The organism is Bradyrhizobium australiense, assembly GCF_013114825.1.
In the GTDB taxonomy this organism is placed as follows: Bacteria; Pseudomonadota; Alphaproteobacteria; order Rhizobiales; family Xanthobacteraceae; genus Bradyrhizobium; species Bradyrhizobium australiense.
This window is the reverse complement of record NZ_JAAVLX010000002.1, coordinates 1-109871: the sequence shown is the minus strand read 5'-3', so window position 1 is coordinate 109871 and position 109871 is coordinate 1. Positions and strand designations below refer to the sequence as shown.

Genomic DNA, 109871 nt, shown 5'->3' with positions numbered 1-109871 from the left:
CTGATTGTTCGATCGGTCAGCAACAGAGTCCCCCAGCGGAAAACCGCTGGGGGATTTATTTTTGGTGTGCGCCTGTAGAAATCCGTCGCCGCCTGGAAGCGATCGCGGCGAAGACAATGAGGGCCCGCGGTTCCTTCTGACAGATATTGTATCAAGGGAAATGAGTTATCTCGCGGGCGCGGCGCGATGACGGTGTTTGCTTCGATCGCAATCATGCCAACGACCGCTCAAGCGCGGGACGATCCGTTTTGCATCAAGGGCGAATTCTGGCCGAGCACTGGCGGCGACTGCAGCTTCGGAACATACCAGCATTGCTTGGCGGAGGCATCGGGCCGCGGAGGTGCCTATTGCGATGCGAATTCTCGAACAAACGGACCAGGCGGTCCGGCTGAGCGTCGGTATGACTTCGCGGGAGTTTTGCCGCGCGAAATCGTGTTCATGGTGCCCATGCAAAAGCCCGGAAAACCCGGAACCGTCATAAATGTTATTTACTCAGGTAATTTTATAATGTACTGTGATGCTAGGTAGCCGGCAAATTCCTTGGCGGCCTCTTAGTCTCAAAGGAGACGCAAACTACTTTATGATAAACCTCCGAAACCTCCGGCAATGCCCTGCCGGAGGTTTTTCATTTTGGGCACCGCTATCCAGCGGACGGCAGGAAGGGAATCGCTCCCATCCCAATCGAACAGTGACCTGGCAGATTTTTGAATTCGATGGTGCCGGTTGAGAGGATTGAACTCCCGACCTTCGGTTTACAAAACCGCTGCTCTACCGCTGAGCTAAACCGGCGAATTGAAGCTATCGGGGAGCGTGAAATATCCCGCCCGCACGGGGCCGATCTTCGGCGGCTCGAATAGCAGACTTGGTCGCAAAGGGCCAGAACCTCAAGAACACGCCAGCGCACCTGAGGCACGAAAAAAGGCGGCCTTCCGGCCGCCTTTCCCGGACTCGATTTGCAATGTCCTATTGGCAGGGATGCCGCCGGCCGTCATCGCCGCGGAACCAGGTGCCGGGGGTGCAGACGAAGCCGTTGCGCCGGGCGTATTCGTCGCCGCCGATCGGGGCCCTGGCGGCGGCCACTGGGGCGGTGGCGATGGCTGCGGCGGTGCCGACCGCCCCGCCGACCACGCCGGCCGCGACATCGCCGGGCCAGAAGCCGCTGTCGTAGCGGTTATAGCTGTCCCGCCAGGTGCGATCCCGATACGCCTGATCCCGATAGGCCTGATCGCGATAGACCTGCCGCTGGTAACTGCCGGTATAGGGATTTCCCGGTCCCTTGTTCTGGCAGTTGGCGTTTGGATAAAATTGCGCGCAATAGCCGGGATCTCGGATGACCTCCTGCGCGGTGGCGGGGCTGGCGAGTGCGGACGCAAGCACCGCGGCAGCGGCGAGAATTCCGGATTTTGTCATGGGGGTATCTCCGTTGCAGGTATGCGAGCTAAGCGCCCCCGCTTCCGATCGTTCCGGTGTTCGCACTCCGGTTGAGTAAAACCGGCGTGATGCCGATCAACGGGAAGGCACCGGCCTTCGCGATTTTGGTTTTGCGATCCCCAAACCGGTGTGAAGTTCCGGGTCCTTCGCATTTGAAGATCAGGAAATTTGATTCAGCCGCGCGATGTCGACTGCCGCTGCCACGAGCTCAATCTGCGCGGCTATCTCGCAATTGACGAGAACGCTGTTGGAAAGCGACCGGGCGTGCTCCGCCGCCGACGGCTCGATCATGCGCACGGCGCTCTACAACGAGCAGCCCGACCGCCGCTCCTTGGCTTCGATGATCAGCCTGTTCAGTGAAGTCTTGACCTGACAAAGGCTTCGGCTTGGTGTTTGATCGAATCGTAGAAAGAGCAGGGACGTATGTTCGGAATTCTAGGGCTGGGATTTTTGCTGGGCATGCAGCATGCGCTCGAGGCCGATCATATCGCCGCCGTCTCCAGCATCGCCGCGCGCCGCAGCCATGTCGCCGATATCGTCAAGCACGGGCTGACCTGGGGGCTCGGCCATACGCTCACTCTGTTCGTCTTTGCCGGCGCCGCCATCCTGCTAGGTCGCGCGATCCCGGACGGTGTTGCAAGGCCGATCGAGACCGCCGTCGGCCTGATGCTGGTCGGCCTCGGGGCGCATGTGCTATGGCGGCTGTGGCGCGACCGCGTGCATTTTCATCAACACGGTCATGGCGACGGCACGGTGCATTTCCATGCCCATAGCCATGCCGGCGAAACCACGCCGCATGCCCGCGCCGCCCACATCCACGAACATGGTTTCCGCTGGCGGACCCTGCTGGTCGGCCTGATGCACGGCATGGCGGGCTCGGCCGCACTTCTGGTGCTCGCGGTCACGCAGGCTTCCAGCCCCGCCGTCGGGCTCGGCTACATCGCGCTTTTCGGGATCGGCTCGATGATCGGCATGGGTGCGCTGTCGATGGCGATCGCGGTGCCGCTTGCGGTCTCCGCCCGCTGGCTCACCTGGGCCAATCGTGGTTTGCAGGGCGCGGTCGGGCTGGCGACCGTCGCGATCGGAATTATGACGGTGGTCGAGACGGTGCTGGCCTGACGCGGGATCGCCTCTGCGTTAGGGGCCGGTGAATAATTAAAATGTGTTGGAGGAAATGGAATGAACCGCCGAGATTTTCTGGCTGGAAGCGCCGCATGTTCGCTGGCGGCGATGACGGGCAAGGCGTTCGCGCAGGCCGGGCCGCTGACCAAAATCATCTTTCCCTTTGCGGCCGGCGGTGGCGGTGACGCGCTTTGCCGGCTGCTGGCGCAGCACGTCGCTCCCTTGCTCGATCGCAACATCATCGTCGAGAACCGCACCGGCGGTGACGGGCTGATCGGCATCAAGGCGGTGAAGGGGGCCAATCCCGACGGCACGACCGTCCTCGTCACCACGGGACCGACGATGTATCTGCTGCCGATGGTCGAGACCACGCCGAGCTTCGATTCGGCAAAGGATTTCGTCCCGGTCAGCCAGCTCGTGCGGTTCGAATTCTGTGTCTTCGTCGGCACGGCCGTCCCGACCGAGGTCAAGGACTTCGAGCAATTCGTCGCCTGGCTGAAAGCCAACCCAGACAAGGCGACGTTCGGCGTGCCCAGCAACGGCACCATTCCGCACTTTACCGGATCGCGGCTCGAGCAGGCGCTGGGCATCAAGCTAACCCGCGTGGCCTATCGCGGCAGCGCGCCGATCATCAACGACCTCGTCGGCGGCCATATGCCGTTCGCGATTTCCACGCTGACCGACGCCATCCCGCAGCATCGCGCCGGCAATATCCGCATTCTCGCGGTCGGCAGCGCGGCCCGCTCGCCGTTCCTGCCGGAGGCTCCGACGCTGAGGGAGAGCGGCGTCGATCTGGTGGCGGATGCCTGGTACGGCATGTGGCTGCCGGCAGGCGCGTCGCCTGATTTTGCGAAAAAGCTGAGCGAGGCCGTCGCCGCGGCGCTTGCCAAGCCCGAGATCAAGGAAAAGCTTTCAGCGATCGGCCTGATCCCGGTCGGCTCGACGCCCGAAGGCCTGACGAAGGAGCTCGCTGCCAACACGGCATTCTGGCAGCCGATCGTGAAGGCGACGGGCTACAAGATCACGAACTAGGGCAGCACTCGGCTTTCAGCGACAAAAAAATGGCCCCTTGAAGGGGCCATTTTCACTCCTCAGCGTCTTCAGTAGTCGTCCCAGTAATGACGACGGATCACGACGCCTCGGTCGCCATAATAGTTTCGGTGGTACCATCCGCGATGCAAGCCGCGATCGTGTTCATAGAACCCGAAGCGGGGACCACCGTAGTAACGGTCACCGTAATAGTCGCGATCACCGCCCACATAGACACCGAATCCGCCTGCGCTTGCTGCCGTGGGCGCACCGATGGCGACAGTCACCAACGCGGCCAGCACGTAAAAGAACTTCCTCATTGTTCCTCTCCATTCGCTGTTTACCCGAGGAAAACGAATGCCGCCTTGGCCTGTTGCAGGGAACACCAAGAAACTTTCTTGAATGCGCGTTCACCATCATTGCATGAATGTTCATTTGCAGCGCCTGGTTCGAACTTGTGTGCGGAGACCAAAAGTCTGCTTAGATCTGGAAGTTCATGGAGCATTGACAAAATAAGGAGGGTTCCGTGAGCAATGAAGGTAGAGTGACGCACAAGCCGCGCGAACAACCTGCCGCAGAATAGTTTGTCATGCGACCAATCTACCATCCGAGCCTGGTCAACGGTCGCTACGGCGACCCGACGGTCTATGTGGAGACACTGTTCAAAACGCACAGTGTGCTGTTCGATCTCGGGGAAATCGCTTCACTGTCACCGCGGAAGATAAGGCGCGTTGATCAGATCTTCGTCTCGCATGCGCATATCGATCACTTCGTTGGCTTCGATCATTTGCTCCGTTTGCTGGTGGGACAGGAGAAAACTGTACATCTTTACGGCCCGGCCGGCTTTGCCGAGCGCGTTTTTCACAAGCTTCAGGCCTATCGATGGAATCTGGTCGAGAGCTACTGCGCCGATCTCGTCTTCGTTGTCAGCGAACTTGAGACGCCGAACTCCATCTCGACCAGGCAGTTCCGGTTGAAGAGGGCTTTTGCCGCGGAACCGCCGGTGTCGAAGACAATTCTCGACGGCGTTCTATGTGACGAGCGGACCCGCCGCGTCTCAGCCGCCATCCTCGAGCATGGCACGCCCTGCCTGGGTTTTGCCCTGCAGGAGGCGGCCCATGTCAACATCTGGAAAAATCGACTATCCGCGCGCCGGCTTCCGGTCGGTCCGTGGTTGCAGTGGCTCAAGCAGGCGGTTGTGGAAGGCCGGCCGGACGATCATTTGATACGGATCGATGGGGCGACGGCTTCGGACGGTCGCCTCGAGCCGCTCGGCAGCCTGCGTGAGCTCCTGACGGTCACTGCCGGCCAGAAAATTGCGTATGTAACCGACGTGGCCGACACGCCAGCCAATCGTGCCGCCATCGTGGCGCTCGTTCAGAATGCGGATATCCTCTTCATTGAGGCGGCATTCGCCGGGACGGATGCCGCATTGGCGTGGGACCGGGCCCATCTTACAACGACGGCTGCCGGAGAAATTGCGCGGGAAGCCAATGTGCGCCGTATCGAGCCGTTTCACTTCTCTCCGCGCTATGCGGGGGAGGAGGAGCGGATGCTGGCCGAGGTGATGACGGCATTCAGGGATCCCGCATCTGACGCAAAAACCTGAGCGGTATTTCATGCTCGAGGAAAAACATTTGCCGGCTGGACATCGGAAATTGGTGCGGCTCTTTCTATGCGGAGATGTAATGTGCGGCCGCGGCATCGATCAGGTGTTGGCGCACCCCTGCAGCCCCGAGATTTACGAACACTACATGCGATCAGCGGAGGAGTATGTTGTGCTCGCCGAGCAGGCCAACGGACCCATTCCGCGGCGCAACGGGCCCTCCTACGTTTGGGGCGATGCACTGGGCCAGTTGGAGCGCATGAAGCCGGACGCGCGGATCGTCAACCTCGAAACGGCAGTGACCCGCAGCAACGACCGCATGAACAAGGGCATCAACTACCGTATGAGCCCCGAGAATGCAGAATGTCTCGTCGCGGCCGAGATCGACTGCTGTGTATTGGCCAACAACCATGTGCTCGATTGGGGCGGCGCCGGCTTGCTGGAGACGCTGACGACTCTGCAGAAACTCAACGTCAAGGCGACCGGCGCGGGACGCAACGATCATGAAGCGCGCGCACCCGCGGTGCTGAACCTTGGCAAAGCCAGGCTCTTGATCTTTTCGTTTGGATCGACATCGAGCGGAATCCCGCTCGAATGGGCTGCGACTTCAGACGCTCCAGGCGTCAACCTACTGCCTGACTTGTCCGAGGCGAGTGCGTCAGAGATCGCCGACCAGGTCATGGCGCGGAGGAGGCCGGGCGATCTCGTCATCGTTTCAATCCATTGGGGCTCCAACTGGGGATATCACATTCCCCCCGAGCAGAAAATTTTGGCCCGGGTCCTCATCGACAAGGCAGGCGTGTCGATCGTTCACGGGCATTCTTCGCATCATCCGCGAGCGATCGAAATTTATCGAGACCGCCTCATTCTCTATGGCTGCGGTGATTTCCTGAACGACTATGAAGGCATCCGTGGTTACGAGCGCTACCGTGACGACCTTGCCTTGATGTATTTCGCCGACCTGGATCCGACCAGTGGCAGCCTCCATGCGCTCAAACTGGTTCCCCTGCAGATCAAGAACTTTCGACTCTCCAGGCCGGCGTGGCAGGACATCGAATGGATCCAGCAGACGCTGGATGGGAGATGTCAGCAGTTCGGAACAAGGGTCATTCTTGATTCCGAACGGCAGCTTGTCGTTATCGGGCCTCGGGCAGGGACCTAACTCTGGACACAATATCTCCCGTGGACCGCTTTTGGCGCGACGCAGACAATCTGCGAACGCCGATAGCGTTGAAAAAGTCCTCTTTGGCTGATGAGTGAAAGTTCTCAGGGCCACTCGCGCGTCTCTTGCGCGGCGACGTGAGGGGACCACATCGACTAACACAAAAGCGATCGCTGACGGTTCTACCAGTTCTACAGAGCCTCTTAGCGGCTTAGATCGCCCACATTCGATATTCGAAGATTTTCGGCGCCTCTCAATTTTCGGGTTTTTCAACACTATCGCCCAATAGCAGACTTTGTGCGGATTGGTTGGCCGACTCCTGCATTCGGCGTAGTGGCTCGAGAGACGCAAAGCGACGCGTCGCAGCCATCAATCCAAGGAACCGTACTGTGCGCGCGGAATTATTTGTAGGTCATCCAAAGGAGAAGCCTATGAAGAAGTTTATCATCGTCACTGCTCTTACTCTCCTGTGCGGCCCGGCATTTGCCCAGAACACTGGCCCCGCTCCGCAGACCGGCATGGAGAAGCCCGGAATGACGAACGGCGCCAAACAAGATGGTGCGATGGACACCACCGGCATGAGTACAACCAAGGGCAACATTAAAAGGGACAAGGACAGTGCACCGGGCAAGAAGGACGAGAAGAAGTGAGTAGTACGCTATGGTGCGTCCATCTTTTCAAGCACCAGACCTGTGCAGTCGCGGCCAGCGCTATATGTCAACGCTAACTGATCCGCACGGCTTGAAGGTTTGGAGCGAGCGCCCGCGCAAGCATCCCTCATGTTTCTGGGCGTAGGCAAGCACGCCCATGACAATCAAAGCCACCACGACCAATCCGATTACTAGGTTCTGCACCATGGCTGCCACTCCAGGTGAACTCATGAACAAGGCGACCGGCGCGAATCGTAGGGATCAACGCCGGGGCAGCGCGCCCTCTCAAGCCGACCATGGGGCTGGGTCCGAAATGGCACGCGCAGCCAAAGAGAGCACAACCATCGACCTGATGGCAGTGCAAACTCGCGCCGCGCGGCGCAAATTCGATGCGCGATCAGAAACCGCGTCCTCGAAAATTCGCCTGTTTGGCCGCCATTGCCGCGATGCTTGGCCTTTCGGGGCGAGCGGCCGAAAGGGACCTTGATAATCAGCTCTTCGTGCCCTGCCGGCGCTACCCGAAGGACGCCCGTGCCCCGCTCCAGGTGATGGGCCGCAATTACCGGAGGCTAAGCGGCGCTTGTCCGTAGTGGAACACCAAGGTCGCCCGGCAATGACCTGAAATTCGATTCCCGCGACAACCAACACCGGCGATTTCTGCTTCGGGTCTGTTTCCGGAAGTCGTCGTGGATCCGCACTACGTCCGTCGATCCCCGAGGAGCGGACGTCGATTACCGCTGCTGGCACGTCCGGTTCGTGCCTTCCTGATCAAATACATTCATGTGCCGGGCCGGGGTCTTACGGCTCCATCCCCGATCTTCTCTCTGATCGCGGAGTTTGGACCCTCGGCCTCATTCTCGTCAGGATTGCGGTGGTGGCCTCGCTGGTAGAGCGTTTATTCGCGAAACGATCATGACTGCCTGGCTGAACGGCAACACCTGCGGCAAAATTGTCGCAAGGCGTGGCGGTTCCCGAGACCCAGGTACGATGTTAATCGTCTGAATTGCTAGATGATTTTTCAACGTTGGCAGCGCCTTCGCGCGCTCGAGGGACTGTCAAACATGCCGCGTCCGCGCTTTGACTTGATGATGATTCCCAAGTTTAAATACCATTCTGTCTCTGATCGAAGTTGGGGTATCGAAGCAAGTGCGGCCGGGTTTTTGGTTGACCCGTCTAGCCGCGTCTGCCGATAGCAGGGGATAAGCACCGCATGAGTTCATATTTTCGGCGGCAGCTTGCGGATTACGTTGAATATCATCGTGATCCCTGGAATTGCGCGATGCATGTCTTCGGCATCGTGTTCTTGTTTCTGGCCGCTATCCTTCCGCTCAGCCTGTGGCCCATCACGGTATTCGGGTTCCAAACCAACGCGGCGACCATCGCGGTCGTACCGGTGCTCGTCTATTGGTTCTTGCTCGACTTCGCGCTTGGCGCCGGGATCCTTGGAGCCGCGGTTGTGTTGCTCTCAGCCGCTGCCCTGATCGTTGGTCAGACGACGACTGCCGGCATGTGGTCACTTACGGCCATCCTGATTGTCGTCGGCGTCGCATCGCAGATTGTTGGGCACCGCGTGTTCGAGCGGCGGCAGCCGGCGCTGGTCGACAATCCGACTCACCTGTTGCTGGGTCCAATGTTTGTCATGGCGAAGTTGTTTATCGCGCTGGGCTTTCGGCGCGATCTCGCCATTATCATCCGAGTGCATCCGCAAGGTGCTGCATCTTGATCTCAAATAGTTCAGCTTAAAGCGCAGCATGACGCGTATCCTGGTGACGGGCGGCAGCGGCTTCATAGGAAAGCACCTCGTCTCGGCGCTGATCGCGCGGGGTCGGGAGGTGAGGGTGCTTGATCTTCAGCCACCCCCTCGCGCGTTGCCGCAGGTTCAGTATGTCAGGGGATCGGTGCTTGATCGGGACCTGGTGGACCGCGCGATGGACGGGGTCGACGAGGTCTATCACCTGGCCGGCCTGCCGGGGATGTGGATGCCGCGAAAGGCCGATTTTCACACCGTCAACTTCGGTGGTACTGAGATCGTCATTGAGACGGCGCGCAAGCGCGGCATAAAGCGCTTCCTGCACTGCTCGACGGAATCCATTCTGTTCCGTGCCTCGCCATCGACGGTTCCTGTCGCTGACGATGCGTTGCTGCCGGACGACATGCCGGGTCCATATACGCGCTCGAAAATGCTCGCCGACCGGTTCGCTATGCAGGCGGCCGCATCCGGATACCCGGTGGTTATCGGCTGTCCCACCATGCCCGTCGGGCCTTATGACCACAACGTTACCCCGCCGACGGCGATGCTCCGGTACTTTCTCAACCGACGTCTTCAATTGCATCTGGATTTTGTCGTGAACCTCGTCGACGTGCGCGACGCCGCCGAAGGGCTGATCCTTGCCATGGAGCGCGGACACGCTGGACATCGCTACGTTCTCGGCGGCGAAAGCATGCCGCTAAGACGGGTTCTCGAACTCATGTCTGATATCAGCGGCCGTCGCGTCCGGCGCATTCAAGTGAACGGCAAGGTCGCCGAAATGGTCACTGCAACGCTGGAGTTCATCGCCGATCACGTGACGCGCCGGCCTCCGTCCGGCACGGCCGAAGGCGTTCGTATCGCATTGCGGGCGGGGGCGTTGTCGATCGAAAAAGCGCAACGAGAGCTGGGCTATGCGCCGGGCCCCGTCGAACCGGTATTGCGTGAAACCATTGCGCATCTGCTTGATGCCGGCCACAACCAACCTGAATGGGATTCAACGCCGAGTACTCGACCGTTCACGTCGGGCACCTGTTCGGCGGTTGATCCAATCGCTTGAGGTGGTCCGCGACATGCTGAACGATCCTGGTCAATGGTTGGCTTTCGCCTTGAGTGGGTGGACCACTACCTGGCCCACACAGTTGCTCGCCATCATCTGGATCTTGTGGGTCATCAGCTGGGTTGTGGCGTCGTTCTGGTCTGGTCAAACGAAGAAGCACGTGATGACCTGGGAGTCGCTCAAATACCGCTTCCCCATTTTCGCAGGGGCCATTCTTTTCTTGCCATTGACTGGCAAGGTGCTGGGGGAAAAGCCGCTCTGGCAGTTTGGCAGCCTCGGCATCTACGTGCTGGCGTGCCTTGTACTTGCGGGGATCTCATTCACATGGTGGGGGAGAATTCATCTCGGACGATTCTGGTCTAACGCGATCACGCACAAAGAAGGCCATCGGGTCATTGACACCGGCCCGTACGGGTTTGTGCGCCACCCGATCTATACGGGGCTTATCGCCGGGATGCTGGTGACGGGTGTAGCGGTCGGAACAGTGACCGCGATGCTGGGTGCGGTGCTGATCTCGCTCGGGATGGGGTTGAAGGCCCGCATGGAGGAGGGCTTCCTAACGGCGGAGCTCGGCGCGGATGCCTATGGATCGTATTGCCGTCGCGTTCCGATGCTGATTCCGTTCCTGCCGCGCACCTGACGTCGCTCTGCACCTACCGTTTCTATCGCGAGGCTGCTGGTGTCGCGACAGGTGGAGCAAGACGGCGCGGAACAAGGACGCGCTGGCCAACTGACAGCGGTGCACTGTCAGAATAGTCATTGGCCTGGGTAAGTGACCACAGCGGTACACGGTTAACTGCCGCAAGCCTCTGCAAGGTATCGCCCGAACGGGCGAGTTGCTGCGTGCCGCTGTCCCACAGCTCCAGCGGGGCATCGGAAGGAACGACGTAGCGCAGCGGCACCGCCTCTCCCTTATCCGGCAAAGGTGTCATCGCAAGTTGCGAAATTGCTGTCACCAACTGCTCGTGGATGGAATCCATCTTGTCGATGTTGATGTGGGTGACTTCCTCATGTTCCTTCAGATCGAAACTCGCATAGTGCCCCTGGTAACCTTGCTCCGCCACCACATCGCCGCCGCCCAATACGCTGTCGGACAGGAAAATATTAATGTAGCGCTCGACGTTCAGCGGCACCTTCGGGCTTGCGTGGGCCGGATCAATCGTGACCACCAAACTTACCGGAATGTTTTCGGACTTCAGTATCCCGGCGAACGTCAAGGCGCACAGCCCGCCCATCGAATGACCGATCAGGACGATCGGAACAGCATTGTCACGGAAATCGCGGATCGCCTGATCGGCGATCAGCCGGCAAATGGTGAATTCGTAGACGTCGGCCCGGATGCCGGCCTCTTCGAGGCGCTTGGTCAGGCGGTCCATCCCGCGCGAAAAGATCGGGCCGAGCGCGCCGCGGAACAGGTACACGCGCGCCTGCGGCTGGGTCGCGGCTGGGGGCATTTCGGGAGCAACCGTCGCGACAGAATTGGTCGCGCGTGCGACCGGACCGGCGACCGCCAGATTGCAAAGGGCTGACAAGATGCAGACGGAAAGGGCTGCACGGATCACCACGGCCGCAACCTGCGTCGGACTTCTCATGTACATTCCGCGCGATTTAGGCGTAAGGGCACGCCAGACCTTGAATGCCGGCAGGCGACGCCATCCGGTACTCTGCGGGTGATCTATCGTCGAGGAATCGGCAGAATTTGCGGCACTCGCCGCTTCGGCGACGGCGTGCGAACTACTATTGTACCGCCGCCGTGCTTGCCGTGCCGGGCGTCGCCGCGTTTGCCGCGCCAGGCTGCCGCGGCCTCTGCGCGCCCGAAGCAGGTACAGGTCGGCCGAAAACGACAGCGTCGATCTCGCTTATCACCTTCCGCTGCATGATCTGGTTCTTTTCGATGGACATGTGCCCGACGCCGGGCACGTCCTGTACATTGATGTTTTCGAGCTTGCCCTGGAATTGTCCGGTTTTCTGAACCGGCGTGCCGGCACCATTGGCGATGTAGAAGTTGATATAGCGTCCGACGCGTCCCGAGAGGCTGGTGCGAAAGACCGAATCGAGGCCGATTGCCAGCTTCACGGGAACACCAAGCTGATCCAGCTTGGCGACCATATCGGGCAGGGCGGTCGCACCCGACGAATGCCCGACCAGAATGACCGTCTTGATCCTGCCGCTCCTGTATCCGGCAGCGGCTTCGTCGGCGAGCGACGACCATGAGGCGAAGTTCGCAACAGTGACCGGGATACCCTGCGCCCTCAGCTGTGCCGCAATGTCATCGAGCCCCAGAGAAAAAATGTTGAGCACACCGCGGAGCAGATAGACATGAGCGGTCGAGGCTGCCGACGCGGAACTCTTCATTGCACGCGCGGAACTTGCGCCGATCGGCAGGAGCAGCAAGACCGCGATCGCTATCGCCTGCAGTCGACGCCACGATGCTTTGCCGAGAATGGAGGACCTGCGGTCAAATCCGGTGTCGCCGCGATATGGCTTCATTGCTCTCCTCGAAGGGCTGCGAAGTGTTTCGCCGGGTGACCGTAGCGCCCGCGTGCTCGGAACTGCAACAAGGGTGGGGTGAGCAGCCGCAATTTGTCGACACGACGTGTCTCCGCCGCAACACCAAATTCCAAACTTCACTGATTGTCTTACGTGCCGAGAGCAGAACGCTGTTCCATGTGCGAGGTCGGCTCTTATGGCTTCATGCCGATCTTTTCTCTGATCGCACCGAGTTCCGCCTCGTCCCAGATGCCGATCAGCACGCCGTTCTTGACCTGCAATTGCTGGGCCGCATAGGCCGCGATCTTCGCATTCGGCGTCGTGATATGCATCTTCGGATGCAGCGCCCAATCGAATAGCTCGGCTTGCAGCCGCGCCACGACCTCGGCGCAGGCAGGATCGGCGCCACGGTCGTAAAATTCCTGCGGGTCGGTTTCGAGATCGTAGAGCATCGGGCGGAAACCCGACGCGTGGATGAGTTTCCAGCGGCCGTCGAACACCATGAAGAGCCGGCAGCGCTCGATCGGCTGGTTCAGCATCACGCGGACATCCTGCATGGCGTAGTCATATTCGGAGAACACGGCCTTGCGCCAATCGGCCGGCGGCGCGCCATGCAGCAGCGGCAATAGCGAGCGGCCTTCCAGGATGTGATCGGGCGGCGTGGCGCCGAAATAGTCGATGAAGGTCGGCGCCAGGTCGATCGCCTCGACCAGGGCATCGCTGACCGTGCCGCGTGTGCTGTCGGCAGCAGGCGACGGATCGATCACGATCAGCGGGATCTTGGCCGATTGCTCGTGAAACAGATCCTTCTCGCCCATCCAGTGATCGCCGAGATAGTCGCCATGATCCGACGTGAACACGATCATGGTGGTGTCGAGCAGGCCGCGGCTCTCAAGAAACCGCATCAAGACGCCCATCTGGTCGTCGATCTGCTTGATCAGGCCCATATAGGTCGGGATGACCTTTTCGCGCGCCTCGTTGCGCGACATGTTCCGCGAGTAGCGCATCTCCATGTAGGCGGCGAACACCGGATGCGCGTTGGCGCGTTCTTGCTGCGAGCGGATCACCGGCTGCACGTCCCCAGGCCCGTACATGCTGGCGTAGGGCTCCGGCGCGATGTAGGGCCAGTGCGGCTTGATATAGGACAAATGCAGACACCAGGGCCTTCCATCGTCCTCGGCTTCCCCGATGAACTCCATCGCACGCCGCGTCATGTAGGGCGTCTCGGAATGCTCGTCGGGCACACGCGCCGCCTTGTCGGCGTGCACCAGCAGCCAGCCATTTTGTAAGCTGCCGTCATCAGCAGCGCCGGAATTGGCCCAATGCTCCCACGGATTGGGCGCATCATAGCCATGCTGGCGCAAATAATTATCGTAAGCCGGGCGCGGCCGTCCCGTCGGATGCAGGCCGTCGTCGCGCTCATAGGGCTCGAACCCGCATTCGGACACATGCACCCCGATGATCGAGTCGGCGGGGATGCTGAGATTCTTCAGTCCCTCCAGGTCGGGCGCCATATGCGTCTTGCCGACCAGCACGTTGCGCACGCCGATCTTCTTCAGGTGATCGCCGAGCGTCGGTTCGCCGACGCGAAGCGGCCAGCCGTTCCAGTGCGAGCCGTGCGAGCGCATGTAGCGGCCGGTATAGAATGACATCCGCGACGGGCCGCAGATCGGCGACTGGACGTAGGCGTTGGAGAATGACACGCCGCGTTTGGCCATCGCATCGATGTTCGGCGTCTTCAGGGTCGGGTGTCCGGTACAGCCGAGATAATCATAACGAAGCTGGTCGCACATAATCCAAAGCACGTTATTCGCAGGCGTTTTGGCTGTCATCTCAGGCATTTCGGCTGGCGTTGGGAGGAGGCTGGATGGTGCGATATCGCCGCGCAAATGACAATCGATCCGGCAGGCAGTCCCCGGGGTGGCCTTCCGATTCCCGGGTCGGTCTTCCAATCCCCGACGCGTTAACGTTTGGATAGCGCCATTTCTCGCAATTGAATGGCGATCCACGGTTGCGCGTTAGCCTTACCGGCAATTTGGCCCGCGGCCTTAACCCTTGAAGCGGCGGGTTGGATTAAATTGGGACGTGAGGAAAACCGGATCCCAAGCGATGCGCATTGGCTTCACACTGGCACTTTTCATCGCGGCGACGTCGACCGCCTTTGCTGGCGGCGGCTTCGAGATCGTGATTCCGGGCCGTCCCGGCGTACCCGTCATCATTAACGGCGTCGACGCCTCCTATGCGGTGGTCGAGGGTGATTGGGGCCTAGGCAAAGGCACCCATGTCGAGCCGACCATCTACGGCGGCCGCTACATCGATCCGGTACCGCGCGTTGGTCATTATTATCCGAGCGCCGGCCGCATCCCCGGCTACGGGCGCCTGGAAATCGAGCCGCCGGCGAACCGCCGGTTGCCGCAACCGGCCGAGAGCTACCATCAGTCCTGGTCGGCACAGTCGGCGCCGCTGCCGGCGCAATCGAACGTACCCGTCGATCCGCCCGAGATCATCTACGCGCCGCGCGATGACAGGCGATGGCCGCACCACCTTCCGCGCTGAGAAGAATCCCGACAACGAAGAATAGTAACAGGAGAGAGTAATGCGTCAGATACTTAAAGGATTGGTGGCGGCAGTGGCCGTCATGGCCGCAGCGCCCGCGATAGCCTGCGGTTACGCCCCTTGCGCAGCGCCGGTCTATGTCGCGCCGTCCGTGACCTACGGCTATGCGGGCTGCAGTACTTGCGGCGGCTGGGTCCGCGAGCGACTGCCCGATCCGGAGCAGCAGTATTATTACGTCAACCAGGGTCCGACCTACACTGGTCCGGGCAACTTGGCGCCGCGTCCGGTCTATCGCGAAGGCGCGATCTCCGGCTACGGCTATGGCTATAACCGTCCGTATCGCGCGTACCGCCACTATCATCGCCACAGCTATCACCACGGCTACGCGCCGCGTTATTACCACGGTCAGCGCGTGCTGCGCCGGTACTACTGATCTAACGATAGCTTGAGAGCTTCGGCGCCCGTTCGCTTCCGCGAGCGGGCGTTCCTACTTCATAAGTCCCAATCGGCTTGCGCCGATATAGAGCGCGAGCACTGCGGCATTCGAGACGTTGAGGCTCTTGATCTCGCCGGGCATGTCGAGCCGCGCCACCGCCCGGCAGGTCTCGCGGGTGAGTTGCCGCAAACCTTTGCCTTCGGCGCCGAGCACCAGCGCCAGCGGTTGCTGCAATGGCACGGCGGCGAGATCCTCAGTGCCCTCGCTGTCGAGCCCGACCGTCAAGAAGCCGCGGTCGTTCAGTTCGGTCAGCGCACGGGCGAGATTCTGCACGGTCACCAGTGGCACCAGTTCCAGTGCGCCGGAGGCGGATTTCGCCAGCACGCCGGTCGCCTCCGGGCTGTGGCGGGCGGTGGTGACGATCGCTTTCACCGCAAACGCCGCCGCCGAGCGCATGATCGCGCCGACATTGTGCGGATCGGTGATCTGGTCGAGCACCAGCACGATGCCGTCCTGCGGCAGCGTATCGATATCGGGCGAGGGTAGGGGATCGGCCTCTGCCAACAGTCCCTGATGCACGGCGTCGGGGCCGAGCCGCTGGTCGATCACGTTTGGCCGGACGATTTCCGGGGGAACGCGGGTATCGATATTCTCGTCCGCGAGCCTCCGGGCGGCGTTTTCGGTCAGGAACAGCTTTCGGATCCGCCGCCCCGGGTTGGCCAGCGCCATCGTAACCGTGTGCCAGCCATAGAGAATCACCGGCCCGTCGGGGCTCGAGTCCCGGTCGCGCCGGCCCGGCAGACGGGCGAATTTTCGCCCTTTTTCGAAGGGTTTGCCGCCGCCACGGCGGAACGGCGGCTTTCGGTCGCGGTCGCTCATGGGGAGCTTGTGTCACGGGGGCCGGAATATGGCAATTTGGCTTTATCGAACCTATTTTTGGTGATCCGCGTTGGTTGACTTTGCCATCCCGCTTCGCCCATAAACGCGCCGGCCGCAGCCGTTTCGAAACGGGCTTTCGGCCTCAGCGTCATCCTTGGGTCCGGTCCTCCGCCACTCGGGCGGCCGGTTCGGTGACGCTGTTGGACGGGGAAGTGTCCCGAGTGGCAAAGGGAGCTGACTGTAAATCAGCCGCCGTATGGCTTCGAAGGTTCGAGTCCTTCCTTCCCCACCATCCTGCTTCGCGCCAAGGCGCTTCGCAGGATTGCAGCCTGCCTGACCGCGAAGCAGGATGTCCTCCGTAGCCTTGGCGAAGGAGGGCCGCTCCAGATGCATTATGTTTACCTGTTACAAAGCGAATGCTATTCCGACCAGCGCTACGTCGGAATGGCGTCTGACGTTCAGAGGCGACTGTCGGACCATAATGCAGCAAATTTCCCCATACGTCGAAATTTCTGCCGTGGAAGACCGGTTACATACGTCGCGTTCTCGAACGAACAAAAGGCTCGCACATCCGAGCGCTATCTGAAGTCCGGCTCTGGGCACGCGTTTGCCAGAAAACGGCTCTGGTAGACTGCCGAGCCAGCCGGCAGCAGGCCAAGCCCTCAAACTCAAGGAGAGGTGCTCTGGCGGGACGGAAGCGCTGCTCGTTCGGTGTCATCGAACTCGATAGCATACAGTTCCCGAACAGTTCGGTGGCACTCGCACGCGCGGCGCTGCAGGAGATCCTCGTCCAGGACGCTTAGCTTGCCCCTGCTGTACGAGATCAGCCCCTCTTTTTGCAGTTGGCTGGCAACGCTGGTGACGCTGGTTCGCCTCACACCCATCATCTGCGCCAAAAACTCCTGCGTCACCGGCAGTTCGGTGCCCACGAGATCGCACATCCTGACCAGCCACTTGCACGTCCGCTGTTCAACGCTGTGAATCGCGTTGCAGGCGGTCGTTTGCTGCACTTGGCCGAGGAAGAATTGTTCGTACTTGATGAGCAGCGCGAGCAGGTCGGGAGAAGACAGGGCAACCGCTTTGAGGTGCTCCGCATCCACGACGCTTGCAAGGCCGGATACCTGGACCACCACCTTATGCAGCGACGCCTTGCTGTCGATCGCTTGTGCAGCCCCGAAAGCACCATCGTTTCCGATCATGCCACTTTCGATGGCCCAGCCATCTTCCAGTTCAACAACGGACGAAAGTATACCGCTGTGCGGGAAGTACACCTGATTGACGCGCGCGCGGCTCTCCACAATGACCTTGCCGTGTTGCACTTCGACAATGCGAAGATGCGGCCGGAGGTCTTCGAGATCGACCGGGCTTGCTCGGGACAGAATACGATTTTTTGAATGAGGCATCGTGCTTTCCAATTCCTTTGCAGGCGGGAGCACAACACTCTCAGCCACCGACGCCCAGGGGCATTGTGTCGGTGATGCATTCAATGTGGGGATGGTAGGCCCCGATAGCGAGTCATTTATTGTTCCTGTTTGGGGCCCGTTGCAGTGCAGTATGCCGTGCCATTGATGCGTATTTACAATAGGCCGGAGCCGGCCGCGCAAGTTTCTTGGTCATCGATGCGCGAGTTCGCCGAAGCCCAACGCGTGCCGGCGGGTGGTGGCCCGCGAGCTTCGGCTGGTATCGTGGGCACGGCGAACTCGCCGCATTTCTGATTACCAAGCTCGTCGCCGGCATGAAGCGTCAGCCCTGACCGGGTTCGCTCGTGGTTTCCGGCAACGCTTCACCGGGAAGATAGAGCCTGATCGGGCGGATTTCGTAGACGGCGGATGGATTGACGCGCCGCAGGTCGCGGGCAATCGCGATCGCTTCCTCCTCGTCGGCGCAATTCAGCACGTACAGACCCAGTAACTGCTCCTTGGTCTCGGCAAATGGCCCGTCGATGACCATTCCCGCGCCCGGTCCGCGCAGAGTGCGGGCTTCGGCCGTGCCGCCCAGCCGCGCCGCCGGCCCGAGCACCTTCTTGGCGTTCAGCCGCTCATGCACCGCCAGCAGTTCGCTCATCAAGGCTGCGTCCTCCTCCGGGCTCCAGGACGTGACCTCGGTTTCGACGTGATAGGCTAGCATGGCGTAGAGCATCGCTTTCTCCTTTATGGCGGGCGGATTGGCTGCCCTTTAAAGGACGATTCGACCCGGATCATCCCGACAAATGGTCTGCGACGAAACATTCCGGAAACACGATATATTAATCGCCCTTGAACGTGCCGTTGCAAGCTCACGGCTGATGAGGAGAACGCGAGCGAACGCGCACCCTTCGCGGAGACGGTCATGCGAAGCAAGCCAGCCATGATCATTTGCGATGCCGCCAGGTCCTGCGGGTCATCGTCGCAGGCCGGCGATTGGCACGACGTCAGCGGCCACCCGCTACTACCGCAGCTCGGCCATTAATGGCGGCGAGCGCATCGTCGAAAACCGCCGCGGCCGGCGCTTCGTCAATCTCTGCGGCTTTTGATCGGCAATTAAAAGGCGCGGCGGGATGGCTCCCGTCGCGCCCCGATTGTTGTGCTCGCTGGTCCAGGGCTGAGAGCGCCCCGATGCCAGGCCAAAAAAACAAGCCTAGCGGGCGATCCCAGCGAGGTGACAGCGCTTGGTATAAGACACTGGATCACCTCCTTTCATTGTTGATGGAAACATCAATATAAGCAGCGAATCAGGCCCTGTTAAGGGCCCGGACCGACCGATGGGTCCAACAGTACTGTTCAGACGAGGGCCGGTGGGGGCGGGTTGAGGCCGCCGGCACGGCGTGTTAGGTCAACGCCAGCGCGGGTGTAGCTCAATGGTAGAGCAGCAGCCTTCCAAGCTGAATACGAGGGTTCGATTCCCTTCACCCGCTCCAATCTTTTCTTGCATCGCTGGGCGCGTCGCTACTCAGGCCGCAGGCAACCCGCTGCTCATATAGCCGGGACGGCGGTTTTGAACCTCGGCAGCGGCCGCTGCCCGTGGTCAGCCGAGTTTAGGTAGCTTGCCTCGTGCGTTCCAGGAAATCTTCGAGACCAACCGGTACCTCATCGAGATCGATGCAGCGCTCGCGGAGTTCGTCGGCGATATCAGCCGTCACGTCGCGCGACCATCCCTCGCCAATGTTGAAGGCGACGATGCGCACCGGGTTGACGTACTGGCCTTCAAACAACTCGCGGATCAGCATGGCCCGCCCGGTACTCTCCTCGCTGGTCTCGCGCCATGCTCGTCCAATCCGACCCAGATCGTCGAGCACGAGGTAGACGTCGTGGTCCCCACCTTCCGGCACGATGGACGGCGTACGCATTTGCGAAACTCGAACCAGACACACTCTCGATTCAAAGCGCGACTTCGTGAGTCGTTCCTCGATCGATGCGCCTCCGCAACTGGCGGAGAGCATGGGAAGACTTTCTTCGCAGGCTGGGGCGAGCACCGCAGTGCGGTGCTCGCCCTCTTTGGCTTCCCTCTTTTGCTTTAGCCAATTGGATGGCGCGGGAAATTGGCGACAGCCTCAAGCGCCCACAATTGGGAAGCGTTCCCGCCGAGGCGAGCGCGCAGTGCGCCCCTGATCTTTTGTAGCGCGCGAACCTCGATCTGGCGGATCCGCTCGCGGGACACACCGAAGGTGGCGCCAAGCTCCTCCAATGTCTTCGGCTGTTCGGCCAGAAAGCGTGCTCCGATGATATGCTGTTCGCGGGGAGTCAGGCCGGCAAGCGCGTCTTTCAACGCGCGCCTTACCTGGTCGCGATCTTGTGCTTCCGACAACTGACTTTCGGGATCCGGCGCCCGATCGACCAGCCAGTCCTGCATTTCCTCGGAATCGTCCTCCCGAGCCATGGGTAGGTTGAGTGAAATATCACCCCGCATCCTCCCATTCATCTCGACGACCTCGCGGGAATCGACCGCCAGTTCGTCGGCAATGTATTTGACCTGCTCGGGCGACAGATCGCCGTCCTCGCCTGCAGAAATCCGGCTTTTCAGTTTTCGCAGGTTGAAAAATAGCTTCTTCTGGGCAGCAGTAGTGCCTATTTTCACCAGCGACCACGACTTCAGGATGTACTCATGGACGGTCGCCTTGATCCACCACATCGCATAAGTGGCGAGCCGGACACCTTTTTCGGGTTTGAACCGCTTCACCGCATGCATCAGGCCCAGATTCGCTTCTGAGATCAGGTCAGCGATGGGGAGGCCATAGCCGCGATAGCGTAGCGCCAGCTTCGCAGCGAGCCGGAGGTGACTTGTCACCAGGCGATAGGCTGCTTCGCGATCGCCTTGTTCGTGCCAGCGGCGCGCGTAGACAGCCTCGTCGGCCGCACTCAGCAGCGGAAATTTTCTGATGACGGCGAGGTAGCGGGAGAGCCCGCCTTCAGAGTGAAGCGCAGGTAGGTTCGATAGAACTGACAGGGTGCTCATATCCAATTCCTCCTCAGAGCAAAGTGGGTGCGAGCTACCGAGCATGTGCCGGGCCCGGAAACGGCGCCCAGGCGCATCAACCCGGCGGCGTTTCACAGAATGTCGCTGCTTGCAGATTGTTCCTTCGGGGATTGCTTGAAAGCCGATCGCCGTCAGCGGCGTGCCGGTGGAGGGGAGCAGCCCCGGCTGCCTCCACCGCCAAGCCGGCTCCGCCTGATTTCGTTGATGCTGGCTGCGGGCCCGCGAAGACCGCATCCGTCCGGTCGCGGCATGGATAACCGTAACGCTCACGCCGCGACGGCTTGAGCCGCTTGTGCCGGCGCCCGCGCGGCGCTTTCCGCCGGTGCGCTGCCGCGCTCGAGCGCCAGCGGGGCAAGCTCCACCTCGTGGAGGCGCGAGGGGCGGCCGTTCTCCGGCATGCCTTCGCAAGAAACCCAGGCAAGGCGTTCGAGGTCTCATCGGAGAAGGCGTGCTTCATCTTGCGGGACTGTCGCTGGTTTGCGTTCTGCTCCTCGGTCGCCTCAACGACATACGGAAGTCTCTGCCCCTCGGCGTAGCGGATCGCCGACCTGAGCGTCGGGAAGCTGAGCTCGACCGTCGCGAGCGGGTCGTCGTCCCCGGTCCATCCTATCAGGGGCTCGACATAGGGGGCGCTGCGACGCTCGAAGGTAAGCCGCCAGCCCTTGGTGCGGGCCTTTCCTGAGCTCATTGCCGATCGTGCGGGCCGGAAGATGCGAGCTACCGCATCCCTCGGGAATGGGGACGGGGTCAGGCGCCGGTCCGGCATATGATTGTCGTTCACGGCCGCTTCTGGCGTCGTCGTTTTCAATCCGTCAATTCCAACCCTCTCCATTTTGTCCCTCCCACTTCTGGCGAAGGAAAACCAGTTGCGGCCTGGCCTCCGTCAAGCCGCCCACGCGCCATTCTCTGTGCAACTATGACCAGGTCCACAGCCGGTCAGGAGGAGCACCCCTTGCAGATATCCGGGACGATGTCCTCGGCTCGGAAAGTCGGGATCACGGTGGTCGAACGGCTGGACGTCGTGTTCCGACCGGACACCGGCCGCTCCGGCGCTTCCGTCTGAACGACTACGTTCGAACTGCCAGGTTGCTTCGGCTTTTTCCGCTGCGCACCGGTCGCTTCGGTTGCGCTGAACAGCAGGGCGAATACGACGAAAGCTGCGAGTAGACCGCGCATCGTTCTTCCTCCAGCACTAGCCGTTGCGAGGAGAGAGCCTGATGCGCCAGTTCCTGGATGACGCCGCTCTCCGACCGGCAAGCCGCTTCAGCAGACGGACAACTGCCGTGCACCAACGCAGCACCGACTCGGCGTGATATGTCGACTTCATAACCACATCCTCCTGAAAGCAACGTGGGATACCCAACCGCCTTCTCCATGCGGATCCGGCGCGCCAATCCTGCACGGGCCTTGGCGGCGGTCGATCTAGGGAAGCTCCGCGCGGCGTCAAGAGGTGTGACGCTCGGACGCGGCGGCGCGCGCAGGCACTCGTTCCGCAGTGGCCGGACGGCGCCGTTCTGCGAACCATCACCACGGCGGCGGCGATGTGGCGCGTCGTGCTTCAACACCGGTCGAGGCGGTAAAAAAATCTAAACACGCGCGCCGATTGTAGCCTTGAAATCAAATCGGACGGTTCTAGTTCTTGTGGTGCCACAGGTATGGCGCCGGATGCCGTCAGGATCCGGCCAAGACCGCCGGGGACATCCCGGCGTTGCTCCTATCCATGTTGCTCAAGAGGAGGATGTGGTTATGAGAACCTACGATCTGTCTCCGTTCTGGCGTTCGACCGTCGGGTTTGATCGCCTGTTCGACCTCGTCAACGACACGATGAACGACAGCGATACGTATCCGCTGTACGACATCGAGCGCACCGGCGAGGACCAGTACCAGATTTCGCTGGCGCTGGCCGGTTTCACCCCGGAGGAGATCACCATCACCGCGGAGCAATCGACGCTCACGGTTGAGGGCCAAAAGGCCAAGAAGGGTGATCACAACTACCTGTACCAGGGAATCTCCATGCGGCCGTTCCGCCGCGTCTTTAAGCTGGCGGACTATGTCCAGGTCAAGGAGGCGACCTTTGAGAACGGTATGCTCAAGATCGCTCTGGTTCGGGAGTTGCCGGAAGCCATGAAGCCGCGTCGCATCGCGATCGAAACCGCCGGCAACGACAACAAGCAAATCGAGCAGAAGCAGGCGGCCTGACGGAATTCCGTCTGAGGCTGTCGAACCGCCTGTGCGCGGCTTGGCCGCGCGCGGGTGAGTTCTGTCCAGCGAGCATGAAGAACAGAAAGGAGGAGAACTATGGCACTACGTGATCTCATTCCGTGGAACAATGGCTCTCGTGATCTGAGCCTGCACCGCAACGAGCCCAATGCGTTCCTCGCGCTTCACCGCGAGATGAATCGGCTGTTTGACGATGCGTTCCGGTCATTCGACATCGCTCCGTTCAGCTCCCAGGCGATGGGCTGGCCGAACCTCGAGGTCAACGAGACCGAAAAGGAAGTCAAGGTCATCGCTGAACTCCCCGGTCTCGAAGAGAAGGACCTCAATGTCGAACTGAAGAACGGGATGTTGACCATCAGCGGTGAGAAGAAGAGCGAGACCGAAGACAAGGAGCGTCGCTTCAGCGAACGCTACTACGGGCGCTTCGCGCGTTCCATCCCGGTCGATGATATCGACCAGGATAAGGTCGGGGCGTCGTTCAAGAATGGCGTCCTCACCGTGACGCTGCCGAAGTCACCGACCGCGCAGCAGAAGGTGAAACGGATCGCCATCAACGGCAAGTAACCGCGGGGCTGGCGGGAGCATCGCGCCCCCGCCCGCGCCAAGGGTGCTGCCAATCAACAATGACAGGTCAATCGAACTGCAACAGTGAATTGAAAGGAGCCAGTGTAAGGAGTTGCAACCGTGAACAACGTCTGGAAAAAGGACATGATCGCCGATGTCGTCAATCTTGTAATCGGCCTGGGCTTGTTCGTGTCGCCGTGGGCCTTGGGTTTTGCTGCTGAAAGCCCCACGAACTGGAATGCCTGGTTGAGTGGCATCCTGATCGCTGCGCTTGCAGTAACAGCGCTGGCGATTTTCGCCGAATGGCAGGAGTGGCTAGCTCTTGCCGCCGGTGTTTGGGTGGCGCTGTCGCCGTGGGTGGTGCACTTCTCGGCCAACCAGACCACTACGACACTCCACGTCGTTGCCGGGGTCGTGGTGGCGGCCGTTGCGGCTCTGCGACTCTGGTATCTGCACCAGAGCCATCCCCGCGTGACGGCATGATGCTTGTAGAGGGAGGCCGTTGCCGGCCTCCCTCCGCTTTATCTCCATCGGGCGTCAGTTTGCTAGCGGATAGAAGGTGAACTCGCCCGCGGTCCGTATCTTCCTGCCTCGCGCCGAAAGACCAATCGCTCCCAGTGAGGGCAACCGCAAACCGCCGCCGGCTATCATGAGCGATTGCTCATGATAGCCAGCCTGCCGGAGCCGTACTCAATTGTCCTTGCGCGCGGACGCCGAGGAGGCGTCGGGGGTGTGCCCGTTGGCCGTGGACGAACGTGCGGCCATTGCCGAGAGTTCGAGTTGCGGTGCGGTCTGCCTGCGTAGCATCTTCTGATAGATCTTGACGTAATCCGCTGCCATTCGCGCCGCGGAGAAGCGCTCCTCGAAGCGGGCGCGGATCGCCTTGCGGTCCAGCGCCAGCAATTCCGGAACCGCGCGCACCGCCTCGTCGACGTCGGAGACGATCCGGCCGGTCAGCCCATCCTCGACGATTTCCGGCACCGATCCGGAGCGGAATGCCAGCACCGGTGTGCCGCAGGCCATTGCCTCGATCATCACCAGACCGAAGGGCTCGGGCCAGTCGATCGGGAACAGCAGCCCGGCGGCCCCACCGAGAAATTCACCTTTGCCATTGTCATTGATCTCGCCGATGAACTCGACCCCGCCGCCGTCGAGCATCGGTGCGATGACGTTGCGGTAGTATGCTTCGTCCGCCTTGTCGACCTTGGCTGCGATCTTGAGCGGAAGATCTGCCGCGCGGGCAATTGCGATAGCGCGGTCAGGCCGTTTCTCCGGCGAGATGCGGCCGAGGAAGGCCAAATAGCCGCCGTGCCGGTCGTGGCTGGGCGTGTGCAGGCCGGGCGGCAGCCCGTGATAGACGGTGCCGACGAAGTTCGCGCCCGGAAGCGGCGCGCGCTGGGCGTTGGATATCGAGACCAGCGGCATATCGGAAAATCGCCGGTAGAACGGCATGTGGTCGGGAAGGTCCTGCCTGCCGTGAAGGGTCGTCAGTGTCCGTCCGCGCTCGGACCGGAACAGCGGGAAATGCAGATAGTCGACGTGGAAATGCAGAATGTCGAACTCGTCGGCGCGCTCGCGCACCTTGTCGAGCATGACCATGTGGTGGGGTACGGGGTCGCGGACGTCGGGATCGAGGCGCAGGGCGCGGGGAGTGCAGGGAACGAGCTCGGCGGAAGTGATGGAGTCCTCGCTCGCAAACAGCGTCACCTGATGCCCCTGCCGGACCAGCTCCTCGGTCAGGTAGGCAACGACCCGCTCGGTCCCGCCATAGAGCCGCGGCGGCACGCTCTCGAACAGCGGGGCAATTTGCGCAATCCTCATTTGATCTCTCCGTTCATATAATCCGTCCGGTCTTGCCGCCGGACGCGCCCGGTGGCTGACCGCCTTGTTCTTGATTACGGTGTGCCGCGCCGCCGCATCATGCCGGCAGCGCGAGCCTATGAACTTGGAAGGGCCAGACTGGTTCCTGGGATGCTGTTGGGGAGAATGGGCGGTCGACGCTCCCTGTGTTCACGTGACGCCGGGTCATGTGGCTCGCCGCAACTAGGCGATAGCCGGTTAGCCCGCGGCCGGGATTTGACGATCGGATGATCCGCGCGCCAAGCGGGGGGTCGATTCGCTTCACCCGCTCCATCGTTTAAAATTTAGTCAAGATGTCGCTGCTATCGTGCCGCAGATGGATGCGCTGTGGGCCTCCGCGGGCGCGAAGCGAACACGCGCTGATTGTCCGCGTGACGCATTAATGGCAATCTGGTGCATTTCTAAGGGCGAAATACGCGCTTGCTAACCATGCCTTACGGAACGCCTGGACTCGCCACAAAATCAATCGGATTGAGACACAATGTCGGCGAGTAGGGTTGAAACGGTGCCCGCTCGCATCACGCACTTATTATTTTGCAGAGTATGGGCTCACAGGGGGACTGTAATGGGAGCTACGATCGGCATCACTCGCAGGCGTATGGAGCAATTGTTCTGGGCTTCGGCCCGCGACGCCCTGCGCCGGCTCAACATCGCCCCTCGGCGCAACGCGGCAGCGGCGCTGGTGTTGGCCGCGATGGCCGGCTCGATGATGAACGATCAGGTGCACGCGGCGCCTCCGGGCAGCAACGAAATCCGGATTGGCAACACCGCCCCCTATACCGGTCCGGCTTCCGCCTACGGCGTCATCGCCAAGGTCATCTCGGCCTATCTGGACAAGGTGAACGCCGAGGGTGGCATCAATGGCCGCAAGGTCAATATGATCACCTATGACGACGCCTACGACCCCAACAAAACCATGGAGATGACCCGCAAGCTCGTCGAGGACGACCAGGCCCTCTTCATCCTGGGAACCATCGGTACGAACACCAACGCGGCGATCCAGCCCTATTTGAACTCAAAGAAAGTCCCGCAGCTTTTTGCCTTGTCGGGCGCAGCAGCTTGGGACCAGCCGGGCGAATTTCCCTGGACCATGGGTTTCCTGCCGACCTACACGGCTGAAGCGCAAATCTTTGCGCAGTATATCCTGGAGAACCATCCCCGCAGCCGGATCGCCGTCCTCTATCAGGAGGATGGCATGGGCAAGGAATACCTGAAGGGCCTGAGGGACGGCTTGGGCGGCAAGGTCGCGATCGTGGCCGAGGCTCCCTACAAGGTCACCGATACCAATATCGATGCGCAGATGGCCAAGCTGAAGGCTTCCAACGCCGACGTCTTCATCGAGTTCACCACGCCGAAATTCGCCATCATGGCGATCCGGCGAAGCGCCGAACTCGGCTGGAGGCCGAACCATTTCGTGGCGTCGATCGCCAATTCGTACTCGGCGGTGATTCAGCCGGCTGGCCCGCAAAATGCGGAAGGGCTGTTGTCGGCGGCATACAGGCTGGAGGGCGAAGACGCGGCGGCGGCCGGCGACGCGGTGTTCCGCGAGTGGAGCGCCTTCATGCAGCGCTATGTCCCGAGCGTGAGCAAGACCAACGGCCAGGCCGTGCTCGGCTATCTGGTCAGCAAGACCCTGGTCGAGGTGCTCAAGAACTGCGGCGACGATCTCTCGCGCGAAAACATCATGAGGCAGGCCCGCGCGATCAAGGGTGTCCAGCTTCCCATGATGGTGCAGGGCATCCTGATCAATACCAGCCCGTCCGATCATGCGCCGATCGAGCAGATGCGGATGATGCGCTTTACCAACGGCAATTGGCAGCACTTCGGCCCGGTGCGAAGCGGCATCGATCCGGGCGCGGTCAGCGACTCCTTCAAGACGATCTTCAAGTACGGCACCGCCACCAAGCGCGATCTGGCCAACCAGCTCAACGCCAATACCGTGAGCCTGATGACGGGCTCGTTCGGCTCCACCTACGCCCAGGTGGGCGCCGATCTCGCCTCCGTGCTCGACAACGGCACGGCGCTGCGGATCCTGCCGGTCATGGGCCGCGGATCGGTGCAGGCGGTGGCGGACATTCTGCTGCTGCGGGGCGTCGACGCCGGCATCGTGCGCAAGGACACACTCGCCTATCTCGATCGCAAGGATTTCGCCAAGGACATCCGCAACCAGTTCGTCTATGTGGCCAAGATGTTCAATGAGGAGATGCACGTCCTCGCGCCCAAGACGATCACCAGCATGCGGGATCTCGACGGCAAGACCGTGGTGGTCGATTTGCCTGACAGCTCGACCTTCGTGACCGCGATCAACGTCTTCGAGCGGCTCGGGATCAGGCCGCATCTGATCTACCAGGAGCCGCGACTGGCGGTGGACATGCTGCGCAAGGGTGAGGTCGACGCGATCGTTGCGATCGAAGGCAAGCCGTTGCAATGGCTGAACCAGGTCAACGATCGCAACCTGCATCTGGTCCCGGTCGACTACGCCAAGCCGCTGCAGGAGGAGTACCTGCCTTCCAAGCTGTCGGCGGCGGACTATCCGGGCCTGGTGGCGGACGGCGGTTCGGTGGAGACGATTGCGGCCGAAGCGGTGCTGGCGTCGTATAACTGGGCGCCGAACAGCGACCGCTATCGCCGCCTGTCGCTTCTGGTGGATACGATGTTCGACAAGGTCGCGCAGTTGCAGCGTCCGCCGTTCCATCCGAAGTGGCGGGAAATGGCGCCGCGGGCGACGGTGTCCGGCTGGACCCGCTTCAAGGCGGCGCAGGAATGGCTCGATCGCAACATGCCTCCGGGCGCGGCCGTATCGGCCGCATCGGGTGCGGTGCGGCCTGCCGCGCCGGTTGCCGCGCCGGCCGCAGCACTCGCCCCGCAGGAACGCGATCCCCTGTATCGCGAATTCCTGGAGTGGCGGGCGAGCCGCGCCAAGGCCAGCAGCAGCCGATAGGCCCGATCATCACGGTTTGATAATGGAACGGCCCGCCTTGGCGGGCCGTTCTATTTTCAGCGACGTGCTGGCCGCTCCCGGGAATGCCGTATCCGTTCCTGCGCTCCTAATGACTTTCGGCGTGTCCGGGTGCCTTGCGCGTCAGCGGGCGGTGAACGGATGGGGTCATGCCGGTAATGCAGGGCTCAGCCGCACAAAATAGTGTATCGGCAAGCATCACAGCGCCGGACGTGTTCCCGCGCCACCACGCCAAAAATTTCGGAGGAAGTTCATGTCGGCTCTGCCACTTTCGGGCATCAAAATTCTCGACCTGACGCGGGTGCTCGCGGGGCCCCTGTCGGCGCAGATGCTGGCCGATCTCGGCGCCGAGGTGATCAAGATCGAACGTCCCGGCGGCGGCGACGATGCGCGCGCCTTCGGCCCGCCTTACCTGAAAGACCCCGAGGGCAAGCAGAACAACAACAACTCGTTCTATCTTTGCGCCAACCGCAACAAGAAATCCGTCACTGTCAATATCGCGAGCCCGGAAGGGCAGGAGATTGTCCGCGAACTCGCCAAGAGCTGCGACGTGATGATGGAGAACTACAAGGTCGGCGATCTCAAGCGTTACCGGCTCGATTACGAATCGATCAAGGCGATCAACCCCGGCATCATCTATTGCTCGGTGACCGGTTTCGGCCAGACCGGGCCTTACGCGCCGCGCGCCGGTTATGATGCGATCCTGCAGGCGATGGGCGGTTTGATGAGCGTCACCGGTCATATCGACGGCGAGCCCGGCGCCGGCCCGATGAAGGTGGGTCCTTCCATCGTCGATTACATGACCGGCATGAACGCCTCGATCGGCATTCTGGCCGCGCTCTATCACCGCAAGGCCAATGGCGGGGAGGGGCAGCATGTCGACGTCTGCCTGTTCGACACCGTGATCGCCGCGCTGTCGCATTACGCGCAGATCTTCCTCGTCAACGGCCAGACCCCGCCGCGGCGCGGCACCTGGGGCAATGGCGGCATGCCGGCCGGCGTGTTCCGCTGCACCGACGGCGAATTGATGCTGGTGGTCGGCAATGACGGCCAGTTCCAGCGCACCTGCGCCGTGCTCGGCGCGCCCGAACTCGCCACCGATCCGCGCTTCATCAAGAACAACGACCGCGTCGTCCACGGCAAGGAGATCATGGCAATCTTCGCCGGGCTGTTTTTGAAGAAGCCCGTCGCCTATTGGCTGGACGAACTGGAGAAGGCCGGCGTCCCGTCAGGGCCCATCAACGATTTCTCGCAGGTGTTCTCCGATCCACATGTCCGCTCGCGCGGCATGCAGGTCAAAGTCAACCATCCGTTGCAGCCCGATCTGTCGCTGATCCGCAACGCCATCACCTTCTCCGGCACCCCCGTGAAGGACTATCGCGCCCCGCCGCTGCTCGGCGCCGACACCAAGGACGTGCTGGCGACGATCGGATATGACGGGTCGAAAGTGGAAGCGCTGAAGGAGAAGAAGATCGTCTGATCTCGACAAATGCTCCTCCGTCATTCCGGGGCGCGCCACTTGGCGCGAACCCGGAATCCATAGGGCCGCACAGTCGGAAGGGAAAGATTCTCTGATGTGCACTGCACATCAGAGCTCTCGCTTAGCGAGCCCGGGAATAGCGACGGGAGGTTGCTTGCATCGATGGCTCGGGGCGTTCAGCCGAAATTTGCTCAATTTCCACACTCACAGTTCGATACTATCGAAGCATGATATCCCCGAAGTGAGCTAGTCTGGCACCTCGATCAATTTATTCACAGGGGCCAGCATGAAACGGGAGGTCATTCGCGTCGAACCGATCTCGTCATGGCTCGCGAAACGGAACGCGCCGGTTTCGCCGGTCACACGCGGCGGCGGCATGGTATTCGTCTCGGGCCTGCCGCCATTCGACCCGGCGACCGGCGAGATTTTCGTAGGTCCCATCGAGTGCCAGACCGAACTCGTGCTCGAGCAATTGCAACTGTGTCTACAGACTGCGGGCTCCTCGCTGCAGAACGTTATGAAGTGCAACGTCTACTGCACCTCGGCTGCGCATTTCGCCGCGGTCAATGCGGTTTATGCCCGCTACTTTCCGGAAGATCCCCCGGCGCGCATCTTCGTTTGCATTCCCGAATGGTTCGCGCCTTTCGATATCGAGATTGATTGTGTCGCGATGACATAGCGCGTTCAATTCAGCGCAGGCCCTGGCGGTCGACCAGAATCCGGTGGATCTGAATGAACTCCGGCAGCTCGATCAGGAATTCCGGATCCCGCGCGAGATGGTGAACCTTGGTCGGCTCGCCCTTGGTGAAAGCCGTCATCGCGTCGAGGTCTGGCCAGTAGGAAATCGTCGTGAACCAGCTCTCCTGTTCACGATCTTCCCGAAATAGCTGCACGCCCAGCGCCGTCTTCTCCAGGGGCGGGATCCCTTCCGCCTTCAGATAGGCTTCATATTTGTCTGCAATGTCAGGCCGTGTCCGGCCGCGCCAGATGCGCGCGATCGTCGATCGTGTCGGCATTAGAGCTCCATCATGCGATCCTTATCCCGGCGAGACGTCGATTGGCGTCAAAACGCCCGCAAGGCCTGATCCTACAACGAGATTGCCGACCTGTGCGTTCCCGACGGCTCGATCAACGTTTCGGCGCTGCCGGCATTTGGTTTATCCGCGCACAAGCAGACGGGGGATGCTCGGAGGCCGCCTGAGGTGGCGGCCTTTCGATTGTCGTTCCGCCGGTCAACGTTTTTGCTGGGCATCGGCCACGGCGCCCAGCATCTGCGTCGCAACCGTCAGGTCACCAATCTTCTTTCCCATTTCCTTGCCGGCTTCGGCGGAGAAGCGATAGTGAAAACCCGCATAGATGCGCGAGCTGGAAACTTCGTCACTATAGTCCTGCAGCCGCGTCCACTTGCGTGTAACGCCGGCAGCCGTCGGGCTCGTCAGCGTGATCTCGCCGACTTCGTTGCCCACCACATGCTGCAGCACCGTCGAAATGGCGCTGGCGACGATGCAATGCGCGCACGGATGTTCCGGGTGCATCGGCGTCACGCCCAAAGGCTGCCAGGATGCCTCGCGCGGGGTGGCGCGCAAGACGGTGGCGCCTGACGCGTACGGCGAAGTCGTGTGGTCCTGGCGTCGCGGTGCTGGCGCTAAGTTTCGCGGGTTAGCTCGCGGAGCGACGGTGGCAAAAGAGCCGTTCACCGGGGAGAGCTCGAAGTAAGCCGTAAAGCCACTGCGCAGGGAAGGCCGGGATGCTCCCGCTGTACCTGTATGCTCGTGTGCGTGTTCTTTTGCGCACTTTGCGGGTGCAGCCAGCACCCGGTCTTCCCTGCGCCCTCTGAATCGGAGGGCGGGAGTTGATAGCAAACCTCGGGCGCAATGCGTCGCGAGATCAAAGGCATATTCAGTCGTCATCACCCGCGAAGGCGGACGATCCAGTATTCCAGAGAAGAGAGTGATTGAACCCGATAAGCCGCGGTGTACTGGATCCCCGCTTTCGCGGGGGACGACAGCTTATGGCGCTTCGGCACTTGTCGTCATTGCGAGCGCAGCGAAGCAATCCATCTATCCCCACGCGGGACTATGGATTTGCTTCGCTTCGCTCGCAATGACGTGGAGAGAGAGTCGAGCCCGACCATGTATCTGCCTTCTCATCGCGCTTCCCGCGCCACCAACTTGCCCGGAGTCTTTTTCGCCGGCGTCTCGTCGCCGGTCAGCGCCATCACCGAGACCGAAACGACGCGGTCGACGATGGCACCGACGTCGTTGAGGTCGCATTGCCCTTCCGACAATCTGGTCAGCCGCTCTTTTTCCCGGATGGTGTGATGCGACATCGCCAGCGCGAAATGCAGTCCCCAATAGAGCTCGGCGTCGTCGCGGCCGGGCAGCGAGCGGCGCATCGCGGCGATGAATTTGCGCAAATGATCGACCTCGCGGTTCTTGATGCGGCGGATCGGCGGCACCGATTCAATGGATGCGCGGATCATGAAGCGTGCCGCGGTCGAGCCTTCGCGGTCGGGGCCGAGGCAGCCGCGCAGGGTAGGGCCCACCAGCGCGTGCAAGATGGCGTCGATCGGCGCGCGGCCGCCGCCTTTTTCCTCCGCAAATTTCAACTCGTTGAGCCGCTCGCGGTTGGTGGCGAGGCTGCGGGTCACGAATAGCTCCGCGATCAATTCGTCCTTGGAACCGAAATGATAATTCACCGCGGCGAGGTTGACGTTCGCTTCCGCCACAATGTCGCGCAGCGTCACGTCGCCGAACCCGCGATCGGCGTAAAGCTTTTCCGCGGCGGCAAGGATGGCAGACCGGGTCCGATCGCTCGACATGCCCTTATCCTCTTCCCGTCATTCCGGGGCGCGGCGAAGTCGCGAACCCGTAACTCGTGCACACTTCTGGATTCCGGGTTCGACGCCCCCGCGTCGCCCCGGAATGACGACCACGCAGGGAGTTGCAATTCAAACAGTTGTATGAAACTATCGTTTGAAGGGCTGAAAATGTCAATAACGTTTGCGAACGTGTCGCATATCAGCCACCCGGACTGTCAGGTTCACAATATGCCTTGCGGGCCATCAGCGGCGGGCAGACAGTGCGGCCAAACGATTTCAGAAGCTGAGAGCCGAGGAGCGTCCCATGAATTTCGACATGTCAGAGAAGCAAATGGAATGGCTGAACCGCGTCCGCGCGTTCATGAACACGCATGTGCGTCCCGCGGTGCCGATCTACAAGCAGCAGGACGCGGCGGGCGAGCGCTGGAAGGTGATTCCGATCCTGGAGGATCTGAAGAAGAAGGCGCGCGCTGAAGGCCTCTGGAACATGTTCATGCCGCCGTCGTCGCACGAGGACGATGAATTCCGTGGCGCGGGATTGACCAATCTGGAATACGCGCCGCTCTCCGAGGAGATGGGCCGCATCAGTTGGGCTTCGGAAGTGTTCAACTGCTCCGCACCCGATACCGGCAACATGGAAGTGTTTATGCGCTATGCCACCAAGGAGCAGAAGCGCAAATGGCTGCGCCCGCTGATGGACGGTGAAATCCGCTCCGCCTTCCTGATGACCGAGCCTGCGGTTGCATCCTCGGACGCCACCAACATCGAAACCCGTATCGAGAAGGATGGCAATCATTACGTCATCAACGGCCGTAAATGGTGGTCATCCGGCGTCGGCGATCCCCGCTGCAAGGTGGCGATCCTGATGGGCAAGACCGACCCGAACGCGGCGCGTCACCAGCAGCAGTCGCAGATCATCGTTCCGCTCGACACCCCCGGCATCAAGGTGGAAAAAATGCTGCCGGTGTTCGGCTTCGACGATGCGCCGCATGGCCACGCCCAGGTGCTGCTCGAGAACGTGCGCGTTCCCAAGGAGAATATCCTGCTCGGCGAGGGCAGGGGCTTTGAGATCGCGCAGGGGCGTCTGGGTCCCGGCCGCATCCATCACTGCATGCGCACCATCGGCAAGGCCGAGGAGGCGCTGGAGAAGATGGTGCGGCGGCTGTCGTCGCGCACGGCGTTCGGCAAGAAGATCATCGAGCATTCGGTCTGGGAGCAGCGCATCGCCGAAGCCCGCATCGATATCGAGATGAACCGCTTGCTCTGCCTCAAGGCTGCCGACATGATGGACAAGGTCGGCAACAAGACCGCGCAGCTCGAGATCGCCATGATCAAGGTGGCAGCGCCGAACATGGCGCTGAAGATTATCGACAATGCGATCCAGGCGTTCGGCGGCGGCGGCGTCTCCGATGACGCCGGGCTGGCAGTGGACTACGCGCACGTGCGCACGCTGCGGCTGGCGGACGGTCCGGACGAGGTGCATAACCGCGCCATTGCCAGACTTGAACTTCGGAAGTATGCAAACGCTACGCACTAACTAGTAAGGGGGAGCGAACGCAGCGCTCTCTCAAGCGTCATTCCGGGGCGCGCGAAGCGCGAACCCGGAATCTCGACGTTCCGGGTCTGGTCCTTCCGCCTTCGCGCTCAGGCGCTTCGGCGGACTTAAGCCGTGCGAAGCTTGCGCAGCAAGCGGAGAAGGGTCGGACCATCCCGGAACGACGGACAAGAAACTTAGGGGAGCGTCATCGTGGCGGACGGCGTCAGGAAAGACGAAGAGTTCTCGGGCACCAAGGAAGTCGAGGAGCGCCATCGTATCGACGAGGCGAACCTCGACGCGTGGATGCGCGAGCATGTCGAAGGCTATCAGGGACCGTTGAAAGTCCTGCAGTTCAAGGGCGGCCAATCGAATCCGACCTACAAGCTCGAAACGCCGGCCCGATCCTACGTGATGCGCCGAAAACCGTTCGGCAAACTGCTGCCGTCAGCGCATGCGGTCGATCGCGAGTTCCGCGTCATCGCGGCCCTCGGCAAGCAGGGCTTTCCGGTGGCAAAAGCCTACGCGCTGTGCACCGATGATGCCGTGATCGGCGCCGCCTTCTACATCATGTCGATGGAAGACGGCCGGGTGTTCTGGGACCCGACGCTGCCGAGCCAGACGCCTGACAACAGGCGCAAGATCTTCACCAGCAAGATCGAGACGCTGGCGAAGCTCCATGTCTTCAACCCGGAGCAGATTGGCCTCGGCGATTTCGGCAAGCCCGGCAATTATTTCGCGCGCCAGATCGATCGCTGGACCAAACAATACCGGGCCTCCGAGACACAACATATTCCGGAATTCGAGAAGGTGGCCGAATGGCTGCCGCGCACCGTGCCTGAGCAGAAGCGCGTCTCGATCGTCCACGGCGATTACCGCCTCGACAACATGATTTTCCACGCGACGGAACCGCGGGTGCAGGCGGTGCTGGATTGGGAGTTGTCCACGCTCGGCGATCCCATGGCCGACTTCACCTATCTGTTGATGCAGTGGACCATGCCGGGTCTGGCCAACGCCGATCTCAAGGCGCTGAACATTCCGAGCGTGGAAGAGGCGGCGCAGATTTACTGCAACGTCACCGGCATGGAAGTGCCCGATCTCAACTGGTACTTCGCCTACAATATGTTCCGCCTCGCCGGCATCACGCAGGGTATCGCCGGACGGATCCGCGACGGCACCGCTGCGAACGCCAAGGCGCTGGAGTCGGCGGCGCGCACGGTGCCGCTGTCGAAGTCTTCCTGGGAATACGCTCAGAAGGCCGGCGCGACCTAATCTGCGCGACTAACCGACTTGGCACTCTCACCGAATATCCGCGGCAGCCTGCTCATGGCGGTATCCATGGCGGCGTTCACCATGAACGACTCCGTCACCAAGGCGGTATCGTCAGAAATGAACTTCGGCCAGGTGATGCTGGTGCGCGGGCTGTTTGCGATCGTGCTGGTCGCGGCGTTCGCGTACCATCAGGACGCGCTACGCCCGTTACGCACGTTAATGATCAAACCGGTGGCGCTCAGGGTGCTCGGGGAGATCGGCGGCACGATCTCGTTCATGGCGGCGCTCGTGCATCTGCCGCTCGCCAACACCTCGGCGATCTTCCAGGCGCTGCCACTGGCCATCACGCTCGGCGCCGCCGTAATATTTGGCGAGCCGGTCGGATGGCGGCGGTGGTCGGCGATCGTCGCAGGCTTTATCGGCGTGCTCATCATCGTGCGGCCGGGCCTGGCGGGCTTCAACCAGTTCGCGCTGTTCGCGCTGGTGTCGGTCGCCTTCTGTGCGCTACGCGACCTCGCCACCCGGCGCATACCCGCAAAAATCCCGTCGCTGTTCATCACCTTGCTGACGACTGTCACGGTGACGGCGGCCGGTGGCGTCATCCTCGTTCCGCTCGGCGGCTGGACGCCGCCGTCCACTAATGCGCTTGGCCTGCAGGCGCTGGCCGCGGTACTGCTGCTGATCGGCTATCAATGCATCATCTCCGCGCTGCGCTCGGGTGACATCTCGGCGGTGGCGCCGTTCCGCTATTCCGCACTGCTATGGGCGATGCTGCTCGGTTATCTCGTGTTCGGCGACGTACCCGATGCAATGATGGTGCTGGGCGCTTCGATCATCGTGCTGTCCGGCCTCTATGCCTTCTACCGCGAACGCATCCGCCACCGCACGCTGGCGGCAGAATCATCCGGCCTGCCGCCGGATGGGTTGTGAGCGTTAACCGGCAAAAGGACCTGCTTGCGACCGCAGCGTAGAACATCAGTCTCGCGTCCCGGACGCGGTGCGGCAGGCAGTGACGCGCCGCAGCGCCGGGACCCATACCTGTCAGACGCCGCGGAAGTAATGGGCCCCGGCTCTGCGGCGCACCGCCATAGCGCGTCGAAGACGCGCGTGAACGCGCTTGTGGCGCGTCCGGGACACGAGGTCATCGCTAGATCGGCTTGCCGGTATACGGCATCGACGCCGTGAGGCCGCCATCGACCGGGATGGCCTGGCCATTGACGTAGGAGGCGTCATCGCTCGCAAGGAACAATCCCATCGCCGCGAGTTCGTGCGGCTGGCCGGCGCGCTTCAAGGGATTGAGCTGGCCGATCTTGTCCTGGGTGCCGCGCTCCTTGGCGCGGTCGAATACCGGCTTGGTCATGCCGGTCTCGATCAGGCCCGGGCAGATCGCGTTGATGCGCACGCCGGTACCGGAAAGCGAGTAGGCGGTGGTCTGCACCAGGCTGATGACGCCGGCCTTGCTCGCGCCATAGGGATGACCGCTGGCGCCGGCCTTCAGACCCGCGACAGACGCGGTGCAGACGATCGAGCCGGACTGCTGCCGGATCATGTGCGGCATCGAATGCTTGATCGCGAGGAACGGCCCGATCAGATTGATGCGCAAAACTTCCTGCCAGTGTTCGACGGTCTGCTCGGCCAGCGGCACCAGCCCGCCGCTAACGCCGGCATTGGCCCAGATCGCATCGAGCCTGCCGTATTTCGCAACCGCCTTGTCGATGAACGCCTTCACGTCGGCTTCCGAACCGGCATCCGCCATGACAGCCTCGACCGCGCCGCCGCCATCGCTGACGAGCTTGGCGGTTTCCTTCACGCCCTCAGCGCGGTCGACGATGACGAGCTTCGCGCCTTCCCTGGAGAACAGCACCGATGCTGCACGCCCGATGCCGCTTCCGGCACCTGTGATGACGACGGATTTGCCTTCGAGGCGGCCCATGAGATTCTCCCTTACCGTGTTATGCGCGCTGGCGTCTGCCGCCTTGCGGAATTCAAACAAGATTTCAAACGTCAGAGTCACTTGAGACAATGCGTGCTCTGACGTACAGCGACAACGAACAGTATTGAAGGGTTTTGGCGATGTCCAATGCAGACAAATCGCGACTGGTTACGACGCGATGGTGGTGGGTACGCCACGCGCCGGTTCGCGAGGACGGCGGTTGCATTTACGGCCAGAAGGATCTGGGCTGCGACTGCAGCGATCGCGTTGTATTCGAGGCGGTCGGAAAAATCCTGCCGCGCAACGCGGTCTGGTATGCAAGCAATCTGAAGCGCACGCATCAGACCGCGCATGCGATCTGGGAAGCCGGTTTTCCCAAGCCGATGGAGATGCCGCACGTGAACGCGTTCGCCGAGCAGCATCTTGGCGAGTGGCAGGGCATGAATCGTGCCGCATTCCTCGCGAGCCGGCCGATCGGCAGCCATTGGTTCGGCGCCATCGATGAGGCCGCGCCCGGCGGCGAGAGTTTTCTGGACCTCTACAATCGCGTCTGCTCCGCCATCGAGCGCATCAATCTCGAACAGGCGGGCAGGGACGTGATCGTCGTGGCGCATGGCGGCACGATCAGGGCCGCGGTCGGCCTTGCGCTCGGCGGCCAGCCCGAAAAGGGCCTGGTCTTCGATATCGACAATTGTTCGGTGACGCGGCTCGATCATCTCGCTAGCGAGGGCCACACCGGCTGGCGGCTGCCGATGGTCAACCAGCAGCCTTGGATGGCGGATGCTTCGCACAATGCGATGCATCAGCCGGCTGGACCGGAGATCGAGCCGCCGTCGACCAAGCTCGCATGATGCTCGGTTGTCGAAAGCTGCAAACGCTGCTTAGTTCGAATTGAAGACGAAACCGGCATCGCGCTGGATCAACATCGGGAGAGAGACATGAGCTTGTTCGATATGACCGGGAAAGTCGCCGTCATCACCGGCTCCACGCGTGGCATCGGCCGCGCCATCGCCGAGCGCATGGCCGAGCATGGCGCCAAGGTCGTGATCTCCTCGCGCAAGCAGGATGTTTGCGATCAGGTCGCCAAGGAGATTAACGACAAGTTCGGCAAGGGGACGGCGGTTGCGATCGCCGCGAACATCTCGAACAAGGAAAACCTGCAAAATCTCGTCGATGAATCCAACCGTGCCTTCGGCAAGATCGACGTGCTGGTTTGCAACGCCGCGTCCAATCCCTATTACGGTCCGCTCGCCGGCATTTCCGATGACCAGTTCCGCAAGATCCTGGACAACAACATCGTCGCCAACAACTGGCTGATCAACATGGTGGTGCCGCAGATGATCGAGCGCAAGGACGGCTCGATCATCATCGTCTCCTCGATCGGCGGCCTGAAGGGTTCGACCGTGCTCGGCGCCTACGCGATCTCGAAGGCGGCCGACATGCAACTCGCGCGCAATCTGGCCTGCGAATACGGCAAGCACAATATTCGCGTGAACTGCATCGCGCCCGGTCTGATCAAGACCGATTTCGCGAAAGCGCTGTGGGATAATCCAGAGACGCTGAAGGCTTCCACCGCGCGCTCGCCGCTCTTGCGCATCGGCGTGCCCGACGAGATCGCGGGCGCCGCGGTGCTGATGGGATCGAAGGCCGGTGACTTCATGACTGGCCAGACCATCGTGATCGATGGTGGTGCTACGATCAGTTGAGGATGTGTCCCGGACGCGGTGCAGCGCGCAGCGCTGCTCCGCGGAGGGGGGACCATGCATCCCAGCACACCGATGAGGCCCGGCTCAGCGACGCATCACTTCGCGCTGCGTCGCGTCCGGGGCACGAGACCTTACTCGACAGCCGCGTACACCAAATCCCGCAGCATGTTGCGGATATATTCGCGCTGGCCGGGGCCCTGCATCATGAAGACCGTGAACAGCTCTTCCGCCGGATCGATGAAGAAGAACGTGCCAGCCATCCCGCTCCAGAAGAACTGGCCGAGCGAACCCGGGAACGGCGCCATCCCCTGATGTGTACGGACCGCGAAGCCGAGGCCGAAACCATGACCGGGCGGCATCAGCGGCGAGTCGACCTTCACGGTCGGGGAGAGATGATTGGATGCCATCAGCTCCAGCATCTTGGGGCCGATGATCCTGCTGCCGTCGAGCGAGCCGCCGTTGAGCAACATCTGGCAGAACCGCGCATAGTCCATCATGGTCGAGACCAGCCCGCCGCCGCCGGATTCCATCGCGGGCTTCTCGAGCATGTTGAAGAGCTGCACCTTGTCGCCGTTCCACGGATCGGTCGGGAACGGTTCCGCCAGGCGGCCGGCATTCGCTTCTGGTGTATGGAACGCGGTCTCGGCCATCTGGAGCGGCGCCAGGATGCGTTCCGTCAGGAACGCGCCAAGCGATTTTCCGGAGACGACCTCGATTATTCGGCCGAGGACGTCGGTCGAGCGGCTGTAGTGCCACTCCGCGCCGGGCTGGCAGATCAGCGGCATGCCGGCGATCATGGTCGCGTGTTCGGCGTTGGTGATCTTCCGGCTGCGCAGCCGAGACTGCTGATAGAGCTGCTGGACCAGGCCGTTACCCGTGTGGTCGTAGGTCAGGCCGGAGGTGTGCCGCAGCAGGTCCTGAACGGTCATCTGCCGCTTCACCGGGATGAGGTCGAGCTTGCCGTTGTTCTCGACACCGACCTTCTGGTCGGCAAACTCCGGAATGAACTTTGCGACGGGATCGCCCAGAATGAAGTGGCCGTCCTCGACCAGCATCATGATGCCGACGGAAACGATCGGCTTGGTCATCGAGAAGATGCGGAAGATGCTGTCATGCGCCATCGGTGTGGCTGCCGCCGGGCTCTGACGGCCGATCGTATCGAACCAGCCGATCTGTCCGCGCCGAGCCACCATGACCGTGGCGCCGGGGAGGGTTCCCTTGTCGACCTCGCGCTTGAAGGCATCCGAAATCCGCTCCAAGCGGACACTCGAGAGGCCGATGGTTTGCGGCTTCGCCTGCGGGAGAGAAGGGGTCTGGGGTGTGGCTGTCTGGCAGGCGGCGGTCTGCGCGTTCATGTTATCTCCCGTTGCGCTTATTGTTGTGGCGATCAAGTCTGGCGCAGAAGGCGTGCTTTGGATAGGGCGGTAGCCGCTTCGCCCTTGCAATCGGGGCATGCCCTATGCTTGAAACGGCGCGAACCGGCCGCGCATGCCGGTTCCCTGCAGGAGTGTAGCTCAATTGGTAGAGCACCGGTCTCCAAAACCGGGGGTCGCAGGTTCGAGCCCTGCCACTCCTGCCAACTAAATCAAATACTTACGCTGAGTTTCGAGAATGGCCGGCGATCCTTTCCCGGATTGATTCGCGCCGTCCCCCGCCTTTGCGGAGCGTCAGATCAACAACGCCAACGCTGATCATTCAGCCGGCCGGGCCAACTCGCCGGCGATCGCGTGGGATTTGTCCGTGATCGGCAGACCAGCATGGGCGTGGGCCCATTTTTTTCAACGCGCTTGACCGGTCGTAGGCGACAGCCGTCATGATGGAGCCGGCTGTTCCAACCAGCAGTTGCGCGATCATCCCCGTCCGAAGTGGTCGTCAGGACAAAATGCCCGATTAACGAAAGCTAGATGCCGACCGCAAACACTTCGAGGGTTGCTGGCCGCACTTGACCAGAGGCGTCCAGATGGTGGCGTGCAGTCTCGCCGCATCATTGGTACGAAGCGCGCGCCAGGATGATCAGGATGGCGAGGTGACGGAAGAGATAGGGCGCCAGATTGGGCTGATCGTTCAGGTTGAAGGCTTCGAACAGAACGCGCGGAAACACCTTCTGAAGTTCCGGTCTCAGCTCGGCTAGTGTCATGACCGCCGCAAAGGGCAAACAGGCCATCCCGAACATGAGGACTGCCCTGGACCGCACCAGGAAGTGCAGGCGGACTTTGTGAATTCCGGCAAACCGAACTTATGGGCGCTCGCAACACACCTCGATCGCCGGTTCCGAGCCTGCGCTCCTTGGGGGCTGGCTTTGATTCCTGACGTCGCATCGCTGAAGTGCGATTTGTTGCTGCCACCGGTGATATTCACGTTGTCATTCGTAGTGGTCTACGGGCGCCCCGATACGACGATCTACCGGCGCCATCTTCTCCTGGGCGCATTTGTCACAGTCCCACTGTTCGTCGTGAGCAAATAGCTCATCGGATTTTCGTCAGCCGCGCGGCCCCGAGTTCGGCCTTAGGTGCGAGGGCTGATCCATCGTCATTAATTTGCTGTGCGCAGACTTCTTCTCTTCGGTGCCGAACAGACGAAGGCGATCGATGATGAGCACAGTCCCGCCACGCGCCGTGACCGCGAGGAACATTTCAATAGGGCGTGAGTTCGTCTCCAAAACCAACGAACCCACAGGGCGGTGACGACATGACACGATCCGTAGAGGAGCTACGACGGGACTCCGAGCAAAGCCGCGCGCAGCTTGCGGCGACCGTCGATCGGCTGAGGGAACACATCGCCGATACTGCAGAAGATATCCGCTACAAGGTTTCGCCGGATGGCATCAAGGCGGAGGTGTCCGGGTTCATCAGTCACAAGACCCAGAACTGGCTTGGCACGCTCAGGCAGCAAGCCATGGAAAACCCGATGCAGGCGATTGCCGCCGGCACCGCGATTGCGGTCCCGGCGCTGCGGTTGGCCCGCGGTTTTCCGGTCCCGCTCCTGATGATCGGCGCAGGGCTCGCCCTGAGTTCAAAGAGCGTCCGCGCCGCCGCTGCGGATGCAGCCGCGCCTGGCATCGAAAAGGCCAAGGAAGTGATGGACGAGACTGCGGCACGCGCGCAGTCCCTCGGGGATGGCATGCGAAAAGCGATGTCCCACGCAGGGAGCCAGGCGACCGGTGTGGCTAGCGAAGCACAGAATGCCGCGGGCGGAACGGCTGGCGATCTAAGGGATCGTGCAGGTGAGACCGCCGATGCCCTTGCCGGCAAAGCCCGGGCCGGCATGGATGCCGCATCGGAAATGGCAAAAGATACGATGGAAAGGGCAAGAGATACGATGGACCGTGCTCGCTCCACCGCAAAAGACGCGGTAACTGCCACTCCAGCGGCAGCAAGCAAGGTGATCCGAGACAACGCTGCCTTGATCGGCGGTCTTGGAGTGGCGATTGGTGCGATCCTTGCTGCTTCGCTCCCCAGTACCAGGGTGGAGGCGGGCGTGATGGGCAAAGCGAGCGACCGGGTGAAGCAAGCCGCCGGCACCGCAGCCCAATCCGGATTTGACGCGGCCAAAGATGCCGCCATGTCCGCCGCAGACGCCGCGGCAAAAAGCGTTTCCGACGCTGACCTCGGCAAGCACGCAAGTCGGATCACCGAGGGCGTGACCGAGAGGCTCCAAGAAGTGGCTGACGACGTCGTGACGACGGCATTTGATCCTTCCCGTAACCCGAATAGCTGAAAAAGAGGCCGCCATGAGCGATTTGGACCTCAACACCCGCAACGCGAATTCCTCTCAGGACCAGAATACAACGACCTCGCCCCAAGATTTGAAGGACCAGGCCGCGGATGCCGGCGCAGAGATGAAGCAGCGCGCCGGCGATGCGCTGAGGGCGTCGACGGATATGGCGCGCGACAAATTCAAGGAAGCCGCGGATGCCGCCAAGGACGTGGCATCAGGAACTGCGGATCGCCTCCAGGATAAGGCCGGCGAACAACAGCGTACGGGCGCGGATTTCGTCAGCCGGCTTGCCGGCGATATCCGGAACGCGGCGCGCGCCTTCGAGAATGACGCACCGTTCGCCGCCCGCAGTATCAATTCCGCGGCTGAATATGTCGACGAGGCCGCCGATAAGATCCGCAGCGGGACTCTCCGCGATCTCGTCGATGGCGCCACGGACTTTGCGAGGCGGCAGCCTGCGGCTTTTCTCGGGCTCTCGGTGCTTGCCGGTTTCGCCGCGGTCCGCTTTCTGAAGGCGTCCGGAAACCAGACTTCTTCCTCACCATCATCATATAGGGAAGAGGCGTCATGAGCACCAAAACGGATATTCGGACGATCTCGAGCCTCCTGGGCGATGCGCTTTCGCAATTCGCCAAGTTGTTTCAAAACGAAGTCGATCTCGCCAAGGCTGAGCTTGGCGAGAAGGTTCAGCAAATCGGTGTCGCCGTTGGTCTAGTCGCGGCCGGCGCCGTCCTCGTCATTCCTGCGATCGTCATGGCGCTGTTTGCGCTTTCAGCCGCCCTGATAGCCGGTGGATGGTCGCAGCCGGTCTCCTATCTGATCTCCGCGGTCGTGGCCGCGGTGGTTGCGGCGATTTTGTTTGCGATCGGCATGAACCGGCTGGACACGCGCAACCTGGCGCCGCGCGAAACGCTGCGGCAGCTCGAAAAGGACAAGGATACCATGAAGGGAATGGTGCGATGAGTGGAACACAGGAGAGTTTCCTGGAAGGGCTGACGGCTGCTGCCCGCGACAACCCGCTTGCCGCGGTCTTGATCGGAGGCGGCGCACTTTGGTTACTCATCGGCGATGAGAAGTTGAAGAACGCGGCGAATTCGGTCAGAGCCGCTGCCGCGCCACTTGCCGATACGGCTGCGCGCGGTCAACGGGCCGCTGCCTCGAAATTCGAGAACAGCTACGAATCCATCCGGGATCGAACCTCCCGAATGCAGGACGAAGCCTCACGAGGCATCAATGAGACGGTTCGCAATGCGAGAAGCGGGGCTTCCGACGCCATCTCGGACGCGGCGGACACGATCAGCGATCGGTTCGACGAAAGCGTTACGGGTGCACGGCAGATGTGGGACCGGCTGGGCCGGGCACTGCCGCGGAAGGAAACCCTTGCGCAGGCGCAATCGTCGCTTTCGGATCTCCTTGAACGACAGCCGTTAGTCCTCGGTGCCGTCGGCCTGGCGATCGGCGCCACGGTGGCCGGCGCGCTGGCCAAGTCCCGTGTTGAGGACGAGTGGGTAGGCGAGCTTAGCGACAGGGTGAAGGCGGACGTGAATGCCCGTGCCGGCGCCGTGTCGCAAAGCGTCAGAGAGGCCTCCGACACTCTCAAAGCGGAACTCGGGGATGCCGGCGCCGAATTATCCGATCGGGTGCAACAGGCAGGCCGGGATGCAATGGATGCGGCCCGGGAGAAAGTAGGGTCCTAGGGCAGCGAGCGCCAGCATGGAAAAATGGTGTTAGGCCAACGATTTGGCCCAATTCTTTGGCGCTCTTGTAGAACTAGCCGAAGAACGCGGAAAGGACCGCCATGTCCGACGTGGCGGGTGTGTCGCCGCGCAGGTCGGCATCGATCACCCTCCGACAGGCGTCGACGGTAACGGTGTCGCCGAGGTCGTTTGCCGCGTCCAGAATGGTCCACGCGGTCTCGCCCGAAGGTCTTTCGCAGTCTTGGCCCAACAGTGCCATGGTCGTCTCACTCCCCAGCGGCGCAAACAGGATACCCAAGAGCATTTAAAATCGGGATCGCGGCCTTGTTGGCATTTGAGCCGATCTGGTACCGGCGGTTAACCAATGGCTCTGCCCCCGTTTCAGCCAACCGAGAGGGGGCCGCGGCACGCCGTACCTTGACCTTTTGACCGGCCGGCAGTAGATACCCGCCACCTGCTGCCGGCCCGCTTGATGCGGATATCCGGCGCGGCTTTGAATTCCCCCGAACAATCGAGCCCGCTTGGCGGCTCATCCTTCGAGAGAGGGCTGGGCGTAAGAGGGCTGTTCGGATTCGCTTTAAATCACAATCGTCTCACGAAGGACGCGGTAACCACGATGGCTTTCAGCCCGTTCAAATTCCTGCAGGAAGTGCGCTCGGAGACCGCCAAGGTCACTTGGCCGACCCGCCGCGAGACGACGATCACCACGATCATGGTGTTCGTGATGGTTGCATTGGCTTCGATCTTTTTCTTCATGTCGGATTTGATCATCCGCAACGTCGTCACCTTCCTGCTGGGCGTCCACTGATGAGCACCGGAACCGTTACGATGGACAAGCGCTGGTATATCGTTCACGCCTATTCCAACTTCGAGAAGAAGGTCGCGGAATCGATCCGCGAGCAGGCGAAGCAGCGCGGCCTCGAGGAACTGTTCGACCAGGTGCTGGTGCCGACCGAAAAGGTCACCGAGGTGCGCCGCGGCCGCAAAATCGACGCCGAGCGCAAGTTCTTCCCAGGCTACGTACTGGTGAAGATGAAGCTGACCGACGAGGCGTTCCACCTCATCAAGAACACGCCCAAGGTCACGGGCTTTCTCGGCGCCGAAAACAAGCCGATGCCGATCTCCGAGTCCGAGGCGATGCGGATCCTGCACCAGGTGCAGGAGGGCGTCGAACGGCCCAAGGCATCGGTGTCGTTCGAAATCGGCGAGAACGTCCGCGTGGCCGATGGACCGTTCGCGTCGTTCTCCGGCGTGGTTGAGGAAATTGACGAGGCGCGTTCGCGCGTGAAGGTCGCGGTGTCGATCTTCGGCCGCGCCACGCCCGTCGAACTGGAATTCGGTCAGGTCGAGAAGGTCTGATCGGTGCCGTCTTTGCCGGGCTAAAAGCGCGAAGCACGTCTTCGCTCCGGATGCCCCGGCAATTCATCGCCCTTCGCAAGAAGGCTCTTTTCGAAGGGAGATGATGCCCGGGTAAAGCCCGGGCATGACGAGGAGAGCAAGCGGCGAAGCCGCTTGAGAAGAGCCGTGGAAGGGGACTGACGGTCGCCAGCCGTCATGCGAACCGCACCACGGTCCTGTGAAGCTTCCGGATTGTCCGGAGCAACATGAGGAGCAGTAAATGGCAAAGAAAGTGACCGGATACCTGAAGCTTCAGGTGCCGGCGGGTGCGGCCAATCCGTCGCCCCCGATCGGTCCCGCGCTTGGTCAGCGCGGTCTCAACATCATGGAATTCTGCAAGGCGTTCAACGCGCAGACGCAGAAGGAAGAAAAGAACACCCCGATCCCGGTGATCATCACCATCTATGCGGACCGTTCCTTCACCTTCGAGATGAAGACGCCGCCGATGTCCCATTTCCTCAAACAGGCGGCCAAGATCCAGTCCGGCTCGAAAGCTCCGGGCCGCGACAAGGCCGGCCAGGTGACGAAAGCGCAGGTGCGCGAGATCGCCGAGAAGAAGATGAAGGATCTCAATTGCGATACCATCGAATCGGCCATGAAGATGGTCGAGGGCTCCGCCCGTTCGATGGGTCTGGAAGTTGCGGGGTAACGGACCATGGCAATCGGAAAACGTTTGAAGAAGGTCCGTGAGGGCATCGACCGCGAGAAGCTCTATCCGCTCGCGGACGCCATCAAGATGGTCAAGGAACGCGCCAAGGCGAAGTTCGACGAGACGATCGAGATCGCGATCAATCTCGGCGTCGACCCGCGCCATGCCGACCAGATGGTCCGCGGCGTCGTCAATCTGCCGAACGGCACCGGCCGCACGCTGCGCGTTGGCGTGTTCGCCCGCGGCGCAAAGGCGGAAGAAGCCAAGGCGGCGGGAGCTGACGTCGTCGGCGCCGAAGATCTGGTCGAGAAGGTGCAGGGCGGCAACATCGATTTCGATCGTTGTATCGCTACCCCCGACATGATGCCGCTGGTCGGACGTCTCGGTAAGGTGCTCGGCCCGCGCGGCATGATGCCGAACCCGAAGATCGGTACCGTGACCATGGACGTCACGTCAGCCGTGAAGGGCGCAAAGGGCGGCTCGGTCGAATTCCGCGTCGAGAAGGCCGGCATCGTGCAGGCCGGCGTCGGCAAGGCGTCGTTCTCCGAGGAAAAGCTCGTGCAGAACGTGAAAGCGCTTGCGGACGCGGTGGCGAAAGCAAAGCCGGCCGGCGCCAAGGGCACCTATATCCAGCGCGTGGCGGTCTCCTCCACCATGGGCCCGGGCGTCAAGGTCGAGCCGGGCACGCTGCTCGGCTAGCCCACGCGTCACACATCAATAGCAAAGGCGGAATCGGGAAACCGGTTCCGCCTTTTGCGTTTGGCGATCCTGGGAATGGATCGACTTCTATCCGTTTCGCTGCTTCGCGGGATCGATACCCGGCACAATGGCGCGTGGCTGGACGGGTGGGGCCGGGGAGTTGCCCATGACAGTGGCCGCGGTGCGGTTCACGCCAACGATCAGCGTCGCCAGATAATGGTCCGCCTCTTCCTTGATGTCGCAGAAGCCACCCCGCGTCGCGTCTGACAGCGCCAGTCCGTCGTTGCTGTTGAAGGTGTTGCGTGAGGCCTTCCGCCGGTACGCGCCGACATTGCCGAAGATGTATTGGCTGAGCGCGTCGGGGAAGTACATCTGGCCGGTGAGAAGGCTCTTGTCGTCGAGAAAAATCTTGAAGTGCACGTGTACGGTGCGGCCGGGGTACCATCCTGGATAGATGCTGCGGAATGTCACCTCGCCGCGCGTGTCCGCGATCTGGGTGCCGCGCATGAAGGTGCCGCCGCTGGTATCGATGTTCCGCGTGTCGCCCTGGCCGGGGTAGCCGGAGTAAGACCCGTCAGCACGGGTATGCCACACGTCCACGCGCGCGCCTTGCACCGGCGCGCAGTTCGCCGCTTCCATCACGACGAAGCGCAGCCGCAACGGCACGCCGGGCTGACCTTCGGTGATGTCGGAGCGCAGCAATTTGGGATCGAAATAGAACGGGCCCGGCACGGACGCCGGAGTCAACGTGCAGGAGGGACGGAGTGCAACGGCCGGTACGGAGTCTGCATTGGCCGGCCTGGATAGGGCCGCAAGCGCCGGTGTTGCAACCAGAGCGGAGAGCATGGTGCGCCGGCTCATTCCGGAACTTCCGAACATCTGCCATTCCTTCACTGCGGATGTGTGCGGCCCCGAACCATAGTATCTGGCGCACCTCCGCTTGCGTAAGTCACAAAGCGTTGTGCTGCAGGCCAAATCGATTGATCAACCCGCAAGGTTGAACCGGCAGGAATGAAATGCCCGAGAAAGTCCTGATCTATTCGCGTTTTCCGAAGGCCCAGATGGAACGTTTTGGCGAACGCTTCGAGTTGTTGAACGCCGCGGGCAAGGCGCCCAACGAGGTGTTCTCGGCCGATCAACTCGCGAGCATTCGTGCGCTGATCACGGCGGGCGGCACGCCGCTGCGCGCCGAGGCGATGGACATGATGCCGAAGCTGGGCGCGATCATCTGCTACGGCACCGGCTATGACGGCGTCGATCTGGCCGCGGCGGCGAAACGTAACATCGCCGTCGGTCACAGCCCCGGCGCGAATGCGGCGTCAGTCGCCGATATCGCGGTTACCCTGATGCTGGCGGCCACGCGACGGCTGCTCGTGGCCGACGACTATGTGCGGGCTGGGAGTTGGGCGGCCGCAAAGCCGTCGCCGATGATGCGCCCGCAGGCGGGCATGCTTGGCCGCAATATCGGCATCTACGGCATGGGCGAGATCGGCCGCAAGATCGCGGCGCGCGTTGCCGCCTTCGAGACCGAGGTCGGCTATTTCAGCCGCAGCAAGCACGATGTGCCGTATCGGTATTTTCCGAGCCTGGATGCGCTTGCGGAGTGGTGCAGCGTCCTGATGGTCGCGGTGCGGGCCGGCGCGGACACCCATCACGCGGTAGATGCCAATATTCTGCGCAAGCTCGGCAAGGACGGTTACGTCGTCAATATTTCGCGCGGCTCGGTCATCGACCAGCCGGCGCTGATTGCGGCGCTGACCGATCAGACCATCGCCGGCGCAGGCCTCGACGTCTACGCGAAAGAGCCGCATGCGCCGGACGCCCTGACGGCGCTGCCCAATGTCGTGCTCTCTCCGCACATCGGCGGCCATACGCTGGAGTCGCATGTGGCGATGCAGAACTGCGTACTCGCCAATCTCGACGCATTCTTCGCCGGCAAGCCGCTGCCGTACAAGGTGGTGCTCGGCTGACCTCAATGCATTCCCGCAACCGGAAGATGGCGCAGCTTGTCGGGATTGCGGACGACATAGATCGCGGCGATTTTTTCGCCGTCGATCGCCATGCTCAGGGTGAGGTCGAGTTCGCCATCCAGATAGAGTAGGGCGCCGATGGCGCCGTTGATGACAGCCGGCTCGATACGGACCTGCTGGCCGGCGGTTTTGCCGGCAATGCCGACGAAGAAGCGGGCAACCCTGTCTTTTCCAACAATCGGATTGCGCGCCGCGAATTTGCGGCCGCCGCCATCGGTGATCGCAACCGCATCCTCGCGCAGCAATGCAGCCAGCCGGCTGACATCGCCGCTCGAAACCGCCTCGCTGAAAGCATGCAGGAGGCGCGCGTGATTGTCCGGCGCGGCCGCAGGTGCCGGGCGGTTGTCGCGCACCGCTCGGCGGGCGCGCGAGGCGAGTTGACGGCAGGCGGCCTCGCTACGGTCGAGCATCGCGGCGATTTCGGAAAACGGCGTGTCGAACACATCGTGAAGCAGGAAGGCCGCGCGCTCCATCGGAGAAAGCCGGTCCAGCGCCAGCAACAGGGCGAACGATAGATCATCAGCCAGTTCGGTGGCGGCTTCGGCTGACAGACTTTCCGCGTCGAACACGGGCTCCGGCAGCCAGGGCCCGATATAGATCTCCCGCTGCGCCTTCGCGCTCTTCAGGCGATCGAGGCAGAGCCGGGTCACGACGGTGACGAGAAACGCTTCCGCATTGCGGACGTCCTGCGCGCCGGCAAAGCGCAGATAGGCGTCCTGCACGACGTCTTCAGCATCGCTGCGGCTGCCGAGCATGCGATAGGCGAGCCCGAGCAAGCGCCCGCGATGGGGCGCCAGCGGGTCGTTGTCATGCGGCCTGTTTGACGACATCGACATTGTGCCCATTCACCGAGACACGGCGGCACTCCTTGGCATAGCCGAGCCCGGCTTTCACCATCGGAAACATGCGGCCGAGCTGCAGCGCCAGTGTCAGATCTATCACGGCTTTCTGGCCCCATTGGGCGCGCACGGCATCGCGAAACTCATCGTCACTGGCGGAGCGGCGTACCACGGCATCGGCAAACCGGAACCCGAGCGTGGTTGCCTCGTTCATGGCGCGCGGATCGCGGCGAAGAACCGCTTCGATCTGATCCTTGGGCATACCCGCTTCGAGCGCCATATCCACGACCAGTTGCGTGCACGGGCCGCAATCCTCCGCCAGCGCGCCGACGATTTTGGCGGCGAAGCTGGCATCGGTCGGGACCGCCTCGCGGTGCGCGGCCGCCTTCATGACGGGCGCGAACTTGAAGAAGGCAGAGGACGATTCGTTCAGCATCATTTCGAGATAGCTGACGTCGTAACCATAGCGTTTGGCGAATGCACGCAAACTGCGGCGGGCGATCCAACTACGCATATTTTTCTCCTTGGTTGGGAAAGGCGGAATAGAGGGCAAGTGCGGAAGGCAGGACCACGGCGACAAGGTCGAACGCGACGTGATGGACGTGCCCGCTAACGATCAGCGCCAGGTGGATCAGACCGTGCGCGGCGAGGAAGCCGGCGCCTGCGACCGCTGCCGGCCAATAGCGCGGGCGCCATGCCCGCGCGGCCAGCGCAAGGCCGGCCACCAGAAATGCTGCGCCGACGTCCTGCACGAAATGCGGGTTGAAGGGGCCGGTCTCGGTGACGCCGGGAACGTTTTGGTACCAGAGGGGGCCGGCAAAAAGCATCGCCAGCCCGTTAAGAACGGTCAGTATCGCAAGAACTGCCGCTATCTGACGCCGCATGGGAACCTCCTGCGGCCAAGACGAGCCTGGGGAGGGCAGTGTGACGGGGCGAATCAAAAATTTTGGCGGGTTTCAGACTAAAATTTTGCCCGGGAATTTTGCTTTGGCTGGGCCGGCAAACTGGTGTGAATTTTGCTCTTGGCAAGCCCGGCAAGACTCGTTAAACAACGGCTTCCGGGCGTGCTGGCCGTAGCTGGCACGTCTGTGCGCGCATTCCGAAAATCCGATACGGTAGGAGATCATTCCTTTCAGGACATCCGCTTGGATTGCTCGAAAGGAAGGAAAACTCATCGCTTCGGTGGATTGCGGCAGGGGTCTTTCGGCTTGCCGGATGGCCTCGATCCTGTCCGAGACTGCAGGCGCCCGCGAAGGAATTCAAGTTTCTCCAACGGCTTAATCTTACAGCCTGCATAGACGGGTGAAGACCGGATTTCGCTTTAACGCCGCTTTGCCGCGGCGCAATGGCTGATTTGGTTCGAACCTCGACACCCCGCGCCATCTGGTTCGGGAGGGCAGGCTTTTCAAATGTCGTCTTGCCCGGCGTGTCCTAGAGACTGGTGTCTAGAGGTCAGGTTTTGGGTGAGGCGATGGGTGCAACCCGGCGGTCTCGCTCCTAGCGAAGGCCGCCAACCGGAGAGAGCTTGCTGTGGAAAGAGCGGCAAAAAAGGACGCGGTTGAGGCGCTGAACGAGGTCTTCAAGACCACGAGCGTCGCAGTCGTCGCCCACTATTCCGGCCTCACCGTGGCCCAGATGCAGAAGCTGCGCACGCAGATGAAGCAGGCGGGCGCGTCAGTGAAGGTCTCGAAGAACCGTCTCGCCAAAATTGCTCTTGAAGGCACGGATGTCGTTGCCATCGGTTCCCTGCTGAAGGGGCCGACCGTGATCGCGACTTCAAACGATCCGGTAGCGGCGCCGAAGGTTGCCATGGAGTTCGCCAAGACGAACGAGCAGTTCGTCATTCTCGGCGGCTCGATGGGTAAAACCGTCCTGGATGTGAACGGCGTGAAGGCGCTTGCCTCGCTGCCGTCGCTGGATGAACTGCGCGGTAAGCTTGTCGGCCTCCTGGTGGCGCCGGCAACCAAGATTGCTCAGCTCTCCACTGCGCCCGCGGCCAAGCTCGCGCGCGTCGTTCAGGCCTATGCCTCAAAGAGCGAAGCGGCCTGACCCTTCGCAAATCAAATCTGGTTCGAACCAAACCTTTAAGGAACTGATCAATGGCTGACCTACAGAAAATCGTCGACGACCTCTCGAGCCTCACGGTGCTCGAAGCTGCCGAGCTCGCGAAGCTCCTCGAAGAAAAGTGGGGCGTTTCCGCCGCTGCCGCCGTGGCGGTGGCCGGTCCCGCGGGTGGCGGCGCCGCCGCTGCTCCGGCTGAAGAAAAGACCGACTTCACCGTCGTTCTCGCTTCCGCCGGCGAAAAGAAGATCGAAGTCATCAAGGAAGTCCGCGCCATCACCGGCCTGGGCCTCAAGGAAGCCAAGGACCTCGTCGAGGGCGCGCCCAAGCCGGTCAAGGAAGGCGTGAACAAGGAAGAGGCCGACAAGCTCAAGGCCCAGCTCGAAAAGGCTGGCGCGAAGGTTGAGCTGAAGTAACGCAAGTTGCTTCGGCGAAATCCGCGGACAAGCGAGGCGTCAGCCGAGCGCGATCCGGGGATCTGCCAAGGACGTGGATGGCCGGGGAAAATCCCGGCTGTGACGGAGGCGGTAGAATTCAGTGCAAAAACTGGCGCGATGGGGTAACCCGGAGCACGGCGTACACAGAAAAGTGTGGGGATTCGCGGGGTTAGCCCCTCGAATCCCCACGTTTCCGCCCCATATCAGGGCGGCAGCAGGAAAAGGCGGTAGGCGGCGGGACGGCAGGGTTCCCGGCGTAAGCCGTTGGGAGACAGTCAGATTTCGGGCTTTTTCAGTCCGTGAAGCCACCAGTTGTGACGGGCGGGTGCAGTCATGCGCCCCGCGCGTCGTTTTGCGTTTTGAAGGTCTAAAGTGCGGGTTCAGGATTTAATTCCTGAAAGTGGGCTTTGTACCTTTTGAGCGATTCGATAATTCAACCCGGGGGCGATGGCAGTCGCGCTTCGGAAGGTTCGCCCACTAAGGCGACGAAAATGAGAGGCCACGATGGCGCAGCAGACATTCACCGGTCGCAAACGGGTCCGCAAGTTCTTCGGACACATCAAGGAAGTCGCCGAGATGCCGAACCTCATCGAGGTTCAGAAGGCGTCCTACGACCAGTTCCTGATGGTCGACGAACCCCCCGGCGGACGACTGGACGAGGGCCTGCAGGCGGTGTTCCGCTCGGTGTTCCCGATCTCGGACTTCTCCGGCACCTCGATGCTGGAATTCGTTCGCTACGAATTCGAGCCGCCGAAATACGACGTCGACGAGTGCCGCCAGCGCGGCATGACCTATGCTGCGCCGCTGAAGGTGACGCTGCGCCTGATCGTGTTCGATATTGACGAGGAAACCGGCGCCAAGTCGGTCAAGGATATCAAGGAGCAGGACGTCTACATGGGCGACATCCCGCTCATGACCATGAACGGCACCTTCGTCGTCAACGGCACCGAGCGCGTCATCGTCTCCCAGATGCACCGGTCGCCCGGCGTGTTCTTCGATCACGACAAGGGCAAGACCCATTCGTCCGGCAAGCTTTTGTTTGCCGCGCGCGTGATTCCGTATCGCGGTTCCTGGCTCGACATCGAGTTCGACGCCAAGGACATCGTATTCGCGCGCATCGACCGCCGCCGCAAGATTCCCGTGACCTCGCTGATGTACGCGCTCGGTCTCGACGGCGAGACGATCCTGTCCACCTTCTACAAGAAGATCAATTTCAAGCGCGCCAAGGACGGCTGGCGCGTGCCGTTCGACGCCGCCCGTTTCCGCGGCTACTCGACCATCAACGACCTGATCGACGCCGACACCGGCAAGGTGGTGCTCGAGGCCGGCAAGAAGCTGACCGTGCGCGCCGCGCGCCAGTTGCAGGAAAAGGGCCTGAAAGCCCTGCGCCTGTCCGACGAAGAGCTGATCGGCAACTATCTCGCCGAGGATCTCGTCAATCCGAAGACCGGCGAGATCTACGCCGAAGCCGGCGAGGAGCTCACCGAGAAGTCGCTGAAGGCGCTCAACGAGCAGGGCTACAAGGAGTTGCCGCTGCTCGACATCGACCACGTCAATGTCGGCGCCTACATCCGCAACACGCTGCATGCCGACAAGAACATGACGCGTGAAGACGCGCTGTTCGACATCTACCGCGTGATGCGTCCGGGCGAGCCGCCGACGATCGATTCGGCGCAAACCATGTTCCAATCGCTGTTCTTCGACGCCGAGCGTTACGACCTGTCCGCGGTCGGCCGCGTCAAGATGAACATGCGCCTCGAACTCGACGCGCCCGATACCCATCGCACGCTGCGCAAGGAAGACATTCTGGCCGTCATCAAGACGCTGGTCGACCTGCGCGACGGCAAGGGCGAGATCGACGACATCGACCATCTCGGCAACCGCCGCGTGCGTTCGGTCGGCGAACTCATGGAGAATCAATACCGCATCGGCCTCCTTCGTATGGAGCGTGCGATCAAGGAGCGCATGTCCAGTGTCGATATCGACACCGTGATGCCGCAGGATTTGATCAACGCCAAGCCGGCCGCTGCCGCGGTGCGTGAGTTCTTCGGCTCCTCCCAGCTCTCGCAGTTCATGGACCAGACCAACCCGCTGTCGGAGATCACCCACAAGCGCCGTCTATCGGCGCTTGGACCGGGCGGTCTGACCCGCGAGCGCGCCGGCTTTGAGGTGCGCGACGTGCATCCGACCCATTACGGCCGCATCTGCCCGATCGAGACGCCGGAAGGTCCGAACATCGGCCTGATCAACTCGCTGGCGACGTTCGCGCGCGTCAACAAGTACGGCTTCGTTGAAACGCCCTATCGCAAGGTGAAGGACGGCCGCGTCACCGACGAGGTCGTGTATCTCTCGGCGATGGAGGAGGGCCGTTACCGGGTGGCGCAGGCCAACGTGCCGCTCGACGCCAAGGGTCGCTTCACCGAAGACCTGATCGTGTGCCGTCACGCCGGTGAAGTGCTGCCGATCACGCCGGACAAGGTCGACTACATGGACGTGTCGCCGAAGCAGCTCGTTTCGGTCGCCGCGGCGCTGATCCCGTTCCTCGAGAATGACGACGCCAACCGCGCGCTGATGGGCTCGAACATGCAGCGCCAGGCGGTGCCGCTGGTTCGCGCCGAGGCGCCGTTCGTCGGCACCGGCATGGAAGGCGTGGTGGCCCGAGACTCCGGTGCTGCGATCGCCGCCCGCCGTTCCGGCGTGATCGACCAGATCGACGCCACCCGCGTCGTGATCCGCGCCACCGAAGATCTCGATCCGACCAAGTCGGGCGTCGATATCTACCGGCTGATGAAATACCAGCGCTCCAACCAGTCGACCTGTATCAACCAGCGTCCGCTGGTGAAGGTCGGCGATATCGTCAAGAAGGGCGACATCATTGCCGACGGTCCGTCGACCGATCTCGGCGAGCTCGCGCTCGGCCGCAACGTGCTGGTCGCGTTCATGCCGTGGAACGGCTACAACTTCGAAGATTCGATCCTGCTCTCCGAGCGGATCGTGAAGGACGACGTCTTCACCTCGATCCACATCGAGGAATTCGAGGTGATGGCCCGCGACACCAAGCTGGGACCTGAGGAAATCACCCGCGACATTCCGAACGTTTCGGAAGAAGCGCTGAAGAACCTCGACGAAGCCGGCATCGTTTATATCGGCGCCGAAGTCCGTGCCGGCGACATCCTGGTCGGCAAGATCACGCCGAAGGGCGAAAGCCCGATGACGCCGGAAGAGAAGCTCTTGCGCGCCATCTTCGGCGAGAAGGCTTCCGACGTCCGCGATACCTCGCTGCGCGTGCCGCCCGGCGTGCAGGGCACGATCGTGGAAGTGCGCGTGTTCAATCGCCACGGCGTCGACAAGGACGAGCGTGCGCTGGCGATCGAGCGGGAAGAGATCGAGCGTCTGGCGAAGGACCGCGACGACGAACAGGCGATTCTCGACCGTAACGTCTACGGCCGCCTCGCCGAGCTCCTGGAAAACCGCCAGGGCATCGCGGGTCCGAAGGGCTTCAAGAAGGACACCAAGATCACGCGCGCCGTGCTCGAGGAGTACCCGAAGTCGCAGTGGTGGATGTTTGCATCACCCAACGACAAGCTGATGGCCGAAATCGAGGCGATGCGGAAGCAATACGACGAATCGAAGAAGGGCCTTGAACAGCGCTTTCTCGACAAGGTCGAGAAGCTGCAGCGTGGCGACGAACTGCCGCCCGGCGTGATGAAGATGGTCAAGGTCTTCGTCGCGGTGAAGCGCAAGATCCAGCCCGGCGACAAGATGGCCGGCCGCCACGGCAACAAGGGCGTGGTGTCCAAGATCGTGCCGATCGAGGACATGCCGTTCCTCGAGGACGGCACGCATGCGGATATCGTGCTCAATCCGCTCGGCGTGCCCTCGCGCATGAACGTCGGCCAGATTCTGGAGACGCATCTCGGCTGGGCCTGCGCCGGCCTCGGCAAGCGCATCGGCCAGACCATCGACAGCTATTATCAGAAGCAGGACCTCAAGCCGCTGCGCGAGACCCTGAAGAAGATCTATGGCGACGATGAAACTATCAAGACGCTGAACGACAACGAGCTGATGGAGTTGGGCCGAAATCTGAGCCACGGCGTGCCGATCGCAACGCCGGTGTTCGACGGTGCCAAGGAAGCCGACATCGAGGAGATGCTGAAGCTCGCGGGCTTCGACGCCTCCGGCCAGTCGACCGTGTATGACGGCCGCACCGGCGATGCTTTCGATCGAAAGGTCACGGTGGGCTACATCTACATGCTCAAGCTGCACCATCTGGTCGACGACAAGATCCACGCGCGTTCGATCGGTCCGTACTCGCTCGTCACCCAGCAGCCGCTGGGCGGCAAGGCGCAGTTCGGCGGCCAACGTTTCGGTGAAATGGAGGTGTGGGCGCTGGAAGCCTATGGTGCGGCCTACACGCTGCAGGAAATGCTGACCGTGAAGTCGGACGACGTCGCCGGCCGTACCAAGGTGTACGAGGCGATCGTGCGCGGTGACGACACGTTCGAGGCGGGTATTCCGGAATCGTTCAACGTGCTGGTCAAGGAAATGCGCTCGCTCGGCCTCAACGTCGACCTGCACAATTCCAAGATGGGACCGGCACCGACATCCGAGGCGGCCGAGTAACGCTGAAGATTCCATGTCCGGCCCATGCGCGAAGATGACTTCGCAGATGGGCCGGACATTCGCGCTCCACTCGGACGTTGAGCGGGGTGCGGGCCAAGAAGAATTTCGAATTTGCTGCCGGTGACGACCGGCACGCGAGGAGAAGACGATGAACCAAGAAATTATGAATCTCTTCAATCCGACGACCCCGGCCCAGGTCTTCGACCAGATCCGGATCTCGATTGCGTCCCCGGAGAAGATTCTGTCCTGGTCCTACGGCGAGATCAAAAAGCCGGAGACCATCAACTACCGGACCTTCAAGCCGGAGCGCGACGGCCTGTTCTGCGCCCGCATCTTCGGGCCGATCAAGGACTACGAGTGCTTGTGCGGCAAGTACAAGCGGATGAAGTACAAGGGCATCATCTGCGAAAAGTGCTCGGTCGAAGTGACGCTGTCGCGCGTCCGGCGCGAGCGCATGGGCCACATCGAGCTGGCTGCGCCCGTCGCCCACATCTGGTTTTTGAAGTCGCTGCCATCCCGCATCGGCCTTCTGCTCGACATGACGCTGAAGGATCTCGAGCGGATCCTGTACTTCGAATACTACGTCGTGCTGGAGCCGGGTCTCACCGCGCTCAAGGACCGTCAGCTCTTGTCGGAAGACGAGTATCTGAAGGCGCAGGACGAATACGGCCAGGATTCGTTCACCGCCATGATTGGTGCGGAAGCAATCCGCGAGCTGTTGAAGGGTCTTGAGCTCGAAAAACTAGAGCAGTCCTTGCGCGCGGAGATGCAGGAGACCGAATCCGACATCAAGCACAAGAAGCTCGCCAAGCGGCTGAAAATCGTCGAGGCCTTCCGCTATTCCGGCAACAAGCCGGAATGGATGATCCTCACCGTGGTGCCGGTGATCCCGCCGGACCTGCGTCCGCTGGTGCCGCTCGACGGCGGCCGCTTTGCGACCTCGGACCTCAACGACCTCTACCGCCGCGTCATCAACCGCAACAACCGCTTGAAGCGGCTGATGGAGCTGCGCGCGCCCGACATCATCATCCGCAACGAAAAGCGCATGCTGCAGGAGGCCGTCGACGCATTGTTCGACAACGGCCGCCGCGGTCGCGTTATCACCGGTGCGAACAAGCGCCCGCTGAAGTCGCTGGCCGACATGCTCAAGGGCAAGCAGGGCCGCTTCCGGCAGAATCTGCTCGGCAAGCGCGTCGACTATTCGGGCCGGTCCGTGATCGTGGTCGGTCCCGAGCTGCGCCTGCACCAGTGCGGTCTGCCGAAGAAGATGGCGCTCGAACTGTTCAAGCCGTTCATCTATTCGCGGCTCGACGCCAAGGGCCTGTCCACCACCGTTAAGCAGGCGAAGAAGCTCGTTGAGAAGGAGCGTCCCGAGGTCTGGGATATCCTGGACGAAGTGATCCGCGAGCATCCGGTGCTCTTGAACCGCGCCCCGACGCTGCATCGCCTCGGTATTCAGGCGTTCGAGCCGGTGCTGATCGAAGGCAAGGCGATCCAGCTCCATCCGCTGGTTTGCGCCGCGTTCAACGCCGACTTCGACGGCGACCAGATGGCCGTGCACGTTCCACTGTCGCTGGAAGCGCAGCTCGAAGCGCGCGTCCTGATGATGTCGACCAACAACATCCTGCATCCGGCGAACGGTCAGCCGATCATTGTGCCGTCGCAGGACATCGTGCTCGGCCTCTATTATCTCTCGATCATGCGTGAAGGCCTGCCCGGCGAGGGCAAGATCTTCGGCGACATGGCCGAGCTCGAGCACGCCCTGCATTCGAAAGTCATCCACCTCCACACCAAGATCAAGTACCGGTGGGAGGGCATCGACGAGAACGGCAAGCCGGCCAAGCGCTGGATCGAAACCACCGCGGGCCGCGTCATGCTCGGTAATGTGCTGCCGAAGAACCCGAAGATTTCGTACGACATCATCAACAAGCTGATGACGAAGCGCGAAATCTCCGGCGTGATCGATCAGGTCTACCGTCACTGCGGCCAGAAGGAGACGGTGATCTTCTGCGACCGTATCATGGCGCTCGGCTTCTACAACGCGTTCAAGGCCGGCATCTCGTTCGGCAAGGACGACATGGTCGTGCCGCACTCAAAGTGGAAGATCGTCGATACCACCCGTACGCTGGCGAAGGATTTCGAGCAGCAGTACAATGACGGCCTGATCACGCATGGCGAGAAGTACAACAAGGTGGTCGACGCCTGGTCGAAGGCGACCGAAGAAATCGCCAAGGAGATGATGAAGGAAATCTCCTCGACCAAGAAGACGCCGAAGGGCGCCGACGCCGACATCAATTCGATCTACATGATGGCGCATTCGGGCGCGCGCGGTTCGCCGGCCCAGATGCGCCAGCTCGCCGGTATGCGCGGCCTGATGGCGAAGCCTTCGGGTGAGATCATCGAGACGCCGATCATTTCCAACTTCAAGGAAGGCCTGTCGGTGCTCGAATACTTCAACTCGACCCACGGCGCCCGCAAGGGTCTCGCGGACACCGCGTTGAAGACTGCGAACTCCGGTTACCTGACCCGCCGTCTGGTCGACGTGGCGCAGGACTGCATCATCACGCAGGACGATTGCGGTACCAAGCTCGGCATCAAGATGCGCGCCATCGTCGATGCCGGTACGGTGGTCGCTTCGCTGGCCTCGCGTATTCTCGGCCGCACCGCGGGCGAGGATCTGCGCGATCCCGCGACCAACAAGGTCGTGGTCAAGCGCGGCACCCTGATGGAGGAGACGCATGTCGACGCCATCCAGCAGGCCGGCATCCAGGAGGTGAAGATCCGTTCGGCGCTGACCTGCGAACTGGTCAACGGCATCTGCGGCAAGTGCTACGGCCGCGATCTGGCCCGCGGCACGCCGGTCAATCATGGTGAAGCGGTCGGCGTCATCGCCGCCCAATCGATCGGTGAGCCGGGAACGCAGCTGACGATGCGCACGTTCCACATCGGCGGCGCGGCGCAGATCAACGAGCAGTCGTTCGTCGAGTCGAACTTCGAGGGCAAGGTCACCATCAAGAACAAGTCCATCGCCCGCAACAGCGAAGGTCACTTGGTCGCGATGGTCCGCAACATGGTCGTTGCCATCGTCGATGCCGACGGTACCGAGCGTGCGACCCACCGCATTCAGTACGGCGCGCGCATGCACGTCGACGAGGGCGACACGGTCAAGCGCGGCCAGCGTATCGCGGAATGGGATCCGTACAGCCGGCCGGTGCTCACCGAAGTCGAAGGCACCATCGGGTTCGAGGACCTGGTGGAAGGGCAGTCGATCTCGGAAACGCTCGACGAATCCACCGGTATCGCCAAGCGCGTCGTCATCGACTGGCGTGCGTCGCGGGGTGGGGCCGATCTGCGTCCGGCCATCGTCGTGAAGGGCAAGGACGGCAAGGTGCTCAAGCTCGCGCGTGGCGGCGATGCCCGTTACATGCTGTCGGTCGACGGCATTCTGTCGGTCGACGTCGGTGCGAAGGTCAAGGCCGGTGACATCCTGGCGCGTATCTCGACGGAAAGCGCCAAGACCCGCGACATCACCGGCGGTCTGCCGCGGGTGGCCGAACTGTTCGAGGCCCGCAAGCCAAAGGACGCGGCGATCATCGCGGAAATCGCGGGCACCATCCGCTTCGGCCGCGACTACAAGAACAAGCGCCGCATCTCGATCGAGCCGATGGACAAGACCGAGGAGACCAGGGAGTACCTGATCCCGAAGGGCAAGCACATCCATCTGCAGGACGGCGACATCGTCGAAAAGGGCGATTTCATCGTCGAAGGCAATCCGGCGCCGCACGACATCCTGGCGATCAAGGGCATCGAGGAACTCGCTGCCTATCTGGTCAACGAAATCCAGGAGGTCTACCGGCTGCAGGGCGTGCTCATCAACGACAAGCACATCGAGGTGATTGTCCGTCAGATGCTGCAGAAGGTCGAGATCACCGACCAGGGTGATACCGACATGATCTCGGGCGAGCAGGTCGACAAGATTGAGTTCGATGCGCTCAACCTGAAGGCAAAGGAAGAGGGCAAGAAGCCCGCCACGGGAACGCCGGTTCTGCTCGGCATCACCAAGGCGAGCCTGCAGACCCGCTCGTTCTTCTCGGCGGCCTCGTTCCAGGAGACCACCCGCGTGCTCACCGAAGCCGCCGTCAACGGCAAGGTGGACCCGCTGGAAGGCCTCAAGGAGAACGTCATTGTCGGCCGGCTGATCCCGGCGGGCACCGGCGCCTCGATGGCCAAGATCCGCGAAGTCGCGGTCAAGCGCGACAAGCTGATCCTGGACGAACGCGAGAAGCAGGCGGCCATCGTGCCGACCGCTCCGGAAGCGGAACCGCTGGCGCTGCCGCCGGCGGAATAAGGGTTCCACTCCGATCAACAGGAAAGCCGGCTGCGAAGCCGGCTTTTCTTTTTGCGAACGAGGATATGTGCTTCACCCGGACGGGTGACCGCTGCTATCAAGTCAGGAAATGGCCCCCCGCCATCACGGTAATGTTTGCAAATCCCCATGAGCGAGTCGGCTCATTTTGATTCCCTGATCGACCGCATCTACGAGGCGGGGCTCATTCCTTCCCTGTGGCCGGCTGTGCTCGGCGAACTCGGTGCCGCGATCGGCGGCAACGGTGGCTTTCTGTTCGGCGTGCGCGACGGGTACACGAGCGCGGTCAATTCTGTCGAATATGATCAGCTCATGCCCGTTTTCCTGAGAGACGGATGGAGCGAACGCGATCCAAATCTGCCGCGCGCCATTGCGCTTAATCATGCAGGCTTCGTCACCGACTATGACCTCCTCTCGGAAGAGGAGATTGCGACCAACGACGTCTATTGCAACTTTTACCGCCAACACGGCATTGGCTACCGCGCCGGGACGATCATTCCGATGCCGAGCGGCGATTCAATCGCGATCGTGATGCCGCGGCATCAGGATCACGGCCCGGTGCCGCGCGAGGTCGTCGATCTGCTGGATGGGCTGCGGCCGCATCTGGCCCGGGCCTCCCTTGCCGCAAACCGCATCGGTTTCGAGCGCGCCCGTGCGCAGGTTGATGCATTGCAGGCGCTGGGGCTGCCGGGAGCAGTGCTGCGCGGGTCCGGCGGGGTGTTCGCGGTCAACAGCCTGTTCGATGCGCTGGTGCCTTCGCTGTTTCAGGATCGCGCCCAGCGCGTGACGGTAACGGACGTGGCGGCGGACGCGCTGCTCGCGGAAGCGCTCGCCACGCTGCCGCTTGCCGGCGGCCGGACCGTCAAATCCATGCCGGTGGCCGCAACGGCAGGTCACGTGCCGATGGTGCTGCATGTCATTCCCGTGCGCGGTTCCGCGCGCGATGTCTTCACGCAGGCTACCGCGCTATTGGTGGTGACGCCGGTCGATCGCGCGGCGGTGCCGACCGCGGAAGTTCTGCAAGGCCTGTTCGACCTGACGCCGGCGGAGGCGCGCGTGGCGCGGGGCGTCGGTCAGGCTGTAACCATCGATGCGCTTGCGGATGCGACCGGCGTCAATCGAGAGACGGTGCGCAGCCAACTTAAGGCCGTGCTGTCGAAGACCGGGCTGTCACGCCAGCAGGAGCTTGTCAGTCTGCTCGCCGGCAAGGCGTTCCGTGGCGGATAGACAACCTCGCCGTGCAGCTCCGGAGGTGGGACCGCCGGCACAATGAGACCTCCGCAAGAATACGGTGCGAAGACAAATGGTCGGCGCAAGCCGGCCTTTTTGCTGCTTTCTTTCATTGCTGCGTTGCGAGGACCTGCTTTGTTCATCTTCCCTTCAGGGTGAAAAGCGCTTTTGCTAATGCGGTTTAGACCGGCTGATTTCCTAGAGGCAGGGGGAGCCGGAGGGCGACGGAAAAGACATGTTGGATCTTGCAATCGTAGGCGGCGGCCCAGGCGGACTGATGAGCGCCTGGTACTTGAAGAAAAAGCTCGGCGATCTCTGCCGCGTCACGATTTACGAGGCGTCCGACCGTGTCGGGGGCAAGATCGTCTCGCGCAAATTCGATTCCGCGCCGGCGATGTATGAGGCAGGCGTCGCCGAAATCTACGATTATTCGATGACCGGCCCGGATCCCTTGCGGGAACTGATCCAGCATTTCGGCCTGCAGACGATACCGATGGACGCCGAGCAGGTGCATCTCGATGGCGAGCTGCTAAACGATGTACCGGGCATGCGCCGCAAGTATGGCGAGAAGACTGCAGCTGCGATCGAGGCGTTCCGCAAGCGCTGCGCCGACATGGTATCGCCGATCGAATATTATGAGGGCGTCGGTGCCCACGACAATGAGCACCCCTGGGCCTACATGACCTGCGAGGAAGTGCTCGACAAGGAGGTCGACGATCCCACCGCCAAGCGCTTCTTCAAGGTGATGGCGCGCTCGGACATTGCGACCGAAGCCCACAACACCAATGGGCTCAATGCCCTGAAGAACTTCGTGATGGATGTGGACGGCTATATCGGCCTGTACTCGATCCAGAACGGCAACGAGCAGTTGATCGAATGCCTGCGCTCGGAAGTCGATGCCGACATCCAGCTCAACCACCGCGTGCTGAAGGTCGGAAAAACCGCTTCCGGCCGCTATCAGCTCAACATGATGAACGGGAAGGGGCCGGAGACACGGGATTTCGATCTCGTGCTGATGTGCCTGCCGCATTCCTGGCTCGCCACCATGGGCTGGGATGGCGAGGAATTGCGCAAGTCGATGGTCAAGCATGTCGCTTATTTCGACCGGCCGGCGCATTACTTGCGGGTCTCGATCCTGTTCGACGAACCGTTCTGGGGCGAGAAGATCCCCGGCGCGTGGTTCATGTCGGAAACGTTCGGCGGCTGCTGTGTCTACAACGAGGGAGCCCGCCACGACGTCGGCAAGCACGGGGTGCTGAACTGGCTGATCGCCGGCTCGGACGCGCTGGCATTTGCCAATCTCAGCGACCAGGAACTGATTGACGCCGCGCTCAAATCGTTGCCGCCGTCTCTCGGCAATGCCCGCGATTATTTCCTGGAAGGCAAGATTCACCGCTGGCTGTCGTCGGTGAACGCGCTGCCGGGCGGCTTGCCGGTGCGTGACGTCATGACCAACCATCGCCCGGAGCCGAAGCTGCATCCGGGAATCGTGGTGGTCGGCGACTACCTGTTCGATTCAACGCTGAACGGGTTGCTCGACTCCTCCGATGCTGCCACCGACATCATCCTGACCGAGATGATGCGGCTGCGGCGCGCCCGCGCGCAACGGGGCGAGGTGTCGTCCGACAAAATCGACCGCAGCTATTTCGATAATTATCGGGGGTTGGGCCCCTACAGCGAAGTCTGGGGCCAGTTTACCGATCCGGCCTATCTGACGGAACTGATCAAGATCGTCTGGAACAGGGCCAAGGGTTACAAGCTCCTGGTCGCCGGCTCCGCCAGCGGCGAACTGGTCGGCGCGTTGCGCGAGCGCGGCATTGATGCCTGGGGTATCGAAAACAATCGGGCTATCCACGCCAAGACACCGAAGGCGCTGAAGCAGTTCAACAAGCTCGGCACGATCGTCGACATGCCGTTCAAGGGTGACGAGTTCGATTTCGTGTTCGAGACCAGCCTGTGTCATGTCGCCGAAAAACAGGTGCCGCGGGCGGTGCGGGAGCTGAACCGCGTCGTGAAGACCGGCCTGGTATTCGGGTCGGTGACCTCGGACATGGCACCCGCACTGATTGACCGTTACGATCTGTTGCGCGGCGTGAAGAAGCTCGGCACCTGGTGGGAATGGTCTGAATTGTTCTTTGGCAACGGATTCGACCTCGCGATGCACCGCCGCGACTGCACCGATGCGGTATGGGCCGCGACGCTGGCTGCCAACAAGGGGCCAGGCAAGTGGTATGCCGACGCCGACAGCCTGCGCTATTCGTTTTTCGACAAGGTCGAATCGGACGATTGAGCACCGACTGGCTGTATTGAGCGTGACCGCACTCCGCTGAAGCGGAGCCGGTCACGCCAAATGTTTGCCGAATTGATCCCGATCGCATAGAATCGTTGCGGTAGCGCTCGCCGCTGCCGCGTTCGATTTGCGGTCATGCCGGCCGTGCAGCATCGGTTGGTTTCATGGCGCCCAAGCCTCCTTCCTCGGATGATCAGAATCCCGCGCGGGCGGACGATCCTGAACTCGCGAAGAAGCTCGCGGCCGGAGCTGCCGCCGTGCCCGTTTCCGGTAGCAGGGCGGCCGGCATCCAGCCTGACGACGGCAAGGACGACGAAGCGGACGAGCTCGAGCTCGGCGACGATGATGATGACGAGGACCTGGTCGTTTTCACCGCCAAGGAAGCCGCCGGCGCGCTGGCGACCATCTACGGCTTCGTCAAGCCGTATCTGAGCAATTACAGGAAGCTGCTCGTCTTCGTGACATTCGGCGTTCTCGTCGAGACGCTGTTCAACGTCATCATGCCGCTCAGCCTGAAATTCCTGATCGACGATGCGCTCGGCGAAGAGGACTTTCAGGCGCTCTACAAGATCCTCGGCGTGCTCGCGGCCGCCGGTATCATCACCTCGATCATCGCGGTCTGGTACGAGCGCTGGGATGCGCGGCTGGCGGCGTGCGTCATTGCCGATGTGCGGACGCGGCTGTTCGAGCACGTCCAGAACCTGCCGGCGTCGTATTTTGCCCGCACCAAGCGCGGCGAGATCCTGTCGCGCTTCTCGATCGACCTCGCCGCCTTTGAAAGCTCGGTCAAGACGTTCGCCAACAGCGCCGCACTGCCGTTTCTGGAGCTGATCGCCGGCATCATTCTGATGCTGTTTTTAAACTGGCAGCTTGCGGCGGTGGCCTTGCTGGTGTTTCCGATCACGCTCATCGGGCCGCGGATCCTGACACCGAAGGCGGTGCAGGCGAATTACGAGCAGAAGCTCAACGAATCGGCGCTGCTTGGCACGGTTCAGGAAAACGTGGCTGCGCAGGCTGTGGTCAAGGCGTTCAGCCTGCAGCGCCGCACGCTCGGCTGGTTCACCATGCGCAACCAGGAAGTGCGCATCAAGACGGCGTCGGCAGTCTTCCTCTCTACAATGGTGGAGCGCACGGTCACGATTTCGGTGCTGCTGCTGCACCTCGTCGTGCTGGCGATCGGCGCCTATCTCGCCACCAAGGGCCAGATCACCATCGGCACTTTCGTCACCTTCGAGAGCGCGTTCTGGGAGGTATCCTACAATATCGCCCATCTGATGCACTTCATCCCGGTGTCGATCCAGTCGGCGGCGGCGGTGCGGCATATCCAGGAACTGCTGGATGAGCCGACCCGCGGCGCCGACCGGCCGGGCGCGCCCGATTTGCCGCCGATCACCAACGACATCACCTTCGACCGCGTCACCTTCGCGTATGAAGGCAGCGACACGCCGGTGCTCGATAATTTCAGCCTCAAGCTCAATGTCGGCAAGCGCATTGCGATCGTCGGCCCCAGCGGCTCGGGCAAGAGCACGCTGCTCAACCTGATCCTGCGTCTCTATACGCCGGACGAAGGGCGGGTGGCGATCGACGGCGTCGATATCCGCCGGGTGACTCGCGAATCGCTGCGCCGAGGCATGGCAATCGTGTTCCAGGAGAACATGTTATTCAACATGTCGATCCGGGAGAACATCCGGCTTGGCAAAGAAGGCGCCACCGACAAGGAGGTCGAGGAAGCCGCGCGCAAGGCGGAGATTCACCGCTACATCATGAGCCTGCCGCAGAAATACGACACGCCGGTCGGCGAGCGCGGCGACACGTTGTCGGGTGGCCAGCGCCAGCGCATCGCGATCGCGCGCGCCATCATCCGTAATCCCTCGCTGCTGCTGCTCGACGAAGCGACCTCGGCACTCGACCAGACCACGGAAGCCGCGATCAACCGCACGCTTCTGAAGGTGGCGGAGGGGCGCACCATGATCTGGTCGACCCACCGCCTGACATCAGTGGTCGAGATGGACGAGATCATCGTGATTTCAGGCGGCAAGGCGATCGAACGCGGCCCGCATGCGCAGTTGCTTGCGGCTAACGGCGTCTATCGCAAGCTCTGGGACGACCAGGGCCATACGCCGCACAACACAAACTCTCAGGCCGACGACGACAATGAAGACGACGACGATGATGAGGATGACGACGAGGAATGAGCGGGGCGGCTTGATCCCGCGCTGGCGCGCTTGCGCATCCGCCGCAAAGCGCCTTCGCCAAACCACGCCAGGAAGCGGGCCCAGCGCTGCGCACGCCAGTAAAGCCCGTTTTCGATCGTGACCTTGCGGAAGCTGATCGCCTTGGCCATCGACCAGGCGTCGCAAGCCTGCTTGATCGGATCATCATAGAAGGACGCGATCTTCTCCACGCCCATGCCTTCGGTCGCAAGCCAGGCAGGAATGTGGACGTTGCAGAGTTGCGCGACGTCGGTGAACACCTTGTCTGTCCCGGTGCCGGTAACCGGGCAGGTGGCCGCAAAGGCATCGCCGACCAGAACGACGCCCGCCTGGCGATAGCCGGTGGAGACGTAGAGATCGGCCGGCCGGATCTTGACGTCGCCGGCAATGGCGTATTCGCCGGTGATCCGGCGCAGCCTGGGCAGGGCGGCATTCATGGTCTCGACCGGCCGGTGCCGCATCTCGCGCAGCCAGGGGTCGTCGACCTCACGGTAGACGAACAGGTTGGTCCGCATCCGGTTGCCGACCGGGAACAGCGTCACATAGGCGACGCGGCCGCTTGTCCGTTCCGAAAAGTAGGTCAGGGCCGGAAATTCGAAGGCGGGGCGGCCCACTGGGACGATGTCGAATCCGATCGAGATGGAGTGGCTGGTGCTGATGATCTGGCGCTCGATGCCGAGATTGCGGCGCAGCCCGACGCTCAGTCCATTGGCCAGGACCACGAGCCGCGCCGAGACGATTTCGCCGTTGGACAGCGTGAGCTTCGGCCGCTCGGCGCTGGTCGAAACGTCGTTCACCTTGGCGTAGACGAGTTCGGCGGGAGGTGGGATTTCGGCGCGGAGCGCGCCGATCAGCGCGTCATACATGATGCCGTATTGGCGGCTCGGCTTCTTGTCGAGCAGGTAGCCGAATCGCGCGATCCAGTTTTCGCCGTCGTGGGTGGCCGAGCGAAGCACCGAATCGGCGATTCCGGTCTGGTAGAAACGGCCGAGCTGCTCGTCGCCGCTGATTTTTTCGACGCGGAAGTCGAAGGGATAGACCTGATGCGGATCGATCAGGACGGTTGGAATTCCCGCGCGGCCGAGCATGGCGGCCGCGGTCGAGCCGGCGAGGCCGCCGCCGACGATCGCAATGTCAGTGTACTTCATGAAGAATCCCGGCCTTGTTGCGCAAGTTTGCGCCCGGAAAGGCAAAGAAAGGCTTAGCCGGGAAAAACCGGAACCCGGGAATTATGTTTCTGGTTGTATTTATCCGGGTAAAATAAGCGACTCGACGCGCCCCAAGCTAAGGCAGGGCATCGCGTTTCGGCTTTCCCGATTTCGCGGTAAACGCTGAATCCGCAGACGCCATAGGCATTTCCAGCGTTCTCGTTTTGCTTGACTTAGCTATCCACCGCTTATAGAAGACGGCCACTTAACGACAGGCGGTGAGCAACGCCAGCGTCGGAACGGAACACCCTTTCAAATCCTTATGGGCAATTCCTAAAGGTACTGGACGGGCACCAACCTCGACGAATGCCGCTCAAACGCTGTCGATCATATTGCTAGGCAATGCCAGGACGATTTTAGTTCTCTTGAGCACGTCCTCTTGAGAGTGAACTCGGATGCATGACCTCGGAAGCAGGCCGGACAGCGAACGCTGATCGGTCTTCAGTCGCGGTCCTCTGTGGCGTCGAAGCGCTTTCCGCTCAGCGATGGGTGGTTGGCGCGATTTCGCTTTGCGCGGATGTTTTTCGCGTGAGGCGGGCCGAACGGAACGGCTAGTTCCGAGAAGAATTTGCGAAAGCCATTCAAGGTTTCGCGTGAACTAAAGGGTGAAGGCTGACATGCCGACGATCAACCAGCTGATCGCAAATCCGCGTACGGTACAGAAGTCGCGCAAGAAGGTGCCGGCGCTGCAGCAGTCGCCGCAGAAGCGCGGCGTTTGCACGCGCGTCTACACCACGACGCCGAAGAAGCCGAACTCGGCGCTTCGCAAGGTCGCCAAGGTGCGCCTGACCAACGGCTTTGAAGTGATCGGCTACATCCCGGGTGAAGGCCATAACCTTCAGGAACACTCGGTGGTGATGATCCGCGGCGGCCGCGTCAAGGACTTGCCCGGCGTGCGCTACCACATCCTCCGCGGCGTCCTCGACACCCAGGGCGTCAAGAACCGTAAGCAGCGCCGTTCGAAGTACGGCGCGAAGCGTCCGAAATAAGCGGGAACAGACAAGATGTCTCGTCGCCATTCTGCCGAAAAGCGTGAAGTCAACCCGGATCCGAAGTTCGGGAACATCATTATTACGAAGTTCATGAATTCGATCATGTACGACGGCAAGAAGTCCGCCGCCGAAAACATCGTCTATGGCGCGCTCGCCATGATCGAGGCCAAGACCAAGCAGGGGCCGCTCACCGTATTCGAGCAGGCGCTGGAAAATGTCATGCCGACCATCGAAGTGCGGTCGCGCCGCGTCGGTGGCGCCACCTACCAGGTGCCGGTCGAAGTGCGTTCGGTCCGCCGTCAGGCACTGGGCATTCGCTGGCTGATCACGGCCGCGCGCGAGCGCAACGAAAAGACGATGACGGAGCGGCTCTCGGCCGAGCTGCTCGATGCGTCGAACAACCGGGGGAACGCCGTCAAGAAGCGTGAAGACGTGCACCGGATGGCGGAAGCCAACCGCGCCTTCTCGCATTATCGCTGGTAACGGCGAAGAACGGATTTAAGGAACAGCCCATGCCCCGCCAACATGCCATCGAGGACTACCGTAACTTCGGTATCATGGCGCATATCGACGCCGGCAAGACCACGACCACCGAACGCATCCTCTATTACACCGGCAAGAGCCACAAGATCGGCGAAGTGCACGAAGGTGCCGCGACGATGGACTGGATGGAGCAGGAGCAGGAGCGTGGCATCACGATCACCTCAGCTGCGACCACCGCGTTCTGGAACGGCAAGCGCCTGAACATCATCGACACCCCCGGCCACGTCGACTTCACCATCGAAGTCGAGCGTTCCTTGCGCGTGCTCGACGGCGCCGTATGCGTGCTCGATTCCAACCAGGGCGTTGAGCCGCAGACCGAAACCGTCTGGCGCCAGGGCGACAAGTACAAGGTTCCGCGCATTGTCTTTGCCAACAAGATGGACAAGACCGGCGCCGACTTCTTCAAATGTCTCGCCGACATCGTCGACCGCCTCGGCGCCAAGCCGATCGCGATCCAGCTTCCGATCGGCGCCGAGAACAACTTCAAGGGTCTTGTCGATCTCGTGAAGATGCAGGGCATCATCTGGAACGATGAATCGCTCGGCGCCAAGTTCGACTATGTCGATATCCCGGCCGATCTCGTCGAGCAGGCGAAGGAATACCGCGAGAAGATGGTGGAGGCCGCCGTCGAGCTCGATGACGACGCCATGGCCGCTTACCTCGACGGCAAGGAGCCGGACGAGGCGACGCTGAAGCGGCTGATCCGTAAAGCCGTGCTGACCGGCGCGTTCTATCCCGTGCTGTGCGGCTCGGCGTTCAAGAACAAGGGCGTGCAGCCGTTGCTCGACGCCGTCGTCGACTATCTGCCGTCGCCGATCGACGTGCCCGCGATCAAGGGCACCGACGATGACGGCAACGAGGTGGTGCGCAAGGCCGACGACAAGGAGCCGCTGGCTCTGCTCGCATTCAAGATCATGGATGACCCGTTCGTCGGCACCATCACTTTCTGCCGCATCTATTCGGGCATCCTGCAGTCGGGTACCGGCGTGGTGAACTCGACCCGCGAGAAGAAAGAGCGCATCGGCCGCATGCTGTTGATGCATGCGAACAACCGTGAAGACATCAAGGAAGCCTATGCAGGCGACATCGTCGCGTTGGCTGGCCTGAAGGAAGCGCGCACCGGTGACACGCTGTGCGATCCCGACAAGCCGGTGATTCTGGAAAAAATGGAATTCCCGGAGCCGGTGATCGAAATCGCGATCGAGCCGAAGTCGAAGGCCGACCAGGAAAAGCTCGGCGTAGCACTTGCGAAGCTTGCCGCCGAAGATCCGTCTTTCCGGGTGTCGACCGATCAGGAGTCCGGCCAGACCATTCTCAAGGGCATGGGCGAACTCCATCTCGACATCAAGGTCGACATCCTCAAGCGCACCTACAAGGTCGACGCCAACATCGGCGCGCCGCAGGTGGCGTTCCGCGAGCGGGTCACCAAGCGCGCTGAAGTCAAGTACACGCACAAGAAGCAGACCGGCGGTACCGGTCAGTTCGCCGAAGTGTCGATCATCGTGGAGCCGAACGAGCCCGGCAAGGGTTACGAGTTCGAGTCCAAGATCGTCGGCGGCGCGGTGCCGAAGGAATACATCCCCGGCGTCGAAAAGGGCCTCAACAGCGTGATGGGCTCGGGCGTCGTCGCCGGCTTCCCGGTGGTGGACGTCAAGGTTCAGCTGGTCGACGGCAAGTATCACGACGTCGACTCATCGGCGCTGGCCTTCGAAATCGCATCGCGCGCGGCGTTCCGCGAAGCGCTGCAGAAGGGCAAGTCTGTTCTGCTCGAGCCGATCATGAAGGTCGAAGTGGTGACCCCGGAAGACTATACCGGTTCGGTCATCGGCGACCTGAATTCTCGGCGCGGCCAGATCCAAGGCCAGGACATGCGCGGCAACGCCAACGTCATCAACGCGATGGTGCCGCTCATGAACATGTTCGGGTATGTGAATAACCTGCGCTCGATGAGCCAGGGACGCGCGACCTTCACGATGCAATTCGATCACTACGCTGAAGCGCCGGCGAACGTGTCGGCAGAAGTCCAAAAGAAGTTTGCCTGATTGTCGTTGGTTGCAAGCTAACGACTGAACGGAGAGTCAAATGGCCAAAGCAAAGTTTGAACGTACTAAACCGCACTGCAACATCGGAACCATCGGTCACGTCGACCATGGAAAGACATCGCTGACCGCAGCGATCACCAAGGTGCTGGCTGAAACCGGCGGTGCGACGTTCACGGCGTACGACCAGATCGACAAGGCGCCGGAAGAGAAGGCGCGCGGCATCACCATCTCGACCGCTCACGTCGAGTATGAGACGAAGAACCGCCACTACGCCCACGTCGACTGCCCCGGCCACGCCGACTATGTGAAGAACATGATTACCGGCGCGGCGCAGATGGACGGCGCCATCCTGGTCGTGTCGGCTGCCGACGGCCCGATGCCGCAGACCCGCGAGCACATCCTGCTCGCCCGTCAGGTCGGCGTGCCCGCGCTCGTTGTGTTCCTGAACAAGTGCGACATGGTCGACGATCCGGAACTGCTCGAGCTTGTCGAGCTCGAGGTCCGCGAACTGCTCTCGAAGTATGAATTCCCGGGTGACAAGATCCCGATCATCAAGGGCTCGGCGCTTGCCGCCCTCGAAGACAAGGACAAGAAGCTGGGCCACGACGCCATCCTCGAGCTGATGCGCAATGTCGACGAATACATTCCGCAGCCGGAGCGTCCGGTCGACCAGCCGTTCCTGATGCCGGTCGAAGACGTGTTCTCGATCTCGGGCCGCGGCACCGTCGTCACCGGTCGTGTCGAGCGCGGCATCATCAAGGTCGGCGAGGAAATCGAAATCGTAGGTCTGCGCGACACCCAGAAGACCATCGTCACGGGCGTCGAAATGTTCCGCAAGCTGCTCGATCAGGGTCAGGCCGGCGACAACATCGGCGCGCTGCTCCGCGGCACCAAGCGCGAGGAAGTCGAGCGTGGCCAGGTGCTGGCGAAGCCGGGTTCGGTCAAGCCGCACACCAAGTTCAAGGCTGAGGCCTACATCCTGACCAAGGAAGAGGGCGGTCGTCACACCCCGTTCTTCACCAACTACCGGCCCCAGTTCTACTTCCGCACCACCGACGTGACCGGCGTCGTGCATCTGCCCGAAGGCACCGAGATGGTGATGCCGGGCGACAACATCGCGATGGAAGTGCACCTGATCGTGCCGATCGCGATGGAAGAAAAGCTGCGCTTCGCGATCCGCGAAGGCGGCCGCACCGTCGGCGCCGGCGTCGTCGCCGCCATCATCGAATAAGCGAATCGGTAATGGCGAATAGCGAGTGGACCAGCTCCATTCGCTATTCGCTACTCACCACTCGCCCTACGCGACAAAGAAAGACAAACGGCAATGAACGGCCAAAATATTCGCATCCGTCTCAAGGCGTTCGACCATCGAATCCTCGATACGTCGACCCGCGAGATCGTGAACACGGCGAAACGTACCGGTGCCCAGGTTCGCGGACCCATTCCGCTGCCCACCCGCATCGAGAAGTTCACCGTCAACCGTTCGCCGCACGTCGACAAGAAGAGCCGTGAGCAGTTCGAGATGCGCACCCACAAGCGCCTTCTCGACATTGTCGACCCGACCCCGCAGACCGTCGATGCTCTCATGAAGCTCGATCTGGCCGCCGGTGTCGACGTCGAGATCAAGCTCTAAGATTTTCAAGGATCGTCCGCCGTTAGCGGACAGAAAGAACAGGAAGCACGCCGATGCGCTCCGGAGTGATCGCACAAAAGGTCGGGATGACGCGGGTCTTTACGGAGGCCGGCGAACATATCCCTGTGACCGTGCTGAAGCTGGGCAATTGCCAGGTGCTGGGCCACCGCACGACCGAAAAGAACGGTTACGTTGCGCTGCAGCTCGGTGCGGGCACCCGCAAGACCGTCTATCTGCCCAAGGCAGAGCGCGGCCAGTTTGCGGTCGCCAAGGTCGAGCCCAAGCGGAAGGTCACCGAGTTTCGCGTCTCCGAGGACGCGCTGATTCCGGTTGGCGCGGAGATCCAGGCTGACCATTTCGTGGTCGGCCAGTTCGTCGACGTCACCGGGACCTCTGTTGGTAAGGGTTTTGCCGGCGGCATGAAGCGCTGGAATTTCGGCGGTCTGCGCGCCACCCACGGCGTGTCGGTTTCGCACCGTTCGATCGGTTCGACCGGCGGACGTCAGGATCCCGGCAAGACCTTCAAGAACAAGAAGATGCCCGGTCACATGGGTGTCGATCGCATCACCACGCTCAATTTGCGTGTGGTGCAGACCGACGTCGAGCGCGGCCTGATCCTCGTCGAGGGCGCCGTTCCCGGCTCCAAGGGCGGCTGGATCTCGGTGCGCGACGCTGTGAAGAAACCGTTGCCGAAGGAAGCTCCGAAGCCCGGCAAGTTCAAGGTCGCCGGCGGCGAGCAGGCTGCTGCTGTACCGGCTGAGCAGGAGGGCGCGTGAGATGGAACTGAAAGTCACGACCCTTGAGGGCAAGGAAGCCGGATCGGTCCAGCTCTCGGACGCGATCTTCGGTCTCGAGCCGCGCGCCGACATCATCCAGCGTTGCGTGCAATGGCAGCTCAACAAGCGTCAGGCCGGAACGCACAAGGCCCAGGGCCGCGCCGATGTCTGGCGCACCGGCAAGAAGATGTACAAGCAGAAGGGCACCGGCGGAGCCCGTCACGGCTCGGCCCGCGTGCCGCAGTTCCGCGGCGGTGGCCGTGCGTTCGGTCCAGTGGTTCGCTCGCACGCGACCGACCTGCCGAAGAAGGTGCGGGCGCTGGCGCTCAAGCATGCTTTATCGGCGAAGGCCAAGGACGGCGGCCTGATCGTGATCGACAGCGCGCAGGTCAAGGAAGCCAAGACCAAGGCACTGGTCGGTCACTTCTCCGGTCTTGGGCTCACGAACGCGCTGATCATCGACGGCGCCGAGCTGAACATGGGTTTTGCGACTGCTGCGCGCAACATTCCGAATATCGACGTGCTGCCGATCCAGGGCATCAACGTCTACGACATTCTGCGCCGTCAGAAGCTGGTACTGACGAAGGCGGCAGTGGATGCGCTGGAGGCGCGCTTCAAATGAAGAATATCGATCCGCGCCACTACGATGTGATCGTAGCGCCCGTCGTCACCGAAAAGGCGACGGTTGCGTCCGAGCACAACAAGGTCGTGTTCAAGGTTGCCAGCAAGGCGACCAAGCCGCAAATCAAGGAAGCCGTCGAGAAGTTGTTCGACGTCAAGGTGAAGAGCGTGAACACGCTGGTCCGCAAGGGCAAGACCAAGGTGTTCCGCGGCAATTTCGGTTCGCAGTCGGACTCGAAGCGGGCTGTCGTGACCCTCGAAGAGGGCCACCGCATCGACGTCACCACCGGACTATAAGGCGACACAGCGATGGCATTGAAAACATACAATCCGACGACGCCGGGCCAGCGCCAGCTGGTGATGGTCGACCGTTCGGCGCTCTACAAGGGCAAGCCGGTCAAGGCGTTGACCGAGGGCAAGCTCGGCAATGGCGGCCGCAACAACACCGGCCGCATCACCGTGCGCTTCCGCGGCGGCGGCCACAAGAAAGCCTATCGCCTGGTGGACTTCAAGCGGAGCAAGGTTGACGTTCCGGCCGTCGTCGAGCGGCTGGAATATGATCCGAACCGCACCGCGTTCATCGCGCTGATCAAGTATCAGGACGGCGAGCAGGCCTACATCCTGGCGCCGCAGCGTCTGGCCGCGGGCGATACCGTGGTAGCCGGCAACTATGTCGACGTGAAGCCGGGCAATGTCATGCCGCTCGGCAACATGCCGGTCGGCACCATCGTCCATAACATCGAGATGAAGATCGGGAAGGGCGGCCAGATCGCCCGTTCCGCCGGCACCTACGCCCAGATCGTCGGCCGCGACCAGGACTACGTCATTCTGCGCCTGAACTCGGGCGAACAGCGCCTGGTGCACGGTCGTTGCCGCGGCACCATCGGGGCGGTGTCGAACCCCGATCACATGAACATCTCGATCGGCAAGGCCGGTCGCACCCGCTGGTTGGGCTGGCGTCCGCATAACCGCGGCGTCGTCATGAACCCGATCGACCATCCGCATGGCGGCGGCGAAGGCCGCACCTCGGGCGGCCGCCACCCGGTCACGCCGTGGGGCAAGCCGACCAAGGGCAAGAAGACCCGTTCGAATAAGTCGACCAACAGATTCATCCTCCTAAGCCGCCACAAGCGGAAGAAGTAAGGAACGCCGGACATGGTTCGTTCAGTCTGGAAAGGCCCGTTCGTCGAAGCCTCTCTGCTCAAGAAAGCAGATGCTGCGCGCGCGTCCGGCCGTCACGACGTCATCAAGATCTGGAGCCGCCGCTCGACCATCCTGCCGCAGTTCGTCGGCCTGGTGTTCGGCGTCTACAACGGCCAGAAGCATGTGCCGGTCTCGGTCAACGAGGAAATGGTGGGTCACAAGTTCGGCGAGTTCTCGCCGACCCGTACCTTCCATGGCCACTCTGGCGACAAGAAAGCCAAGAAGGCTTGAGGAATAGACGATGAGCAAACCAAAGCGCGAACGTAGCCTCGCGGACAACGAGGCCAAGGCAGTCGCCCGGATGCTGCGCGTCAGCCCGCAGAAGCTCAATCTTGTCGCGCAACTGATCCGCGGCCGGAAGGCGTCGGCTGCGCTCGCCGACCTGCAGTTCTCGCGCAAGCGGATCGCGGTCGATGTCAAGAAGTGCCTGGAATCGGCGATCGCGAACGCCGAGAACAATCATGACCTCGAGGTCGACGATCTCGTCGTCGCTGAGGCGCATGTCGGCAACGGCATCGTCATGAAGCGCTTTTCGCCGCGCGGCCGTGGCCGCTCGGGACGTATCTATAAACCGTTCTCGCACCTGACCATTGTGGTTCGTCAGGTCGAGGCCGAGGCAAGCGCTTAAAGCGGCGCGGGAGAAAACGATGGGTCAAAAGATCAATCCAATCGGACTGCGTCTCGGCATCAACCGCACGTGGGATTCCCGTTGGTTCGCCGGCAAGAGCGAATACGGCAAGCTCTTGCATGAAGACGTCAAGATCCGCGAGATCCTGCACAAGGAGCTCAAGCAGGCGGCAGTCGCCCGCATTGTGATCGAGCGTCCGCACAAGAAGTGCCGCGTGACGATCCATTCGGCGCGTCCTGGTGTCGTGATCGGCAAGAAGGGCGCCGACATCGACAAGCTGCGCAAGCGGGTTGCCGACATCACGGCTTCCGACGTCGTCATCAACATCGTCGAAATCCGCAAGCCCGAGCTCGACGCCACGCTGGTTGCCGAATCGATTGCGCAACAGCTCGAGCGTCGCGTCGCGTTCCGCCGCGCCATGAAGCGGGCGGTGCAGTCGGCGATGCGTCTCGGCGCCGAAGGCATCCGCATCAACTGTTCGGGCCGTCTCGGCGGCGCGGAAATCGCGCGCATGGAGTGGTACCGCGAAGGCCGCGTGCCCTTGCACACGCTGCGCGCCGACGTCGATTACGGCGTGGCGACCGCGTTCACGACGTTCGGCACCTGCGGGGTCAAGGTCTGGATCTTCAAGGGCGAGATCCTCGAGCACGATCCGATGGCCCAGGACAAGAAGATGGCCGAAGGCGAGACCGCGCGTCCGCGCCGCGACGCTGCGTGAGAAATTAGAGAAGGTTTGAGGGCTTAAAGCCATGATGCAACCAAAGAAAACGAAGTTCCGGAAGGCGCATAAGGGCCGTATCCACGGCGTTGCGACTTCGGGTGCGACGTTGTCGTTCGGCCAGTTCGGCCTGAAGGCGATGGCGCCCGAGCGCGTCACCGCCCGCCAGATCGAAGCCGCGCGCCGCGCGCTGACCCGCCACATGAAGCGCGCCGGCCGCGTCTGGATCCGCGTGTTCCCGGACGTGCCGGTGTCGAAGAAGCCCGCCGAAGTCCGCATGGGCTCCGGCAAGGGTACGCCGGAATTGTGGGTGGCGCGGGTCAAGCCGGGCCGGGTGATTTTCGAGATCGACGGCGTCAACGTGCAGACCGCGAAAGAAGCGCTTACGCTTGCCGCCGCCAAGCTGCCGATCAAGACGCGCTTCGTTGCGCGCATTGCGGAGTAGTGCTCATGGCCCCGATGAAAGTTGAAGACATCCGCGCGATGAGCGACGACCAGAGGGAGGACGCCGTCCTCAATCTGAAGAAGGAGCGTTTCAATCTGCGTTTCCAGCGCGCCACCGGGCAGCTCGAGAACACCTCGCGGCTGCGCGAAGCCCGCCGCGATATCGCCCGCATCAAGACCATCGCCGCGCAGCTTCGCGCGAAGAAGAAGTAAGAGGCCGTATTATGCCGAAACGTACCCTTCAGGGCGTGGTCGTGAGCGACAAGCAAGCCAAGACGGTGGTGGTGCGCGTCGATCGCCGCTTCACCCATCCGATCTACAAGAAGACGATCCGCCGCTCCAAGAACTACCACGCGCACGACGAGAACAGCGAGTTCAAGCCGGGCGACATGGTGTGGATCGAGGAAAGCAAGCCGATCTCGAAGTTGAAGCGCTGGACTGTGGTCCGGGGCGAACAGAAGAAAACCGCCTGAGATTCATTCGGCCTGGCCGGATGAGTAATCAGGAAAAATTTTAGGCGCTAATTCGAGCGCATCAGAAAGAGGACGAGGTGCATCAATGATTCAGATGCAGACCAACCTCGACGTGGCCGACAATTCAGGCGCACGCCGTGTCATGTGCATCAAGGTGCTGGGGGGCTCCAAGCGCCGCTATGCCACCGTGGGCGACGTTATCGTCGTGTCGATCAAGGAAGCGATTCCGCGCGGCAAGGTGAAGAAGGGCGACGTGATGAAGGCCGTCGTGGTGCGGGTCCGCAAGGACATTCGCCGCGCCGACGGCTCGGTCATCCGCTTCGACCGCAACGCCGCCGTACTGATCAACAACCAGTCGGAGCCGGTCGGCACCCGTATCTTCGGGCCGGTGCCGCGCGAGCTGCGCGCCAAGAACCACATGAAAATCATCTCGCTTGCGCCGGAGGTGCTGTGATGGCTGCCAAGATCCGGAAAGGTGACAAGGTCATGGTGCTGACCGGCCGCGACAAGGGCCGCACCGGCGAAGTATTCGAGGTCCGCCCCGCCGAGAACAAGGCGCTGGTGCGCGGCATCAACATGGTGAAGCGTCACCAGAAGCAGACCCAGAACCAGGAAGGCGGCATCATCTCCAAGGAGTCGCCGATCCACCTGTCCAACATCGCCTATGTCGGCAAGGACGGAAAGCCGACCCGCATAGGGTTCAAGATTCAGGCCGATGGCAAGAAGGTACGCATTGCCAAGAGCTCGGGAGCAGAGATCGATGGCTGATACGGCTTACACGCCGCGCCTGCGCGCGGAGTATGACAAGACCATTCGTGGCCAGCTAACTGAAAAGTTCGGCTACGCCAACGTCATGCAGGTGCCGCGGCTGGACAAGGTCGTGCTCAACATGGGCGTCGGCGATGCCGTCAACGACCGCAAGAAGGCCGAGACCGCGGCTGGCGAACTGACGCAGATCGCCGGCCAGAAGGCGATCGTGACCTATTCGCGGATCGCGATCGCGACCTTCAAGCTGCGCGAGAACCAGCCGATCGGCTGCAAGGTCACGCTGCGGAAAGCGCGCATGTACGAGTTCATCGATCGCCTGGTGAACGTGGCACTGCCGCGCGTGCGCGACTTCCGTGGTCTGAACCCGAAGAGCTTCGACGGCCGCGGCAATTACTCGCTCGGCCTCAAGGAGCACATCATTTTCCCCGAAATCGATTTCGACAAGGTTTCGGAAGCCCGCGGCATGGACATCACCGTCTGCACCACGGCGAAGACCGACGACGAGGCGCGTGCCTTGTTGACTGCATTCAATTTCCCGTTCCGGCAGTGAGACGCAGCTAAGCCTCTCAAACGCGGAAACCCAGGAGCCAAGCATGGCAAAGAAGAGTTCGATCGAGAAGAACAACCGGCGCAAGCGGATGGCCAAGAACGCCGCGCCTGCGCGCGCAAAGCTGAAGGCGATCATCGCCGACAAGACCAAGCCGATGGAAGAGCGGTTCGCGGCGACGCTGAAGCTTGCCCAGATGCCGCGCAACTCGTCGACGACCCGCATCCGCAACCGCTGCGAGCTGACCGGCCGTCCGCGTTCGAACTACCGCAAGAACAAGCTTTCCCGCATCGCGCTGCGTGAACTCGGCTCCAAGGGCCTGGTTCCCGGGCTCGTGAAGTCGAGCTGGTAAGGAGGGTCGTCACGATGTCAACGCACGATCCGATCAGCGATCTCATCACCCGCATTCGCAACGCGCAGATGCGTTCGAAGTCCAAGGTCTCGACCCCGGGCTCGAAGATGCGCGCCAGCGTGCTCGAAGTGCTGAAATCCGAGGGCTACATCCGCGGCTACGCCAGCGTCGAACACGCCTCGGGCCGCAGCGAACTCGAGATCGAGCTGAAGTATTTCGATGGCGAGCCCGTCATTCGCGAGATCGAGCGGGTCTCCAAGCCGGGTCGTCGGGTTTACGCCTCGGTGAAGAACCTGCCGCGCGTGAACAACGGTCTCGGCATTTCGGTGTTGTCGACGCCGAAGGGAATCATGGCTGACCACGAAGCGCGCGACGCGAACGTGGGCGGCGAAGTTCTCTTCACGGTGTTCTGAGGAAGGATTTTTAGCCATGTCACGTGTTGGCAAACGGCCTGTGGCGATCCCGTCCGGTGTGACGGCGACCGTCGAGGGGCAGACCGTCAAGGTGAAGGGGCCGAAGGGCCAGCTTCAGTTCGTCGTGCATGACGACGTCGAGGTGAAGTCCGAAAGCGGGGCGATCACGGTCGCGCCGAAGTTCAAGACCAACCGCGCCCAGGCCATGTACGGCACCGCGCGCGCGCAGGTGGCGAACCTGGTCGAGGGCGTCACCAAGGGCTTTGAGAAGAAGCTCGAGATCACCGGCGTCGGTTACCGCGCCGCGATGCAGGGCAAGAACCTGCAGCTCGCGCTCGGCTACAGCCACGACGTAGTTTATGCGATCCCGGAAGGCATCACCATCGCGGTGCCAAAGCCGACCGAGATCACGATTTCGGGCACCGATTCCCAGCGCGTCGGGCAGGTCGCCGCCGAGATCCGCGCCTACCGTCCGCCGGAGCCCTACAAGGGCAAGGGTGTGAAGTACGCCAACGAATTCATCTTCCGCAAGGAAGGCAAGAAGAAGTAACGGAGCCGGTCATGTCACTCAAGGTCACGAATGCCCGGCGCAAGCAGCGAGTGCGCAACTCGCTGCGCCGGTCCGCCAATGGACGCCCGCGTCTGTCGGTGTTCCGTTCGTCGAAGCACATCTACGCTCAGGTCATCGACGACCTGAAGGGCGAGACGCTGGCTTCCGCCTCGTCGCTGGAAAAGACCATGCGCGAGGCCGGCAATACCGGCGCCAACATCGATGCGGCCAAGGCCGTCGGCAAGCTGCTGGCGGAACGCGCCGTGAAGAACGGCGTCAAAGAAGTGGTGTTCGATCGCGGCAGCTATCTCTATCACGGGCGCGTCAAGGCGCTCGCGGACGCCGCCCGCGAAAGCGGACTGAGCTTCTAACGAAACCGTTTTGGATAATTACGAGGACAGGGGCTTTCTTCCCCTAAAGATTGGAAAACACCATGGCAGGTGAACGCGAACGCGGCGGACGCGAACGGAGCAGGGATCGCGAGGAGCGCGACAGCGAGTTCGTCGACAAGCTCGTGCACATCAATCGCGTGGCGAAGGTCGTCAAGGGCGGCAAACGCTTCGGCTTCGCGGCGCTGGTCGTGATCGGCGACCAGAAGGGCCGGGTCGGTTTCGGCCACGGCAAGGCGCGCGAAGTGCCCGAGGCGATCCGCAAGGCTACCGAGTCGGCCAAGCGCAATCTGACGCGCGTGGCGCTGCGCGAAGGCCGCACGCTGCATCACGACATCGCCGGCCGTCACGGCGCCGGCCGCGTTTACCTGCGCGCCGCTCCGGCCGGTACCGGCATCATCGCCGGCGGCCCGATGCGCGCGGTGTTCGAGACGCTCGGCATCCAGGACGTGGTGGCGAAGTCGATCGGCTCGTCGAATCCCTACAACATGGTTCGCGCGACCTTCGACGCGCTGAAGCATCAGGATTCGCCGCGTTCGGTCGCCGCCCGCCGCAACATCAAGGTCTCCACGCTGCAGTCGCGCCGCGTCGGCGGCGACGCCGAAGTGGTGGCTGAATAACCGGCGCGTATTTCAAGCGCTCTTTGGAGTTAAGACGATGGCCAAGGCCGCAAAGACGATCAAGGTCGAGCAGACCGGCAGCGCGATCCGCCGCCACCACTCGCAGCGTTCGACGCTGATCGGCCTCAAGCTCAACAAGATCGGTCGTGTGACCGAACTGCAGGACACGCCTGCAATTCGCGGCATGATCGCCAAGGTTCAACATCTCGTCCGCATCGTCGGCGAGAAGTAAGCAAGGAGACAGGGCGATGAAGCTCAGCGATATCGCCGACAACGCCGGCTCGCGCAAAAAGCGCATGCGCGTCGGTCGTGGCATCGGTTCGGGCAAGGGCAAGACTTCGGGCCGCGGCGGCAAGGGCCAGACCGCGCGTTCGGGCGTGCGCATCAAGGGCTTCGAAGGCGGCCAGATGCCGCTGCATCGCCGCCTGCCGAAGCGCGGCTTCAACAACATCTTCCGGCTCGACTTTGCCGAGATCAATCTCGACCGGCTGCAGGAGGCGATCGACGCCATGCTGGTCGACGTCAAGGAAACCGTCACGGTCGAATCGCTGGTCAAGGCCGGCGTGATCCGCCGCGCCAAGGACGGCCTGCGGCTGCTCGGCCGCGGCGAACTCAAGGCCAAGCTCGCGATCGAGGTGCATGGCGCCTCGAAATCCGCGGTTGCGGCGGTCGAGAAGGCCGGCGGCACGGTGAAGATCCTGGCCCCGGCCAAGAAGCAAGAAGGCGAGGCGGCGTAACATCTGCGTCATCGCCCGCGTGTGAGCGGGCGATCCGCAGGGTGGGATGATGGACTTATTGAAGCCGAGCACCAAATAATGTCCGGCGTCTGCCGATGGCCCCGTTCGGGCATCGGCCTTCGGGGCGGCGGGAGAAAGCCTGAACATGGTCTCAGCAGCAGAACAACTTGCGGCAAACCTCAATTTCGGCGCTCTGGCGAAGGCCGACGAACTGAAGAAGCGCATCTGGTTCACGCTGGGTGCGCTGCTTGTTTATCGGCTCGGCACCTATATCCCGCTGCCTGGCATCGATCCCGCGATCTGGGAACAGGTGTTCAAGTCGCAGGCCGGCGGCATTCTCGGCATGTTCAACATGTTCGCCGGGGGCGGCATCCACCGCATGGCGATCTTCGCGCTGAATATCATGCCGTACATCTCGGCATCGATCATCATTCAGCTGCTGACCACGGTGTCGCCGCAGCTCGAAGCCTTGAAGAAGGAAGGCGAGGCGGGCCGCAAGACGCTGAACCAGTACACCCGCTATCTGACGGTCATCCTCGCCGCGTTCCAGTCCTATGGCATTGCGGTCGGCCTTCAGGGCGCCGGCAACGTCGTCAGCGATCCCGGCGTGTTCTTCCTGCTCTCGACCACGATCACGCTGACCGGCGGCACCATGTTCCTGATGTGGCTCGGTGAGCAGATCACCTCGCGCGGCATCGGCAACGGCATTTCGCTGATCATTCTAGCCGGCATCGTCGCCGAACTGCCTTCCGCACTCGCGAATATGCTGGAACTGGGCCGTCAGGGCGCACTCTCGACCGGCCTGATCCTGATCGTGATCGTGATGGCGGTCGCCGTGATCGCCTTCATCGTGTTCATGGAGCGCGCGCAGCGCAGACTTCTGATCCAGTATCCGAAGCGCCAGGTCGGTAACAAGATGTTCGAAGGGCAGTCCTCACATCTGCCGCTCAAGCTTAACACCTCGGGTGTGATTCCGCCGATCTTCGCCTCGTCGCTGCTCTTGCTGCCGGCAACGGTTGCGAACTTCAACGCCGGCAAGGGGCCGGAGTGGTTCCAGTGGCTGAACACCCAGCTCAGCCACGGCCGTCCGCTGTTCCTGTTCCTCTATCTGGCGCTGATCGTGTTCTTCGCCTTCTTCTATACCGCGATCGTGTTCAACCCTACCGAGACCGCCGACAATCTGAAGAAGCACGGCGGCTTCATTCCCGGCATTCGTCCGGGCGAGCGCACCGCCGAATATATCGATTACGTGCTGTCGCGCATTACCGTGCTGGGTGCGATCTATCTGGCGATCGTGTGTCTGATTCCCGAAATCCTGATTTCCTACGCCTCGGTGCCGTTTTATTTCGGCGGAACCTCACTTCTGATCGTCGTCAGCGTGACGATGGATACGGTGGCGCAGGTGCAGGGTTATCTGTTGGCCCATCAGTATGAGGGGCTGATCCGGAAATCCAAGCTGAGGGGCCGTCGCCGCTGATTTCGCGGATACGCGTGGTCTGAAATTCAATACAGGGTGTGCGGCGATTCGCTCACCAAGCCGGGGGCGAATAGTCATGAGATTGATCCTTTTGGGTCCGCCGGGCGCGGGCAAGGGGACCCAGGCACAGCGGCTGGTCCAGAAATACGGCATCATCCAGCTCTCGACCGGCGAGATGCTGCGTGCTGCGGTCGCCGCCGAAACGCCGATCGGCCTGCAGGCCAAGGACATCATGGCCAGCGGCGCGCTGGTGCCCGATGAGATCGTGATCGGCATTATCTCCGACCGTCTCGACCAGCCCGACATGAAGAAAGGTTTTATCCTCGACGGCTTTCCGCGCACCGTGCCGCAGGCCGCGGCCCTCGACGAGCTCCTGAAGAAGAAGCACATCAAGCTCGACGCCGTGATCGAGCTGCGCGTCAACGAGAGCGCGCTTCTGAACCGCGTCGAGACACGCGTCGCCGAGATGCGGGCCCGTGGCGAGGAAGTGCGAATCGACGACACCCCGGAGGTGCTGTCGAAGCGGCTGGCGAGCTACCGCGCGCTGACGGAGCCGCTGATCCACTATTATTCCGAGCGGCGGAAGCTCGCTACTGTCGACGGCATGATGACCATCGAGCAGGTCACGCGGGAGATTAACCGGATCCTGTCCGCCGTCGGCGCGGTGGAACCCAAGGCCGCCCGGTCAGCGGCGCCGGCCAGGAAGGCCAAAGGGGCCGCCAGGAAGAGCGCGAAGCCGGCGGGTAAAAAACCCGCCAAAACCGCAGGGAAGGCGGCCAAAGCGGCTGCAAAAGACAAGAAAGCGGCCTCCAAGCGGGCTGGGACGGCGACCCGCAGGGCCACCGCGGCTGCCAAGGGGCGGTCGGCCGGCAAGGCTAGAAGGGCGGTCAAAAAGATTGTGCCGAAGGCTGCCAAAAAGGTCACGAAAAAGCGAGCTAAGCGGTAGAGGCAGTTGACGAAACCGAGTTGAATCCTTTAATAAGCCCCGCATCCAAGTCGGATAGTTTTTTGACGATGCCGGGCCCCGCAAGAGATGAGGGGAGGGCGTCGTGTTCGCGTTTGCGGACACTTGCCCGAGTTAGCAAGAACATGGTCCGGTCCATAGGGGATCGGCGACAGGAGAGAAGTCCGTGGCCCGTATTGCCGGCGTGAATATCCCGACCAACAAGCGCGTTCTGATCGCGCTCCAGTACATCCATGGCATCGGCCAGAAGAACGCGTCCGAGATCATGGAGAAGGTCAAGATCCCGACGGATCGTCGTGTCAGCCAGCTGAGCGACCAGGAAGTCCTGCAGATCCGCGAAGTGATCGACCGCGACTATCTCGTCGAGGGCGATCTTCGCCGCGAGACCGGCATCAACATCAAGCGTCTGATGGACCTCGGCTGCTATCGCGGCCTGCGTCATCGCCGCGGCCTACCGGTGCGCGGCCAGCGCACCCACACCAACGCGCGCACGCGCAAGGGCCCGGCCAAGTCAATCGCCGGCAAGAAGAAGTAATTGGCGAATAGGGAATTGCGATTGGCGAATAGAAATCTACTCGCCATTCGCCACTCGCGTTTTTTAGGTGTAGCCGCTGGCAGTACGGCGGCGTTTGAGATCACAGGAAGGTTTTAGGTAATGGGCAAGGAAGCCACCCGCGTACGCCGTCGCGAACGCAAGAACATCGCCTCCGGCATCGCGCACGTGAATTCGTCCTTCAACAACACGACCATCACCATCACCGACGCGCAGGGCAATACCATTGCCTGGTCCTCGGCCGGCACGATGGGCTTCAAGGGCTCGCGCAAGTCGACCCCCTATGCCGCGCAGGTCGCGGCCGAAGACGTTTCCAAGAAGGCGCAGGAACACGGCATGCGCACGCTGGAAGTGGAAGTTGCCGGCCCCGGTTCGGGCCGCGAATCGGCACTTCGCGCGCTACAGGCGGCGGGCTTCACCGTGACGTCGATCCGCGACGTGACGACGATCCCGCACAATGGTTGCCGTCCGCGCAAGCGCCGGCGCGTTTGATGTCTGGTCGCGGGCGGTTTTGCCGCTCGCGATTGCTTTTGGAATTTTCCGCGGACTGATCCGCGATCTCCAACGCCAGTGATCTGACGACGGATCGACTGGCCCGGTCTATTGACCCGAAGGGGTGACAAAGTGACGATCCAGAAAAATTGGCAAGAACTCATTCGACCGAACAAGCTGCAGGTAACGGCGGGCCCCGACACGACACGGTTTGCGACCGTGGTCGCCGAGCCGCTCGAGCGCGGCTTCGGCCAGACGCTCGGTAACGCGTTGCGCCGCATCCTGCTGTCGTCGCTGCAGGGCGCCGCCGTGCAGTCGGTGCACATCGACGGCGTGCTGCACGAGTTCTCCTCGATCGCGGGCGTTCGCGAGGACGTCACCGACATCGTGCTCAACATCAAGGACATCTCGATCAAGATGCAGGGCGAAGGCCCCAAGCGCATGGTCGTGAAGAAGTCCGGTCCGGGCGTCGTTACCGCCGGCGACATTCAGACCGTCGGCGACATCGTCGTGCTCAATCCCGACCTGCAGCTCTGCACACTGGACGAGGGCGCTGAAATCCGCATGGAGTTCACGGTTGCCGCCGGCAAGGGCTACGTCGCCGCCGAGCGTAACCGGCCGGAGGACGCGCCGATCGGCCTGATCCCGGTCGACAGCCTGTTCTCGCCCGTGCGCAAGGTCTCCTACAAAGTCGAGAACACCCGCGAGGGCCAGATCCTCGACTACGACAAGCTGACCATGACGATCGAGACCAACGGCGCGATCTCGCCGGAGGACGCGGTGGCCTATGCCGCGCGCATCCTGCAGGATCAGCTCAACGTGTTCGTGAACTTCGAAGAGCCGCGCAAGGAAGTCGCGCAGGAGATCATCCCCGATCTCGCCTTCAACCCGGCGTTTCTCAAGAAGGTCGACGAGCTCGAACTGTCGGTGCGTTCGGCAAACTGCCTGAAGAACGACAACATCGTCTATATCGGCGACCTCGTGCAGAAGTCGGAAGCGGAAATGCTCCGCACCCCGAACTTCGGCCGCAAGTCACTGAACGAGATCAAGGAAGTGCTGGCCCAGATGGGCCTGCATCTCGGCATGGAAGTGCCGGGCTGGCCGCCGGAGAACATCGACGAACTCGCCAAGCGCTTCGAGGATCATTACTGAGCATTCGTTATTCCGGGCGCGTGAGCGCGAACCCGGAATCTCGAGATTCCGGATTGTCGCTTTGCGAGGTCCGGAATGACTGGGGCGAACGCAGGTAGCCCACCTGAGCAACAAGTCCGACGAACCGTCGCGACGAAGACTAATCAAGGAATAAATCAATGCGTCACGGCAAGGTTCATCGTAAGCTCAACCGCACCGCCGAGCATCGCCGCGCGATGTTCGCCAACATGTGCGCGGCCCTGATCAAGCACGAGCAGATCGTCACCACGCTGCCGAAGGCCAAGGAGCTGCGCCCGATCGTCGAGAAGCTCGTCACCCTCGGTAAGAAGGGTGGGCTCGCCATGCGGCGGCAGGCGATCTCGGAAATGCGCGACGTCGACCAGGTCAAGAAGCTGTTCGACACGCTGGCACCCCGCTACAAGGACCGCCAGGGCGGCTACACCCGCATCATCAAGGCCGGCTTCCGCTACGGCGACAACGCGCCGATGGCCGTGATCGAATTCGTCGACCGCGACGTCGACGCCAAGGGCCAGGATTCTGGTCCGGTGGAGGAGAAGTCCGCCGAAGCGGCGTGAGTTTTTCGGATTGCAGTTTCAAAAGCGGCGCTTAAAGCGCCGCTTTTTTGTTGCCCGACGCGCCCGCCATCGCCGCCAGCGCGTGACTTCGCAGGAACCGTTCCGGGCCGTCAAACGTTTGACAGGCATGAGTAGGGCGTTCGTCAAGGACACAGAGGACGTCGAAGGTCTGCCTGACCGGCCAATCTCCGATCTTCCGAATGATGTAACGGCTGAAGGTCTCCGCCGGATCGAGCAAGCGTTGGCCGCGGCCGAGGCGGGCCAGGCTGCGGCGCAATCCGCGGGAGATCGCGCGGCGCTGGCCAGCGCTCGCCGTGACTTCCGCTATTGGAATGCTCGCCGCGCCACGGCAAGGGTGGCACCCGAGCCCACGGACAATTCCGTCGTGCGTTTCGGCCACACCGTCACCATCGTGCGCGAGGATGATCGGCGACAGACGTTCCGGATCGTCGGCGAAGACGAGGCTGAGCCCGCGCACGGGACGATCTCGCACGGCTCGCCGCTGGCGCGCGCGCTGTTCGGCAAGGGCGTCGGCGATGTCGTCGTCATCGCCGGAGGCGAGGCGGAAATCGTCGAAATCCGGTGATGCGTAACGCCGCGAGGTGAAGGATGTCAGCCTACGTTATTTCCGAAGTCGAGATGCGCGATCCGGCAGGGTTCGAGGTCTATCGAACGATCGCCGCGAAGGCGATCGCACATTATGGCGGCCGCTATTTGATCCGTGGTGGCGCTGCAAATTTGATCGAAGGCGAGCCGCCGCCGAAAACCATTATCGTTGTCGAATTTCCGACAATGGCGCGTTTGCGCGAATGGTACGCCTCGCCGGAATATGCCGAGGCGTTTAGAGTGCGGCAGACCGCGCTGGGTCGCCGTCTGATTTTCGTCGAGGGCGTCGCGCCGGTTTAGGCCAGCAAATGCTATGAAGCGGGCGTTCAGGCGGAACAAGGACACGCAGAAACCGTTTTTCCTGATGCCGCGCTGATGCGGCTTGAGGAGGACTACATGAAGAAGCTGCTTATTTTAGCGGCGGCAGCGTCGCTGGTTGCGACCATGGCCAACGCTCAAACCACGGTCATCACTCCCGGAACGACCACCGGAACTGGGGGCGCTACGGTACAGATTGAGCCGGAGTATCGCACGAAGATCAAGAGCTACGTGACCGAGCACAAGATCCGTCCGATTGAAACGCGGGAAAGAATCGTGGTGGGCGCCAAGGTGCCGACCGACGTCGAGCTCGAGGCAGTGCCTTCGGATTGGGGCCCGTCAGTGACGAAGTATCGCTATGTCTACTCGAACAATCGCGTGATGCTGGTCGACCCTGCCACGCGCACGGTAGTGCATGAGATCGACTGAGGTACTCTCGTCGCTCCATGCCGCCGTGTCAGGCGGCCCTTTTCATTCGCTGGATCACCAGTGATGCCAGTGGCGATGATAAAACCGCGGACGCGGATAGTAGGCGAATGCCGGGCGAACCACGCGACGGTAGCGAACGACGGGCACGAAGGGCTCGTCGTAATATCCGCCGTAGTAAGCTGGTGCATAACCGCCGTAATAGGCCGGGGCATATCCGCCGTAATAGCCGTCATAGTATCCGTAGCCCGGACCATAGGCGTAAGCGCTCGAAGCCAATCCGCCGATCACTGCGCCTGCGATAAGCCCGCCGGCCAGCCCGGGAAAGAATCCGCCGTGCCGCGCTTCCGCGGGCGCCGGCGCTGCGATGGTGGCGAGGCCAAGAGTTGCCGCCGCGGCCAAGGCTAAAGGTGCTTTCCTCATGGACTACTCCTTTCCGTAAACAGACATTCGCTAAACACATTCAGGTGAAGTTCGTTGCTTAAGTGTCGGCTTCCAAAAGGCCTTTCGCGGTAAATTTAATTTTGATGAATACCCGTTCAGGCGACGGTTCGACAGGGAGCCGCTCTTAGGCGAATTCCCATTTTTTCCGATCTGGAACTCGCGGCCGGGAGAGGTCGCGTTTCGCGGGTAACGTCCATGCTACCAGCCCTCCAGCACGATCTTGCCGCGCGACTTGCCGCTTTCCAATAGCGCATGGGCCCGTTTCAGATTGGCGGCGTTGATGGTGCCGAAGGTCTGGTCGAGCGTTGTACGCAGCACGCCCTTGTCGAGGAGGTTGGAGACGTCGTTCAGGAGGTGGTGCTGGGCGATCATGTCAGGCGTCTGGAACGAGGAGCGCGTGAACATCGATTCCCAGTGGATCGACACCGCCTTCCCCTTGAAGGCCGAGACAGTGAATTCCGGGGGATCGTCGATCAGGCCGAACTTGCCTTGTGGTGCGATGAAATCCGCGATCGCCTTGTAGTGCTGGTCGGTGAACGTGAGGCTCGCGACCAGCGCGACCGGCGGCACTTTCAATTTCTCGATCTGCTCTTTCATCGGCTGGGAATGGTCAATCACGGCATGCGCGCCGAGATCGAGGCACCATTTCTGCGACTCCGGACGCGTGGCGGTGGCGACCACCGTCAGCCCGGTCAGGCGGCGCGCCAGCTGGGTCAGGATCGAGCCGACGCCACCGGCGCCGCCGGTGATCAGCAAGGTGCGCGGATCGAGGCTCTTGCCCGGCACGGCGCCGAGCCGGTCGAACAGCAATTCCCAGGCGGTGATCGACGTCAGCGGCAGCGCTGCGGCCTGCGCGAACGACAGCGATCTCGGCTTCTTGCCAACGATCCGCTCGTCGACCAAGTGAAATTCCGCGTTGGTTCCCTGGCGCAGGATCGAGCCGGCGTAAAATACCTCGTCGCCTGATTTGAACAGGGTGACGTCGGGGCCGACGGCATCGACGATGCCAGCGGCGTCGTAGCCCAGGATTTTTGTCTCGCCCTCGGGCGGGGCGGCGCGCTTGCGGACCTTGTAATCGACCGGGTTGGCGGAGATCGCCTTGACGGCGACGCGGATGTCGCGGCCCGTCGGTTCTGGCTTGGGAGCTTCAAAATCGATCAGCGAATTCGCGTCCTCGATGGGAAGCGATTTTCTGTATCCGACGGCCTTCATGTCCCTGTCTCCCTGGCTGGGTGAAATCGTTGGAAGCCTACCTGTCGCGCTGGCATCGGAATGGCAAGTACTGTAAATTTGGGGAACTAGTCCCTTTCTGGATACTATTGGGAAAAGCCCCAGGAAAATCCCATGAAGCGGCGGAATTTTGCCCGTCGGCCGGGCTGCGCTGTCGAAGCCACGCTCGACCTGATCGACGGCAAGTGGAAAGGCGTGATCCTGTTCCACCTGCAGGCCGGCACCCAGCGCTTTGGGGAGTTGCGGCGGCGGATGCCCGGAATTACCCAGCGCATGCTGACCAAGCAGCTTCGCGCGCTCGAGGACGACAAGCTCGTGATCCGCAAGGTCTATGCCGAGGTGCCGCCGCGGGTCGAATACTCGCTATCGGAGATCGGCGAGAGCCTGCGGCCGGTGATCGAGACGCTCAGGGCATGGGGAGAGGGCCACCAGGAAAGGCTATCCTGTGCGCCGGCCTCCGATACCGTCAAAGCTTCCGATCGCGCGGCCTGACCGGCAGTATTGTGTACCGAGTTACCTTCTCTCGTTACCGCCTCGCATCTATATCTGAGGCCATCAATTTGGGATTCTTGCATGACGTTGACGATCCGCTCTTTCGCATTGCTGCTGGTTTCCGCAGTCGTTGTAGCGCCGGCGCTGGCACAGGATCGGCGGGTGCCGTCTTCGGGCGCCGAGTTGCGGCTGTCCTACGCGCCGATCGTGCAGCGCGCGCAGCCGGCAGTGGTGAACGTCTATGCCGCCAAGACCGTACAGAACCGCAATCCGCTGTTGGATGACCCGATCTTCCGCCGCTTCTTCGGCGTCCCGGGCATGCAGCCCGAGCAGATGCAGCGCTCGCTGGGATCAGGCGTGATGGTCGATTCTTCCGGGCTCGTGGTCACCAACAACCACGTCATCGAGGGCGCCGATCAAGTCAAGATATCGCTCGCCGACAAGCGCGAGTTCGAGGCCGAGATCGTGCTGAAGGACAGCCGTACGGATCTGGCCGTGCTGCGCGTGAAGGACGGACGGGAAAAATTCGCGACGCTGGACTTTGCCAATTCCGATGAATTGCTGGTCGGCGACGTCGTGCTCGCGATCGGCAATCCCTTCGGCGTCGGCCAGACCGTGACCCACGGCATCGTGTCCGCGCTGGCCCGCACTAAGGTCGGCATCACAGACTACCAGTTCTTCATTCAGACTGATGCTGCGATCAATCCGGGCAATTCCGGCGGCGCTCTGGTCGACATGACCGGCAAGCTGGTCGGCATCAACACCGCGATCTTTTCGCGCTCCGGCGGCTCGCAGGGAATCGGCTTTGCGATTCCCGCCAACATGGTGCGGGTCGTCGTGGCCTCGGCCAAGAGCGGCGGCAAGGCCGTCAAGCGGCCGTGGCTGGGTGCGAAACTGCAGGCGGTGACGCCCGAAATCGCCGAGACGCTGGGGCTGAAACTGCCGAACGGCGCTCTGGTCGCCAATGTCGCGCCGAACAGTCCGGCCGCGCGCGCCGGGCTGAAAGCGTCGGACCTGATCGTCGCCATCGAAGGGCAGCCGATCGACGATCCCAACGCGTTCGACTATCGCTTCGCCACAAGACAGCTCGGCGGCGCCGCGCAAATCGACGTGCAGCGTGGCGGAAAGACCGTCAAGGTCGCGGTACCGCTGGAGACCGCCCCCGACACCAACCGCGATGAAATCGTGCTTACCGCGCGCTCGCCGTTCCAGGGCGCCAAGGTCGCCAATATTTCGCCGGCGGTTGCCGACGAGCTGCACTTGGATTCGCAGACCGAGGGCGTCGTGGTGATCGATCTCGCCGATGACGGTACTGCGGCCAGCGTCGGCTTCCAGAAAGGCGACATCATCCTTGCAGTCAACAATCAGAAGATCAACAAGACCAGCGATCTCGACAAGGCTTCAAAGACATCGTCCAGGCTGTGGCGCATCGTTGTGGTGCGCGGCGGCCAGCAGATCAACGTGACGCTCGGCGGATGAGCCCGAAGAAACCCCGCGAGGCGACTAATCTCTTTGCGGCGGCAGGGATGGAGGAGGATGCGCCGCGTCCGCTTCCAGACCGGCTGCGCCCGCGCTCGCTGGCCGATGTCGTCGGACAGGATCACATCCTCGGCCCCGACGGCGCGCTGACGCGCATGCTGGAGACGCGCACGCTGGGCTCGCTGGTATTCTGGGGGCCGCCCGGCACCGGCAAGACCACGGTGGCGCGGCTGCTGGCGGACGCCACCGAACTGCATTTCGAGCAGATTTCGGCGGTGTTTTCCGGCGTCGCCGATCTGAAAAAGGTGTTCGACGCGGCGCGCGCCCGGCGCGAGATGGGCAAGGGCACGCTGTTGTTCGTCGATGAGGTGCATCGCTTCAATCGCGCGCAGCAGGATTCATTCCTGCCCGTGATGGAAGACGGCACCGTGGTGCTGGTCGGCGCCACCACCGAAAACCCGTCATTCGAGCTCAACGCCGCGTTGTTGTCGCGGGCCCGCGTGCTGGTGTTCCACTCGCTCGATGCCGCCGCGATCGAAAAACTCTTTGCGCATGCCGAAAAGGTCGAGGGCCGAAGACTGCCGCTCGATGCCGAGGCGCGCGCCGTGCTGGTGCGGATGGCCGATGGCGACGGCCGCGCCGCGCTGACCTTGGCCGAAGAGGTCTGGCGCGCCGCGCGCAAGGACGAAATCTTCAACGCCGCCCAATTGCAGGAAATCCTGCAGCGCCGCGCGCCGATCTACGACAAATCCGCCGACGGCCACTACAACCTGATCTCGGCGCTGCATAAATCGGTGCGCGGCTCGGATCCCGATGCCGCGCTGTACTACCTCGCGCGCATGCTGGATGCCGGCGAGGACCCGCTGTTTTTGGCGCGGCGCGTGGTCCGAATGGCGGTCGAGGACATCGGCCTTGCCGATCCGCAGGCGCTGGTGATCTGCAACGCCGCCAAGGACGCGTTCGACTTCCTCGGCCATCCTGAGGGCGAGCTCGCAATCGCGCAGGCCGTGATCTATCTCGCCACCGCGCCGAAATCGAACGCCGCCTACATGGCCTTTGGCGCGGCGATGCGTACGGCGAAGGAGGGCGGTTCGCTGCTGCCGCCAAAACATATTCTGAATTCGCCGACCAGGCTGATGAAGTCGGAAGGTTATGGCGCGGGCTACGAATACGACCACGACGCGCCGGACGCCTTCTCCGGGCAGGACTACTTCCCGGAAGCGTTGGGGCGGCAGACCTTTTACAATCCACCGGACCGCGGCTTTGAGCGCGAAATCCGCAAACGGCTGGATTACTGGGCGAAGTTGCGTAGGGAACGAGGCCAGCGCGAATGAACCGTTTCGGAAAGTGTTTTGGACGAACAATCGTGGCAGTCGCCTTCGTCGTGACCCTGGCGTCGACGCTCCCTGCAGCCGCCGATAGCATCGAGGTGGCACCGGGTGTGCAGGTGACGAAGCGAAGCTATACGGCACCGATCAACGAGCAGCCGTTCTTCGGCTTTGCAGTCAAGAATCCGGAAGAGAAAGCCTCAGACGAGAAATTCGTCGGCGCCATCGTCGGGGCGACCGGCTCTCGCGAGAAGGCCTTCGACGAAATAACCATGCGTGGCTGGAGGGCGATCAATACCGGCAAGATACGAGAGGCCGCACTGCGATTTAACCAGGCGTTCCTCATTTCACCCGAGCAGAGCGCCATCTATCACGGCCTCGCAGTGGTCGCTCAATTTCGCTTCAATGACCTCGACGCCGCCGACGAACTGTTCGGGATCGCGCTCAAACAGCCCAATCCGGTGAAGGCGCTGAGGGCCGATTATGGCCGCATGTTGCTGATCGCGAAACGCCCGCGCGACGCGCTGCCGGTGCTGGAGCAGGCGGTCAAGGATGCGCCTGACTTCAGTGATGCCTGGACCAATCTTGCCATAGCGCGTTTCCAAAACGGTGACGCGGCAGCGGCCTGCGCGGCGGCGGAGGAGGCCGCCAAGCGCCGTCCGTCAAACAATTCCGGGGGCGACCTGACCGCCGTGAGAAACGCCGCGCAGTGTAGATAGCGCGGTGGTCTTCCGCGTCAGCCCGATCTTACTTCGTAGACTCGAATGCTCGAAATGAAAGGGTTGCCTTGCGCCATCTTCTCGGCGTCATCGAGCGTTGCCGCGTTGACAATTGTGAAGCCGGTGATCGAGTCGGGGCCGAGCGGGAGGTCCTTCGTTCCGCCCTTCGAGATTTCGCGACCATTGCCGAAGCCACCCATGTCGACGGTATGAGGCTTGGTGGCCTCGAACCACTTGCCCCAGGCGGCCATGATTTCCGGAGTGGGCTTTTCAAATCCGTAATGCAACAGCACAAACTTCTTCATGCTCGACTCCTTTCACCGATCGGGGCAATTGCTTTCTCTTTTGAGGCTTCGCCTTTGGTGCGATCGCCTCGCCTGACGGAACCGATTTGTCGAACAGATCGATCAGCGACTGCGGTGATTTCGTCCAGGCCACCGGTCCCTCCCGTCAGTTTGACGCGGGCGTCATGCGCCGGCGTTCCGCAAGGTCGAACAGAAGGGGAAGTTTGCGGACCAGCGCCATCGAGCCGCTTACTCTGGCCCGCTTGGCCTCGATCGCGTCCTGAACGGATACGCTCGTCCCGACAATCTGCAGTACCGCGTCGAATGGGGCTTCGAGCGTTCCCTTGCAATCGGTGATGCCTCTCTCGATGGCCGTCCCGAAGCCGCCGCCCGCGACGGTGAAGCCTGCGGATCCCTTGCCGTGGGTGACCACGAGGCCGACCCTGATTTCCGGCACCGGTGAACGCTTCGCAATGGCATCGAGGCCAAGCAGCACCCAATCCGGCTCGAAGGTGTCGCCCGGCACCGGTGGGAACAGGAAGCGGCCGCCCCAGCGGATCAACTCGCGGATCGCAGGCTGAACTTCCCGGCCAATCTCGGTCAATTCGTACACCTGCGCATTGGCCGGCGGGGGCAAGGCGGTCCGCCGCACGACGTTGCACTCGATCAGCGCGGTGAGGCGCGTTATCAGCAAGGTGGGACTCATGCCGTCAAGATGGTCCAGGAGATCGCCAAATCGCTTCGGCCCAAGAAGAAGCTCGCGGATGATCAGGAGAGTCCAGCGCTCGCCGATAATCTCCGCCGCCCGGGCGAGTGCGCAGAATTGCGGATAGTGAAGATTGCTCATGCCTTGCGGTTGGTTTCCTCCGTGTCATCTTCGGTAAGCGAGGGCGATCAACGGCCCCGCGACGGCGAATTGCAGGATCGTGAATGCGGTTTCGAGCAGCACGTAATCCGGCACGGAAACCATCACATTCTTGGCTGCAACAGCGAGTGTGGTGAACGACCACGACAGCAGGCCAGCGCCAAGCCCGTACAGGAGCCCATCCTTCAGGAACGAGCCGCTACGTTGTGCGAATACGCGCGGGAACAACCACGAGAACATCGCGCCCTGGATGATCATCGAACCCAGTCCAAAGGCGATCACCGGCTCGTCGCGGTAGATCTGCAGCGCGTGGTACTTCTGCGCGAACAGGACGAGGTGCCAGACATAGGCGATCGGAAACGAGGGAAGCAGGTAGGCGGCAAAGCCAAGCCAAAAGCTGCGAATGCCGGTTGGACGGGCAACGGAGGATGCTGCTGGCATCGGACAAACTCCGGTTACTACATTTTTTATAGTACGCAGTCCAAAATCTGGAGTCAAGTGAAGGAAGTAGCGCGGCGATCTTTGGCGGGCCGATGCGGTTGAGTTCGAGGAGTTTCCAGGCCAGATCCTCCGAATCGAGCTGCGTTCCGTAAAGGCCGTGCTCGCGAGGACAGCGCTATTGCGGCCAGCGCTGTTCTCGAAGATGCCATCCCCAATGCTCCTTCGTTTCTTCAGTATTCGGCCTAACATGGCCGATCCAATAGCTAATTTGGGCCGATTTCACCGTGACGATTCGCTGCATTTGCGCTACCGAAGGGCTCACCTTTGGAGCCGAAAGCAGATGAGCCGCCGCGACCGAAAACCGCTAGCCAAGTCGCGTTCGTCGGGCGATCGCCCCAGAGGCGCTACACCTTTTCGCGACAAGCCGTCCGGTGATCGGCCGCAAGGAAAGCGTCCGGGCGGCAAGCCCGCGCGAGTTGCCGAGCCGCGCCGGGAGAAGCCGGCTGCCGTGTTCGTCGAGCCCGAAAAGGCCAAGGCCGAAGTGCCGCTGCCGACGAAAGTTGAGACCGTCGTCGTCACCGCCGACGAGAACAACATGCGGGTCGACCGCTTCCTCGAGGCGCGCTTTCCCGGCCTGTCGTTCTCTCACATCCAGCGCATCGTCCGGAAGGGCGAGCTGCGCGTCAACGGCAAGCGCGCCGACAGCAAGGACCGGCTGGAAGAAGGCCAGAGCGTCCGCATTCCCCCGCTGCGGCTCGATGCGCCGAAGGGCGCAGGTGCGCTCTCCGAAGCCGCCACCAAGACGCTGCAGGCGCTAAAAGAGATGACGCTTTACGAAGACGCCGACGTCCTGGTGCTGAACAAGCCGGCGGGGCTTGCCGTGCAGGGCGGCTCCGGCATCACGCGCAATGTCGACCAGATGCTGGAGGTGATGCGCGATGCCAAGGGGCAGAAGCCGCGGCTGGTGCACCGGCTCGACAGGGAAACGTCGGGCTGTCTTCTCGTCGCCAAGACCCGCTTTGCCGCCACCGCCTTGACCGGATCGTTCCGCCACCGCTCGGCGCGCAAGATTTACTGGGCGCTGGTGGCGGGCGTGCCGAAGCCGAAGCAGGGCCGCATCTCGACCTACCTCGCCAAGGAGGAGAGCGAGGAAGACAGCATCATGCGGGTGGCCAAGCATGGCGACGAGGGCGCCAGCCACGCAGTGACGTACTATGCGGTGGTGGAGACCTCGGCGCAAAAACTCGCCTGGGTGTCGCTGAAGCCGGTCACCGGGCGAACCCATCAATTGCGCGCCCACATGGCGCATATCGACCACGCCATCGTCGGCGATCCCAAATACTTCAACAAGGAGAACTGGGACCTGCCGGGCGGACTGCAGAATCGCCTGCATCTGCTGGCGCGGCGGATCGTGATCCCGCACCCGCGCGGCGGCGTGATCGATGTCAGCGCGCCGCTGCCGCCGCACATGCTGCAATCCTGGAATCTGCTCGGACTGGAGCATGATCGGTTCGATCCGATCGAGAACGCGCCGGAGGAATGACGCGGCCATCCGCCTGCCGAAAGCGCAATAACTGTCAAACCGGAAGCGCGTGCATCGCATATTGTTCGGCTATGTTATCCGATTGAGGACTCCGCATGATCGGAAATCTGCTTCGCACCGCGCTTCTCCATTGCCTTGTTGCGACGGCCGCCGGTATCGGCGCAACGGCCAACGCTCAGACGCTCGCCCTCGTCGGCGGGAGTGTCTACGCTTCGCCCGACGCTGCGCCGCTCGCCGGCGCCGTGGTTCTCACCGCCAATGGCGCCATCGCCGCGCTGGGAAGCCGCAGCGACGTGCAGATTCCCTCCGATGCACGCGTCATCGACTGCACCGGCAAGACGGTGGTCGCCGGCTTCTGGAACAGCCACGTCCATTTCACGCAAGCCGTATGGCGGAACGCCGGCTCCGTTCCCGCCGCGCCATTGCAAGAGCATATGCGCGAGATGCTGACGCGCTGGGGCTTTACGACCGTCTGGGACATCGGTTCAGACGGAAGAGATACGCTCGCGCTGCGCCATCGGGTTAACTCCGGCGAAGTGCCGGGCCCGGATATTTATACGGCAGGCAGCATCTTTCCCAGGGATGGCCATCCCGCCTACCTGCCGGCCGAGATGAAGCTGCCGGAAGCTTCCACGCCGGAAGAAGCCACGCAATTGACGCGCACCTATATTGGCTTCGGGCTCGATGGCCTCAAACTGTTCACCGGCTCCTTCAAGGGCACCGGCAAGCCGGTCGTGAACATGGACCCGGCCATCGCCAAGTCGGCGGTCGATGTGGCGCATGCTGCCGGCAAGCCAGTGTTCGCCCATCCACAAAACATGGCGGGCGTCGACGCCGTCATCGCGGCGGGCGTCGACGTCATGGCGCACACCGTTGCCGGCGAACCGGTCTATTCGCCCGAGCAGCTCGCACAGTTCAAGCAGCAGGGCATTGCCCTGGTGCCGACGCTGTCGCTGTTTGCAAAGCTTCCGGTCGGTCCGGATATCGCTGCGCGCCTCGTTGCTTCGACCGTCAGTCAGCTCAAGGCGTTCTCCGACAATGGCGGTCCGGTCCTGTTCGGCACCGACGTGGGCTTCACCAGCTATTACGACACCACGCTCGAATACGAATTGATGCACCGCGCGCTGTCGGAACGTCAGATCCTGGCGTCGCTGACCACCAATCCCGCGCAATATTTTAAGGCGGCGAAGAAGGGACGGGTTGAGAAGGGATTCGACGCCGACCTCGTCGTGCTCGAAGGCGATCCGCTCGCCGACGTCATCAACTTCGCCAAGATTGCCTACACGATCCGGGCGGGAAAGGTGATCTATCAAAGGCCGTGAGCGCACCAAGCCTCCGTCATTCCGGGACGCGAGTGGCGAAACGGCTATTCCGGCGAACGGAACCGAGCACAAGCAGGCGGGCTGCGACGCGGCCAGCGGAACCAGCTTAGCGGCTTGCCGCCGCAACTTCCTCATCGCCTTTATTTGCATCCACCGGCATCGTATTGTCGGGACTGGACTATCACCGACCGCTGGACACCGCATGCGCGAACTATTCGATGAAGCCGCTGGACAGTCTCCGCTCGATCCGACCGAGGCGGTGCGCCGCGCCACGCGCGCGCCCCAGCGCAAGCGCTTCTACAAGGAAGCCGGCGTCGCGCCGGCCGATGGCGGGTTTGCCGTGACGCTCGACGGCAAGCCGATCCGCACGCCGTCGGGCCGCCAGGTCATAGCGCCAGCGGGCGCCATCGCCGAGCAGATCGCCGCCGAATGGAATGCGCAAGGCGAGATCATCGACCCGCTGACGATGCCGCTGACGCGCTTTGCGAATTCTGTTGCCGAGGTCGCCGATCGCGTCGATGCCGTGGCCGACGATGTCGCAAAATACCTCGGCACGGATCTGCTGTTCTATCGCGCCGGCCATCCCGAGGCGCTGGTCGCCCGCGAAGCTGCGTATTGGGACCCGGTGCTGAGCTGGGCCGCGAACGAGCTCGGGGCCCATTTCATCCTGTCGGAGGGGATCGTGCATGTGACCCAGCCGGAGCAGGCGATCAAGGCCGCCCGTAGCGTTTTTCCGACCGACCCCTGGTCCGTGGCGGCGCTGCATGTGGTGACGACGTTGACAGGCTCCGCGCTACTGGCATTGGCATTGCTGCGCGGGGCCCTCGATTCCGACGAGGTTTGGGCGGCCGCCCATGTCGATGATGACTGGAACGTCGAGAAATGGGGCGTCGACGAGGAGGTCGCAGCCCGCCGCGCCGCTAGGTTCGTCGATTTCCAGGCCGCGGTGACCATTCTGGAAGCCCTAAAGGTCTGAGCGCCCGCCGTCCGGTTAAGGAGAGGTTTACGACGCCGGGTTAGCCTCCGGGCTTGGCCGAGACCTCAAATCATGGCGACTTCCATCAATCCCGTTCTCCCGGTGCTTGCCGCCCAAGAGGCTGGCGGCATCGCGCCCGAACTCGTCCTGCAGCCGGGCAGCCTGGTCAACGCCCAGGTCCTGAAAGTGCTGTCCGCCGATCTCGTGCGCATTGCGATCGCCAGCCTCTCGATCGACGTGGCCTCGGAAATTCCGCTGCAGCAAGGCCAGAACCTGCAGCTTGCGGTCTCGCAGAGCAAGGACGGCATCCGCCTGGCCGTGGTCGGGCAGGGCAGTGATGCGGCCGGAGCATCCGCCGACGCCGTCACCTTATCGCCCGATGCGCTGGCTGATGCCGCCGTCAATCGGCCGGCTATCGTATCAGCGAAGAACGTGCTGACGCCGCTGGAGCGCGCAACCGTCTCCGCCGCCGCCCAAGCCGCGGTGACCGAGCAGGACAGCCTGGCGCCGCTGTTTGCCAATCTGGGCTCGGCGGTTTCGTCCGGCAGTCTGCCGCCGAAATTGCAAGAGGCGATTGCGCAGGTGCTGGCGCAACAGACCAGTCTCGATCAGAATTTGGACGGCGCCGACATCAAGACGGCATTCCAGAAGTCCGGGATCTTCCTCGAAGCGTCACTGGCGTCGGGCACAGTTTCTCCAAGCGGCGTACCCGACCTGAAGGCCGCACTTATCGTGCTGCGTCAGACGCTGCTATCGGCGCTCGGCGTCAATTCGACGAGTGCGCCGCCGGCGATCCCGGCTGTGGCGCAACAAGCTGCGCCACAGGCTGCCGCGAGCCTTGCGGCGCCTTTGTCGCCCACCGTCGATATGCCGGAAATCCTGCTGCCGCAGGCGCGATTGCCCGCAGCCGAAAATCTCGCGCTGCCGGTCCATGCCGCCCGAAGCCCGCTTGCGGCGGCGCTTGATGCCGGGCCTTCGTCCGGTGCGACGCTGAACCTGCTGCAGGAGGCGCTGCAGGAACTCGGGCTTCCTGTGCGGCTCGCAGCCGCCAGCCCGAAAGACGTTCGCGGCGACGTCACATTCCATACCAACACGCCGCCGCCGCCAATCCGCGGCGGGCTGCCGGCCGCACAGCCAATCGCTTCGCCCACCATCGCGCCGCATGCGGCGCTCGAGGCGACCGCGCATCATCTGCTCGATGATACCGATGCCGCCATCGCGCGGCAGACGCTGCTACAGGTGGCCTCCTTGCCCGATCGCATCGATAATGCGGCCCCGAAAGCTGACGTCATGGCGCCACGCTGGCATTTCGAAATTCCCTTCGTGACGCCGCAGGGCACCGCAATGGCGCAGTTCGAGATTTCCCGAGATGGCGGCAGCGAAGCTGTCGAAGCCGCCAAGCGGGTGTGGCGCGCGCGGTTTTCGCTCGACGTCGAGCCGGCCGGCCCGGTTCACGCGCTGATATCGCTGACAGGCGAAAAGACCTCGGTGCGGATCTGGGCGGAACGGCCGGCGACGGCGGAGCAACTGCGTGCCGGGACGCCGCAACTGAGCGAGGCGCTCAGCCGGGCCGAGTTGCAGCCCGGCGAGATCGTGATACGCGACGGCGCGCCGCCGCAGGCCGCACCCGCCGCCCGTGCTGGCCACTTTCTGGACCGCGCGCTATGAGCGTCGAGACCAGGAGCAAGCTTGCGGTTGCCCTGCATTACGACAAGACCGGCGCCCCGCGCGTCGTCGCTAAGGGCAAGGGCGTCATCGGCGCGAAGATCATCGAGCTCGCCCGGGAACACGACATCCCGATCGAGGAGAACGAGGTGCTGGCGGGCGCCTTGTCTCATGTCGAACTCGGCGACGAAATTCCGCCGGAGCTCTACAAGGCCGTCGCCGAGGTGCTGATCTTCGTGCTGCGGCTGTCGGGGCGGATCCGCTGATTACAAGTCTTTCGCGTCGCCAGCGGAGGCCCGGCTTGCGTCGGGAACATCGGGCAGCTAAAGGCCCGCTTGTCATTGTTTTACCACGATGCCATCTGCATCGTCTCGCCGTCCCTCAACAAGCTCGGATATCGCTGTGATCAATCGTCGTCATGCGCTCGGCCTCCTTGCTGCGACCACCCTTTTGCCCGCGCGCGCCCTTGCCAACGTCTCCTATCAGCGCAGCGAATTTCGCGACGACCTGGCCAAGCGCTTTTTCGATCTCGGCACCGTTGGCACCTTCGTCGGCTACAAGGTGGACGATTATCTGATCATCGCCAGCGACAAGGTGCGCTCGGGCGAGGGAAGGCTGCCGGCCTCGACCTTCAAGATTCCGAATTCGATCATCGCGCTCGAAACCGGCGTGGTCGAAGATCCCGACAAGGACGTCTTCAAGTGGGATGGCGTGACGCGCAGCATCGAGCCCTGGAACAAGGATCACACGCTGCGCTCGGCGATCGCGGTATCAGCGGTGCCGGTGTATCAGGAGATCGCGCGCCGCATCGGGCAGGAGCGTATGCAGAAATATGTCGACCTGTTCGACTATGGCAACCGCGACATCGGCGGCGGCATCGACCAGTTCTGGCTGACCGGAAACCTGCGCATCGACCCGATGCAGCAGATCGATTTCGTCGACCGGCTGCGGCGCGGCGTGCTGCCGGTCTCCAAGCGTAGCCAGGAATTGACCCGCTATATCCTGCCGGTGACGAAGGTCGGCGACGCCACCATCCGCGCCAAGAGCGGTCTGCTCGGCGCCGAGCAGGGCAAGCCGTCACTCGGCTGGATGGTCGGTTGGGCCGAGAAAGGCAGCCAGCAGACGGTGTTCGCCATGAACATGGACTGCAAGGAGCAAAGCCACATCGCCGCCCGCATGACGGTCGTGCAGCAATGCCTCGCCGATATCGTGGCGATCTAAGTTGCGATCAGCGGCGGTTTAACGCCAGCGAGACTGCCGTGATGTTGGTGCCCTGGGGCTGGATCGATACCGTCTGCTTGCCGCCACGGGTCGTCAGCGACAGATGGGCTGAAAAGTTGTTGCCACGGGCGGCAGCCTCGACGTGATCGCCGGCGGCGCGCCCGGTAAGTGTTCCGGAAGCGTTGCGGCTCGCTTCGCTCCATGAGCCCGAAATCGCGCCGCCACGGTATTCGACTTCGCTTGCGAGATCGAAATTGTAGCTCGGGCTGGCGCACCTCAGATTGAGTTGAAGCTGCTCGCCGCTTCCGGCGACGTTGTATGACGCGCGGCAGCGCAATTGCTCGCGTTGTCCGTCACTGGTGCTGAGCACGCCGCCGCCCGACCACGTACCCGCCATGGCGATGAAGGGCGAAGCGGGTGCCGCCAGCGCCGCGCTGCCGGCCAGGCATAACGATGTGGCCAGTAATGCCATCCGCGTGTAATTGTATCCAGACATCTTGATGGCCTCCTTCGGTTTGGCAATCAACGCCACCAACGGGTTCACGGTTCCTTCACCCGGCATAGTGTGCGGCGATGTTCCGTTGCCCGAGATCGCGATGCCTCTCCGATATCTGGGTAGATATCCGGACGATTGGGTCGGCTCCCGCGCTCGATCGACTGGTGCGGGGGAGCAAGTTGTACTAGCTTGCCATGGCTACCAGGGGGCTATTGCATGCCGCATCGTCGCCCGGTGCTGTTCGGAGGCTCGGCGTTTGCGCTTTAGCCAGATGGGGGTTGGGCCCAGATGCCACCGGGGCAGGATGTTGCCGCCATCCTCAAGGAGAGGGTGGATGTCGGGCGTGAAACGATGAGCCTCGTTGCCGCTTTCCTCGACGGAGAGCGGCACAGCATCACGGTGCATGGTCAATCCGGCTCCTCCGACAATCGGCCGCTGGACGGCGATACGATCTTCGAGATCGGCTCGATCACGAAGGTGTTCACGGCGTTAGTATTTGCCGACATGGTGCTGCGTGGCGAACTCGCACCGGATGACCCTGCGGCGAAATATCTGCCTGCTGGCATCAGGATGCCCGATTTCGAGGGGGCGCCGATCACGCTGATGGACCTTGCGACCTACACGTCGGGCCTGCCGCGGATGCCGTCGAACTTCGCGCCGAAGGATTGGAGCAATCCTTACATCGACTACACCGCCGAGCGGCTCTACGACTACCTCTCGAACCACAAGCTCGGCCACAAGCCCGGCAAGCACTACGAATACGCCAATCTCGGTTTCGGCCTGCTCGGCCACATCCTCGAACGGCGCGCCGGCAAGAGCTACGAGGAACTGGTCGTCTCGCGGATTTGCGCGCCGCTCGGGATGGAGGATACGCGTATTGCGCTTTCGAGCTCGATGCAGCAACGTCTGGCACGCGGCCACAGCGCCGCGCTGGCACCGGTCGGGAACTGGGATTTTTCAGTGCTCGCCGGCGCCGGCGCGTTCCGTTCGACGGCGAACGATCTGATGAAATTCTTGCGGATGTGCATGAATCCCGCTGACGGGCCGGTCGCTGCCGCGCTGAAGATGACGCTTTCCGAGCGTCGTCCAAGCGCGGAGGAGCGTGATGTGGCGCTGGGTTGGTTCGTTTGGTCGCGGTTCGGCGATGAACTGATCTGGAAGAGTGGCGGCACCGGCGGCTATGCGACCTTCATCGGCTACTCGACCAAAACCCGGCGAAACTGCATCCTGCTCTCCAATGCGGCCGATTATGACCCAAATATCGCGCTTGGCATGCATCTCATCAACGCGGCATACCCGCTCGCAAAAATTCGCCGCGAGGTGCCGGTCGATCCTGCCGTGCTTGCAACCTATGCCGGGCGTTACGAGGTGTCGCCGACCTTGATCCTGACGGTGCGTTCCGATGGCGGGCGGCTGTTCATCCAGGCAACGGCACAGCCCGAGTTCGAGGTTTACGCCGAGAGCGAGGCCGAGTTTTTCTGTCGCGTGGTCGACGCCCAGATCAGCTTCGCGCGGCCGGAAGGCGGTGGGGTGCCGTCGCTGACGCTGCATCAGAACGGCAATGACCTATCGGGCAAGCTGTTGCTTTGAGGGCAGGTACAACTATCCGAGCTTAAACAAAACCTGTAGGAAATCACTCACCGCTTTCTGCGCTTCCTTCGCGGTCGCCGGGTTGCCGCCGACATGCGGATTGATCGCGATGCAGGCGTCCTTGTAGGTGAAGGGCGCTTGCGTGTCGGCGTTCATGAGAACGCCGCTTTCGCCTTCCGTGAGCCGGCAATTGCGCGCGGACTGTGCATTGGCTGAAACGGCGATCGCGCTGACGCCGAGCAGGCCGGCATCGAAGCCGTGCTGGGAATCCGGATATTCCGTCAGCACCACGTCGCGCTTGGCCTCCTGCAGGCGGGCGAGATAGGCCTTGCAGCTCGAGACGGGGTTGTAGTCGTCAGGCGTGCCATGAAAAATCCGGATCGGGCGCGCCACGACGTCAGCGTCGGTGACATAACTCGTCGAACAATCCGGATAGAACGGAATATAGGCGGCGAACTGCGCGCCGGACTTGTTCCAGAGCTTGTGGAAGCGCTCGAGGCTGGCGTAGAGCGTGGCCTGTCCGCCACGTGAAAATCCCATCAGGACGATTTTGTCAGGATCGACACGCGGATGTTTGGCGAGGATCTCCAGCGCGCGGTAGATGTCGACGATGAAATTGAGCCGGCCGAGCAGCGCCTGGTTCGGGCCGACCATCGTCAGCCCGCGGCCGCTGAAGCCGTCGATGACGAAGGTCGAGATTCCCATCGCATTGAAGTGGCGCACCCAGGGGTCCATGCCGGCGCCGACGCCGCTCGACCCATGCATCAGCATCACCACAGGAAGCTTGCCGGTACCTTGCGCAATGCGGAATTCGCCGGCCACAGTGACCTCCTTGCCATTGGCGTCACCGGTCAAAAACTGCTGGTCGGAAATCGTCAGCGACGGAATGGGGTAGATTTCAGTGCGCGCGGCGATATCCTTCGGGATCGACTGCGCCGATGTTTCGGCGCAAAAGAACAATGCGCCGGTACAAAAAATCGCGGCCGTAACGGCCACACGCCAATTCGCCAGCATCGATCCCCCCAATTTGCGCTGTCCTGCGGCAGCTTTGGGGAGACTACATCAAGCTACAAATCGGCTGTCAATTCGAAGGCTTCCCGATCCGCCCCATGTGGGTGAAGCCGAAACCGGCGGCATATTTCAGCCCGTAGCCGAGCGCGCGGTCGAAGCCGATATGGGCCAGCCAGATCATGGCGATCGAGAGCGTGAGCGGCGCGGCGGTTGCAAATCCGGTCGTCATGATAGCCATCGGCGCGAGGTAGCTGTGCGCGGCGTTGTAGACGAAGGCCCCGGTTCGCGGTCCTCCCAGATAGGCGGCAAAGCTGAGGTCCGGCACGAAGAACAGCAGGGCGTAAACCCACCAGTCGCCATCCCAGATATAATAAAGCAGCGTCATACCGATAAAGAGGGCTAATCCCTCGAGCCGCAGCACCGTTCGCACACCCCCTGTAACGGCGCCTGAGGTGTCGGCGCTTGCGGTATCGGTCATTCCATTCCCCTGATCAGGATGGGCATATAGGGCGTGCCGGATGGCGGTGCCAGAGGCCGGAACGGGTGTTTCCGGATCGGAAAATGCCGTGTTAGAAGGCCCCTAAATCGACCTAAAGACGGGCGGAAAGCAGCATGAAGGATATCCTGGACACCCTCGAAGAACGGCGCGCCGGCGCCAAGCTCGGCGGCGGCGAGAAGCGCATCGAGGCGCAGCACGCCCGCGGAAAATTGACCGCGCGCGAGCGCATCGAGCTTTTGCTCGACAAGGGCTCGTTCGAGGAATTCGACATGTTCGTCGAGCACCGCTCGACCGAATTCGGCATGGAGAAAACAAAAGTGCCGGGCGATGGCGTCGTCACCGGCTGGGGCACCGTCAACGGCCGCAAGACGTTTGTGTTCGCCAAGGATTTTACCGTGTTCGGCGGCTCGCTGTCGGAAACCCATGCGCTGAAGATCACAAAGCTGCAGGACATGGCGATGAAGGCGAGGGCGCCGATCATCGGCCTCTATGACGCCGGCGGCGCGCGCATCCAGGAAGGCGTGGCGGCGCTCGCGGGCTATTCCTATGTGTTCCGCCGCAACGTCATCGCCTCGGGCGTGATCCCGCAAATCTCCGTCATCATGGGCCCGTGCGCCGGCGGCGACGTCTATTCGCCCGCGATGACCGATTTCATCTTCATGGTGAAGAACACCAGCTACATGTTCGTCACCGGCCCCGACGTGGTGAAGACCGTCACCAATGAGGTCGTGACGGCGGAAGAGCTCGGCGGCGCCTCGGTGCATGCGACGCGCTCCTCGATCGCCGACGGCGCCTTCGAGAACGACGTCGAGACGCTGTTGCAGATGCGCCGGCTGATCGACTTCCTGCCGTCCAACAATACCGACGGCGTGCCGGAATGGCCGAGTTTTGACGACATCGGCCGCGTTGACATGTCGCTGGATACGCTGATCCCCGACAATCCGAACAAGCCCTACGACATGAAGGAGTTGATCCTCAAGGTCGTGGACGAGGGCGACTTCTTCGAAATATCGGAAGCCTTCGCCAAAAACATCGTCACCGGCTTCGGCCGCATCGCCGGCCGCACCGTCGGCTTCGTAGCCAACCAACCGATGGTGCTGGCCGGCGTGCTCGACAGCGATGCTTCGCGCAAGGCCGCGCGCTTCGTCCGGTTCTGCGACGCCTTCAACATCCCGATCGTGACGTTTGTCGATGTGCCGGGCTTCCTGCCGGGCACCGCGCAGGAATATGGCGGCCTGATCAAGCACGGCGCGAAATTGCTGTTTGCGTACTCGCAATGCACGGTGCCACTCGTCACCGTCATCACCCGCAAGGCCTATGGCGGCGCCTTCGACGTGATGGCGTCAAAGGAAATCGGCGCCGACATGAACTACGCCTGGCCGACCGCGCAGATCGCCGTGATGGGCGCCAAGGGCGCGGTGGAAATCATCTTCCGCAGCGACATGAACGACCCCGAGGCGATCGCCAAGCGCACCAAGGAATACGAAGACCGCTTCCTGTCACCGTTCATTGCCGCCGAGCGCGGCTACATCGACGACGTCATCATGCCCCATTCGACCAGGAAGCGGATCGCCCGCGCGCTGGCGATGCTGAAGCACAAGAAGATCGAGATGCCGGCGAAGAAGCACGACAATTTGCCATTGTGACAGGTGTTGTAGGTGGGTTAGCGCAGCGAAACCCACCGGCCGCACCAACCGCGTATCCGAGACTTCGGTGGGTTACGCTTCGCTGACCTACCCTACGAAGCTCGCTGTGACACATGGCGGGCGATTGATTGCGCGCTCAGGACGGTGCCCCCTTTTCGAGAAATGGCCTCCAGGAGAGCGCTTCCTCCTGGCTTCGCTAAAATCGCCATCCTCCAAAAGCCTGCCGACGCATGTGAGGTATTCACAAAGGAATGACGCATCCGGCAAGTGGTACACGTGCTCGTTCGGGACCCACAGCTCGAATTTGCTGGCTGAGCTCAATGCCGACAGCAGTGCAGGCTTGAGATCAGGCACACTGTCCGGCCATCGCGACGACGCGGTCCGGGTCCTGATGCTCTCTGAAAGACTGCGAAAATTCCAGCCGAGGCTGCGCAGCTCGGAGGCTTTCTTCTCGTCCGACCTCCGGTTCAGCCATTCCCGTGAGACGCCAACGACAATTCCGGTCAGGAAGACCAGCGCAAGTTTGAACCAGGGCTGTTGGCCCAGTGCCAGGAAGTTACTGAAAACGGGCATGGCCGTTGTGTCACGAAACGCCGCCGTGGCCATACCCTCAGGATCGGAGAAGATGTTTTCCTCCAACCATTTTTTGACGGCAGGCGCGATCAGCGGGACGAGCAGAAGACCCCAAATCCCGAACAGAAGGTTCTTGAGCCACCTGGACATAGGGCTCTATTGTCTAGCATGCAGGCGCAGCGATCCAGCCGAATTAAAGCCCAAATCATTCCAGCCACGACCGAAGAACCCAAGTGCGGCTGCCGCCTGCCGCAGCGCATCTTGCCTCCTCCTAAACTCAAACTCCCAGGCCAATAGTGCGTAGGGCGGGTTAGTCTTACTGCGTCATGATTTTTCTGCGCGTGCGTGATGCTGCGACGGCGCCGCAACACGGGCATCGTATGATCATTTTGCTGAGGGCCCGGCTCAGCCGCACACGCATGGTTGCGATCGAGTTCGGGACGTGGCGTTCAGGCCGCAAGGGCAGATCCTCTGGGTCGATAATTGTCGGGTAAGGGAGGGATCTGGACCGGCGCGGTGGAACGTGGTCCTGAGGGGGGAATCGTCGCCTGCTCGGCGATGAGGAATCCGTAAGCCGCGATGCACAGGGTTGCGTGGTGATGGAAGCCG

122 protein-coding genes, 4 tRNA genes and 1 pseudogene are annotated in these 109871 nt (G+C 62.1%); 90 read left to right on the top strand and 37 right to left on the bottom strand.

Going from position 1 to position 109871, the window contains the following annotated elements; translation table 11 throughout:
- Window positions 1-186: 186 nt before the first annotated feature.
- Complete coding sequence (locus HCN58_RS04130; protein WP_171578106.1) at window positions 187-528, top strand: DUF3551 domain-containing protein; 342 nt, start codon at window positions 187-189, stop codon at window positions 526-528.
- 186 nt (window positions 529-714) lie between these two features.
- Here HCN58_RS04130 and HCN58_RS04125 read toward each other — a convergent pair.
- Together HCN58_RS04125 and HCN58_RS04120 are read right to left on the bottom strand one after the other, a co-directional pair.
- Window positions 715-789 (bottom strand) — tRNA-Thr (locus HCN58_RS04125).
- A gap of 174 nt (window positions 790-963) precedes the next feature.
- On the bottom strand, window positions 964-1410 hold the full coding sequence (locus HCN58_RS04120; RefSeq protein ID WP_171578105.1) for a hypothetical protein: 447 nt from the start codon (window positions 1408-1410) through the stop codon (window positions 964-966).
- Window positions 1411-1678: 268 nt separating this feature from the next.
- On the opposite strand from HCN58_RS04120, the gene HCN58_RS36705 reads away from it, so the two are divergent.
- The 3 genes from HCN58_RS36705 to HCN58_RS04110 are packed head-to-tail and all read left to right on the top strand — an operon-like array spanning window position 1679 to window position 3585.
- Window positions 1679-1804: a hypothetical protein gene (locus HCN58_RS36705; RefSeq protein ID WP_283814529.1), complete on the top strand. Its 126-nt coding sequence runs from the start codon at window positions 1679-1681 to the stop codon at window positions 1802-1804.
- Between the two features lie 50 nt (window positions 1805-1854).
- Entirely contained in the window at window positions 1855-2550 is a 696-nt protein-coding gene (locus tag HCN58_RS04115) for a sulfite exporter TauE/SafE family protein (RefSeq protein ID WP_171578104.1), read from the top strand.
- A 60-nt stretch (window positions 2551-2610) separates the two neighbouring features.
- A complete protein-coding gene (locus HCN58_RS04110) occupies window positions 2611-3585 on the top strand; it encodes a Bug family tripartite tricarboxylate transporter substrate binding protein (protein ID WP_171578103.1) in 975 nt (324 codons plus the stop codon).
- 68 nt (window positions 3586-3653) lie between these two features.
- Here HCN58_RS04110 and HCN58_RS04105 read toward each other — a convergent pair whose 3' ends face one another.
- Entirely contained in the window at window positions 3654-3902 is a 249-nt protein-coding gene (locus tag HCN58_RS04105) for a hypothetical protein (protein ID WP_171578102.1), read from the bottom strand.
- Window positions 3903-4171: 269 nt separating this feature from the next.
- Here HCN58_RS04105 and HCN58_RS04100 point away from each other — a divergent pair, with 269 nt between their 5' ends.
- From HCN58_RS04100 to HCN58_RS04075, 6 genes are all read left to right on the top strand, one after another.
- On the top strand, window positions 4172-5191 hold the full coding sequence (locus tag HCN58_RS04100) for a ribonuclease Z (RefSeq protein WP_171578101.1): 1020 nt from the start codon (window positions 4172-4174) through the stop codon (window positions 5189-5191).
- 10 nt (window positions 5192-5201) lie between these two features.
- Window positions 5202-6350, top strand: coding sequence for a CapA family protein (locus HCN58_RS04095; protein WP_171578100.1), 1149 nt, complete (start codon window positions 5202-5204; stop codon window positions 6348-6350).
- A 431-nt stretch (window positions 6351-6781) separates the two neighbouring features.
- Window positions 6782-7000, top strand: coding sequence for a hypothetical protein (locus tag HCN58_RS04090; protein WP_171578008.1), 219 nt, complete (start codon window positions 6782-6784; stop codon window positions 6998-7000).
- Window positions 7001-8210: 1210 nt separating this feature from the next.
- The gene (locus HCN58_RS04085) at window positions 8211-8723 is read left to right on the top strand and encodes an Mpo1 family 2-hydroxy fatty acid dioxygenase (RefSeq protein WP_171578099.1); all 513 of its coding nucleotides are present in this window, start codon (window positions 8211-8213) and stop codon (window positions 8721-8723) included.
- A gap of 28 nt (window positions 8724-8751) precedes the next feature.
- Entirely contained in the window at window positions 8752-9807 is a 1056-nt protein-coding gene (locus tag HCN58_RS04080) for an NAD-dependent epimerase/dehydratase family protein (RefSeq protein WP_171578098.1), read from the top strand.
- A 13-nt stretch (window positions 9808-9820) separates the two neighbouring features.
- Complete coding sequence (locus HCN58_RS04075) at window positions 9821-10447, top strand: methyltransferase family protein (RefSeq protein WP_171578097.1); 627 nt, start codon at window positions 9821-9823, stop codon at window positions 10445-10447.
- A gap of 22 nt (window positions 10448-10469) precedes the next feature.
- Here the strand turns inward: HCN58_RS04075 and HCN58_RS04070 are convergent, their stop codons facing one another.
- From HCN58_RS04070 to HCN58_RS04060, 3 genes are all read right to left on the bottom strand, one after another.
- Complete coding sequence (locus HCN58_RS04070) at window positions 10470-11372, bottom strand: LysM peptidoglycan-binding domain-containing protein (RefSeq protein ID WP_311966769.1); 903 nt, start codon at window positions 11370-11372, stop codon at window positions 10470-10472.
- Window positions 11373-11544: 172 nt separating this feature from the next.
- Complete coding sequence (locus tag HCN58_RS04065) at window positions 11545-12297, bottom strand: hypothetical protein (protein ID WP_171578095.1); 753 nt, start codon at window positions 12295-12297, stop codon at window positions 11545-11547.
- 194 nt (window positions 12298-12491) lie between these two features.
- On the bottom strand, window positions 12492-14129 hold the full coding sequence (locus HCN58_RS04060) for an alkaline phosphatase family protein (protein WP_171578094.1): 1638 nt from the start codon (window positions 14127-14129) through the stop codon (window positions 12492-12494).
- 277 nt (window positions 14130-14406) lie between these two features.
- Between HCN58_RS04060 and HCN58_RS04055 the strand changes: the two genes are divergently transcribed.
- Window positions 14407-14853 carry a hypothetical protein gene (locus HCN58_RS04055; RefSeq protein WP_171578093.1) on the top strand — a complete coding sequence of 149 codons (447 nt, stop codon included), beginning with the start codon at window positions 14407-14409 and terminating at the stop codon, window positions 14851-14853.
- A 40-nt stretch (window positions 14854-14893) separates the two neighbouring features.
- The gene (locus tag HCN58_RS04050) at window positions 14894-15286 is read left to right on the top strand and encodes a hypothetical protein (RefSeq protein WP_171578092.1); all 393 of its coding nucleotides are present in this window, start codon (window positions 14894-14896) and stop codon (window positions 15284-15286) included.
- A 54-nt stretch (window positions 15287-15340) separates the two neighbouring features.
- Here HCN58_RS04050 and HCN58_RS04045 read toward each other — a convergent pair whose 3' ends face one another.
- Window positions 15341-16168, bottom strand: coding sequence for a TrmH family RNA methyltransferase (locus HCN58_RS04045; RefSeq protein WP_171578091.1), 828 nt, complete (start codon window positions 16166-16168; stop codon window positions 15341-15343).
- A gap of 206 nt (window positions 16169-16374) precedes the next feature.
- Here HCN58_RS04045 and HCN58_RS04040 point away from each other — a divergent pair.
- Together HCN58_RS04040 and HCN58_RS04035 are read left to right on the top strand one after the other, a co-directional pair.
- Window positions 16375-16460 (top strand) — tRNA-Tyr (locus HCN58_RS04040).
- A gap of 95 nt (window positions 16461-16555) precedes the next feature.
- On the top strand, window positions 16556-16798 hold the full coding sequence (locus HCN58_RS04035) for a GIY-YIG nuclease family protein (protein WP_171578090.1): 243 nt from the start codon (window positions 16556-16558) through the stop codon (window positions 16796-16798).
- Window positions 16799-16836: 38 nt separating this feature from the next.
- On the opposite strand, the gene HCN58_RS04030 is transcribed toward HCN58_RS04035, so the two are convergent.
- Both HCN58_RS04030 and HCN58_RS04025 read right to left on the bottom strand, forming a co-directional pair.
- The gene (locus HCN58_RS04030; protein ID WP_171578089.1) at window positions 16837-17571 is read right to left on the bottom strand and encodes a Crp/Fnr family transcriptional regulator; all 735 of its coding nucleotides are present in this window, start codon (window positions 17569-17571) and stop codon (window positions 16837-16839) included.
- A gap of 340 nt (window positions 17572-17911) precedes the next feature.
- A complete protein-coding gene (locus HCN58_RS04025; protein WP_171578088.1) occupies window positions 17912-18307 on the bottom strand; it encodes a YciI family protein in 396 nt (131 codons plus the stop codon).
- 220 nt (window positions 18308-18527) lie between these two features.
- Between HCN58_RS04025 and HCN58_RS04020 the strand changes: the two genes are divergently transcribed.
- Together HCN58_RS04020 and HCN58_RS04015 are read left to right on the top strand one after the other, a co-directional pair.
- Window positions 18528-18680, top strand: a complete 153-nt coding sequence (locus HCN58_RS04020) for a hypothetical protein (RefSeq protein ID WP_235983363.1) — start codon at window positions 18528-18530, stop codon at window positions 18678-18680.
- Window positions 18681-18990: 310 nt separating this feature from the next.
- Window positions 18991-19064 (top strand) — tRNA-Gly (locus tag HCN58_RS04015).
- A gap of 117 nt (window positions 19065-19181) precedes the next feature.
- Here the strand turns inward: HCN58_RS04015 and HCN58_RS04010 are convergent.
- The 4 genes from HCN58_RS04010 to HCN58_RS03995 all read right to left on the bottom strand — a co-directional run bounded on the left by HCN58_RS04010 (window position 19182) and on the right by HCN58_RS03995 (window position 21796).
- Window positions 19182-19493 carry a hypothetical protein gene (locus HCN58_RS04010; RefSeq protein WP_171578087.1) on the bottom strand — a complete coding sequence of 104 codons (312 nt, stop codon included), beginning with the start codon at window positions 19491-19493 and terminating at the stop codon, window positions 19182-19184.
- A 167-nt stretch (window positions 19494-19660) separates the two neighbouring features.
- Entirely contained in the window at window positions 19661-20599 is a 939-nt protein-coding gene (gene rpoH / locus HCN58_RS04005) for an RNA polymerase sigma factor RpoH (protein ID WP_376701141.1), read from the bottom strand.
- A gap of 76 nt (window positions 20600-20675) precedes the next feature.
- Entirely contained in the window at window positions 20676-21308 is a 633-nt protein-coding gene (locus tag HCN58_RS04000) for an NADH dehydrogenase ubiquinone Fe-S protein 4 (protein WP_235983428.1), read from the bottom strand.
- Between the two features lie 248 nt (window positions 21309-21556).
- Window positions 21557-21796 (bottom strand): hypothetical protein, encoded by a 240-nt coding sequence (locus tag HCN58_RS03995; RefSeq protein ID WP_171578086.1) that lies wholly within the window; start codon window positions 21794-21796, stop codon window positions 21557-21559.
- Window positions 21797-22366: 570 nt separating this feature from the next.
- Between HCN58_RS03995 and HCN58_RS03990 the strand changes: the two genes are divergently transcribed.
- From HCN58_RS03990 to HCN58_RS03980, 3 genes are all read left to right on the top strand, one after another.
- A complete protein-coding gene (locus HCN58_RS03990; protein ID WP_171578085.1) occupies window positions 22367-22819 on the top strand; it encodes an Hsp20 family protein in 453 nt (150 codons plus the stop codon).
- Between the two features lie 99 nt (window positions 22820-22918).
- Window positions 22919-23404 carry an Hsp20/alpha crystallin family protein gene (locus HCN58_RS03985; RefSeq protein WP_171578084.1) on the top strand — a complete coding sequence of 162 codons (486 nt, stop codon included), beginning with the start codon at window positions 22919-22921 and terminating at the stop codon, window positions 23402-23404.
- A gap of 120 nt (window positions 23405-23524) precedes the next feature.
- Entirely contained in the window at window positions 23525-23887 is a 363-nt protein-coding gene (locus tag HCN58_RS03980) for an SPW repeat protein (RefSeq protein ID WP_376701140.1), read from the top strand.
- Between the two features lie 207 nt (window positions 23888-24094).
- Here HCN58_RS03980 and HCN58_RS03975 read toward each other — a convergent pair whose 3' ends face one another.
- Window positions 24095-25225 (bottom strand): glycosyltransferase family 4 protein, encoded by a 1131-nt coding sequence (locus tag HCN58_RS03975; protein ID WP_171578083.1) that lies wholly within the window; start codon window positions 25223-25225, stop codon window positions 24095-24097.
- A 604-nt stretch (window positions 25226-25829) separates the two neighbouring features.
- Between HCN58_RS03975 and HCN58_RS03970 the strand changes: the two genes are divergently transcribed.
- The 3 genes from HCN58_RS03970 (at window position 25830) to HCN58_RS03960 (ending at window position 30382) form a co-directional block, all read left to right on the top strand.
- The gene (locus HCN58_RS03970; protein WP_235983361.1) at window positions 25830-28205 is read left to right on the top strand and encodes an ABC transporter substrate-binding protein; all 2376 of its coding nucleotides are present in this window, start codon (window positions 25830-25832) and stop codon (window positions 28203-28205) included.
- Between the two features lie 271 nt (window positions 28206-28476).
- Complete coding sequence (locus HCN58_RS03965) at window positions 28477-29703, top strand: CaiB/BaiF CoA transferase family protein (protein ID WP_171578082.1); 1227 nt, start codon at window positions 28477-28479, stop codon at window positions 29701-29703.
- Window positions 29704-29989: 286 nt separating this feature from the next.
- Window positions 29990-30382: a RidA family protein gene (locus tag HCN58_RS03960; RefSeq protein ID WP_171578081.1), complete on the top strand. Its 393-nt coding sequence runs from the start codon at window positions 29990-29992 to the stop codon at window positions 30380-30382.
- Window positions 30383-30392: 10 nt separating this feature from the next.
- Here HCN58_RS03960 and HCN58_RS03955 read toward each other — a convergent pair whose 3' ends face one another.
- The 3 genes from HCN58_RS03955 to HCN58_RS03945 form a co-directional block, all read right to left on the bottom strand.
- The gene (locus tag HCN58_RS03955) at window positions 30393-30719 is read right to left on the bottom strand and encodes an antibiotic biosynthesis monooxygenase family protein (RefSeq protein ID WP_171578080.1); all 327 of its coding nucleotides are present in this window, start codon (window positions 30717-30719) and stop codon (window positions 30393-30395) included.
- 216 nt (window positions 30720-30935) lie between these two features.
- Entirely contained in the window at window positions 30936-31289 is a 354-nt protein-coding gene (locus HCN58_RS03950) for a vanadium-dependent haloperoxidase (RefSeq protein ID WP_235983359.1), read from the bottom strand.
- Between the two features lie 560 nt (window positions 31290-31849).
- Complete coding sequence (locus tag HCN58_RS03945; protein ID WP_171578079.1) at window positions 31850-32524, bottom strand: TetR/AcrR family transcriptional regulator; 675 nt, start codon at window positions 32522-32524, stop codon at window positions 31850-31852.
- Window positions 32525-32828: 304 nt separating this feature from the next.
- Here HCN58_RS03945 and HCN58_RS03940 point away from each other — a divergent pair, with 304 nt between their 5' ends.
- The 3 genes from HCN58_RS03940 (at window position 32829) to HCN58_RS03930 (ending at window position 36260) form a co-directional block, all read left to right on the top strand.
- The gene (locus HCN58_RS03940; protein ID WP_171578078.1) at window positions 32829-34061 is read left to right on the top strand and encodes an acyl-CoA dehydrogenase family protein; all 1233 of its coding nucleotides are present in this window, start codon (window positions 32829-32831) and stop codon (window positions 34059-34061) included.
- Between the two features lie 210 nt (window positions 34062-34271).
- The gene (locus HCN58_RS03935; protein ID WP_171578077.1) at window positions 34272-35330 is read left to right on the top strand and encodes a phosphotransferase family protein; all 1059 of its coding nucleotides are present in this window, start codon (window positions 34272-34274) and stop codon (window positions 35328-35330) included.
- Between the two features lie 18 nt (window positions 35331-35348).
- Window positions 35349-36260: a DMT family transporter gene (locus tag HCN58_RS03930; protein ID WP_171578076.1), complete on the top strand. Its 912-nt coding sequence runs from the start codon at window positions 35349-35351 to the stop codon at window positions 36258-36260.
- A 217-nt stretch (window positions 36261-36477) separates the two neighbouring features.
- Here HCN58_RS03930 and HCN58_RS03925 read toward each other — a convergent pair whose 3' ends face one another.
- Window positions 36478-37263 carry an SDR family NAD(P)-dependent oxidoreductase gene (locus HCN58_RS03925; protein ID WP_171578075.1) on the bottom strand — a complete coding sequence of 262 codons (786 nt, stop codon included), beginning with the start codon at window positions 37261-37263 and terminating at the stop codon, window positions 36478-36480.
- 140 nt (window positions 37264-37403) lie between these two features.
- Here HCN58_RS03925 and HCN58_RS03920 point away from each other — a divergent pair, with 140 nt between their 5' ends.
- The gene (locus HCN58_RS03920; RefSeq protein ID WP_171578074.1) at window positions 37404-38114 is read left to right on the top strand and encodes a histidine phosphatase family protein; all 711 of its coding nucleotides are present in this window, start codon (window positions 37404-37406) and stop codon (window positions 38112-38114) included.
- Window positions 38115-38201: 87 nt separating this feature from the next.
- A complete protein-coding gene (locus HCN58_RS03915; RefSeq protein WP_171578073.1) occupies window positions 38202-38969 on the top strand; it encodes an SDR family NAD(P)-dependent oxidoreductase in 768 nt (255 codons plus the stop codon).
- A gap of 131 nt (window positions 38970-39100) precedes the next feature.
- Here the strand turns inward: HCN58_RS03915 and HCN58_RS03910 are convergent, their stop codons facing one another.
- The gene (locus HCN58_RS03910) at window positions 39101-40324 is read right to left on the bottom strand and encodes a serine hydrolase domain-containing protein (RefSeq protein WP_171578072.1); all 1224 of its coding nucleotides are present in this window, start codon (window positions 40322-40324) and stop codon (window positions 39101-39103) included.
- Window positions 40325-40472: 148 nt separating this feature from the next.
- Here HCN58_RS03910 and HCN58_RS03905 point away from each other — a divergent pair.
- Window positions 40473-40548 (top strand) — tRNA-Trp (locus HCN58_RS03905).
- Between the two features lie 405 nt (window positions 40549-40953).
- On the opposite strand, the gene opgC is transcribed toward HCN58_RS03905, so the two are convergent.
- Window positions 40954-41163 (bottom strand): OpgC domain-containing protein, encoded by a 210-nt coding sequence (gene opgC, locus HCN58_RS03900; RefSeq protein ID WP_311966768.1) that lies wholly within the window; start codon window positions 41161-41163, stop codon window positions 40954-40956.
- 449 nt (window positions 41164-41612) lie between these two features.
- Here opgC and HCN58_RS03895 point away from each other — a divergent pair, with 449 nt between their 5' ends.
- From HCN58_RS03895 to HCN58_RS03880, 4 genes are all read left to right on the top strand, one after another.
- Window positions 41613-42686, top strand: coding sequence for a DUF3618 domain-containing protein (locus tag HCN58_RS03895; RefSeq protein ID WP_311966767.1), 1074 nt, complete (start codon window positions 41613-41615; stop codon window positions 42684-42686).
- Window positions 42687-42699: 13 nt separating this feature from the next.
- Entirely contained in the window at window positions 42700-43257 is a 558-nt protein-coding gene (locus tag HCN58_RS03890; protein WP_171578070.1) for a hypothetical protein, read from the top strand.
- Entirely contained in the window at window positions 43254-43649 is a 396-nt protein-coding gene (locus HCN58_RS03885; protein WP_171578069.1) for a phage holin family protein, read from the top strand. Before HCN58_RS03890 ends, HCN58_RS03885 begins: the two co-directional genes overlap by 4 nt.
- 113 nt (window positions 43650-43762) lie before the next feature.
- Window positions 43763-44383: a hypothetical protein gene (locus HCN58_RS03880; RefSeq protein ID WP_311966766.1), complete on the top strand. Its 621-nt coding sequence runs from the start codon at window positions 43763-43765 to the stop codon at window positions 44381-44383.
- Window positions 44384-44456: 73 nt separating this feature from the next.
- On the opposite strand, the gene HCN58_RS03875 is transcribed toward HCN58_RS03880, so the two are convergent.
- Window positions 44457-44642, bottom strand: a complete 186-nt coding sequence (locus tag HCN58_RS03875) for a hypothetical protein (protein ID WP_171578614.1) — start codon at window positions 44640-44642, stop codon at window positions 44457-44459.
- 357 nt (window positions 44643-44999) lie between these two features.
- Between HCN58_RS03875 and secE the strand changes: the two genes are divergently transcribed.
- The 4 genes from secE to rplA all read left to right on the top strand — a co-directional run bounded on the left by secE (window position 45000) and on the right by rplA (window position 47129).
- A complete protein-coding gene (gene secE, locus HCN58_RS03870; protein ID WP_171578067.1) occupies window positions 45000-45191 on the top strand; it encodes a preprotein translocase subunit SecE in 192 nt (63 codons plus the stop codon).
- Between the two features lie 20 nt (window positions 45192-45211).
- Window positions 45212-45742, top strand: coding sequence for a transcription termination/antitermination protein NusG (gene nusG, locus HCN58_RS03865; protein WP_057849226.1), 531 nt, complete (start codon window positions 45212-45214; stop codon window positions 45740-45742).
- Window positions 45743-46001: 259 nt separating this feature from the next.
- On the top strand, window positions 46002-46430 hold the full coding sequence (gene rplK, locus HCN58_RS03860) for a 50S ribosomal protein L11 (protein WP_171578066.1): 429 nt from the start codon (window positions 46002-46004) through the stop codon (window positions 46428-46430).
- A 6-nt stretch (window positions 46431-46436) separates the two neighbouring features.
- Window positions 46437-47129 (top strand): 50S ribosomal protein L1, encoded by a 693-nt coding sequence (gene rplA / locus HCN58_RS03855; RefSeq protein WP_171578065.1) that lies wholly within the window; start codon window positions 46437-46439, stop codon window positions 47127-47129.
- A gap of 87 nt (window positions 47130-47216) precedes the next feature.
- Here rplA and HCN58_RS03850 read toward each other — a convergent pair whose 3' ends face one another.
- Window positions 47217-48008, bottom strand: coding sequence for an intradiol ring-cleavage dioxygenase (locus HCN58_RS03850; protein ID WP_235983358.1), 792 nt, complete (start codon window positions 48006-48008; stop codon window positions 47217-47219).
- A gap of 137 nt (window positions 48009-48145) precedes the next feature.
- Here HCN58_RS03850 and HCN58_RS03845 point away from each other — a divergent pair, with 137 nt between their 5' ends.
- Window positions 48146-49099, top strand: coding sequence for a 2-hydroxyacid dehydrogenase (locus HCN58_RS03845; RefSeq protein ID WP_171578064.1), 954 nt, complete (start codon window positions 48146-48148; stop codon window positions 49097-49099).
- A 2-nt stretch (window positions 49100-49101) separates the two neighbouring features.
- Here HCN58_RS03845 and HCN58_RS03840 read toward each other — a convergent pair whose 3' ends face one another.
- Genes HCN58_RS03840 through HCN58_RS03830 form a run of 3 tightly spaced genes read right to left on the bottom strand, consistent with a single transcriptional unit; the run spans window position 49102 to window position 50882 of the window.
- Complete coding sequence (locus HCN58_RS03840; RefSeq protein ID WP_210265866.1) at window positions 49102-49989, bottom strand: sigma-70 family RNA polymerase sigma factor; 888 nt, start codon at window positions 49987-49989, stop codon at window positions 49102-49104.
- On the bottom strand, window positions 49967-50512 hold the full coding sequence (locus HCN58_RS03835) for a carboxymuconolactone decarboxylase family protein (protein ID WP_171578062.1): 546 nt from the start codon (window positions 50510-50512) through the stop codon (window positions 49967-49969). Before HCN58_RS03835 ends, HCN58_RS03840 begins: the two co-directional genes overlap by 23 nt.
- Window positions 50505-50882, bottom strand: a complete 378-nt coding sequence (locus tag HCN58_RS03830) for a hypothetical protein (RefSeq protein ID WP_171578061.1) — start codon at window positions 50880-50882, stop codon at window positions 50505-50507. Before HCN58_RS03830 ends, HCN58_RS03835 begins: the two co-directional genes overlap by 8 nt.
- A gap of 646 nt (window positions 50883-51528) precedes the next feature.
- Here HCN58_RS03830 and rplJ point away from each other — a divergent pair.
- The 7 genes from rplJ to HCN58_RS03795 all read left to right on the top strand — a co-directional run bounded on the left by rplJ (window position 51529) and on the right by HCN58_RS03795 (window position 67200).
- Window positions 51529-52047: a 50S ribosomal protein L10 gene (rplJ, locus tag HCN58_RS03825; RefSeq protein ID WP_057843567.1), complete on the top strand. Its 519-nt coding sequence runs from the start codon at window positions 51529-51531 to the stop codon at window positions 52045-52047.
- 50 nt (window positions 52048-52097) lie between these two features.
- Window positions 52098-52475: a 50S ribosomal protein L7/L12 gene (gene rplL, locus HCN58_RS03820; RefSeq protein WP_065748157.1), complete on the top strand. Its 378-nt coding sequence runs from the start codon at window positions 52098-52100 to the stop codon at window positions 52473-52475.
- A 525-nt stretch (window positions 52476-53000) separates the two neighbouring features.
- A complete protein-coding gene (rpoB, locus tag HCN58_RS03815) occupies window positions 53001-57119 on the top strand; it encodes a DNA-directed RNA polymerase subunit beta (protein WP_171578060.1) in 4119 nt (1372 codons plus the stop codon).
- 148 nt (window positions 57120-57267) lie between these two features.
- Window positions 57268-61467 carry a DNA-directed RNA polymerase subunit beta' gene (gene rpoC / locus HCN58_RS03810; RefSeq protein ID WP_171578059.1) on the top strand — a complete coding sequence of 1400 codons (4200 nt, stop codon included), beginning with the start codon at window positions 57268-57270 and terminating at the stop codon, window positions 61465-61467.
- 147 nt (window positions 61468-61614) lie between these two features.
- Complete coding sequence (locus tag HCN58_RS03805) at window positions 61615-62712, top strand: helix-turn-helix transcriptional regulator (protein ID WP_171578058.1); 1098 nt, start codon at window positions 61615-61617, stop codon at window positions 62710-62712.
- A 238-nt stretch (window positions 62713-62950) separates the two neighbouring features.
- Complete coding sequence (locus tag HCN58_RS03800; protein ID WP_171578057.1) at window positions 62951-65005, top strand: FAD-dependent oxidoreductase; 2055 nt, start codon at window positions 62951-62953, stop codon at window positions 65003-65005.
- Between the two features lie 164 nt (window positions 65006-65169).
- Window positions 65170-67200: an ABC transporter ATP-binding protein gene (locus HCN58_RS03795; protein ID WP_171578056.1), complete on the top strand. Its 2031-nt coding sequence runs from the start codon at window positions 65170-65172 to the stop codon at window positions 67198-67200.
- Here the strand turns inward: HCN58_RS03795 and HCN58_RS03790 are convergent.
- Window positions 67143-68366: an FAD-dependent oxidoreductase gene (locus HCN58_RS03790; RefSeq protein ID WP_171578055.1), complete on the bottom strand. Its 1224-nt coding sequence runs from the start codon at window positions 68364-68366 to the stop codon at window positions 67143-67145. The genes HCN58_RS03795 and HCN58_RS03790 overlap by 58 nt on opposite strands.
- 677 nt (window positions 68367-69043) lie before the next feature.
- Between HCN58_RS03790 and rpsL the strand changes: the two genes are divergently transcribed.
- The 34 genes from rpsL (at window position 69044) to HCN58_RS03620 (ending at window position 89441) form a co-directional block, all read left to right on the top strand.
- Window positions 69044-69415 (top strand): 30S ribosomal protein S12, encoded by a 372-nt coding sequence (gene rpsL, locus HCN58_RS03785; RefSeq protein ID WP_027536823.1) that lies wholly within the window; start codon window positions 69044-69046, stop codon window positions 69413-69415.
- Window positions 69416-69430: 15 nt separating this feature from the next.
- Window positions 69431-69901: a 30S ribosomal protein S7 gene (rpsG, locus tag HCN58_RS03780; RefSeq protein WP_028349061.1), complete on the top strand. Its 471-nt coding sequence runs from the start codon at window positions 69431-69433 to the stop codon at window positions 69899-69901.
- 29 nt (window positions 69902-69930) lie between these two features.
- On the top strand, window positions 69931-72003 hold the full coding sequence (gene fusA / locus HCN58_RS03775) for an elongation factor G (RefSeq protein ID WP_171578054.1): 2073 nt from the start codon (window positions 69931-69933) through the stop codon (window positions 72001-72003).
- Window positions 72004-72043: 40 nt separating this feature from the next.
- Window positions 72044-73234 carry an elongation factor Tu gene (gene tuf, locus HCN58_RS03770; RefSeq protein ID WP_161855313.1) on the top strand — a complete coding sequence of 397 codons (1191 nt, stop codon included), beginning with the start codon at window positions 72044-72046 and terminating at the stop codon, window positions 73232-73234.
- A 93-nt stretch (window positions 73235-73327) separates the two neighbouring features.
- Entirely contained in the window at window positions 73328-73636 is a 309-nt protein-coding gene (gene rpsJ / locus HCN58_RS03765; RefSeq protein ID WP_002712302.1) for a 30S ribosomal protein S10, read from the top strand.
- Window positions 73637-73689: 53 nt separating this feature from the next.
- Complete coding sequence (gene rplC / locus HCN58_RS03760; protein WP_171578053.1) at window positions 73690-74412, top strand: 50S ribosomal protein L3; 723 nt, start codon at window positions 73690-73692, stop codon at window positions 74410-74412.
- Window position 74413: 1 nt separating this feature from the next.
- Window positions 74414-75034 carry a 50S ribosomal protein L4 gene (rplD, locus tag HCN58_RS03755; protein ID WP_171578052.1) on the top strand — a complete coding sequence of 207 codons (621 nt, stop codon included), beginning with the start codon at window positions 74414-74416 and terminating at the stop codon, window positions 75032-75034.
- Window positions 75031-75330, top strand: a complete 300-nt coding sequence (locus HCN58_RS03750; protein WP_171578051.1) for a 50S ribosomal protein L23 — start codon at window positions 75031-75033, stop codon at window positions 75328-75330. Before rplD ends, HCN58_RS03750 begins: the two co-directional genes overlap by 4 nt.
- A gap of 12 nt (window positions 75331-75342) precedes the next feature.
- Window positions 75343-76176 (top strand): 50S ribosomal protein L2, encoded by an 834-nt coding sequence (gene rplB, locus HCN58_RS03745; protein WP_171578050.1) that lies wholly within the window; start codon window positions 75343-75345, stop codon window positions 76174-76176.
- Between the two features lie 12 nt (window positions 76177-76188).
- On the top strand, window positions 76189-76467 hold the full coding sequence (gene rpsS, locus HCN58_RS03740; protein ID WP_025588653.1) for a 30S ribosomal protein S19: 279 nt from the start codon (window positions 76189-76191) through the stop codon (window positions 76465-76467).
- Window positions 76468-76477: 10 nt separating this feature from the next.
- Window positions 76478-76864: a 50S ribosomal protein L22 gene (rplV, locus tag HCN58_RS03735; RefSeq protein ID WP_028349054.1), complete on the top strand. Its 387-nt coding sequence runs from the start codon at window positions 76478-76480 to the stop codon at window positions 76862-76864.
- A gap of 19 nt (window positions 76865-76883) precedes the next feature.
- The gene (gene rpsC / locus HCN58_RS03730; protein WP_171578049.1) at window positions 76884-77582 is read left to right on the top strand and encodes a 30S ribosomal protein S3; all 699 of its coding nucleotides are present in this window, start codon (window positions 76884-76886) and stop codon (window positions 77580-77582) included.
- A gap of 31 nt (window positions 77583-77613) precedes the next feature.
- The gene (gene rplP / locus HCN58_RS03725) at window positions 77614-78027 is read left to right on the top strand and encodes a 50S ribosomal protein L16 (RefSeq protein WP_057843582.1); all 414 of its coding nucleotides are present in this window, start codon (window positions 77614-77616) and stop codon (window positions 78025-78027) included.
- A gap of 5 nt (window positions 78028-78032) precedes the next feature.
- Window positions 78033-78239, top strand: a complete 207-nt coding sequence (gene rpmC / locus HCN58_RS03720; RefSeq protein ID WP_171578048.1) for a 50S ribosomal protein L29 — start codon at window positions 78033-78035, stop codon at window positions 78237-78239.
- Between the two features lie 11 nt (window positions 78240-78250).
- Window positions 78251-78499, top strand: coding sequence for a 30S ribosomal protein S17 (gene rpsQ, locus HCN58_RS03715; RefSeq protein WP_057843583.1), 249 nt, complete (start codon window positions 78251-78253; stop codon window positions 78497-78499).
- A gap of 85 nt (window positions 78500-78584) precedes the next feature.
- Window positions 78585-78953 carry a 50S ribosomal protein L14 gene (rplN, locus tag HCN58_RS03710; protein WP_011473865.1) on the top strand — a complete coding sequence of 123 codons (369 nt, stop codon included), beginning with the start codon at window positions 78585-78587 and terminating at the stop codon, window positions 78951-78953.
- Window positions 78953-79267, top strand: coding sequence for a 50S ribosomal protein L24 (gene rplX, locus HCN58_RS03705; protein ID WP_171578047.1), 315 nt, complete (start codon window positions 78953-78955; stop codon window positions 79265-79267). Before rplN ends, rplX begins: the two co-directional genes overlap by 1 nt.
- Window positions 79260-79817 (top strand): 50S ribosomal protein L5, encoded by a 558-nt coding sequence (gene rplE / locus HCN58_RS03700; protein ID WP_171578046.1) that lies wholly within the window; start codon window positions 79260-79262, stop codon window positions 79815-79817. Before rplX ends, rplE begins: the two co-directional genes overlap by 8 nt.
- A gap of 43 nt (window positions 79818-79860) precedes the next feature.
- Window positions 79861-80166 (top strand): 30S ribosomal protein S14, encoded by a 306-nt coding sequence (gene rpsN / locus HCN58_RS03695; protein WP_065728822.1) that lies wholly within the window; start codon window positions 79861-79863, stop codon window positions 80164-80166.
- Between the two features lie 14 nt (window positions 80167-80180).
- Complete coding sequence (gene rpsH / locus HCN58_RS03690; protein WP_057849119.1) at window positions 80181-80579, top strand: 30S ribosomal protein S8; 399 nt, start codon at window positions 80181-80183, stop codon at window positions 80577-80579.
- A 16-nt stretch (window positions 80580-80595) separates the two neighbouring features.
- Window positions 80596-81129: a 50S ribosomal protein L6 gene (rplF, locus tag HCN58_RS03685; RefSeq protein ID WP_171578045.1), complete on the top strand. Its 534-nt coding sequence runs from the start codon at window positions 80596-80598 to the stop codon at window positions 81127-81129.
- 11 nt (window positions 81130-81140) lie between these two features.
- Window positions 81141-81500 carry a 50S ribosomal protein L18 gene (rplR, locus tag HCN58_RS03680; RefSeq protein WP_065728824.1) on the top strand — a complete coding sequence of 120 codons (360 nt, stop codon included), beginning with the start codon at window positions 81141-81143 and terminating at the stop codon, window positions 81498-81500.
- Window positions 81501-81562: 62 nt separating this feature from the next.
- Window positions 81563-82138 carry a 30S ribosomal protein S5 gene (rpsE, locus tag HCN58_RS03675; protein ID WP_028349043.1) on the top strand — a complete coding sequence of 192 codons (576 nt, stop codon included), beginning with the start codon at window positions 81563-81565 and terminating at the stop codon, window positions 82136-82138.
- 37 nt (window positions 82139-82175) lie between these two features.
- On the top strand, window positions 82176-82370 hold the full coding sequence (gene rpmD, locus HCN58_RS03670; protein ID WP_171578044.1) for a 50S ribosomal protein L30: 195 nt from the start codon (window positions 82176-82178) through the stop codon (window positions 82368-82370).
- Window positions 82371-82386: 16 nt separating this feature from the next.
- The gene (gene rplO, locus HCN58_RS03665; protein ID WP_171578043.1) at window positions 82387-82875 is read left to right on the top strand and encodes a 50S ribosomal protein L15; all 489 of its coding nucleotides are present in this window, start codon (window positions 82387-82389) and stop codon (window positions 82873-82875) included.
- A gap of 145 nt (window positions 82876-83020) precedes the next feature.
- Window positions 83021-84352, top strand: coding sequence for a preprotein translocase subunit SecY (gene secY / locus HCN58_RS03660; protein WP_171578042.1), 1332 nt, complete (start codon window positions 83021-83023; stop codon window positions 84350-84352).
- A 76-nt stretch (window positions 84353-84428) separates the two neighbouring features.
- Window positions 84429-85298: an adenylate kinase gene (locus HCN58_RS03655; RefSeq protein ID WP_171578041.1), complete on the top strand. Its 870-nt coding sequence runs from the start codon at window positions 84429-84431 to the stop codon at window positions 85296-85298.
- 184 nt (window positions 85299-85482) lie between these two features.
- Entirely contained in the window at window positions 85483-85851 is a 369-nt protein-coding gene (gene rpsM, locus HCN58_RS03650) for a 30S ribosomal protein S13 (RefSeq protein WP_171578040.1), read from the top strand.
- Between the two features lie 120 nt (window positions 85852-85971).
- Entirely contained in the window at window positions 85972-86361 is a 390-nt protein-coding gene (gene rpsK / locus HCN58_RS03645; protein ID WP_006021048.1) for a 30S ribosomal protein S11, read from the top strand.
- 111 nt (window positions 86362-86472) lie between these two features.
- Complete coding sequence (locus HCN58_RS03640; protein ID WP_171578039.1) at window positions 86473-87513, top strand: DNA-directed RNA polymerase subunit alpha; 1041 nt, start codon at window positions 86473-86475, stop codon at window positions 87511-87513.
- Window positions 87514-87671: 158 nt separating this feature from the next.
- On the top strand, window positions 87672-88088 hold the full coding sequence (rplQ, locus tag HCN58_RS03635; RefSeq protein WP_028349036.1) for a 50S ribosomal protein L17: 417 nt from the start codon (window positions 87672-87674) through the stop codon (window positions 88086-88088).
- A 10-nt stretch (window positions 88089-88098) separates the two neighbouring features.
- Window positions 88099-88674: a transcription elongation factor GreA gene (greA, locus tag HCN58_RS03630; RefSeq protein ID WP_311966765.1), complete on the top strand. Its 576-nt coding sequence runs from the start codon at window positions 88099-88101 to the stop codon at window positions 88672-88674.
- 23 nt (window positions 88675-88697) lie between these two features.
- On the top strand, window positions 88698-88994 hold the full coding sequence (locus HCN58_RS03625) for a DUF1330 domain-containing protein (protein ID WP_171578038.1): 297 nt from the start codon (window positions 88698-88700) through the stop codon (window positions 88992-88994).
- A gap of 96 nt (window positions 88995-89090) precedes the next feature.
- A complete protein-coding gene (locus tag HCN58_RS03620; RefSeq protein WP_171578037.1) occupies window positions 89091-89441 on the top strand; it encodes a DUF1236 domain-containing protein in 351 nt (116 codons plus the stop codon).
- A gap of 54 nt (window positions 89442-89495) precedes the next feature.
- Here the strand turns inward: HCN58_RS03620 and HCN58_RS03615 are convergent, their stop codons facing one another.
- Together HCN58_RS03615 and HCN58_RS03610 are read right to left on the bottom strand one after the other, a co-directional pair.
- A complete protein-coding gene (locus HCN58_RS03615; RefSeq protein ID WP_171578036.1) occupies window positions 89496-89861 on the bottom strand; it encodes a hypothetical protein in 366 nt (121 codons plus the stop codon).
- Between the two features lie 219 nt (window positions 89862-90080).
- Window positions 90081-91094: a zinc-binding alcohol dehydrogenase family protein gene (locus HCN58_RS03610; RefSeq protein WP_171578035.1), complete on the bottom strand. Its 1014-nt coding sequence runs from the start codon at window positions 91092-91094 to the stop codon at window positions 90081-90083.
- A 132-nt stretch (window positions 91095-91226) separates the two neighbouring features.
- On the opposite strand from HCN58_RS03610, the gene HCN58_RS03605 reads away from it, so the two are divergent.
- The 4 genes from HCN58_RS03605 to HCN58_RS03590 all read left to right on the top strand — a co-directional run bounded on the left by HCN58_RS03605 (window position 91227) and on the right by HCN58_RS03590 (window position 95130).
- On the top strand, window positions 91227-91604 hold the full coding sequence (locus HCN58_RS03605) for a winged helix-turn-helix transcriptional regulator (protein ID WP_171578034.1): 378 nt from the start codon (window positions 91227-91229) through the stop codon (window positions 91602-91604).
- 81 nt (window positions 91605-91685) lie between these two features.
- Entirely contained in the window at window positions 91686-93083 is a 1398-nt protein-coding gene (locus HCN58_RS03600; RefSeq protein WP_171578033.1) for a DegQ family serine endoprotease, read from the top strand.
- Window positions 93080-94417 carry a replication-associated recombination protein A gene (locus HCN58_RS03595; RefSeq protein ID WP_171578032.1) on the top strand — a complete coding sequence of 446 codons (1338 nt, stop codon included), beginning with the start codon at window positions 93080-93082 and terminating at the stop codon, window positions 94415-94417. Before HCN58_RS03600 ends, HCN58_RS03595 begins: the two co-directional genes overlap by 4 nt.
- Before the next feature lie 32 nt (window positions 94418-94449).
- Window positions 94450-95130, top strand: a complete 681-nt coding sequence (locus HCN58_RS03590) for a tetratricopeptide repeat protein (protein WP_311966764.1) — start codon at window positions 94450-94452, stop codon at window positions 95128-95130.
- 17 nt (window positions 95131-95147) lie between these two features.
- Here HCN58_RS03590 and HCN58_RS03585 read toward each other — a convergent pair whose 3' ends face one another.
- From HCN58_RS03585 to HCN58_RS03570, 4 genes are read right to left on the bottom strand one after another with little or no spacing between them, the layout of a single operon-like run.
- Window positions 95148-95435, bottom strand: a complete 288-nt coding sequence (locus HCN58_RS03585) for a YciI family protein (protein WP_028349025.1) — start codon at window positions 95433-95435, stop codon at window positions 95148-95150.
- Window positions 95401-95568 carry a hypothetical protein gene (locus HCN58_RS03580; protein WP_171578030.1) on the bottom strand — a complete coding sequence of 56 codons (168 nt, stop codon included), beginning with the start codon at window positions 95566-95568 and terminating at the stop codon, window positions 95401-95403. The genes HCN58_RS03585 and HCN58_RS03580 overlap by 35 nt, the downstream gene beginning before the upstream one ends.
- A 12-nt stretch (window positions 95569-95580) precedes the next feature.
- Window positions 95581-96261, bottom strand: a complete 681-nt coding sequence (locus HCN58_RS03575) for a winged helix-turn-helix transcriptional regulator (RefSeq protein WP_171578029.1) — start codon at window positions 96259-96261, stop codon at window positions 95581-95583.
- A gap of 24 nt (window positions 96262-96285) precedes the next feature.
- Complete coding sequence (locus HCN58_RS03570) at window positions 96286-96720, bottom strand: hypothetical protein (protein WP_171578028.1); 435 nt, start codon at window positions 96718-96720, stop codon at window positions 96286-96288.
- Between the two features lie 340 nt (window positions 96721-97060).
- On the opposite strand from HCN58_RS03570, the gene HCN58_RS03565 reads away from it, so the two are divergent.
- The 6 genes from HCN58_RS03565 (at window position 97061) to HCN58_RS03540 (ending at window position 103447) form a co-directional block, all read left to right on the top strand.
- Window positions 97061-98263, top strand: coding sequence for an RluA family pseudouridine synthase (locus HCN58_RS03565; RefSeq protein ID WP_171578027.1), 1203 nt, complete (start codon window positions 97061-97063; stop codon window positions 98261-98263).
- 95 nt (window positions 98264-98358) lie between these two features.
- The gene (locus HCN58_RS03560; protein WP_171578026.1) at window positions 98359-99585 is read left to right on the top strand and encodes an amidohydrolase family protein; all 1227 of its coding nucleotides are present in this window, start codon (window positions 98359-98361) and stop codon (window positions 99583-99585) included.
- A 202-nt stretch (window positions 99586-99787) separates the two neighbouring features.
- On the top strand, window positions 99788-100561 hold the full coding sequence (locus HCN58_RS03555; RefSeq protein WP_171578025.1) for an ATP12 family chaperone protein: 774 nt from the start codon (window positions 99788-99790) through the stop codon (window positions 100559-100561).
- A gap of 72 nt (window positions 100562-100633) precedes the next feature.
- Entirely contained in the window at window positions 100634-102229 is a 1596-nt protein-coding gene (gene fliK, locus HCN58_RS03550; RefSeq protein WP_171578024.1) for a flagellar hook-length control protein FliK, read from the top strand.
- On the top strand, window positions 102226-102492 hold the full coding sequence (locus HCN58_RS03545) for an EscU/YscU/HrcU family type III secretion system export apparatus switch protein (RefSeq protein ID WP_171578023.1): 267 nt from the start codon (window positions 102226-102228) through the stop codon (window positions 102490-102492). The genes fliK and HCN58_RS03545 overlap by 4 nt, the downstream gene beginning before the upstream one ends.
- Window positions 102493-102628: 136 nt before the next feature.
- Complete coding sequence (locus tag HCN58_RS03540) at window positions 102629-103447, top strand: penicillin-binding transpeptidase domain-containing protein (protein ID WP_171578022.1); 819 nt, start codon at window positions 102629-102631, stop codon at window positions 103445-103447.
- Window positions 103448-103454: 7 nt separating this feature from the next.
- On the opposite strand, the gene HCN58_RS03535 is transcribed toward HCN58_RS03540, so the two are convergent.
- Window positions 103455-103943: a hypothetical protein gene (locus HCN58_RS03535; protein ID WP_171578021.1), complete on the bottom strand. Its 489-nt coding sequence runs from the start codon at window positions 103941-103943 to the stop codon at window positions 103455-103457.
- A gap of 351 nt (window positions 103944-104294) precedes the next feature.
- Here HCN58_RS03535 and HCN58_RS03530 point away from each other — a divergent pair, with 351 nt between their 5' ends.
- Entirely contained in the window at window positions 104295-105533 is a 1239-nt protein-coding gene (locus HCN58_RS03530; RefSeq protein ID WP_171578020.1) for a serine hydrolase, read from the top strand.
- 12 nt (window positions 105534-105545) lie between these two features.
- Here HCN58_RS03530 and HCN58_RS03525 read toward each other — a convergent pair whose 3' ends face one another.
- Together HCN58_RS03525 and HCN58_RS03520 are read right to left on the bottom strand one after the other, a co-directional pair.
- Window positions 105546-106547, bottom strand: a complete 1002-nt coding sequence (locus tag HCN58_RS03525; protein ID WP_171578019.1) for a dienelactone hydrolase family protein — start codon at window positions 106545-106547, stop codon at window positions 105546-105548.
- A 67-nt stretch (window positions 106548-106614) separates the two neighbouring features.
- Window positions 106615-107022 carry a DUF4260 domain-containing protein gene (locus tag HCN58_RS03520; RefSeq protein WP_171578018.1) on the bottom strand — a complete coding sequence of 136 codons (408 nt, stop codon included), beginning with the start codon at window positions 107020-107022 and terminating at the stop codon, window positions 106615-106617.
- A 134-nt stretch (window positions 107023-107156) separates the two neighbouring features.
- Here HCN58_RS03520 and HCN58_RS03515 point away from each other — a divergent pair, with 134 nt between their 5' ends.
- Window positions 107157-108689, top strand: a complete 1533-nt coding sequence (locus HCN58_RS03515; protein ID WP_171578017.1) for an acyl-CoA carboxylase subunit beta — start codon at window positions 107157-107159, stop codon at window positions 108687-108689.
- An 87-nt stretch (window positions 108690-108776) separates the two neighbouring features.
- Here the strand turns inward: HCN58_RS03515 and HCN58_RS03510 are convergent, their stop codons facing one another.
- Together HCN58_RS03510 and HCN58_RS35545 are read right to left on the bottom strand one after the other, a co-directional pair.
- Window positions 108777-109412, bottom strand: a complete 636-nt coding sequence (locus tag HCN58_RS03510; protein WP_171578016.1) for a hypothetical protein — start codon at window positions 109410-109412, stop codon at window positions 108777-108779.
- Window positions 109413-109711: 299 nt separating this feature from the next.
- Window positions 109712-109871, bottom strand: a pseudogene (locus tag HCN58_RS35545) (IS701 family transposase); the annotation flags it as partial.

Coding starts and splice junctions, on each gene's coding strand:
- HCN58_RS03890 (WP_171578070.1), top strand. CDS start 42,700: ATGAGCGATTTGGACCTCAACACCCGCAACGCGAATTCCTCTCAGGAC.
- rpsC (WP_171578049.1), top strand. CDS start 76,884: ATGGGTCAAAAGATCAATCCAATCGGACTGCGTCTCGGCATCAACCGC.
- HCN58_RS04110 (WP_171578103.1), top strand. CDS start 2,611: ATGAACCGCCGAGATTTTCTGGCTGGAAGCGCCGCATGTTCGCTGGCG.
- HCN58_RS04090 (WP_171578008.1), top strand. CDS start 6,782: ATGAAGAAGTTTATCATCGTCACTGCTCTTACTCTCCTGTGCGGCCCG.
- rplC (WP_171578053.1), top strand. CDS start 73,690: ATGCGCTCCGGAGTGATCGCACAAAAGGTCGGGATGACGCGGGTCTTT.
- HCN58_RS03910 (WP_171578072.1), bottom strand. CDS start 40,324: ATGAACGCGCAGACCGCCGCCTGCCAGACAGCCACACCCCAGACCCCT.
- HCN58_RS03965 (WP_171578082.1), top strand. CDS start 28,477: ATGTCGGCTCTGCCACTTTCGGGCATCAAAATTCTCGACCTGACGCGG.
- HCN58_RS04120 (WP_171578105.1), bottom strand. CDS start 1,410: ATGACAAAATCCGGAATTCTCGCCGCTGCCGCGGTGCTTGCGTCCGCA.
- fusA (WP_171578054.1), top strand. CDS start 69,931: ATGCCCCGCCAACATGCCATCGAGGACTACCGTAACTTCGGTATCATG.
- HCN58_RS03985 (WP_171578084.1), top strand. CDS start 22,919: ATGGCACTACGTGATCTCATTCCGTGGAACAATGGCTCTCGTGATCTG.
- rpsS (WP_025588653.1), top strand. CDS start 76,189: ATGGTTCGTTCAGTCTGGAAAGGCCCGTTCGTCGAAGCCTCTCTGCTC.
- HCN58_RS03800 (WP_171578057.1), top strand. CDS start 62,951: ATGTTGGATCTTGCAATCGTAGGCGGCGGCCCAGGCGGACTGATGAGC.
- HCN58_RS03970 (WP_235983361.1), top strand. CDS start 25,830: ATGGGAGCTACGATCGGCATCACTCGCAGGCGTATGGAGCAATTGTTC.
- rpoH (WP_376701141.1), bottom strand. CDS start 20,599: ATGAGCACCCTGTCAGTTCTATCGAACCTACCTGCGCTTCACTCTGAA.
- HCN58_RS03600 (WP_171578033.1), top strand. CDS start 91,686: ATGACGTTGACGATCCGCTCTTTCGCATTGCTGCTGGTTTCCGCAGTC.
- HCN58_RS03535 (WP_171578021.1), bottom strand. CDS start 103,943: ATGTCTGGATACAATTACACGCGGATGGCATTACTGGCCACATCGTTA.
- rplP (WP_057843582.1), top strand. CDS start 77,614: ATGATGCAACCAAAGAAAACGAAGTTCCGGAAGGCGCATAAGGGCCGT.
- HCN58_RS03620 (WP_171578037.1), top strand. CDS start 89,091: ATGAAGAAGCTGCTTATTTTAGCGGCGGCAGCGTCGCTGGTTGCGACC.
- rplO (WP_171578043.1), top strand. CDS start 82,387: ATGAAGCTCAGCGATATCGCCGACAACGCCGGCTCGCGCAAAAAGCGC.
- HCN58_RS04100 (WP_171578101.1), top strand. CDS start 4,172: ATGCGACCAATCTACCATCCGAGCCTGGTCAACGGTCGCTACGGCGAC.
- HCN58_RS04085 (WP_171578099.1), top strand. CDS start 8,211: ATGAGTTCATATTTTCGGCGGCAGCTTGCGGATTACGTTGAATATCAT.
- HCN58_RS03960 (WP_171578081.1), top strand. CDS start 29,990: ATGAAACGGGAGGTCATTCGCGTCGAACCGATCTCGTCATGGCTCGCG.
- HCN58_RS03625 (WP_171578038.1), top strand. CDS start 88,698: ATGTCAGCCTACGTTATTTCCGAAGTCGAGATGCGCGATCCGGCAGGG.
- HCN58_RS03555 (WP_171578025.1), top strand. CDS start 99,788: ATGCGCGAACTATTCGATGAAGCCGCTGGACAGTCTCCGCTCGATCCG.
- rplB (WP_171578050.1), top strand. CDS start 75,343: ATGGCATTGAAAACATACAATCCGACGACGCCGGGCCAGCGCCAGCTG.
- HCN58_RS03875 (WP_171578614.1), bottom strand. CDS start 44,642: ATGGCACTGTTGGGCCAAGACTGCGAAAGACCTTCGGGCGAGACCGCG.
- rplK (WP_171578066.1), top strand. CDS start 46,002: ATGGCAAAGAAAGTGACCGGATACCTGAAGCTTCAGGTGCCGGCGGGT.
- rpsJ (WP_002712302.1), top strand. CDS start 73,328: ATGAACGGCCAAAATATTCGCATCCGTCTCAAGGCGTTCGACCATCGA.
- rplE (WP_171578046.1), top strand. CDS start 79,260: ATGGCTGATACGGCTTACACGCCGCGCCTGCGCGCGGAGTATGACAAG.
- HCN58_RS03530 (WP_171578020.1), top strand. CDS start 104,295: ATGAGCCTCGTTGCCGCTTTCCTCGACGGAGAGCGGCACAGCATCACG.
- HCN58_RS04025 (WP_171578088.1), bottom strand. CDS start 18,307: ATGCTCTACGCCATGCTAGCCTATCACGTCGAAACCGAGGTCACGTCC.
- HCN58_RS04115 (WP_171578104.1), top strand. CDS start 1,855: ATGTTCGGAATTCTAGGGCTGGGATTTTTGCTGGGCATGCAGCATGCG.
- HCN58_RS03560 (WP_171578026.1), top strand. CDS start 98,359: ATGATCGGAAATCTGCTTCGCACCGCGCTTCTCCATTGCCTTGTTGCG.
- HCN58_RS03655 (WP_171578041.1), top strand. CDS start 84,429: ATGAGATTGATCCTTTTGGGTCCGCCGGGCGCGGGCAAGGGGACCCAG.
- HCN58_RS03835 (WP_171578062.1), bottom strand. CDS start 50,512: ATGCGTAGTTGGATCGCCCGCCGCAGTTTGCGTGCATTCGCCAAACGC.
- rpsL (WP_027536823.1), top strand. CDS start 69,044: ATGCCGACGATCAACCAGCTGATCGCAAATCCGCGTACGGTACAGAAG.
- rpsE (WP_028349043.1), top strand. CDS start 81,563: ATGGCAGGTGAACGCGAACGCGGCGGACGCGAACGGAGCAGGGATCGC.
- HCN58_RS03885 (WP_171578069.1), top strand. CDS start 43,254: ATGAGCACCAAAACGGATATTCGGACGATCTCGAGCCTCCTGGGCGAT.
- HCN58_RS04060 (WP_171578094.1), bottom strand. CDS start 14,129: ATGACAGCCAAAACGCCTGCGAATAACGTGCTTTGGATTATGTGCGAC.
- HCN58_RS03955 (WP_171578080.1), bottom strand. CDS start 30,719: ATGCCGACACGATCGACGATCGCGCGCATCTGGCGCGGCCGGACACGG.
- HCN58_RS04030 (WP_171578089.1), bottom strand. CDS start 17,571: ATGCCTCATTCAAAAAATCGTATTCTGTCCCGAGCAAGCCCGGTCGAT.
- rplL (WP_065748157.1), top strand. CDS start 52,098: ATGGCTGACCTACAGAAAATCGTCGACGACCTCTCGAGCCTCACGGTG.
- HCN58_RS03750 (WP_171578051.1), top strand. CDS start 75,031: ATGAAGAATATCGATCCGCGCCACTACGATGTGATCGTAGCGCCCGTC.
- rpsQ (WP_057843583.1), top strand. CDS start 78,251: ATGCCGAAACGTACCCTTCAGGGCGTGGTCGTGAGCGACAAGCAAGCC.
- rpsG (WP_028349061.1), top strand. CDS start 69,431: ATGTCTCGTCGCCATTCTGCCGAAAAGCGTGAAGTCAACCCGGATCCG.
- HCN58_RS04000 (WP_235983428.1), bottom strand. CDS start 21,308: ATGAGCTCAGGAAAGGCCCGCACCAAGGGCTGGCGGCTTACCTTCGAG.
- rpsK (WP_006021048.1), top strand. CDS start 85,972: ATGGGCAAGGAAGCCACCCGCGTACGCCGTCGCGAACGCAAGAACATC.
- rpoC (WP_171578059.1), top strand. CDS start 57,268: ATGAACCAAGAAATTATGAATCTCTTCAATCCGACGACCCCGGCCCAG.
- nusG (WP_057849226.1), top strand. CDS start 45,212: ATGGACAAGCGCTGGTATATCGTTCACGCCTATTCCAACTTCGAGAAG.
- secY (WP_171578042.1), top strand. CDS start 83,021: ATGGTCTCAGCAGCAGAACAACTTGCGGCAAACCTCAATTTCGGCGCT.
- HCN58_RS03925 (WP_171578075.1), bottom strand. CDS start 37,263: ATGGGCCGCCTCGAAGGCAAATCCGTCGTCATCACAGGTGCCGGAAGC.
- HCN58_RS03615 (WP_171578036.1), bottom strand. CDS start 89,861: ATGAGGAAAGCACCTTTAGCCTTGGCCGCGGCGGCAACTCTTGGCCTC.
- HCN58_RS04075 (WP_171578097.1), top strand. CDS start 9,821: ATGCTGAACGATCCTGGTCAATGGTTGGCTTTCGCCTTGAGTGGGTGG.
- HCN58_RS03845 (WP_171578064.1), top strand. CDS start 48,146: ATGCCCGAGAAAGTCCTGATCTATTCGCGTTTTCCGAAGGCCCAGATG.
- HCN58_RS03920 (WP_171578074.1), top strand. CDS start 37,404: ATGTCCAATGCAGACAAATCGCGACTGGTTACGACGCGATGGTGGTGG.
- rpsN (WP_065728822.1), top strand. CDS start 79,861: ATGGCAAAGAAGAGTTCGATCGAGAAGAACAACCGGCGCAAGCGGATG.
- HCN58_RS03995 (WP_171578086.1), bottom strand. CDS start 21,796: ATGCGCGGTCTACTCGCAGCTTTCGTCGTATTCGCCCTGCTGTTCAGC.
- HCN58_RS03595 (WP_171578032.1), top strand. CDS start 93,080: ATGAGCCCGAAGAAACCCCGCGAGGCGACTAATCTCTTTGCGGCGGCA.
- HCN58_RS03575 (WP_171578029.1), bottom strand. CDS start 96,261: ATGAGCAATCTTCACTATCCGCAATTCTGCGCACTCGCCCGGGCGGCG.
- HCN58_RS03790 (WP_171578055.1), bottom strand. CDS start 68,366: ATGAAGTACACTGACATTGCGATCGTCGGCGGCGGCCTCGCCGGCTCG.
- HCN58_RS03570 (WP_171578028.1), bottom strand. CDS start 96,720: ATGCCAGCAGCATCCTCCGTTGCCCGTCCAACCGGCATTCGCAGCTTT.
- rplA (WP_171578065.1), top strand. CDS start 46,437: ATGGCAATCGGAAAACGTTTGAAGAAGGTCCGTGAGGGCATCGACCGC.
- HCN58_RS03915 (WP_171578073.1), top strand. CDS start 38,202: ATGAGCTTGTTCGATATGACCGGGAAAGTCGCCGTCATCACCGGCTCC.
- HCN58_RS04045 (WP_171578091.1), bottom strand. CDS start 16,168: ATGAGCGACCGCGACCGAAAGCCGCCGTTCCGCCGTGGCGGCGGCAAA.
- HCN58_RS03975 (WP_171578083.1), bottom strand. CDS start 25,225: ATGAGGATTGCGCAAATTGCCCCGCTGTTCGAGAGCGTGCCGCCGCGG.
- rpoB (WP_171578060.1), top strand. CDS start 53,001: ATGGCGCAGCAGACATTCACCGGTCGCAAACGGGTCCGCAAGTTCTTC.
- HCN58_RS03795 (WP_171578056.1), top strand. CDS start 65,170: ATGGCGCCCAAGCCTCCTTCCTCGGATGATCAGAATCCCGCGCGGGCG.
- rpsH (WP_057849119.1), top strand. CDS start 80,181: ATGTCAACGCACGATCCGATCAGCGATCTCATCACCCGCATTCGCAAC.
- HCN58_RS03525 (WP_171578019.1), bottom strand. CDS start 106,547: ATGCTGGCGAATTGGCGTGTGGCCGTTACGGCCGCGATTTTTTGTACC.
- HCN58_RS04010 (WP_171578087.1), bottom strand. CDS start 19,493: ATGCGTACGCCGTCCATCGTGCCGGAAGGTGGGGACCACGACGTCTAC.
- HCN58_RS04035 (WP_171578090.1), top strand. CDS start 16,556: ATGCATTATGTTTACCTGTTACAAAGCGAATGCTATTCCGACCAGCGC.
- secE (WP_171578067.1), top strand. CDS start 45,000: ATGGCTTTCAGCCCGTTCAAATTCCTGCAGGAAGTGCGCTCGGAGACC.
- HCN58_RS04065 (WP_171578095.1), bottom strand. CDS start 12,297: ATGAAGCCATATCGCGGCGACACCGGATTTGACCGCAGGTCCTCCATT.
- HCN58_RS04020 (WP_235983363.1), top strand. CDS start 18,528: ATGCCGCCAGGTCCTGCGGGTCATCGTCGCAGGCCGGCGATTGGCACG.
- tuf (WP_161855313.1), top strand. CDS start 72,044: ATGGCCAAAGCAAAGTTTGAACGTACTAAACCGCACTGCAACATCGGA.
- HCN58_RS03805 (WP_171578058.1), top strand. CDS start 61,615: ATGAGCGAGTCGGCTCATTTTGATTCCCTGATCGACCGCATCTACGAG.
- HCN58_RS03515 (WP_171578017.1), top strand. CDS start 107,157: ATGAAGGATATCCTGGACACCCTCGAAGAACGGCGCGCCGGCGCCAAG.
- HCN58_RS03840 (WP_210265866.1), bottom strand. CDS start 49,989: ATGTCGTCAAACAGGCCGCATGACAACGACCCGCTGGCGCCCCATCGC.
- HCN58_RS04105 (WP_171578102.1), bottom strand. CDS start 3,902: ATGAGGAAGTTCTTTTACGTGCTGGCCGCGTTGGTGACTGTCGCCATC.
- rplR (WP_065728824.1), top strand. CDS start 81,141: ATGTCACTCAAGGTCACGAATGCCCGGCGCAAGCAGCGAGTGCGCAAC.
- rpmC (WP_171578048.1), top strand. CDS start 78,033: ATGGCCCCGATGAAAGTTGAAGACATCCGCGCGATGAGCGACGACCAG.
- HCN58_RS03545 (WP_171578023.1), top strand. CDS start 102,226: ATGAGCGTCGAGACCAGGAGCAAGCTTGCGGTTGCCCTGCATTACGAC.
- HCN58_RS03520 (WP_171578018.1), bottom strand. CDS start 107,022: ATGACCGATACCGCAAGCGCCGACACCTCAGGCGCCGTTACAGGGGGT.
- rplF (WP_171578045.1), top strand. CDS start 80,596: ATGTCACGTGTTGGCAAACGGCCTGTGGCGATCCCGTCCGGTGTGACG.
- rplQ (WP_028349036.1), top strand. CDS start 87,672: ATGCGTCACGGCAAGGTTCATCGTAAGCTCAACCGCACCGCCGAGCAT.
- HCN58_RS04080 (WP_171578098.1), top strand. CDS start 8,752: ATGACGCGTATCCTGGTGACGGGCGGCAGCGGCTTCATAGGAAAGCAC.
- HCN58_RS04095 (WP_171578100.1), top strand. CDS start 5,202: ATGCTCGAGGAAAAACATTTGCCGGCTGGACATCGGAAATTGGTGCGG.
- rplN (WP_011473865.1), top strand. CDS start 78,585: ATGATTCAGATGCAGACCAACCTCGACGTGGCCGACAATTCAGGCGCA.
- rplX (WP_171578047.1), top strand. CDS start 78,953: ATGGCTGCCAAGATCCGGAAAGGTGACAAGGTCATGGTGCTGACCGGC.
- HCN58_RS03605 (WP_171578034.1), top strand. CDS start 91,227: ATGAAGCGGCGGAATTTTGCCCGTCGGCCGGGCTGCGCTGTCGAAGCC.
- HCN58_RS03990 (WP_171578085.1), top strand. CDS start 22,367: ATGAGAACCTACGATCTGTCTCCGTTCTGGCGTTCGACCGTCGGGTTT.
- rpmD (WP_171578044.1), top strand. CDS start 82,176: ATGGCCAAGGCCGCAAAGACGATCAAGGTCGAGCAGACCGGCAGCGCG.
- HCN58_RS03565 (WP_171578027.1), top strand. CDS start 97,061: ATGAGCCGCCGCGACCGAAAACCGCTAGCCAAGTCGCGTTCGTCGGGC.
- HCN58_RS03585 (WP_028349025.1), bottom strand. CDS start 95,435: ATGAAGAAGTTTGTGCTGTTGCATTACGGATTTGAAAAGCCCACTCCG.
- rplV (WP_028349054.1), top strand. CDS start 76,478: ATGAGCAAACCAAAGCGCGAACGTAGCCTCGCGGACAACGAGGCCAAG.
- HCN58_RS03830 (WP_171578061.1), bottom strand. CDS start 50,882: ATGCGGCGTCAGATAGCGGCAGTTCTTGCGATACTGACCGTTCTTAAC.
- HCN58_RS03510 (WP_171578016.1), bottom strand. CDS start 109,412: ATGTCCAGGTGGCTCAAGAACCTTCTGTTCGGGATTTGGGGTCTTCTG.
- HCN58_RS03850 (WP_235983358.1), bottom strand. CDS start 48,008: ATGTTCGGAAGTTCCGGAATGAGCCGGCGCACCATGCTCTCCGCTCTG.
- rplD (WP_171578052.1), top strand. CDS start 74,414: ATGGAACTGAAAGTCACGACCCTTGAGGGCAAGGAAGCCGGATCGGTC.
- HCN58_RS04055 (WP_171578093.1), top strand. CDS start 14,407: ATGCGCATTGGCTTCACACTGGCACTTTTCATCGCGGCGACGTCGACC.
- HCN58_RS04050 (WP_171578092.1), top strand. CDS start 14,894: ATGCGTCAGATACTTAAAGGATTGGTGGCGGCAGTGGCCGTCATGGCC.
- fliK (WP_171578024.1), top strand. CDS start 100,634: ATGGCGACTTCCATCAATCCCGTTCTCCCGGTGCTTGCCGCCCAAGAG.
- HCN58_RS04130 (WP_171578106.1), top strand. CDS start 187: ATGACGGTGTTTGCTTCGATCGCAATCATGCCAACGACCGCTCAAGCG.
- HCN58_RS03940 (WP_171578078.1), top strand. CDS start 32,829: ATGAATTTCGACATGTCAGAGAAGCAAATGGAATGGCTGAACCGCGTC.
- HCN58_RS03945 (WP_171578079.1), bottom strand. CDS start 32,524: ATGTCGAGCGATCGGACCCGGTCTGCCATCCTTGCCGCCGCGGAAAAG.
- HCN58_RS03610 (WP_171578035.1), bottom strand. CDS start 91,094: ATGAAGGCCGTCGGATACAGAAAATCGCTTCCCATCGAGGACGCGAAT.